Genomic DNA, 111,222 nt, shown 5'->3' on the forward strand with positions numbered 1-111,222 from the left:
TCAGCGGCCGTGGGCCAGCACCGCCAGCTCGAGCAGGAGCTTGTCGCGGGGGTCGGCCAGGGAGCGGCCGGTGAGCTCCTCGATCTGCTTGAGCCGGTAGATGACGGTGTTGCGGTGGCAGTAGAGCTCCTCCGCGGCGTGGGTCGGCGAGCCGTCGTGGCGCAGCAGCGCGGCGAGGGTGTCCAGCAGGGTGCGCGCCTGGGGCTCGGGCTGGGTCAGCAGCCGACCCAGGGTCTCGCGCAGGAGCAGCGGCACCACCTGCGGCGACCCGGCGAGCAGCACCTCGGGCAGCCGCTGCGAGACCGCGACCGCACCCCTCCGCCCGCGCGGCATCGTCTCTGCCGCCCGGGTGGCCAGCTGGTAGGCCGCCGCGAAGCCGGACACGCCCTCCTGGGCCACGCAGACCCCGACGCGCGCCTGCACCTGGGTCCCCACGACCTGGACGAGCTGCTCCTCGTCCAGCTCCGGCGTCACCGACCCGACCTTGCCGGTGACGGCGCCGACCGCGACGAGACCGAAGTAGGTGCCACCGCGCACGTGCCACCGCACCGTCCACCCGACACGCTCGAGCCGGTCCTCGCACTGGCTGAGCCCGCCGTCGACCCCGTCCTCGGGCAGCGCGACCAGGCATGCGACGGCCGCGTCGGGATCGATCCCGAGCACCTCGCGCACCTCCGCGGCGTGCTCGGGGTCCGCCCCGCGGCCCTCGATCAGCCCGTCGAGCACACTCTGCTGGCGTTGGAGGTCGGCCCGGGTCAGCCGGAGGCTCTCGCGCCGGTAGGACCCGATGAGCACCGCGTTCTGCACATCGAGGTTCGACCAGACGATCTGCGCCGCGAGCAGCAGGACCGACTCTGCGACCCGGTCCTCCGTGCCCCGCCGGGAGTGCCCGACCAGCGCCTCCCAGAGCATCCGCGCGCCGACCGTGTAGGCGTTGAGCACCAGCTCCAGGGGGACCCCCTGCCGGGCGCGTCGCCGGCCGGTCTCCCGCCACACCTCGGCCGCGGCCGAGCTCCCGGCCGGGCGCTTGCCGGTGAGCACCTCCAGGCCGCGCCGGATGTGGACCCGGGTGCTCTCGCGCACGTCGCCGCGCAGGTCCGGACCCACCTGGTCGTAGATCTCGGCGTCCCGCTCGAGCAGCGCCAGCGTGATCGAGTCAGCGATCCGGTCGGACTGCTCCACCAGCGGCAGCCAGGCGCGCTGGACGTCGCCCAGGCTGGCCCGGCCGGCACCGGAATCGAGAGGCATGTGCAGCACCGTCGCACTCACTGCACAACGCGCGCCAGGGCAAAGGGGACAAAACAGCAGGAATACCAAGCATTTTTGTGCTGGGCGCCTAATGCGTCGACTGTGCACTGCGACCAAAGTGGTAGGCGTCACATCCCGGCGAACGTCGGGCCCCTGCCCGAGTGAGGAACCCATGACGTCCACCCCGGTCGCCGACGGCGCCCTCTCGACCGCCCTCGAGCTCGCCGACGTGACCGTGCGCTTCGGCGGGATCACCGCGCTCAGCGGGGTCGGGCTGGCGGTGCGCCCCGGGACGGTGCACGGCGTCATCGGCCCGAACGGCGCGGGCAAGACCACGCTCTTCAACGTCGCCTGCGGATTCGTCACTCCCGACACCGGGCGCATCGTCCGCGACGGCCGCGAGCTCGAGCACCTGGCGCCGCACCAGCTGGCCGGGCTCGAGATGGCTCGCACGCTGCAGGGCCTGGGCCTCTTCGACCGCATCAACGTGCTCGACAACGTCATCGTCGGTGCCGACCGGCACGCCCGCTCGGGCTTCCTCGGCTCGCTGCTGGCCCTGCCCCGCACCGGCCGCGAGGAGCGCGCCCTGCGCGAGCGGGCCCGGGCCGTGCTCGCCGACCTCGGCATCGAGCAGTACGCCGACCGCTACCCGCCCAGCCTCCCCTATCCCGTGCGCAAGCGGGTCGCCCTCGCCCGGGCCCTCGCCGCCGAGCCCACCCTGCTGCTCCTCGACGAACCGGCCAGCGGTCTCTCGTCGGCGGAGATGGACGAGCTCGGCGAGCTCATCTCGTCGCTGCGCTCACGGATGGCGGTGATGCTCGTGGAGCACCACATGGACCTCGTGATGGCGGTCTGCGACGAGATCACCGTCCTGGACTTCGGCAAGGTGATCGCCCACGGCACCGCCGACGAGGTCCGCACCGACCCGGCCGTGCTCGCGGCGTACCTGGGCGAGGAGGTGGTGCGCTGATGCTGACCCTGGACCGCCTGAGCGCCGGCTACGGCCCCGTGCGCGCCCTGCAGGACGTCTCCTTCACCGCCGCCAAGGGCCAGATCACCGCGGTGCTCGGCGCGAACGGCGCCGGCAAGACCACGCTGCTGCGCACCGTCTCGGGCTTGCACCGCGCCGAGTCCGGCACCATCGAGCTCGACGGGAAGCCGCTGCGTCGCACCCCCGCCGAGCTGATGCCGGCGTTGGGGATGGTGCACGTGCCCGAGGGGCGCGGCGTGATCACCGAGCTCAGCGTCGAGGAGAACCTGCGCCTGGGCGGGCTGGCCAAGGGCGGCAAGGTCCGACCCGAGGACCTGCACCGCGCCTACGACCTCTTCCCGGTGCTCGCCGACCGGCGCGCCGGGCTCGCCCACACGCTCTCCGGTGGCGAGCGGCAGATGCTCGTGATCGGGAGGGCCCTGATGTCCGAGCCGCGCCTGCTGCTGCTCGACGAGCCGTCCCTCGGCCTGGCGCCCCGCATCGTGGCCCAGATCTTCGACCTGCTGCGCGGCCAGGTCGACGACCACGGCCTGACGGTGCTGCTCGTGGAGCAGAACGCCCGCAGCGCGCTGTCGGTCGCCGACCACGGCATCGTCCTCAACCTGGGCCGGGTGGTGGCCGACGAACCCGCTGCCGTGCTCGCCGCCGACGACCAGCTGCGCCACGCCTACCTCGGCTTCTAGTCGCCTCCTCCCCTGCCACCCCGAACGGAGACCGAAGTGCAACAGCTCGTGAACACCGCTCTCGGTGGGCTCACGCTCGGCACCGTGTACGCCGCGTTCGCGCTGGCGCTGGTGCTGATCTTCCGCTCGACGCGGATCGTGAACTTCGCCCAGGCGCCGATGGCGATGATCACGACCTTCATCGCCCTGAGCATCATCGACGCCGGCTACTCGTACTGGATCGGCTTCGCGGCCGCCCTGCTGGCCGGTCTGGTGCTCGGCGCGGTGATCGAGCGGGTGGTGATCCGCCCCGTCGAGGACAAGCCCGACATCAACGCGGTGATCCTGACCCTGGGGCTCTTCATCACCCTGCACGCCCTGGCCGCGGTGATCTTCGGCAACCGGTTCCGCTCGTTCCCGGCTCCCTTCGGTCTGCGGGGCCTGGAGGTCGGGGGCACCACCATCCGGCTCACCACCTCCGGGATCTTCACGATCGTCGCGGTCGCGGTGGTGCTGCTCCTGCTGGTCGGCCTGTTCCGCTTCACCGACATCGGCCTGCGGATGCGCGCCTCGGCGTACAACCCCGAGGTGGCCCGCCTGCTGGGCGTGCGCGTGGGTCGGATGCTGACCCTGGGCTGGGCGCTGGCCGCCGTGGTCGGGTCGCTGTCCGGCCTGCTGATCGCCAGCGGCGGGCTGGTGCACCCCGGCTACATGGACTCCGTGGTCGTCTACGGCTTCGTCGCCGCCGTCCTCGGCGGACTGGAGAGCCCGGTGGGCGCGGTCGTGGGCGGACTGACCCTGGGTCTCTCGCTCAGCTTCGTCAGCGGCTACCTCGGCTCCGAGCTGGTGGCGCTGGCGGCCCTGCTCATCCTGATGCTGGTGCTCACCCTCAAGCCCGGCGGCCTGTTCGCCGTCGCCGCTGCGAGGAGGGTCTGATGAGTCGACTGCTCGACGTGTGGCGGCACTCGGTCCTGGGCCGACACCTGCTCACCGCGCTCCTGGGCCTGGTCGTGGTCGTCGTGGTCCTCGAGCTGGTCGGTGACTTCCGGGCCCTCCAGCTGGCCGCGATGGCCTACCTGGCCATCGCCGCCGGCGGACTCACCGTGCTGACCGGCATCAACGGCCAGATCTCGTTGGGGCACGGCGCCCTGATGGCGTTCGGCGCCTACACGACCGCCCTGCTGCTCGACGACCCGACGGGCTCCATGCCCATCTCGCTGGTCGTGCTCGCCTCCGTCGCGGTCGCGCTGGTCGTCGGCACCGCCGTCGGGGTCGCTGCCGCGCGGCTGCACGGCCCCTACCTGGCCGGCGCCACGCTCGCCCTGGCGGTGGCGGTGCCGGGCATCGCGCTCTACTTCGGCCAGACCCTGGGTGGCGAGCAGGGCCTGCGGGTCTCCCTGCCCGACGTCCCGACCTGGGCGCTGGACCTGGAGTACCTCCTGACCGGCACCGAGATGTCGCGCAGCCAGTACGTCGCCTACCTCGGCTGGATCACCCTCATCGTCACGTTCGTCCTGCTGGCCAACCTGGCCCGAGGGCGAGTCGGTCGCCGGTGGCGGGCGGTGCGCGACGACGAGGTCTCCGCCGAGCTGGCCGGCATCCAGCTGGGCCGGGCCCGGATCTCCGCCTTCATGGTCAGCGCCGCGGCCGCCGGTGCCGCGGGCTCGGTGCTGGCCATCACCGCACGGCTGGCCGCCCCCAGCGGCTTCACGCTCGTGCTCAGCCTCACGCTGCTCACCGCGGTCGTCCTGGGTGGGTTGGGCTACCTCTCCGGAGCCCTGATCGGCGCCGGGCTGCTGACCTTCCTGCCCCCGTTCGTGACCCGCATCGGCTCGGACGCGGGCCTCTCCGACATCCGGGCCGCGGAGCTGTCCCCCCTGGTCTACGGCCTGGTGATGGTCCTGGTGATCCTCCTGGCCCCGGCCGGCCTGGTCGGCACCGCCCGGATGGCCTGGGCCGGGCGACGCGCCCGCAGCCATGCCGACGACCACGACGCACCGGCCGACGTCCCGCACGACACCCAGCACGAGACCGGCACCACCACCTCGAAGGGAAGTACACGATGAAGGCACGACTCATGGCCCCCCTGGCCGGCCTCCTCACGGCCACGATGGTCCTGGCGGGCTGCGGAGCGGGGGGCGACCGCGAGAGCGATGCCGGCGACGGCGGCGGGGGTGCCTCCGACGTCGGCGTCACCGACGACACCATCACCCTCGGCGCGCACTTCCCGCTGACCGGCGTCGCGGCGCCGGGCTACAGCGAGATCCCGACCGGCGCCAAGGCCTACTTCGACTACGTCAACGCCGCGGGCGGGGTGAACGGACGCCAGATCGAGTACATCGTCAAGGACGACGGCTACAACCCGACCAACACCAGCCAGGTCACCAACGAGCTGGTGCTCAAGGACGAGATCTTCGCGATGGTCGGCGGCCTGGGCACGCCCACGCACAGCGCCGTGGTCGACTTCCTCAACTCCGAGGGCGTGCCGGACTTCTTCGTCTCCTCGGGCTCGCTGCAGTGGGGCGACGACGTCGAGGCCAAGCCCTACACGTTCGGATGGCAGCCGGACTACGAGATCGAGGGCAAGATCATCGGCCAGTACGTCGCCGAGACGATGCCCGACGCGAAGGTCGGGCTCTTCCTCCAGGACGACGACTTCGGCGACGACGGTGAGAAGGGGGTGCGCCAGTACCTCGACGACCAGATCGTGGGTGTGGAGCGCTACACCTCGGGCAACACCGACGTGGGCCCTCAGGTCTCGGGTCTCCAGGCCGCCGGTGCCGACCTGGTCCTGTCGTTCAACACCCCGTCCTACACCGCGCTCACGCAGCTGACCGCGCTGTCGCTGGGCTACAAGCCGACCTGGTTCTACTCCAACGTCGGCTCCGACCCGCAACTGGTCGGCTCCCTGCTCAACCGGTTCTCCGAGGGCGCCGTGGACGGTGACAACAGCTCGCTCAACGGCGTGCTCACCACCGAGTACATCCCCGGCGTCGACGCTCCCGATGACGCGTGGGTCCAGCTGTGGCAGAAGGTGTGGGACCAGGAGGGCGAGGGCGGCAAGCTCACCAACTACCGGGTCTACGGCATGTCCCAGGCCTACGCCTTCGTCCAGGCCCTGATGGCCACCGGCGAGGACCTCACCCGTGACGGCCTGGTCGAGACGCTCGAGGAGCAGGGCGGCGACTTCGACGGTCCGCAGCTGGCGCCCTTCCGCTTCAGCGCCGACAGCCACATGGGCATCTCCGGCCTGCGGGTCGTCGAGCTCCAGGGCGGCAAGAGCGAGGACCTCACCCCGGTGCTCGTCAGCGACATCGGCGACGCCCCGATCGAGGAGGACTCCTCCGACCAGGCGAACGACGCCCCGCCGGAGAGCGGCATCCCCGACGCCGGCTGAGCCCGCCTCATCCAGCACGGCACCACCACGGCGCCCGGTCCCTCGCGGACCGGGCGCCGTGCTTGGATGGGGCGGTGCCCCACGACTGGAACAGGCTCCTGCAGACGACGACCGAGCGCCTGGTCGCCCTGGTCGGTGAGGCCGACCTGGCCGCCTCGGTGCCCGCCTGCCCCGACTGGTGCGCCGCGGACCTGGTGGAGCACGTGGGCGGGGTCTACCAGTGGGCCACCCAGGCGGTGGTCGACAACAACCCCGAGGCGGACGTCGCACCCGCGCCCGCCGACCTCAGTGCCCTGCCCGACTGGTTCCGCGGCCACGCCGTCGAGCTGGTCCGGGTCCTGACCGGCACCGACCCCGACCGTCCGGCCTGGACCTTCGGGCGCGGGCGCGGGACCGTCGGCTGGTGGACGCGGCGCCAGGTCCTCGAGACCGTGCTGCACACCTTCGACCTCCTGGACTCCCAGGGGCGCGCCGCCGAGTGGGAGCCGTCCCCGGCCCTGGCCTGGGACGCCGTGGGCGAGGTGGTCACGCTGTTCTACCCCCGCCAGGTGCGGATGGGACGCATCGAACCGCTGCCGGGCACCCTGCTCCTCACGCCCACCGACGTCGACGCGGACCCGGTCGCGGTCGGGGACGGCCGACCGGTCGTCGAGGTCAGCGCCCCGGCAGCAGAGCTGGTCCGGCTGGCCTACCGCCGACGCACCAGTCAGGACCCCGAGGCCGCGGCGCTGTTCGCGCACGGCCTGACGCCCTGAGCCACGCAGCCCGGCTCAGTCACCGGCACGCCGCGTCTCGAGCACCCGGAAGCCCTTCGCACCACCGATCCGGGTGGTCGGCCAGCCCTGCTCGCCCAACCAGCGCTGCAGCGAGTCGGCGCCCAGGTTCTTGCCCACGACCAGGACCGCACGCCCACCGGGCACCAGGCGGGGCAGCCAGGTGAGCAGCAGCTGGTGGAGCGCCGGCTTGCCGATGCGGATCGGCGGGTTCGACCAGATCTCGTCGTACGTCGCCTCCGCGGGCACCTGGTCGGGCAGCAGCGCGGTGTAGCGCTGAGACACCCCCAGCGACGCGGCGTTCTCGCGGGCCAGCAGCAGGGCCCGCTCGTTGACGTCGACGGCCGTGACCTGCGCGGTCGGTGCGGCGACCGCAGCGCCCAGCCCGATGACGCCGTAGCCGCAGCCGAGGTCGAGGAGCCGTCCCCCGGCGGGCGCCGGGGTCTCGCGGAGCAGCACGGCGGTGCCCCCGTCGAGCCGACCCCGGGCGAAGACGCCCGAGCCGGTCACCAGGTCCAGCTCGTGGCCCCAGACCGACACCGTGACGGGCGCGCGCGTGAACGGCACAGAGGGGTCGGCGGTGAAGTAGTGCTCATTGTCGGGCTCGTCGGTCACGTCGGCTCCTGCGAGGTCGGGGCTCCGGGCAGCGCCGCACGTCGGGCCCGGGTCTGGTCGGCGCGCTCGGCCAGCTCGGCGTCGGCCGGGTAGGCGACCTCCTCGAGGGTCAGCCCGTGCGGGTGCGCCACGGTGACCTGCGGGAGGCGGGCCCGGGCGCTGAGCACCCAGGTGGGCCAGTCGACGGGACGCCGGCCCTGCCCCACGTCCAGCAGGCACCCCACGAGCGCGCGCACCATCGAGTGGCAGAACGCGTCGGCGCGCACGGTCGCCTCGACGAGTCCGTCCGGTCCGCGGCGCCAGTCGAGGTCGAGCAGGGTGCGGATCGTCGTGGCGCCCTCGCGACGCCGGCAGAAGGACGCGAAGTCGTGGTGTCCCACCAGCGGGAGCGAGGCCTCCTGCAGCACCTCGACGTCCAGCGGCCGGGGCCAGACCACGACGTGGTTGCGGGCCAGCGGGTCGCGGCTCGAGGCTGCGTCGGCGATGCGGTAGACGTAGCGGCGCCAGGTCGCGGAGAAGCGGGCGTCGAAGCCGACCGGGGCCTCGACCACGCGGCGCACGACCACGTCGGCGGGCAGGATGCCGTTGACGCGGCGCTCCAGCGTCTCCAACGGGGTCTTCGGTGAGCGACCAGCGGCCGCGGCGACCAGCGCGGGGTCGACGTCGGTGTGCAGCACCTGGCCACGGGCGTGGACCCCTGCGTCGGTGCGACCCGCGCACACCACCGGCACCCGGGCCTGCTCGCCCGCGCGCTGGTCCTCGCGGACCCCGACGCGCAGCGCCACCGCCAGGGCCGTCTCGACCTCGTGCTGGACCGTGCGGAGGCCGGGTTGGGTCGCCCAGCCGCGGAAGTCGGTGCCGTCGTAGGCGAGGTCGATCCGCAGGCGCACGCGCTCATCCTCGCGCACCCGGGCCACGGGCCCGCACCCCGGGTTCGCCAGCGGGGCCTCAGCCCAGCTCGGAGCGGTACGGCGGGTCGGCGCCGGGCCGCGAGACGGTCACCGCTGCGGCCCGCGAGGCATGGTCCAGCAGGCCGTGCACGCTCGCCTCCGACAGCGTCGGCAGCCGGCCCCCGAGCAGGTCGAGGTGCCACAGCCCGTCGACCAGGGCCGCGGCGAAGGTGTCCCCCGCCCCGATGGTGTCGGCCACCTCCACGGCCCGCGGGGAGACGTCGACGGCGCCTGCCTCCGACCACCACGTCGCACCCTCGGCGCCGCGGGTGAGCACGACGGCGCGAGGCCCGAGCGACAGCAGCCGTCGAGCCGCGTCCTCGACCCCGAGCATCGGCAGCAGCACCTCGAGGTCCTCGTCGCTGACCTTGACCAGGTCGGCCAGCGCCACCAGTCGCTCGACCTGCTCGACCACCTCGGGCCCGGCACCGGTCACCGCTGGGCGCATGTTGACGTCGTAGGTGATCGTCGTGCGCGCGCGCAACGCCTCCACCAGGCGCACCACGGCCTCGGCCCCGGGGGCCACCACCGCCCCGAGCGAGCAGACGTGCAGTGCGAGGGGCGTCGGGTCCTGGGGCACCTCCCCGAGGCGCCAGTCCAGGTCGAACACGTAGCTCGCCCCACCGTCGGTGCCGATGGTCGCCTCGGCGGTGGAGGTGCGCCGGACGACGTGCGGGTCGCTCGCGAGCCGGACGCCCGCCCCGGCCAGGTGCCGGGCCAGCAGCGCCCCCCGCTCGTCGTCGGCGTAGGCGGTGGCGAAGCGCACCGGGCGCCCCAGGCGGGCGAGCGCGACCGCGACGTTGGCGGCGCTGCCGCCGGCATGCTCCCCCACCGCGCCGTCGGCCGTGCGCACGACGTCGACCAGGGCTTCGCCGACCACCATCACGTCCGGGTCCATGCCGTGGGTCTACCACGACCGGAGGTCCAGGGGCACCCACCCGTGCCGCGGCCTAGGGTGCGCACATGAGCGTGCTGCCCCTCGATCCGGGTTCCTCCGAGCCACCCTTCGAACAGCTGCGCCGCCAGGTGGCCACCCGGGCCGCCGCCGGCGAGCTGGCCCCGGGCACCCGGCTGCCGACCGTGCGCGGGCTGGCCGAGCAGCTCGGGGTGGCGGTCAACACGGTCGCCCGGGCCTACCGGGAGCTGGAGACCGACGGGGTCGTGGTCACCGAGGGGCGGCGGGGCACGTTCGTGGCCTCGTCGGCCGAGGCAGGCAGCGACGAGGCCGGCCGGGCGGCTGCTGCCTACGCCGCGACCGCTCGGCGGCTGGGGCTGGGCCTGCCAGACGCCCTGCGCCTGGTCGAGCGGGAGTGGCCCCGTTGACACCCCCAGCACGTGCGACAGGGGAGGTTCCTCGGCAACGGGTGCCGGGGAACCTCCCCTGTCGATGAGCCAGGTCAGGCGGTGAGCCGGATCAGGCCTTGGTGTCGCCCTCGTCCTCGGTGACCTCGGCCTCGGCGACGACGCTCTCCTCCGGGGAGGCCTCGTCGATCATCTCGGTCGGGGTCTCCTCGACGGCGGTCTCCTCGGCGGGAGCCTCCTCGGCCGGGGTCTCCTCGGCCGAGGTCGCCGCCGCGGGGCGGGCAGCCTTCGGCGTCGGCGAGTAGGCCTCGGTGACGAGCTCGATCACGGCCATCGGCGCGTTGTCGCCCTTGCGGGGGCCGATCTTGGTGATGCGGGTGTAGCCACCGGGGCGCTCCGAGAAGGTCGGGGCGATCTCGGTGAACAGCACGTGCACGACACCCTTGTCGCGGATGGTCTTGAGGACCTCGCGACGGCTGTGCAGGTCACCCTTCTTGGCCTTGGTGATCAGCTTCTCGGCCCACGGGCGCAGGGCACGGGCGCGCGACTCCGTGGTCGTGATGCGGCCGTGCTCGAAGAGCTGGGTCGACAGGTTCGCCAGGATGAGGCGCTGGTGGGCAGGGCTGCCGCCGAGGCGGGGTCCCTTGGTGGGCTTGGGCATCGTGCTCTCTCTTCTCTCCGGCCGTACCAGGTACCGGGGTAGACGCATCCGGACTTGTCCGCGTGCGGTTTTCTCATGTCCCGGCCCTCACGGACCGGGGGACCGGGGGGCGGAGCCCCCCAGGGTGGGTCAGTACTGCTCGTCCTCGACGAACGCGTCGTCGTCGTCGTCGCCGTAGGCAGCCAGGGCCGCCTGCGGGTCGAAGCCGGGAGCGCTGTCCTTCAGCGAGAGGCCCATCTCGACGAGCTTGGCCTTGACCTCGTCGATCGACTTCGCGCCGAAGTTGCGGATGTCGAGCAGGTCCTGCTCCGAGCGACCGATGAGCTCACCCACGGTGTGGATGCCCTCGCGCTTGAGGCAGTTGTAGGACCGCACCGTCAGCTGCAGGTCCTCGACCGGCAGCGCCAGGTCGGCGGCGAGCTGCTCGTCGACGGGCGAGGGACCGATGTCGATGCCCTCGGCCTCGACGTTGAGCTCGCGGGCCAGGCCGAACAGCTCGACCAGCGTCTTGCCGGCCGACGCGATGGCGTCGCGGGGCCGGATCGAGGGCTTGGTCTCGACGTCGATGACGAGCTTGTCGAAGTCGGTGCGCTGCTCGACACGGGTGGCCTCGACCTTGTACGTCACCTTCAGCACGGGGCTGTAGATGGAGTCGACGGGCATCCGGCCGATCTCGTTGTCGGCGCCCTTGTTGAGCACGGCCGAGACGTAGCCGCGGCCACGCTCGACGACCAGCTCCATCTCCAGCTTGCCCTTGTCGGACAGGGTGGCGATCTTGAGCTCGGGGTTGTGGACCTCGACGCCGGCCGGGGGTGCGATGTCGGCGGCGGTGACGTCGCCGGCACCGGACTTGCGCAGGTACATCGTGACCGGCTCGTCGTGCTCGGAGGAGACGACCAGACCCTTGAGGTTCAAGATGAGCTCGGTGACGTCCTCGCGGACGCCCTCGACCGTCGAGAACTCGTGGAGCACGTTGTCGATCTTGATGCTGGTGACCGACGCGCCGGGGATGGAGCTGAGCAGCGTGCGCCGCAGCGAGTTGCCGAGGGTGTAGCCGAAGCCGGGCTCGAGCGGCTCGATGACGAACCGCGAGCGGAACTCGTCGACGGTCTCTTCCGAAAGGGTGGGGCGCTGTGCGATGAGCACTTGTTCTTTCCTTTCCGGGCCCACCCGCTATTTGACGGGCCCGAACTGCGATGTCGAAGGAAGATGGAGCAGGCCCCCCGTCCCCCCGCGGTGTGCACCACGGGGGGTCTGGGGCGAAGCCCAGCGGGGGTGGTCGGGGGCGGAGCCCCCGACGGTTTACTTCTTCGAGTAGTACTCGACGATGAGCTGCTCCTGGACCGGGATGTCGATCTGCGCACGCACCGGGACCTGGTGCACGAACACGCGCATCCGCTCCGGGTGCACCTCGAGCCAGGCCGGGACGACGCGCTCGCCGTGGGTCTCGCGAGCCACGATGAAGGGCGTCATCTCCAGGGACTTCTCGCGCACGTCGATGATGTCGTGTGCGGAGACCTGGTACGACGGGATGTCGACCTTCTTGCCGTTGACCAGGAAGTGGCCGTGGGCGACGACCTGGCGGGCGTGGCGACGCGTGCGGGCGAAGCCGGCACGGTAGACCACGTTGTCCAGGCGGCACTCGAGCATCTGCAGCAGGTTGTCACCCGTCTTGCCCGAGCGGCGCGAGGCCTCCTTGTAGTAGTTCAGGAACTGCTTCTCCATCACGCCGTAGGTGAAGCGGGCCTTCTGCTTCTCCTGCAGCTGTGTGCGGTACTCGCTCTCCTTGATGCGTGCACGACCGTGCGCACCGGGAGGGTAGGGACGACGCTCGAACGAAGCGTCGCCGCCGACGAGGTCCACGCCGAGACGGCGGGACTTGCGGGTCATGGGGCCGGTGTAACGGGCCATCTCTCAAAGTCTCCTGTTCTCTGACGCGGGTCAGACGCGCCGGCGCTTGGGCGGGCGGCAGCCGTTGTGGGGCGTGGGCGTGACGTCCTGGATGGTGCCGACCTCGAGGCCGATCGCACCCAGGGATCGGATCGCCGTCTCGCGGCCCGAACCCGGACCCTTGACGAAGACGTCGATCTTCTTCATGCCGTGCTCCATCGCCCGGCGACCAGCGGCCTCAGCGGCCATCTGCGCGGCGAACGGGGTGGACTTGCGCGAGCCCTTGAAGCCGACGGTTCCGGCTGAGGCCCACGCGATCACCGCACCGGTGGGGTCGGTGATGGTGACGATGGTGTTGTTGAACGTGCTCTTGATGTGGGCTTCGCCCTGAGCGACGTTCTTCTTCTCCTTGCGGCGCACCTTCTTGGCGCCGGCCGCGCTGCGGCTCTTGGGAGGCATAGGTGTACTCCTGGGTTAGCTGGTCGGTGAGTTCGAGATCGAAGTGCAGTGAGACGCCCGGAGGCGTGCGATCACTTGCTCTTCTTCTTGCCGGCGACCGTGCGCTTGGGACCCTTGCGGGTACGCGCGTTGGTCTTGGTGCGCTGGCCGCGGACCGGGAGGCCCATGCGGTGACGGCGACCCTGGTAGCTGCCGATCTCGATCTTGCGACGGATGTCGGCCTGGACCTCGCGTCGGAGGTCGCCCTCGATCTTGAAGTCGGCGTCGATGGCGTCGCGGAGCTTGACCAGCTCTTCGTCCCCGAGCTCGTGCACACGGGTGTTCGGGTCGACCCCGGTCTTCGCGAGCAGCTGCTGGGAGGAGGTACGGCCGATGCCGTAGATGTAGGTGAGTGCGATCTCGACGCGCTTGTCACGCGGGAGATCAACACCAACGAGGCGTGCCATGGTGGTGGCCTTTCCGTGGTTCGCAGAGGTGTCGGTCGTGACGCGTCCCGGCCCTCGTAGGACGGGCCCCGGCCTGCTGCTCCGGGGGTGATTTCACCGCTGTGCGGCTAAGCGTTCACGTATGGAGTGGTGCGGTGCTGCTGTGGTGCTGCGTGCGGCTCACCGGCCTGGGGCCGGCGCCTGCTCAGCCCTGGCGCTGCTTGTGGCGCGGGTTGGAGCAGATCACCATGACGCGGCCGTGGCGACGGATCACCTGGCACTTGTCGCAGATGCGCTTGACGCTGGGGCTGACCTTCATGTCGAGGTCCTTTCGTGGCTCCCGCCGGGAACCGTCGGCTTCGCTTACTTGTAGCGGTAGACGATCCGACCTCGTGTGAGGTCGTACGGCGAGAGCTCCACCACCACGCGGTCCTCAGGGAGGATCCGGATGTAGTGCTGGCGCATCTTGCCGCTGATGTGGGCGAGAACCTTGTGGCCATTGCTCAGCTCGACGCGGAACATGGCGTTGGGCAGGGCCTCCACGACGGAGCCCTCGATCTCGATCACGCCTTCTTTCTTTGGCATGTCCTCCACAATCTGTCGCATTTGTCCACCGTTTGGTGCACTGCTCCGACGGGTGTCGGTGCAGGTGGCCCGGGAACCTCCGGCGCGCGAGATGACCTCGCACTCCGGTGGACCTCGTGCAGCCGTTCCGCACCCCTCACCCGGACCACCGCGACCGTCTCTCTCGAGGGGTCAGATGCAGTGCTCGGGCAGCCGCGAGGCGCCACAGAACAGACCCACGTTGGGCCGACACGCCAGTTTAGACGCGGCCCGGACGGGATCCCTAATCAGGACGCCAGGAGCCGCAGGGTCTGCTCGCGAGCCGGCGAGCCGGACGGGTCCGTGCCGACGTACGCCGACCCGACCGGGTGCACCATCACCTCGTCGACGTCGTGCTGGGCCGCGAGGTCGGCGATGCGCGCACGGGCGGTCTCGGCGTCGCCGATCACCCAGCGCCGCGACATGGCCTCGACGAGCGGGCGCTGCTCCTCGGCGATGCCCACCTCCTCGGCCTCCTCGACGAGGCGCTGGGGGCCCAACGGCTGCCCGGTACGCAGCGCCAGCATCATCTGCAGGTGCGGGAGCGCCAGGCGCTGCGCCTCCTCGAGGGTCGGCGCGACCGCTGCGTTGACGGTGAGGAAGGTGCGCGGGGCGTCGAGCACCTCCGAGGGCCGGAAGCTCTCGCGGTAGAGCGCGAGGGCCTCGGCGGTCCCCTGGCCCGAGAAGTGGTGGGCGAAGACGTAGGGCAGGCCTCGCTCGGCGGCCAGGCGCGCCGAGTAGTCCGAGGAGCCCAGCAGCCACAGGGTCGGCACGCTCGCAGCGGCCGGCGTGGCGCGCAGCGCCTGGGAGCGACCCTGGACCGAGACCGTGACGCCGTCGGGGGCCATCATCGCCGCGACGTCGTCGACGTACTGCGGGAAGCGGGCGACCGCGTCCTCGCCCACGCCGCCCGCCCCGTGGCGCAGGGCGAAGGAGGTCACCGGGTCGGTGCCCGGAGCACGCCCGATGCCGAGGTCGATGCGTCCGGGGAAGGCGGCCTCCAGCAGGGCGAACTGCTCAGCCACCACCAACGGCGCGTGGTTGGGCAGCATCACCCCGCCCGAACCGAGCCGGATGCGACGCGTCGCCGCAGCGAGCATGGCGATCAGCACGGGCGGGTTGGTGGCGGCCACCGCGGGCATGTTGTGGTGCTCGGCCACCCAGTAGCGGCGGTAGCCCAGCTCGTCGGCGCTGCGGGCCAGCGACAGCGTCGCAGCGAGCGCATCGGCGGAGGTCTGGTCGCTGCGCACGGGCACCAGGTCGAGGACGGAGAGGGTCGGCGGGGTCACGTCCGGTGAGCGCCCGCCGACCGCCTCCTTATTCCACGGACGCGTGCTCGTCCTTCTTGGTCTTCGCCAGGCTCAGGACCGCCGTGAGGCCCAGCGCCACGAGGATGACCGCGAGGCTGAGGAGCGTGGGCACCTCCCAGGCGATGACCTCGCTCTCGTGCAGGGCATGGATGACGAGCTTGGCGCCGATCCAGGCCAGGATGAAGGCCAGGCCCAGCGACAGGTAGACCAGTCGCTCGAGCAGCCCGCCGATGAGGAAGTACAGCTGGCGCAGCCCCATGAGGGCGAACACGTTGGCGGTGAAGACCAGGTACGGCTCCTGGGTGATGCCGAAGATCGCCGGGATCGAGTCGAGGGCGAACAGCACGTCGGTGGTGCCCAGCGCGATGATGACGATCAGCATGGGCGAGGCGTAGCGGACCCCGTTGTCGCGGTAGAAGAGCTTCAGCCCCTCCCAGCGATCGCCCACGTTGAGGTGGTTCTGGGCGAAGACCACCAGGCGCGAGTCCTCGGGGTGCTCCTCCTCGTGCTTGCGGTAGGAGGAGATCAGCTTCACGGCGGTGTAGATGAGGAACGCCCCGAAGATGTAGAAGACCCAGCTAAAGTTCTCGATCAGCGCGTAGCCCACGGCGATGAAGACGCCTCGGAAGACCAGCGCCAGGATGATGCCCACCATCAGGGCTTCCTGCTGGTACTTGCGCGGGACCTTCAGCGCTGCCATCAGGACGATGAAGACGAAGAGGTTGTCGACCGAGAGGCTCTTCTCCACCACGAAGCCGGTGAAGAAGTCGACGCCGTACTCCTGCCCGTGGAAGCCCCAGGTCCAGAAGCCGAACACGACGGCGGCCGACATGTAGAGGACGAAGGCGACGGTGGATTCGCGCATCGTCGGCTCGTGCGGGTTGCGCGAGATGAGGATGACGTCGAAGAGCAGCACGGCACACGTGACGGTGATCGTGATGCCCCATTCGAGGGCAGAGACGTCCACAGGGTTCCTCCTGATAGGGATGACGGAGTGCCGAGGTCTCTCCCGCCGCGAGCGCGACCCACGGTCCCGGTCCGGTCAGAGGACCGGACGTGCTGACGAGACCGTGACGAAGGAATACTCCCCCCTGCGCGACCATCCTCGCACGCCACCGGTCACCCGGCCGCGCTCCGGGTCAGCGGCCGCCGAAGGGGACGCCGAGCTCGCCCAGCGCGGCCTCGCCGCCGTCGAGCGCGGTGAGGACCCACGTGCCGGTGGAGGTCAGGGTGAAGGTGTGCTCGTAGTGCGCCGAGTGGGTGCCGTCCACGGTGACGACGGTCCAGTCGTCCTCGAGGACGTCGGTGTCCTTGCCGCCCAGGGTGATCATCGGCTCCACGGCCAGGGCCAGGCCCTCGACCAGGCGCGGACCGCGGCCGGGCTTGCCGAAGTTCGGGACGTTGGGCGGCAGGTGCATCTGGGTGCCGATGCCGTGACCGACGTAGTCCTCGAGGATGCCGTAGGCACCCTGGGAGCGCACGTGGGTCTCCACGGCGTGCGAGATGTCGGTGACCCGGCCGCCCGGGCGGGCGGCGGCGATCCCCCGCCACAACGCCTCCTCGGTGGTGCGCATCAGCTCCTGCACGTCGTCGGCGACCGTGCCCACGGCGACGGTGAGCGCCGCGTCCCCGTGCCAGCCCTCAACGATGGCCCCGCAGTCGATGGAGATCACGTCGCCGTCGGCCAGGACCCGATCACCGGGGATGCCGTGGACGACCTCGTCGTTGACGGAGGCGCAGATCGAGGCCGGGAACCCGTAGTAGCCCTTGAACGACGGCGTCGCACCTCGTGAGCGGATGCTGTCCTCGGCGATCGCGTCGAGCTCGGCGGTGCTGATGCCGGCCCGGACCGAGGTCCGCAGCAGCTCCAGGGTGTGACCCACCACGAGGCCGGCCCGACGCATCAGCAGGATCTGCTCGGGCGTCTTGATCTCGAGTCCGCGGTCGCGCAGTCCCATCGAGTCGGTCCCGGCTCAGCTCTGGGGCGAGGAGTCGAGGGCGTCCAGGATGCGGCTGGTCACCTCGGCGACCTCGCCCATCCCGTTCACCTCGACGAGCAGCCCGCGCTCGCGGTAGACCTCGACCAGCGGCTCGGTCTGCTCGATGTAGAGCTCCTGGCGGCGACGGATGACGTCCTCGGTGTCGTCGGTGCGCCCCTCGGTCTGTGCACGCTGCAGCAGCCGCTGGACGATCTCGTCCATCTCCACCGTCAGCACCACCACGGCGTCGAGGCGGTGGCCGGTGGCCTCGACCATCGAGTCGAGCTCCTGGACCTGGGCCAGGGTGCGCGGGTAGCCGTCCAGGAGGAAGCCCGGCGCCGCGTCGTCCTCGGCGATGCGGTTGCGCACCATCGAGTTGGTCACCTCGTCGGGGACGTACTCCCCCGCGTCCATGTAGCGCTGGGCCTCGAGACCGAGCTCGCTGCCCTGCGAGACGTTGGCGCGGAAGATGTCGCCGGTGGAGATCGCGGGGACACCGTGGTGCTGGGCCACGAACGTGGCCTGGGTGCCTTTGCCGGCCCCGGGGGGGCCCATCAGGATCAGCCTCAACGCAGGAATCCTTCGTAGTTGCGCTGCTGGAGCTGGCTCTCGATCTGCTTCACCGTGTCGAGCGCGACGCCCACCATGATGAGGATGGAGGTGCCTCCGAACGGGAAGTTCTGGTTGGCATCGATCAGGACCAGGGCGATCAGCGGGATGAGTGCGATCAGACCGAGGTAGAGAGCGCCCGGCAGCGTGATGCGGGACAGGACGTAGGACAGGTAGTCCTCGGTCGGCTTGCCCGCCCGGATCCCGGGGATGAAGCCGCCGTACTTCTTCATGTTGTCGGCCACCTCGTGGGGGTTGAAGGTGATCGACACGTAGAAGTAGGTGAAGAAGATGATCAGCGCGAAGTAGGTGATCATGTAGAGCGGGTGGTCGCCGTTGACGAAGTAGCGGCTGACGAAGGTGATCCAGCCCGACCCGGCGTCCTGGTTGAACTGCACCGCCATCGCGGGCAGGTACAGCAGCGACGAGGCGAAGATGACCGGGATGATGCCGGCCTGGTTCACCTTGAGCGGGATGTAGGTCGAGGAGCCGCCGAACATCTTGCGCCCGACCATCCGGCGTGCGTACTGCACGGGGATCCGGCGCTGCGCCTGCTCGATGAAGATGACCGCGGCCACGATGACGAGTCCGATGGCCATCACGACCCCGAACATCCACCAGCCCTGCGACTTCTGGACCTCCCAGAGCGCGGCCGGGAAGGTCGCCACGACCTGGCAGAAGATCAGGATCGACATGCCGTTGCCGACGCCCCGCTCGGTGATCAGCTCACCGAGCCACATGATGACGGCGGTACCCGCGGTCATGGTGATCACCATGACCAGGAAGGTCGACGTGCTGTCGTCGTGCAGCAGTGGGAGCTCGCACTGCAGGAGGTTGCCCGAGCGGGCCAGCGCGACGATGCCGGTGGCCTGCAGCAGGGACAGCCCCAGGGTCAGGTAGCGGGTGTACTGCGTGATCTTGGTCTGCCCGGCCTGCCCCTCCTTCTTCAGCGCCTCGAGTCGCGGGATGACCACGACGAGCAGCTGCAGGATGATGCTGGCCGTGATGTACGGCATGATCCCGAGCGCGAAGATCGTCAGCTGGAGCAACGCTCCGCCCGAGAACAGGTTGACCAGGCTGTAGAGGCTCGCGTTCTCCCCCTGCGAGGCCAGGTCGATGCACTGCTGCACGTTGGCGACGTTCACGCCCGGTGCCGGGATCTGGGACCCGGCCCGGAAGATCACGATGATCATCAGGACGAACAGCAGCTTGCGCCGCAAGTCCGGCGTCCTGAAAGCGTTGGCGAAAGCGCCTAGCACGAGATCCTCTTTCTCCACACAGAATGACGGCTCCCCGGGATGACCCAGGAAGCCTCGCGAAGCCTAACAGTCGGACGAGGGCTCGACGTCACGGTCCCCGCCGCAGACGTGCCCGGCGTGGCTCCACCGACGACGAAGGGCGCGGGAGGCCGCCTGGTGGCGGCGCACTCCCGCGCCCTCATCGTGATGTCGCCGAGGCTCAGACCGTGGTGGTCGAGCCGCCGGCAGCCTCGATCTTCGACACGGCCGAGGCCGAGAACGCCTGAGCGCTCACGTCGACCTTGACCGAGATCTCGCCCTGGCCCAGCACCTTGACGGGGTGACCGTCGCGGACTGCGCCCTTGGCCACCAGGTCCTCGACGGTGACGGTGCCACCCTCGGGGAACAAGGAGTCCAGGCGGTCCAGGTTGACGACCTGGAACTCGATCTTGAAGGGGTTCCTGAAGCCCTTGAGCTTCGGGAGCCGCATGTGGATGGGCATCTGGCCACCCTCGAACGCGACCGGGACCTGGTACCGGGCCTTGGTGCCCTTGGTACCGCGACCCGAGGTCTTGCCCTTGGAGCCCTCACCGCGACCCACGCGGGTCTTGGCAGTCTTGGCGCCCGGGGCCGGGCGCAGGTGGTGCAGCTTGAGCGTCATGTCACTCGACCTCCTCGACCGTCACCAGGTGACGGACGGTGTTGACCATGCCCCGGATCTCCGGACGGTCCTCCTTGACGACCACGTCGCCGATCCTCTTCAGACCGAGCGAGCGCAGCGTGTCGCGCTGGTTGGCCTTGAGGCCGACCAGGCCCTTGTTCTGCTGGACCTTGAGCTGTGCCATCAGGAGGACACCTCCAGCGACACACCGGCCGGAACCTCGTTGCGCGCCCGGAGCATCGCCGCCGGGGCGACGTCCTCGACCCGCATGCCGCGGCGAGCGGCCACGGCCTCGGGCTGCTCGAGCATCTGCAGGGCCGCCACCGTGGCGTGCACGATGTTGATCTGGTTCGACGACCCCAACGACTTGCTCAGGATGTCGTGGATGCCGGCCGCCTCGAGGACCGCACGCACCGGGCCACCGGCGATCACACCGGTACCAGGAGCGGCGGGACGCAGCATGACCACGCCGGCCGCCTTCTCACCCTGGACGGGGTGAGGGATGGTGCCCTGGATACGAGGAACGGGGAAGAAGTTCTTCTTCGCCTCCTCGACGCCCTTGGCGATCGCCGCGGGCACCTCCTTGGCCTTGCCGTAGCCGACGCCGACCAGACCATCACCGTCGCCGACGACCACGAGGGCGGTGAAGCTGAAGCGACGACCACCCTTCACGACCTTGGCGACACGGTTGATCGCAACGACGCGCTCGATGTAGGCGGTCTTGTCCGCGCCCTGACCGCGACGGTCGTCACGTCCACGGCGCTCGCCACCACGCTGTTGTCCGCGCTGGGCTCCGCTCATGAGACTTTCCTCTTCTCTGTTGTTGCTTGACGTGCGATCAGAAGCTCAGGCCGCCCTCGCGGGCGCCGTCCGCAAGGGCCGCGACGCGACCGTGGTACTTGTTGCCGGCGCGGTCGAAGACGACCCCGTCGACACCGGCAGCCTTGGCGCGCTCGGCGACGAGCTCGCCGACCTTCTTCGCCTTGGCGGTCTTGTCGCCCTCGAAGCCACGCAGGTCGCCCTCCATGGTGGAGGCGCTGGCCAGCGTCTGGCCGACCAGGTCGTCAACGACCTGGACGGAGATGTGCTTCGAGCTGCGGGTCACGACCAGGCGCGGGCGCTCAGAGGTGCCGTGCACCTTCTTGCGACCACGCATCTGACGGCGCAGGCGAGCGCGGGTGCGCGTCGCGGTGTGCTTGTTGTTCGACAGCGAGATACCCATGGGTCACTTACCAGCCTTTCCGACCTTGCGGCGGACCTGCTCGCCGGCGTAACGAACGCCCTTGCCCTTGTAGGGCTCCGGCTTGCGAAGCTTGCGGATGTTGGCCGCAACCTCGCCGACGAGCTGCTTGTCGATGCCCTGGACACCGAGCTTGGTGGGGCCCTCGACGGTGAAGCTGATGCCCTCGGGCGCGTCGAAGATGATCGGGTGCGAGTAGCCGAGCTGGAACTCCAGCTGGGCGGGGCCCTTCGACAGGACGCGGTAACCCACGCCCACGATCTCGAGCTTCTTCTCGTAGCCGTCGGTGACACCGACGACCATGTTGTTGACCAACGTGCGGGTCAGTCCGTGCAACGAGCGCGACTCGCGCTCGTCGTCAGGACGCTTGACGTCGAGGACGCCGTCACCCTGCTCGACGGTGATCGGGGACGCCACGGTGTGCGAAAGGGTTCCCTTGGGGCCCTTCACAGTCACCTGCGGTCCGTCGATCGCCACGTCGACACCGGACGGGACCGCGACGGGGAGCTTGCCAATGCGCGACATGCTTTCGTTCTCCTATCTCGGTCTCGTCGTCACCAGACGTAGGCGAGGACTTCCCCACCTACGCCCTTCTGGTTTGCCTGGCGGTCGGTCAGCAGGCCCTGGCTCGTCGAGATGATCGCGACGCCCAGTCCGCCCAGCACCTTCGGGAGACCCGTGTGCTTGGCGTAGACCCGCAGGCCGGGCTTGCTGATCCGGCGAACGCCCGCGAGGGAGCGCTCCCGGTTCCGGCCGTACTTGAGAGTGATGTGCAGCGTCTTGCCGACCTCGCCCTCAGCGGGCTCGGCCACCTCGAAGGAGGCGATGTAGCCCTCCTGCTTGAGGATCTCAGCAACACCCTGCTTGAGCTTGCTGTACGGCATCGTCACATCATCGTGGAACGCCTGGTTGGCGTTGCGCAGACGGGTAAGCATGTCTGCGATCGGGTCAGTCATCGTCATGGCCGCGAGGCCCTTTCTCCACCGTGGTATCGCCCCTGCATCTCAGGGGCGACCTGCAGCGATCGTGTGTAGATGGAACGTGAGGTCTGGGTCACCAGCTGGACTTGGTCACGCCGGGCAGCTCGCCGCGGTGCGCCATCTCCCGCAGGCAGATACGGCAGAGGCCGAACTTGCGGTACACGGCCTTCGGGCGGCCGCAGCGCTGGCAGCGGGTGTAGCCGCGCACCGCGAACTTCGGCTTGCGAGCGGCCTTGACCCTCAGGGCGGTCTTCGCCATGTCAGTTCTCCTTGAACGGGAAGCCGAGCTGCTTGAGCAGCGCGCGGCCCTGGTCGTCGGTCGTGGCCGTGGTGACCACGGTGATGTCCATGCCGCGCGAGCGGTCGATCTTGTCCTGGTCGATCTCGTGGAACATGACCTGCTCGGTCAGACCGAACGTGTAGTTGCCACGACCGTCGAACTGGCCGGGGTTGAGACCCCGGAAGTCGCGGATGCGCGGGAGCGCGAGGGACAGCAGGCGGTCGAGGAACTCCCACATGCGGTCACCGCGCAGCGTCACGTGGGCGCCGATCGGCATGCCCTCGCGCAGCTTGAACTGCGCGATGGACTTGCGGGCCTTGGTCACGGTCGGCTTCTGGCCGGTGATCGCGACGAGGTCCTTGACGGCACCGTCGATCAGCTTCGAGTCGCGCGCGGCCTCGCCGACGCCCATGTTGACCACGATCTTGGTCAGCCCGGGCACCTGCATGACGTTGGCGATCTCGAACTCGGTGCGCAGCGCGGGGAGGATCTCCTCGCGGTAGCGCGTCTTGAGGCGAGGGGGAACCTTCGCGGAGATCACCGGAGCGTCGGTGGTCTGGGTCTCGGTCATCTCAGATCTCCTTGCCGGTCTTGCGCGAGATGCGGACGCTGCGCTCGGCCTGGTAGGTCGAGCCGTCCGGGCGACGCTTGGTGACCTCGTCACGGCGGAAGCCGATCCGGGTCACCCCGTCGTCCTCGACGAGCATCACGTTGGAGACGTGGATCGAGGCCTCAGCCGTGATGATGCCGCCGGTGCTGCCGGCGCCACCCTGGTTCACGACCTTGGTGTGCCGCTTGATGCGGTTCACACCCTCGACGATCACCCGCTGCTCCTCACGGAGCACCTGGATGACCTTGCCCTCGACGCCCTTGTCCTTGCCGGCGATCACCTTGACGGTGTCGCCCTTCTTGATGTTCACACTCTTCGCCATAGCTCAGAGCACCTCCGGGGCGAGCGAGATGATCTTCATGAACTTCTTCTCACGAAGCTCACGACCGACGGGGCCGAAGATGCGCGTACCGCGCGGCTCGCCATCGGTCTTGAGGATCACTGCCGCGTTCTCGTCGAAGCGGATGTAGGACCCGTCGGCCCGGCGGCGCTCCTTGACGGTGCGCACGATGACGGCCTTGACGACGTCACCCTTCTTCACGTTGCCGCCGGGGATCGCGTCCTTGACAGTGGCGACGATGGTGTCGCCGATACCGGCGTAGCGCCGACCCGAGCCACCGAGAACACGGATGCAAAGGATTTCCTTCGCACCGGTGTTGTCGGCGACCTTGAGTCGCGACTCCTGCTGAATCATCGATTTCTCCTGGTTGTCGTGCCGGTTCTCGTCGTCTCAGGGGCGGCGAGCCTGGCCGAACTTGTGGGGTTGTTCCCTCGCACGGGGCGAGGGGTCACTTGGCGCGCTCGAGGATCTGCACGACGCGCCAGCGCTTGGTCGCCGACAGCGGACGGGTCTCCATGATCCGGACCCGGTCGCCAGTGCCGCACTCGTTGTTCTCGTCGTGGGCCTTGAGCTTGCTGGTCTTGCGGAGGACCTTGCCGTAGAGCGCGTGCTTGCCGCGCTCCTCGACGGACACGACCACGGTCTTGTCCATCTTGTCGCTGACGACGAGACCCTCGCGGACCTTGCGGTCGTTGCGCTGGGTGCCGTTGTCGACTGTCTGCTCGCTCATGCGGCACCGTCCTCGTTCTCGTCGCTGCCCGGAGCGGTCCGGATACCGAGCTCACGCTCACGCACCACGGTGTAGATCCGGGCGATGTCCTTCTTGACCGTGCGCAGACGGCCGTGGCTCTCCAGCTGGCCGGTGGCCGCCTGGAACCGGAGGTTGAAAAGCTCCTCCTTGGCCTCGCGCAGACGCGCCTCGAGGTCGACGTCGTTCATCTCGTCGAGCTCGTGGGCCTTGACACCGTTGGCCATCAGAATTCACCCGCCTCTCGCGAGATGAACCGGCACTTCATGGGGAGCTTGTGCATCGCACGGCGCATGGCCTCGCGAGCAACGTCCTCAGTGACTCCGGAAAGTTCGAACATGACGCGGCCGGGCTTGACGTTCGCCACCCACCACTCGGGGGAGCCCTTACCGGAACCCATGCGGGTCTCGGCAGGCTTCTTGGTCAGCGGGCGGTCGGGGTAGATGTTGATCCACACCTTGCCGCCTCGCTTGATGTGCCGGGTCATCGCGATACGAGCAGACTCGATCTGCCGGTTCGTGACGTAGTGACCCTCGATGGCCTGGATACCGAAGTCGCCGAAGGCGAGCGTGGTGCCGCCCTTGGCCATCCCGGTCCGCTTCGGGTGGTGCTGCTTGCGGTGCTTGACGCGACGGGGCATCAACATGGTCTCAGGCCTCCGATCCGGCCGTGGTGTCAGCGGGGGTGCTCGCGGGAGCGGCGGACTCGGCCGGCGCCTCGGTGCTCGCGGGGGCAGCGCCCTCGCGGTCCGAGCGGACCGGACGGGTGCCGCGGCTGGGCCGCTCGCCACCGCGCGCGGGACGGGCGTTGCCGCCGCGACCGGGGACGCCGGCGCGGGCTGCAGCCTGGGCCTGGCGCTCGGCTCGGGAGCCGGCGACCTCGCCCTTGTAGATCCAGACCTTCACGCCGATGCGACCGAAGGTGGTCTTGGCCTCGTAGAAGCCGTAGTCGATGTCGGCACGCAGGGTGTGCAGGGGCACGCGGCCCTCGCGGTAGAACTCCGTGCGCGACATCTCGGCGCCGTTGAGCCGGCCCGAGCACTGGATCCGGATGCCCTTGGCACCGGAGCGCATGGTCGTCTGCATGGCCTTGCGCATCGCGCGGCGGAACTGCACCCGCCCGGCGAGCTGCTCGGCGACACCCTGGGCGACCAGCTGAGCATCCATCTCGGGGCTCTTGACCTCGAGGATGTTCAGCTGCACCTGCTTGCCGGTGAGCTTCTCGAGCTCGCCACGGATGCGGTCGGCCTCGGCGCCACGGCGACCGATGACGATGCCCGGGCGTGCGGTGTGGATGTCCACCCGCACACGGTCACGGGTGCGCTCGATCTCGACCTTGGAGATGCCGGCCCGCTCCATGCCCTTGCTGAGCAGCTTGCGGATGGCGACATCCTCGCCGACGTAGGACTTGTACAGCTTGTCCGCGTACCAGCGCGACTTGTGGTCGGTGCTGATTCCCAGACGGAAGCCGTTGGGGTTGATCTTCTGTCCCATCAGGCACTCTTTCCGTTCTTAGGGCCGCGCTTGGTGGACTTGGCGGCCACCACGTCGGCGGGCTGGACGACCAGGGTGATGTGGCTCGTGCGCTTGTTGATGCGCGTCGCCCGCCCCTGGGCCCGAGGGCGCCAGCGCTTCATGGTGGGACCCTCGTCGACCCTCGCGACCGAGATCACGAGGTCGGCGACTGCCAGGCCCTCGGTGGTCTCGGCGTTGGCGATGGCGCTCTCCAGGACCTTGTACACGGTCTCGGACGCGGCCTGGGGCGCGAACTGCAGCAGCGCCAGGGCCTCGTCGACGGCCATGCCGCGGACCATGTCCACGACCCGGCGAGCCTTCATCGGGGTGATGCGGGTGTAGCGGGCGGTGGCAAAGGCCCCCGGCTGGTCGCCGAGCAGCGACTCGCGGCGGGCACTCGTGCGCAGGCGCTCGGTGGTGCTCATCGGCGGCGTCCCTTCCGGTCTTCCTTGACGTGCCCGCGGTAGGTGCGGGTGGGGGCGAACTCGCCCAGCTTGTGACCGACCATCGAGTCGGTGACGAAGACCGGGACGTGCTTGCGACCGTCGTGCACGGCGATGGTGTGACCGATCATGTCGGGCACGATCATCGACCGGCGCGACCAGGTCTTGATGACGTTGTGGGAGCCCTTCTCGTTCTCCGCGTCCACCTTCTTCTGCAGGTGGCCGTCGATGAAGGGGCCCTTCTTCAGGCTGCGAGGCATGTCGTTTACTTCCTACCCTTGCCGGACTTGCGGCGACGGATGATCTGGGAGTCGCTGGCCTTGCGCTTGCGCGTACGGCCCTCGGGCTTGCCCCAAGGCGAAACCGGGTGACGTCCACCGGACGTCTTGCCCTCGCCACCACCGTGCGGGTGGTCGACGGGGTTCATGACGACACCTCGGACCGTGGGGCGCTTGCCCTTCCAGCGCATGCGCCCGGCCTTGCCCCAGTTGATGTTCGACTGCTCGGCGTTGCCGACCTCGCCGAGCGTGGCGCGGCAGCGCACGTCGACGAAGCGCATCTCGCCCGAGGGCAGGCGCAGCGTGGCGCGCGAGCCCTCACGGGCGACGAGCTGGGCGGAGATGCCGGCCGAGCGGGCGATCTTGGCCCCGCCCCCGGACGCATCTCCACGCAGTGGATCGTCGAACCGACCGGGATGTTGCGCAGCGGCAGGTTGTTGCCGGTCTTGATGTCAGCCCCGGTGCCCGACTCGATCACGGTGCCCTGCACCAGGCCGCGCGGCGCGATGATGTAGCGCTTCTCGCCGTCGGCGTAGTGCAGCAGCGCGATGCGCGCGGTGCGGTTGGGGTCGTACTCGATGTGGGCGACCTTCGCCGGGACGCCGTCCTTGTCGTAGCGACGGAAGTCGATGATCCGGTAAGCGCGCTTGTGACCGCCACCCTGGTGCCGGGTGGTGATCCGGCCCTGGTTGTTGCGGCCGCCCTTCTTGGGCAGCGGCACCGTCAGCGACTTCTCCGGCGTCGTGCGAGTGATCTCGACGAAGTCGGCGACCGACGAGCCGCGACGGCCCGGTGTGGTCGGCTTGTACTTGCGGATAGCCATGTGTGTTCAGTCCTCGTGTCGTCAGACCCGGTCAGGAGACCGGGCCCCCGAAGATGTCGATGCGGTGACCCTCAGCCAGGCTGACGATGGCGCGCTTGGTGTCCTTGCGCTTGCCCATCCCGTTGCGCGTGCGCCGGGTCTTGCCAGTGCGGTTGAGGGTGTTGACCGAGGTGACCTTCACGTTGAAGATCTTCTCGACCGCGATCTTGATCTCGGTCTTGTTGGCGTCGGGCCGCACGACGAACGTGTACTTGTTCGCGTCGAGCAGGCTGTAGCTCTTCTCGGAGACGACCGGGGCGAGCAGCACGTCGCGGTGGTCCTTGTGCAGGGTGCTCACTTCGCGGCCTCCTTGGTCGATCCGGCGTGGCCGGCGACGAACGCGTCGTACGCGCTCTTGCTGAACACGATGTCGTCGCACGCGAGCACGTCGTAGGTGTTGAGCTGGTCGACAGCCAGGATGTGCACCTCGGGCGCGTTGCGCAGCGAGAGCAGGGTCAGCTGGTCGGTGCGCTCGAGCACCACGAGGAACTTGCGTCGGTCGCTCAGCTCGGCCAGCGCGGTCAGGGCGACCTTGGTGGCGGGCTTGTCGCCCGTGACGAGCGAGTCCACGACGTGGATACGGCCGTTGCGCGCCCGGTCCGAGAGGGCACCGCGCAGGGCGGCGGCCTTCATCTTCTTGGGGGTGCGCTGGTCGTAGCTGCGCGGCTGCGGGCCGTGGACGACGCCGCCGCCGACGAACTGCGGAGCGCGGGTCGAGCCCTGACGGGCGCGGCCGGTGCCCTTCTGCTTGTAGGGCTTGCGTCCACCACCGCGCACCTCGGCGCGCGTCTTGGTGGAGTGCGTGCCCTGGCGGGCAGCAGCCTGCTGCGCGACGACGACCTGGTGGATCAACGGCACGTTGACCGCCACGTCGAAGATGTCGGCGGGCAGGTCGACCTTGACGGTCTTGACAGCCATGCTCAGGCCTCCTGGCTCTTCTTGGCGGCCGACCGCAGGACCACGAGACCGCCCTTGGGGCCGGGAACGGCACCCTTGAGCAGGATCAGGCCCTTGTCGAGGTCGACGGCGTGCACGGTGATGTTCTGGGTGGTGATGGTGTCGTTACCCATGCGACCGGCCATCCGCTTGCCCTTGAAGACACGGCCCGGCGTGGCGCAGGCGCCGATCGAACCGGGCTTGCGGTGGTTGCGGTGGGCACCGTGCGAGGCAGAGACACCGGCGAAGCCGTGACGCTTCATGACGCCGGCGAAGCCCTTGCCCTTGCTGGTGCCCGTCACGTCGATCTCCTCGCCAGCGGCGAAGGTGTCGACCGCGATCTCCTGGCCGACGGTGTAACCGCCGGCGGCAGAGGTGCGGATCTCGACCAGGTGACGGCGCGGGGTCAGACCCGCCTTGTCGAAGTGACCGGCGTCGGGCTTGTTCACCTTGCGCCCGTCGATCTCGCCGAACCCGATCTGCACGGCGTTGTAGCCGTCCACCTCGGGCGTGCGGATCTGGGTCACCACGTTGGTGTTCGCCGCGATCACGGTCACGGGGACGACACGGTTGTTGTCGTCCCAGAGCTGGGTCATGCCGAGCTTGGTGCCCAGCAGCCCCTTCAGGTTGTGTTCGATCGTCATGTCCTGGACCTCAGAGCTTGATCTCGATGTCGACGCCCGCAGGAAGGTCGAGCCGCATCAGCGAGTCGACGGTCTTCGGCGTGGGGTCGATGATGTCGATGAGGCGCTTGTGGGTGCGCATCTCGAAGTGCTCGCGGGAGTCCTTGTACTTGTGGGGCGAGCGGATGACGCAGTACACGTTCTTCTCGGTCGGCAGCGGCACCGGGCCGGCGACCTTCGCACCCGTACGGGTGACGGTGTCCACGATCTTGCGCGCCGAGGTGTCGATCACCTCGTGGTCATAGGCCTTGAGCCTGATGCGGATCTTCTGTCCCGCCATAGGTCTCTCTCGTCCTTCTACTCATCTGCCGCGTGCATGTCCGGGACTTCCTCGGGCTTGAGTCGGTCCCCCCGTTGCTTCTCATCCTGCCGCCGACCCCCGCGGTCGGGCGTGTCGCCCCCTGGACACATGATCCCGGGCGCAACACAAGACCGGGGGTCTTGCCTGCTTGTCATTCTTGGATGATGCCCGACGGTGTGTCGGGCTGACCGGTCTCCCCCCTGCTGTGCAGCAGGAGCGGTGCGACTGCACGCCGGACACCGAGCCACGATCCATCACGGGTGATGGGGAGACGCGATTCAGTAGTCAAGCCGTGCCGCACCCCGGCGACCCGCCGGAGCAACCTGAGCATCTTGGCAGATCCCCCCGACGTGGTCCAAATCGTGAGGAGATCTCAGGTCCGCGTGTACTCCAGGTCGACGATGTCGCGCCCGGCCTCGCGCCCCTTGCGCTCGAACTTCGTCACCGGACGCTCCTCCCACCGTGGCACCCGACCACCCAGCAGACCCGGCGCAGCGTCGACCACACCCATCATCTGCTCGGCGTAGTCGGCCCAGTCCGTGGCCAGGCGCCAACGACCGCCCACCTGGAGCCGCGAGGCCACGACGGCGGCGAAGTCCGCAGAGACCAGGCGCCGCTTGTGGTGCCGGGTCTTGGGCCACGGGTCGGGGAAGAAGGTCCACAGCTCACTGAGGCCCCCCTCGGGCAGCAGGTGCTCCAGGATCCAGGCCGCGTCCACGGAGCAGAAGCGCACGTTGGTCGCGCCGGCCGCGGCGACCTCCGCCAGGGAGGCAGCGATGCCGGGGCGCCACACCTCGAGTGCCAGGACGTTCACGTCCGGCCGCGCCGCGGCCAGCACGCCGGTCGCCTCGCCGACGCCGCACCCGATCTCCACGACCAGCGGCGCCCGGCGCCCGAACCAGGACGCCACGTCGACACCGGGTTCGTCCACGAGCTCGTCGGGGACGAACCAGTCCTCCGCGTGAGCGTCCCAGGCCTCCTGCTGGCTGGGGGTGAACCGGCTGCCCCGGCGCGAGTAGCTGAGCACCTCTCGCATCCGTCGCCCGTCCTCGGTCAACGTCTGGTGGGGACGCGCGGGGCTCGCGCGGATCTGGCTGTGCATGCCTCCATCATCGGCGACCGGCCCGCGCGCACAGGAATCCGCGCGGGCCGCGGCGCGTCAGTGGGCCAGCGTGAGGCCGTCGCCGCCGATCGGGAGCAGCGTGCACGGCCGGTCCGCCACGTCACAGGCGTGCACGACCGTGGACCCGTCGACGGAGGAGACCACCAGGGCCGTGTCGTCGTCGGCCCAGGCCACGTCGACCACCCGCCCCGGGACCGGGAGGGCCTCCGGCTCCTCCCCCTGCCGCCAGATCAGCGCCTCCGCGGAGCCGCGCACGGCGTGCACCGAGACCAGCGCGTCGCCGTACGGCGAGAGGTGGCCGCTGCCCGGCACCTCGTCCACCAGCACCGCTGCCCCGGTGGCGACGTCGTAGACGCGCGTGATCGCGTCGCGGTCGACGACCGCCACGCGGTCGGCCCTGGCCGAGGACTCCCAGCCGTAGCCGTCACCGGCGGTCGGCACGGGGACCTCGCCGTCGACGCCCTTCAGGACCAGGTCGCCGTCCTGGGAGACCAGCGCGGCCCCGGTGCCCTGGGCCAGGTCGGCCAGGTAGCTGTTCACGGGCAGCGGGCGTGGCCCTGCGGTCCGGTCGGCCAACAGGTCGCGCACCACCAGCCTGCCCTCGAGGTCGATCCAGCCCAGCCAGCGCCCGTCGGCGGAGAGCCGGGCGCTCTGGACGGGACCTGCCACCTGTGCCTCCCCGGGCCGGAAGGTCCACCGGCCCTCCGGCCCCTCGTCCCCGGGCCGGGCGTCGAGGCGCTGCACCGTGCTCTCGGTGTCGACGACGTAGACACCCTCGTAGGTGGAACCGATGATCTCCTCCGCCACCACACCGAGGTCGCTGTCCTGTCCGTCGGGGTCGAGGGCGTGCAGCTGCCCGTCGAGCAGGTAGTAGACCGGCATCGCCAGGACCGCCGCCCGGCCCGCGGGCGGGACGGTCGTCTCGACGGTCCGCTCCCCCGCGGCGGGTCCGGTGGCGGCACCACCGGTGAACGGGACCCCGACGACGGCCACCAGGGCGACCGAGGCCGCGACGGCCAGGGTCGCCGTCCCGGCCCACCTCGCCCGCTGGGCGCGTCGCTCCTGCGCGACCTTGCGCTGCAGGGCCAACCGGTCGACCACGGGCACCGGGGTGCTCTCGCCGACGCTGTGCAGGGCTTCGCGGATGTCTGTGCTGCTCATGCCGGGTCCTCCGAGAGCTCGAGTGCGGGCAGCGCCGCGCGCAGCTGGCGCACGGCGTGGTGGGTCTGGCTCTTGACGGTGCCCTCGGAGCAGCCGAGCTCGTGGGCGGTCTGTGCGACGCTGAGGTCCTCGTAGTAGCGCAGCACGACGACGGCACGCATCCGCGCCGGGAGGCGGCGTACCGCGTCCCACAGCGCGACGTGGTCGGCGCGGGAGCCGAGGTGGTCGTGCCCGGCGTCGGGGACGTGCTCGGTCGCGACCTCCCGGCCCCGGCGTCGCCACTGGCGCTGGGCCAGGTGCAGCATCGCGCGGCGCACGTAGGCGTCGGCGGCACCCTTGTCCCGGATGGAGGACCACCGCACGCAGGTGCGCGCCAGCGCCGTCTGCAGCAGGTCCTCCGCCTCGTGGCGCGTGCCCGTCAGCAGGTAGGCCGTGCGGTAGAGCGGCGCCCACCGGGCGGTCACGAACTCCTCGAACCCGGGATCGGTGACCGGGGCTGGGTCTGTCATGCAGCTCCTCCTCTGGGAGTTGATGTCAGTGTGAAGGAGTCCTCTGCGTCCCGCGGGGTTGGCTCTGCGCCCGAAATGTTCTGCGGGTGTCGCCCGGACATGCAGAACGGCCCCGGACCGAGGTCCGGGGCCGTGCTGGTGGAGCTGTGCTGGGTGCCGGTCAGCGACCGGCGGGGATCACTTGGTGATCTTGGTGACCCGGCCGGCGCCGACGGTGCGGCCACCCTCGCGGATCGCGAAGCGCAGGCCGTCCTCCATGGCGATGGGCTGGATCAGCTCCACCGACATCTCGGTGTTGTCGCCCGGCATGACCATCTCGGTGCCCTCGGGAAGGGTCACGACACCGGTCACGTCCGTGGTGCGGAAGTAGAACTGCGGACGGTAGTTGTTGAAGAACGGCGTGTGACGGCCGCCCTCCTCCTTCGAGAGGATGTAGACCGAGGCCTCGAAGTTGGTGTGCGGGGTCGTGGTGCCCGGCTTGATGACGACCATGCCGCGCTCGATGTCCTCGCGCTTGGTGCCACGAAGCAGCAGACCGACGTTCTCACCGGCCTGGCCCTCGTCGAGCAGCTTGCGGAACATCTCGACGCCGGTGACCGTGGACTTCTGGGCAACGTCGCGGATGCCGATGATCTCGACCTCCTCGTTGACCTTCACGATGCCCCGCTCGATACGGCCGGTGATGACCGTGCCGCGACCGGTGATGGTGAAGACGTCCTCGACGGGCATGAGGAACGGCTTCTCCGTGTCGCGCTCGGGCTGCGGGATGTAGGAGTCCACCGCGTCCATGAGCTCGAGGATGGACTTGCTCCACTTCTCGTCGCCCTGCAGCGCCGGGAAGGCCGCCACCTGGACGACCGGCACGTCGTCGCCGGGGAACTCGTACTCCGAGAGGAGCTCGCGCACCTCCATCTCGACGAGCTCGATGAGCTCCTCGTCGTCGACCATGTCGCACTTGTTGAGCGCCACGACCAGGGCCGGCACGCCGACCTGGCGGGCGAGCAGCACGTGCTCACGCGTCTGCGGCATGGGGCCGTCGGTGGCGGCGACCACGAGGATCGCGCCGTCCATCTGCGCCGCGCCGGTGATCATGTTCTTGATGTAGTCGGCGTGACCGGGGCAGTCGACGTGCGCGTAGTGGCGCGACTCGGTCTGGTACTCGATGTGCGCGATCGAGATGGTGATACCGCGCTGACGCTCCTCCGGTGCCTTGTCGATGGAGTCGAATGCCGACGCCTCGTTCAGGTCCGGGTGCTTGTCGTGAAGCACCTTCGAGATGGCCGCGGTCAGCGTCGTCTTGCCGTGGTCGATGTGACCAATGGTGCCGATGTTGACGTGCGGCTTGGTCCGCTCGAACTTCGCCTTAGCCACTGGGGGCTCCTCCTGGTGTGGTTGGTACTTGACTCGTACTTGCTGGAATGGTGCCGATGGTGCCGAGGAACTCGGTGAGACTACTCGCCGCGAACCTTCTTGATGATCTCGTCGGCGATGTTCGTGGGAACCTCGGCGTACGAGTCGAACTCCATCGAGTACGACGCCTGGCCGGAGGTCTTGGACCTCAGGTCGCCGACGTACCCGAACATTTCGGACAGCGGGACGAGCGCATCGATGACCATGTCACCGTGGCGCTCCTCCTGGTTCTGGATCTGACCCCGCCGGCTGTTGATGTCACCGATGACCGTACCCAGGAAGCTCTCCGGGGTGGTCACCTCCACGGCGAACACCGGCTCGAGCAGGACGGGCTTGGCCATCCGCACGGCCTCCTTGAAGGCCTGGAGACCGGCGATCTTGAAGGCCAGCTCCGAGGAGTCGACGTCGTGGTAGGCGCCGTCCTCGAGAGACATCTTCACATCGACCATCGGGAAGCCGGCGAGCACGCCGAACTGCAGCCCCTCCTGGGCACCCTGGTCGACCGAGGGGATGTACTCCTTCGGGATGCGACCACCGGTGACGTTGTTGGAGAACAGGTAGCCGGCGCCCGTGTTGGTCTCGGGGTCGATGTTGGGCTCGACCGAGATGACGACCTTCGCGAACTGCCCCGAACCACCGGTCTGCTTCTTGTGCGTGTAGCTGTGGTTCTTGACAGGCTTGCGGATGGTCTCGCGGTAGGCGACCTGGGGCTTGCCGACGGTGGCCTCGACGCGGAACTCGCGTCGCATCCGGTCGACCAGGATCTCGAGGTGGAGCTCGCCCATGCCGGCGATGATCGTCTGGCCGGTCTCCTCGTCGGTGTTGACCGTGAAGGTCGGGTCCTCGTCGGAGAGGCGCTGGATCGCGGTGCCCAGCTTCTCCTGGTCGGACTTGGTCTTCGGCTCGATGGCGACCTCGATCACCGGGGCCGGGAACGTCATCGACTCCAGGACGACCTGGTGCTGCGGGTCGCACAGCGTGTGACCGGTCTTGGTGTCCTTCAGACCCATGACGGCCACGATCTGGCCGGCGCCGACCGACGCGATCTCCTCACGCTTGTTGGCGTGCATCTGGTAGACCTTGCCGATCCGCTCCTTGCGGCCGTTGACCGAGTTGGTCACGGTGGCGCCAGCGGCGAGCTTGCCCGAGTAGACGCGCACGTAGGTCAGCTTGCCCAGGTGCGGGTCGGCGGCGATCTTGTAGGCCAGGCCGGAGAAGGGCTCGTCGTCGCTGGGCTTGCGCACCACCGGCTCGTCCTCGTTGTTGACCGCGTGGCCCTGGATGCCGTCGACGTCCAGCGGGGAGGGCAGGTACTTCACGACCGCGTCGAGCAGGGGCTGGACGCCCTTGTTCTTGAACGCGGTGCCGCAGAGCACGGGGTTGATCTTGTCGGCCAGGGTGGCGCGACGGATCGCGGCCTCGACCTCCTCGACGGTGAAGTCCTCGCCCTCGAGGTACTTCTCCATGAAGTCGTCGTCGGACTCCGAGAGCGTCTCGAGCAGCTTCACGCGGTACTCCGCGGCCTGCTCGGCGAGGTCGGCCGGGATCTCCTCGATGGTGTAGTCCTCACCCATCGTGGTCTCGCCGCGCCAGGTCAGGGCACGCATGCCGACCAGGTCGACGACACCGAGGAAGTCGCCCTCGGCGCCGATGGGGAGCTGCAGCACCAGCGGGGTGGAGTTGAGCCGGTCCACCATCGTCTGGACGCAGTGGAAGAAGTCCGAACCGGTGCGGTCGAGCTTGTTGACGAAGCACATGCGGGGCACGGCGTACTTGTTCGCCTGGCGCCACACCGTCATCGTCTGGGGCTCGACGCCCGCGACACCGTCGAAGACGGCGACAGCACCGTCGAGCACGCGCAGCGAGCGCTCGACCTCGGCCGTGAAGTCCACGTGGCCGGGTGTGTCGATGATGTTGATCTGGTGGTCCTTCCACCAGCAGGTGGTCGCAGCAGAGGTGATAGTGATGCCACGCTCCTGCTCCTGCTCCATCCAGTCCATCGTGGCGCCGCCGTCGTGGACCTCACCGATCTTGTAGGTGATGCCGGTGTAGAAGAGGATGCGCTCGGTGGTCGTCGTCTTACCGGCATCGATGTGAGCCATGATGCCGATGTTGCGGACGACCTTGAGGTCAGTGGTGATGTCGACAGCCACGTGTAGTCGCGTTCCTTAAATCGAAGGGGCGGTGGGGTGCGGGACGGCCGGGTCACAGCCGTCCCGCAACGATCACCAGCGGTAGTGGGCGAAAGCCTTGTTGGACTCGGCCATCTTGTGCGTGTCCTCGCGCTTCTTCACTGCGGCACCGAGGCCGTTGGAAGCGTCGAGGATCTCGTTCATCAGGCGCTCGGACATCGTCTTCTCACGACGAGCCGCGGCGTACCCGACGAGCCAGCGCAGCGCGAGCGTGGTGCCACGCGTGCCCTTGACCTCGATCGGGACCTGGTAGGTGGCGCCACCGACGCGGCGCGACTTGACCTCGAGGGCCGGCTTCACGTTGTCCATCGCGCGCTTCAGCGTCACGACGGGGTCGGTGCCGGTCTTCTCGCGGCAACCCTCGAGCGCGCCGTACACGATGCGCTGGGCGACCTGCTTCTTGCCGTCCTGGAGGACCTTGGAGACGAGCTGGGTGACCAGCTGCGACCCGTAGACCGGGTCGACGTCGAGAGGCCGCTTCGGTGCGGGACCCTTGCGCGGCATATCAGCTCTTCTCCTTCTTGGCGCCGTACAGGCTGCGAGCCTGCTTGCGGTTCTTCACGCCCTGCGTGTCGAGCGAGCCGCGGATGATCTTGTAGCGCACACCGGGCAGGTCCTTGACCCGGCCGCCGCGCACGAGCACGATCGAGTGCTCCTGGAGGTTGTGACCGACACCCGGGATGTAGGCGGTGACCTCGACGCCACTGGACAGGCGCACGCGGGCGACCTTGCGCAGAGCGGAGTTCGGCTTCTTCGGGGTGGTCGTGTAGACGCGGGTGCAGACACCGCGTCGCTGGGGCGATCCCTTGAGGGCAGGCGTCGCGTTCTTGGACGCCTTGTCCTGGCGGCCCTTGCGGACCAGCTGGTTAATCGTGGGCACCGAGTGGTTCCCCTTCTGTTTCTCTCTCAGTACGCCGCAATCTGCAGCGCACGATTTTCAGGCAGCTTCTCGACGGAGCTGCTCCGTCGTGTCCGGGTGGTGCTTGCCTTCCGGCGCTGCTAGCCCCCGCGGTCGGGCGTGTCGCCCTCTTCCGGGACCACCTGGCTGCGGTGGCTTCTGGCATCTCGGCCCGGCGCAGCGGCGATCATGATCCGCCGACTACTTCCGAGCACGCGCAACGGCCTGGTTGTCCCAGACACGAGGAAAGAGGCTACCCGGCGCCCGTAGGCCGGTCAAAACGCGCCGAGCCCCCACGAACAGCACCACGGTGAGCACCGTGCCGAGCAGGGTCGCGGTGCCGCCGACGAGCAGGGTCCAGCGGGCTCCGAAGGTCTCGCCGACCCATCCGATGAAGGGCGCACCGAGCGGGGTCCCGCCCACGAAGATCATCATGTAGAGCGCCATCACCCGACCTCGCATCTCCGGTGTGGTGCTGAGCTGCAGGTGGGTGGTCGCGCTGGTGATCATGGTCAGCGCCGCCAGCCCGAGCAGCGGGCTGAGCAGCGCGAAGACCAGGTACGTCGGCGCCAGGCCGGCCACGACCTCGAGCGCCCCGAAGGCCAGGGCGGCGAGCACCACGTGGCGGTGGCGCACCCGCACCCGGCGCGCGGCGACCAGGGAACCGGTCAACGAGCCCACGGCCAGGAAGGTGCCGAGCAGGCCGTACTCGGCGGGCCCCTTGCCGAAGACCTCGGTGGCCATCAGGGCGCTGGTGAGCTGGAAGTTCAGGCCGAAGGTGCCGGTGAAGAAGACGATCCCCAGCAGCAGGAGGAGGTCCGGACGCCCCCGGACGTAGGCCACGCCCTCGCGCAGCTGCCCGGGACCGCGCACCGAGGGCGTGGGGGTGCGCAGCAGCGAGACGTCGAGGGCACGCAGGGTCAGGACCGGCGCGGCGTAGCTCGCCGCGTTGAGCAGGATCACCCAGCCGGTGCCGCCCACTCCCCCGCCGAACCCGGCGATGAGCAGGCCCGCCAGCGCGGGCCCGAGCAGCCGGGCCGAGTTGAAGCTGGCTGAGTTGAGGCCGACGGCGTTCGCGAGGTCGTCGGGTCCGACGATCTCGGACACGAAGGACTGGCGGGCCGGGGCGTCGAACGCCGAGGCGACGCCCAGCACCAGCGCGAGCACGTAGACGTGCCAGATCTGGGCGGTGCCCGTGACCGCCAGCAGTCCCAGCACCAGGGCCGGGACCGCCATGGAGACGTTGGTGATCTGCAGGAGGCGGCGCTTGGGGATGCGGTCGGCGACCAGGCCGGCCCACGGCGAGAGGAGCAGGAAGGGCAGGAACTGGAGCCCGGTCGTGATGCCGATCGCGGCGCCCGACCCGGTGAGCAGCAGCACCAACCAGTCCTGGGCCACCCGCTGCATCCAGGTGCCCGTGTTGGACACCAGCGAGCCGGCGGCGTAGCGCCGGTAGTTCGGGTGGGACAGGGAACGGAAGGTGGGGCTCAACCAGGCTCTCTCACGGGCAGGTCACGGATGCTCGACATGCGGTGAACGCTGCGGGCACCCGTGACATTCCGGCGGGCGGGGCGCGCCCGCCGGAGGCCCGTCAGGTGAGCAGGTCGGTGATCGGGTCGATGGCGAAGTAGACGACGAACAGCGCGGAGACCACCCACAGCAGGGGGTGCACCGCGCGGGCCTTGCCGAGCACCAGCTTGATGAGCACGAAGGCCAGGAAGCCTGCACCGATGCCCACCGAGATCGAGTAGGTGAACGGCATCAGCACGATCGTGAGGAAGGCCGGGATGGCGATCTCGACGTCGGACCAGTCGATCTCCGTGACCTGCTGCATCATCAGGAAGCCGACCAGCACCAGCGCCGGCACGGCCGCCTCGGAGGGGATGGCCTTGACCACCGGGGTGAAGAACATGGTGAGCAGGAACAGCGAGCCGGTGACCAGCGAGGCCAGGCCGGTGCGCGCGCCCTCCCCGACACCGGAGGCCGACTCGATGTAGGAGGTGTTCGACGACACCCCGCCCATGCCGCCGGCGATGGCGGCGACCGAGTCCACGACCAGGATGCGCTGCATGTTCGGGGGCGTGCCCTCGGCGTCGTTGAGCCCGGCCTCGGCGCCGATCGCGGTCATCGTGCCCATGGTGTCGAAGAAGTCGGCCAGCATCAGCGAGAAGACCAGCAGCAGCGCCGCGACCACGCCGATGGAGGTGAAGGCGCCGAAGAGCGAGAACTGGCCCAGGGTGCCGAAGTCCGGCATGTCGACGAAGCCGTCGAAGCGGGGCACGGTCAGCGACCAGCCGCCGGGGTTGTCCTTGGCCGCGCCGAGCTCGAGCACGGCCTCGATGACGAGCGCCGCCACGGTCGCCGAGACGATCGCGATCAGGATCGCGCCCCGCACACCGCGCACCCACAGCGCGATCAGCAGCACCAGGCCGCCGGCGAAGACCAGCACCGGCCACCCCGTGAGCGAACCGCCGGCGCCCAGCTGGACCGGCACCGTCGTGCCGTAGGCGTCGGGGATGCGGCTCACGAAGCCGGCGTCGACGAAGCCGATGAGTGCGATGAACAGGCCGATCCCGACCGAGATCGCGACCTTGAGCTGGGTCGGGACCGCGTGGAAGACCGCGGTGCGGAAGCCGGTCAGCACCAGGACCAGGATGGCGATGCCCTCGAGCACCACCAGACCCATGGCGTCGGCCCACGTCGACTGGGTGGCGATCGCCACGGCGACGAAGGCGTTGAGGCCCAGGCCGGTGGCCAGCGCGAGCGGGAAGTTCGCCACCGCGCCCATCAGGATCGTCAGCACACCCGCGACCAGCGCCGTACCGGCGGCGATCGCGGCGAGGTTGGAGCCGTCCCCGGGGCCGCCGGCGAGGTAGTTGCCCTCGGAGTCCGCCACGAACCCGAGGATGAGCGGGTTGAGGACCACGATGTAGGCCATGGTGAGGAACGTGACGAGACCACCGCGCACCTCCCGGCCGACGGTCGAGCCGCGCTCGGTGATCTGGAAGTAGCGGTCGATGCCGGAGCGAGCAGGCGCTGTCTGGGTGGTCACGAGCGCAGAGCATCCCAGATCGCCGGCGCGGCCGCTCCACGAGGTCCGCGATGGGCGGCCGACCGCGGCGTCGACTAGCGTGCAGGGGTGGACCTGCGCGACGAGCAGCCGACCCAGCACGAGATCGGCAACCGCACCTTCCTGGTGGCCGATGTCGAGCCCCTCGACGTCGACGGTGTGCGAACGGTCGAGGTCGGCACCGCGCTGTGGCTGCTGGGCTTCCTGGCGCTGCTGCCGTTCTACGGCGAGCTGTCCGCGCAGGGCCGGACCTGGTGGCTGTGGACGGCGCTGACCGGCTTCGGGCTCGGCCTGCTCGGTCTGGAGTACTGCCGTCGCCGCCGCCAGGTGCGCGACACCCTCACCACCGAGCCCGACGACCCCGCCGACCCGGCCGACCCGGCCGACCCGGCCCAGGTCAGGAACGACGAGCGAGGCGCGTCGTGACCGGGCTCCCCCCGACCCGCTGGGCCCTGGCCGGACCCGACCGGACCGCGGGGTTCGGCCGCAAGTTCGCCGACCTGGTGGCCTCGGGCGAGGACGTCGACGGCGAGGCCCGTCTGGCCGACACCCTGCTCCCCCGCTCGGGGCGGGTGCTCGACGTGGGCTCGGGGATGGGCCGGGTCGCTGCGGCACTCGTGTCCCGTGGCCACCAGGTGGTCGCGGTCGAGCCCGACCCTGCGCTCGTCGCCCAGTCCCGCCGGACGTTCCCCGAGGTCGACGTCATCGAGGCCGACGCCCTGGCGCTCGACGACGACCTGCTCGGCGAGCGCGCCCGCGTCTTCGACCTCGTCGTGTGCGTCGGCAACGTGGTGGTCTTCCTCGCCGAGGGGACCGAGCGGCGGCTGCTGACGCTGCTGCGGGACCGGTTGGCCCCGGGAGGACGGGTCCTCGTCGGCTTCCACCTCACCGGCGGGCCGGCAGACGCGCGCGACTACCCGCCCGGCGAGTTCGTCACCGACGTCGAGGCCGCCGGTCTGCGCGTGGACCAGCGCTTCGGGTCCTACGAGCTGCACCCCGCCGGCGACGAGTACGCCGTGTGGGTGCTCTCGGCGGCCGACGCGCACGCGCCGACGACCGAGTTCGGCCACCCCGTCCGGGACTGAGCCGCCCGCCGGGGGTCAGCCGCGTGCGTGCAACGGGTCCAGGGTGAGGCTGTCGTAGACGTGCTCGGGCATCGGCTGCGGCTCGTGCTTCTTGGCCAGCGCCACCTCGGAGTGGGCGCCGCACCCGTGGCCGAAGGCCACCACGCGACCGTCGTCGTTGGCGTCGCCGTTCGCGCAGACCCCGAAGGTCTGGGCCAGCGGGCCGGCCAGGCGCACCAGGAAGCCGCACGAGTGGCAGGACTGCGGGACCGAGCGGGCCAGCGCGGACTCCGGGCCCTGCTCGCCGTCGTACCAGCGCTGGGCGGCCAGGTCGCGACCCTCGGGTGAGAGGGTGCGCACCCGGCCCAGCCCCAGGTCCTGCGCCACGGCGCGGATCTGGGCCTTGTCGTCGGTGTCGAGCGGGTCGTCGCCGAAGGAGTAGGTCGGCACCAGGCGCGGGTCGTCGTCGTCGACCGGGAGCAGGTCGCCCGGGGACATGTCGCCCGGCTGCATCCGCTCGCGGTAGGGCACCCACGCGGGAGCCACGATCGCCTCGTCCCCCGGGATCAGCACGACCTCGTCGACGGTCACGTGCTTCTGGCGCGGGGCGCGGGCCACGGTCACCGACCAGCGCCACCCCAGGTATCCGGCGCGCTCGCAGGCGAAGAGGTGCGTGACGACGCGCTCGGCCTCGACGACGTGGCCGAGGTGCCCACCGATGTCGGCGGCACCGACGTCGGAGACGAGGACCTCGCGGGCTGTCTCGACAGCGGCGACGGCGACGGCATCGGGCTTGACCCGGGTCATGGTGCTCACGACGCGCCATCATGCCTCCCCGGCGCCCCGGGCGGCCACACGACCCCCGTCCCGCGCCCGGGCCCGTGCGCTGACCCGGTGTGCTGCGGGGCCGGGGGTGCACCACCAGGCAGGATGGGCCCATGACGTCGCAGCGCCCCGGACCCGGTGCCCCCGGACCTCCTGGGCCGGAGACCTCCGGTGAGCGCGCCCGGGCCGTGGGGCGGGGACTGGGCACCGGCGCCAAGGTGGGCGCGCGCGGCGCGGCCGTGGCAGCGCGGGCCACCACCCGGGCCACGGCCCGGGCCGGCCGCTACGTCGGACGCCAGGCGCACCGCGCCGCCAATGCCGAGGGGGCCGACCGCTCGGGGCTGAACCGCCTCTTCTACCTGCACTTCTTCAACACCGCCGGCGACGCGGCCGTCGCGATCTCGTTGGCCGGCAGCCTCTTCTTCACGGTCCCGTCCGGGGAGGCGCGCGGCCAGGTCGCGCTGTTCCTGGGCCTGACGATGCTGCCGTTCGCGATCGTGGCCCCGCTGATCGGGCCGTTCCTCGACCGCTTCAGCCACGGCCGCCGCTGGGCGATCGGCGCGACGATGGCGATGCGTGCCTTCCTCTGCTGGGGACTGGCCGGAGCCGTGACCGGGGAGTCGGCGTGGCTCTTCGCCGCGGCGCTCGGAGTGCTGGTCTCGTCCAAGGCGTACGGCGTCACCCGGGCGGCCGCCGTACCGCGGCTGCTGCCGCCGGGGACCACGCTGGTCAAGGCCAACGGACGGGTCTCGCTGGCCGGCATCCTCGGGGCCACCATCTCGGCCCCGCTCGCCGCCCTCGCCTCTCTCGTCGGTCCGGAGTGGTCGCTGCGCTACGCGTTCGTGCTCTTCGTCGTGGCCACCGTCTTCGCCATCCGGCTGCCCGAACGGGTCGACTCCTCCGTGGGCGAGGAGATGCTGGTGCTGATGGCTCCCGGCGGCACCTCGACCCCGGCACCGCCCATGTCCGGTACGTCGGGTGCCCGACCGCGCACCCGCATCCCCACCACCGTGGCCTTCGCCCTGCGGGCGAACTGCGGGCCGCGCTGGCTGAGCGGGTTCCTGCTCATGTTCATGGCGTTCCTGTTGCGTGACAACCCGCCGGAGACGGGGCTGCGCGCAGAGGTGCTGATCGGCCTCGTGGTGGCGGCCGCGGGCATCGGCAACGCCGGTGGCGTCGCCGTCGCCTCGCTGCTGCACCGGCTCCACCCCGCCCCGACGGTCGTCCTGGTGCTCGTGCTGGACGCCGTGGCCGCGCTGGTGGCCACGCTCTTCTACGGCGTGCTGCCGCTGGTGCTGCTGGGGCTGAGCGCGGGGCTGGCCCAGTCGCTGGCGAAGTTCTGCCTCGACGCCACCATCCAGAGCGACGTGCCGACCCAGGTGCAGGCCAGCGCCTTCGCCCGCAGCGACACCACGCTGCAGCTGGCCTGGGTCGTGGGCGGCTTCGTGGGCATCGCCCTGCCTCTCGACCCGGCCCGGCTCGGGCTGGGGGTGGCCTTCGCCGTGCTCAGCGCCTGGACCGTCTTCGTGCTGGCCGGCCGCGCCAAGCAGTTCCCCGGCGAGGTGCCGGTCACCGGCTGAGGGGCGCCCCGGTGCGGTCGGCTCAGCGCTCGAGCTCGTCGGCCAGGGCCCGGAGCAGCTTGGCGGTGGGCGCCACGGTGCCGGCGTCGGGGTGCCGCCCGTGCCGGTAGTTCTCGCTGAGCCCGTCGAGGAGGCCGATGAGGTCCTCGACGATCGGAGCCATGTCGTCGGGCTTCTTGCGCCGCGCCGCCTGCTTGTTGCGGCTGACCGAGGCGGGCTGGTCGAGCACCTGCACCTGGAGGGCCTGGTCGCCCCGGCGACCCTGCGCGATCCCGAACTCGACGCGGGTGCCGGCCTTGAGGGTGGTGACACCCTCGGGCAGCGCCTCGGCGCGCACGTGCACGTCCGGGCCGTCCTCCTGCGACAGGAAGCCGAAACCCTTGTCGGCGTCGAACCACTTCACCTTGCCCCTGGGCACAGCAGCATCCTCGGTCTCGTTGCTCGCTTGCGTCGCGCGGTCTCTCGCGCGGCCCGACCGGGCGGTCGGGGCAGGCCAGGATAGGCAGGCTGTCGAAGCGGTGGGCCACCGGTTCGGGTTCGGCCCGGTGCCCGGCTCAGCGCGGCAGCAGGTCGGGGGCCAGGGTCGCCACGCCGACCACGAGCCCCGCGAGGTTGGCCACGAGCAGCACCAGCACCCACACGAGTGCCGGGACGCGGGTCAACCGGGCGAGCTGGTCGGGGTCGGAGCCGCGCCGGGCCCGGGCTCCGCGGGCCCCCAGCTCCAGCAACGGACGGGGCGCGGCGAGCAGCAGCAGCCAGGCCACGAGGTAGGCCAGGACGGACTGGAGGGCCGGGTCGGCCCACCAGGTCACCGCGCCGACGCCGGCACCGGCGAGGACCAGCACCACGACGCCGTACACGTTGCGGACCAGGAGCAGCAGCGCCGCGAGCAGGGCGACCACAAGCCACAGCAGCGCCAGGCTGCGCCCGTCGGCGAGCAGCAGCGCGGCACCGAGGCCCACCACGGCCGGCGCCAGGTAGCCCGCGGCCAGCATCACCACCATGCCCGGCCCGCGCGGACGGCCCCGGGAGAGGGTGACGCCCGAGGTGTCCGAGTGCAGGCGGATGCCCTGGAGGCGCCGCCCGACCAGCACGGCCACGACGGCGTGCCCGGCCTCGTGGACGACGGTGACGCCCAGGCGTACCCGCGGCCAGGTGACCGGGAGCCACACCAGGGCGAGGGCGGCCGCGCCGGTGAGCAGCACGAACGACGCCTCGGGCACGGGCTGGCGCGAAGTCGCCTCGTCCCACAGGCGGGCGGCCACCTCCTGCGGCGCGGTCACCGCCAGCGCTCGGGCTCGGTCAGCAGCTCGTTCATCGACCCGGACCGGAACCCGCGCCGCGACACCTCGGCCACGGCGAACCCCGCGCCGCGCACCGCGGCGCACACGTCGTAGACCAGGGCGCCCGGCTCGGCCAGCCGTCCCGCCAGCAGCGCGGCGTCGACCTCGACCGAGGCGACCTCGCGGCCCTCGCGGACCCCGAGGTCGCGCACCCGCAGGTCGCGCACCGGCACGCCGGCCGCGGCGAGCACCTCGCGCACGGCTGCCTCGGCCCGCTCCACCCGGGCCAGCCGGTGCGGGCTGACCTCGATGCCGTAGGCGATGCGCGAGGACAGGCAGGCGGCGGCGGGCTTGTCCCAGGTGGGCAGTCCCCAGCGCCGCGACGCCTCACGCACCTGCGCCTTGGTCAGGCCCGCGTCGGCCAGCGGGGTGAGCGCGCCGCGCTCGGCGGCCGCGCGGATGCCGGGGCGGAAGCCGGCCACGACGTCGTCGGCGTTGGTGCCGGTGGCCACGTGCGCGATCCGGTGCTGCGCGGCGAGCGGGACCAGGGTCTCGAGCAGCTCGGCCTTGCAGAAGAAGCACCGGTCACCGGCGTTGGCGCGGTAGCCCTCGCGCTCCATCTCCTGGGTGCGCGGGGTGAGCACCCGGACCCCGAGCTCGTCCGCCAGCTGCCGGGCCGGGCCCCGCTCGGAGCGGGGCAACGCATCCGAGTAGCCGGTCGCCGCGACGACCCGCCCCGGGCCGAGCGCACGCACCGCCGCCGCGAGCAGGAACGCGCTGTCGGCCCCACCGCTGTAGGCCACCAGCAGCGAGCCGCGTCGTCCCAGGTCCGCCGCCAGCGCGGCGAGTCGCTGGTCGAGGAGGTGCTCCTCGAGCCAGACGGGGAACGCGGAGAGGTCGTCGAGGACCACGTGGGTGCCTGCGGCCAGCAGCTCCTCGCGGGTGCATCCGCCGCTGAGGACGGAGACGCTGGTGGCACCGGCCGCGAGGGCCCCCTCGACGTCGTGGACGTGGTCGCCCACGTAGACCGACGCCCCCTGCCGGAGCAGCACGTCGGCCTTTCCGACGCCCCACACGCCTCCCTCGAGGTGGTCGGGGTCGAGGCCGGCGTGCTCGAGGTGCAGGCGCGCGTTGGGGGCGAACTTGCCCGTGACGACGAGCACCCGGCCGCGGTGGGCACGCACGGCCGCGACCGCCTCGTGCGCACCGTCCAGCACCGTCGCGGCCGCCACGGCGCGCGAGGGGTAGATCTCGCGGAACCGGTCGACGGCGGCCGTCAGCGTGTGCGCCGGGAGGTGCGGGGCCAGCATCTGGTCGAGCGGCGGCCCCAACCGGGCCGTCAGCTCCGCCACCGGCAGTCGGACCCCGAGCTCGGTGGCGAGGACCTCCAGCACCGCACCGATGCCCGGACGGGAGTCGATCAGGGTCATGTCGAGGTCGAAACCCACCACCAGCGGCAGGGCGGGGGTCGCAACGGGCACGGCCACGAGCGTAGACGAGGACACCGGGAGCCGGTCGTCCACAGACTCCGACGTTCGACTGTCGTAGCGGCGTCTCATCCGTCACACTGGTCCTCCCCCACCCCGGGTGACACCCGGGGACTTCGCTGCTCCCCGACACGACGGGACCCGGACACCGTCCGGGCACCGGTCCGAGCAGCAGGCACCACCCCTTCCCCGACCCAGGAGCACGACGTGACCCGCAGCGCCGCCACCCACCGCCGACACGGCGTACGCCGTGCGCTGGCGGCCGGGACGGCGCTCGCGGCCGCGGGAGCGGCTCTCCTGGCAGTGGGCACCCCGACCCAGGCGCTCCCCGGGGCCTCGGTCGCGCGCACCGAGCTCTACCTGGTCACCTTGAGGGGCCCGGGCACCTCGGGCAGCGCCTCCGAGGTCGGCCCGGCGCTGCAGGAGATGCGGATGCGGACCCGGCAGCAGCGGCTGCTGGACTCCGTGGACGCCCCCGACCCCGTCTACCGCTGGACCACGGCGCTCAACGGCGTCGCCGTCGAGCTCACCGCGCAGCAGGCCACCCGTCTCGCGGCGACGCCCGACGTGGCGCTGGTCGAGCCCAGCCGCGTGCGTCCCCTCGCCGCCGCTGACGAGACCACCAGCTCCGGCCTGAGCCCCTCGGCCCGCACCCAGGGCGGGCGGGGCGTGGTCATCGGCTTCGTCGACACCGGCCTCGACCCCGACGGCCCGGTCTTCTCGTCCGTGCCCGGCCTCGGCCCGGCGCCCGCGGACTTCGGCGGGGTCTGCACCGACGCCGACGACTGGGGTCCCGCGACCTGCAACGGCAAGGTCGTGGCCGGCGACTGGTTCGTGGCGGGGTTCGGCGCCGACTCGGTGCGCTCCTCCACCTCCCTCTCCCCTCGTGACGACCGCGGGCACGGCACCGCCATGGCCTCGATCGCCGCCGGCAACTCCGAGGTCAGCGTCCGGGTGGGCGAGCAGAGCCTCGGCCGGTACGCCGGCGTGGCCCCCCAGGCCCGCATCGCCGTCTACAAGGCCTGCTGGAGCGCCCCCGACCCCGCGGACGACGGCTGTGCGACCGCCGACCTGGTGACCGCGATCGACCGCGCCACCAACGACGGCGTCGACGTGCTCAACCTCTCCGTGGGCGGTCCGCCGACCCTCGACACCGTCGAGACCGCGCTGCTCGGCGCCGCCGAGGCCGGCATCGTCGTGGTGGCCGCCGCCGGCAACGGTGGCCCGGACGGCACCGCCGCGCACCCCTCGCCGTGGGTCACGACCGTGGGCGCCAGCAGCGCCACCCAGCGGGAGGGTCGCGTCCGCCTGGGCGCCGACGGCCCGCGCGTCAGCGGCGCGATGCTCGGAGACGCGACCGTCGGCCCGGTCCGCCTCGTGCGGGGGTCCGACGCCGCCTCGACCGGCTCCTCGCGCCAGGACGCGGCCCTGTGCACGCCCGGCAGCCTCGACGCGGCCCTGGTCGCCGACCGCGTCGTGCTGTGCGAGCGCGGCGGGGTGGGTCGCGTCGACAAGTCCGCCGCGGTGCAGCGGGCCGACGGAGCCGGGATGATCCTGGCCAACACCGGGCCGGGCTCGCTCGACGCCGACTTCCACAGCGTCCCGACCGTGCACCTCGCGGCCGCCGACGCCGACGTCGTACGCCGCTGGGCACAGGCGCACCCGGCCGGCAAGGTGCGGCTCCAGCCGCGCGGCGCCCGCTCGGCCCCCCTGGAGGTGCTGCCGTTCTCCGGCAGCGGCGACCCCTCCGCCGCCGTCCTCAAGCCCGACCTGGTGGCCCCGGGTGCAGGCATCGTCGGTGCGGTCCCGGCCGGCGCCTCCGACCGGCGCTGGGACACCCAGAGCGGCACCTCGCCGGCCACGGCCTGGACCAGCGGCACCGCAGCGCGCCTCCTGGCGCGGCGGGACTGGAGCGCTCCGCAGGTCCGCTCGGCCCTGGCCACCACCGCCGACCCCGTGCCCGGTGCCGCTGCGCTGGACGCCGGTGCGGGACGGGTGCGCGGCCAGCGCGCCCTGCGCCCGGGCCTGCTGCACGACGTCGACCTGGGCGACTACCGCGCCTGGCTCAACGGGGACCTGCGCGCCTCCGAGCCGCTCAACACCGCGTCGGTGCTGCTCAGCGGCGGCCGGTCGACGACCACTCGCACGGTGACCAACGCAGGCAGCCGCGCCCGCTACTTCTCGTCCTCGGTCGGCGGGTTCACCGCCCACGACGTGAGCGTGACGCCGGCGGCGCTGCGGCTCGGCCCGGGCGAGTCGGCGACCTACACGGTGCGGGTCCGCGGCGGCACCCGCACCAGTGACGACGGCTTCGTGCTGTGGCGCGGCAGCCACGGCACCCGGACCCGGGTGCCGGTCCAGCTCAGCCGCTGACGCGCGGGTCCTCCTGCGTCGCGAGCGCCTCCGCCTGCGCGACCAGCAGACTCAGCGCCTCAGGCGCCTGGGCGACGACCATCGGGCCGATGTCGTCCGCTCCCGGTCCCTCGATGCTGGTGACGACGGTCAGCCGGGCGCCGTGCTCGGTCGCCTCGACCAGGTGGTCGATGCGGATGAGCAGCTCCCCGAGACGCAGCTCGTCGCAGTAGCGCGCGTCGGGACTGACGGCGACCAGGGTGAAGTCGGCCTCGATGCCGCCGGCCAGCACCATCGTCCCGGTGGTGCCCAGCCGGAACGGACCGTCGAGGACCACCCGGTCGACCGCGGGGTCCCAGGTGGCCCAGGTGGTGATGTCGGACCACAGGGTCCACACGTGCGCCGGAGAAGCACTCGTCGTGGCCGTCTCGGTGTGCTCGAACTCCATGACGGGCGAACCTAGGCCACATCTTGCTTTCTGACCAGAGCCCTCGGAGGGGCTCAGCCCTGGCGCACCACCCGCAGGCTCCGGTCCCCCAGGCGCAGGGTGTCGCCGTCGAGCAGCGTCAGCGGGGTGCCGGCTGCGAGGTCGCGGGGGACCCCCGAGCGGATGACGACCGAGCCGTTGGTCGAGCCACGGTCGAGCACCACCAGCGCCCCGTCGGGGGCGACCTGGAGCTGGGCGTGGGTCTTGGAGACCGACATGTCCTGCGAGCGCAGCGGGACCAGGTGCCGCACCTCCTCGCCGGCCCGGCCCACCGGGCCGCGGCCCAGGAGCACCAGGCCGTCGACGACGAGCTGCTCGCCGGAGTCGAGGTGGACCACCCAGCCACCGGCCGGGGCCTCGACCGGTCGCGCAGGCCTCACCGGCGCAGGACTGACCGGCGGAGTGCTCGGGGGCGGGCTGCTCGGCGGCGGGGTGCTCGGGGGCGGCGTGCGGGGCGGCGAGGTGCCAGGCGGCGGCGCGCTCGGCGGCGGCCCGCTGGGGCGAGGAGGCGTCGGGGGCGGCGGCGAGGTGGGCGCGGGGGTCGCGGAGGGGGCCGCACGCGGCGGGGTCGGCGGCGTCGGGACCAGCCGCATCGCGGTCAGGTTCACGATCGCGCGCGGACGCGCCTCGGCCTCGGGACCGGCCTCGGGGACCGGTCGCACGTCGACGACGACGCTCCCGGCCAGGTGGTCGTGCCAGCCACGGCGCTGGCGGTCCCGGTCGGCTGCGCTGGTCCAGGCCAGGGTCGCCGCCCCGAGGAACAGCGTGGGCAGTCCGGCCACGGCGACCACCAGCCCGCGCAGGAGCGCGTACGGCACCCCGACCGGACGACCGGTGCTCGCCGAGACCGCCCGGAGGCCGAGCAGCGCCTTGCCGGGACTGAGTCCGCGCAGGCCGAGCAGCGCCGCGAGCAGGACCTGGACCACGACGAACCAGCCGACCACGAGGAGCAGGCGGGCGACGGTGACGCCGGGGCCCGGCAGCAGCCACCAGCCGAGCCCCGCGGCAGCGGCGTACGCCGTCCAGGCGACGGCGCGGTCGACGACGTGGGCGTAGAAGCGCCGGTCGAGGTCGGCGGTCGGCAGGTCCACCCGGGCGGCGGCGGGTGCGGCGAGGTCGCTCACGGCGTTCAGGGTCGGACGACCTGGATGGTGACGCCGTCACCGAGGTCGATGACCGCCCCGGGGATGAGCTGGACGGCGATGCCGGGCTGCAGCGACTCGGGCGGCAGGCCCGGCTGCACCAGCACCGTGCCGTTGGTCGACCCCAGGTCGGTCACGACGGCGCTGCCGTGGTCGGCCCCCGAGCCGGGGCGGACCTCGAGGTGCGTCGAGGAGATCTCCTGCTGCGGGCTGGGGACCGTCACCAGGCGGGGCTGCTCGGTGGAGGTGAACCGGCGCGCCTCGGGCGCCCGACCCACCAGCACCACCCGGTCCACCTCCACGTCCTCGCCGTGCGAGACCACCAGCCGCGCGACCGGGGTCGCGGTGACGCTGGGGGCCAGCTGCTGGCCCGGGATACCGGGCTGGTGGCGCCGGAACTCGTCCGCACCCCACTCGCCGCCCTTGGTCATGCCGTCGTGGTCGACCTCGTCCGGGGTCCACCCCGGGCTCTCCGGCGCCGGGGTCGACGCCGTGGCCGGGGGCTCGTCGGGCGCCGCCTGCGGAGCGGTGTCCGGCTCGGGCTCGGGCGCCGGCTCAGGCTCGGGCTCGGGCACCGGCTCAGGCTCGGGCTCGGGCTCGGGCTCGGGCACCGGCACCGGCACCGGCGCCGGCTCGGTCGCGGTCGCCGGCACCCCGTGGACCACCCGCGAGGCGCGGACCAGACCCGCGCCGACGTGCAGCCCGGTCTCGTCAGGCTCCCCTGCGTGCGCTCCGGTCGCGGCGTCGTCGCCGCCCCCCGGGGCGGCCAGGTCGAGCGACCACGACGACGCACCGGCCACGAGCCGCTCGTGCCAGGTCGACGCGCTGGTGCCCATGACCGCCACCGACCCCTCGGTCCCCTCGCCGCTCCAGCCCACCGGCCCACGCACCAGCACCCGGGTGGTGCCGTCGTGCTCGCTGACCAGCGCGAAGCCCGTCAGCGTCTGCAGCCCGTCGGCGAGCAGCGCGTCGAGCACCGCGTCGGGGTCGGCGTCGGCGTCGACGAGCTCCCACAGGGCCGCAGCCCGGACCCGCTGCTCGACCGGCAGGGCGAGCACGGCCCGGGCGCCGAGGACGACGTACCACTCACCCGGCAGGTAGCCGCGGGTCGGGACGGCGGGGTCAGGGCTCACGGCAGGGCTCCCAGCTTCTGCTCCATGCTCATGCGCTGGCGCTCGGAGTCGTAGGGGTGGGGGTGGGCCAACCCAACCACATCGACGACCACCACGGTGGCGTTGTCACGACCTCCTGCGGCCAGGGCCGCGGCGATCATCGTGTCGGCGGCATCGCGGGGGTCGGCGGCGTCGGCGAGGATGGCGGCCATCTCCTGGTCGTCGATCATCCCGGAGACCCCGTCGGAGCACAGCACCAGCCGCTCGACCGCCGGGAGCGGCAGCAGGAAGTAGTCGGCCTCCGAGCTCTCCGAGCTGCCCAGGGCTCGGGTGATCACGTGCCGGTCGGGGTGGTGGGCGGCGTCGTCGAGGGTGATCACCCCGGCGTCGACGAGCTCCTGGACGACCGAGTGGTCGACGCTGACCTGGTCGAGGGCGCCGTCGGTGAAGCGGTAGATGCGGGAGTCGCCGAGGTTGGCCAGCAGCCACTTGGGCTGCCCGTCGTCCTCGACGAGCAGGGCCACGACGGCGGTGGTGCCCGCCGAGAACCCGACCTGCCCCGCGGCGCGCTGCTGGGCGCCGAACTCGTCGATGCGTCGCCGGCACGTCTCGAGCGTGGCGGCCACGGCCTGCGCACCCCGGGCGGGGTCGTAGCCGGCGTCGGCGAGGTGGCCGAACTCCTCCACCACGATCGCGCTGGCGACGTCGCCGCCGTCGTGCCCGCCCATGCCGTCGGCCACGACGAAGACGGGGGCGGCGGCGAGGAAGGCGTCCTCGTTGACCTCGCGCACCAGCCCGACGTCGGTGGCGGCGCCGTGGTGCAGCTCGACGCGCATCAGCTGCACCGCGCGCGGGCTGCGGTCCGCGGGTCCGGTAGCGCTAGCGTGGGCGAGATGTCCGCCGAGGGGTTCCGCACGCTCGCCGACCAGCTGCGCAGCTGGCCGGACGTACGCCTGTCCCGCCTGCTGCTGGCCCGTCCCGATCTCGCCACTCCTGCCCCTCACGACTCCGGCCAGCTGGCGTCACGTGCAGCCACCCGGTCCTCGTTGATGCGCGCGCTCGACCAGCTGACCCGGATCGAGCTCTGCGTCCTTGATGCCCTCGTGGTCGCGGGTCAAACCACACGCGCCGAACTCGCCTCGATCGTGCACGCCGAGCCGGCCCGCACCGAGGCCACGCTCGACCACCTCGTCGACCTCGCGCTGGTGTGGGACTCCCCCACCGGGCCGCGGGCGCTGAGCGGGGTGGCCGAGGGGCTGGCCGGCGGTCCGGGCGCCGGTGTGAGCGGGTTGCGGACCCGGTCGAGCGAGCCCCGCTCCCCCGCTGCCGTCGCCCGGGAGCTCGAGCAGCTCTCGGCCCCGGCCCGGGCCCTGCTCGAGCACGTCCTGGACCACGGCGGCGAGGCCACCACCGGCACGTCGCGGCACACCGTCAGCCCCGAGGAGGCCGCCACCCCGGCCGAGGAGCTGCTCGCGCGGCGCCTGCTGGTGCCGCGCGGCGGCGCGTCGGTGGTGCTGCCGGGCGAGGTCGGGCTGGCCCTGCGCGGTGGCCGCACCACCACCGACCGCGTCGACGTCGCCCCCGAGGTGCCCAGCGTCGCCCGCTCCGGCGCGATGGTCGACAAGGTCGCCGCCGGCGCCGCGTTCGAGGCCGTGCGCCGCGTGGAGCTGCTGCTCGACCACTGGGGCACCCGCCCGCCGGTGGCGCTGCGCAGCGGCGGGCTGGGTGTGCGGGACCTGCGCGCCAGCGCGGTGCTGCTGCACGTCGACGAGGCCACCACCGCACTGCTCGTGGAGACCGCCGCGGCGGCGGGCCTGCTGGCCACCGGCCACGGCCCCGACGGTGAGGGCGCCTGGCTGCCCACCGACGAGCTGGACCGCTGGAGCACCCGGTCCCCGGCGGAGCGCTGGTGGGTGCTGGTGCAGGCCTGGTGGGACAGCCCCCGCCTGCCCGCACTGGTCGGCACCCGCGACGCGGCCGGCAAGACCTGGAACGCGTTGGCCCCCGAGCTGTCCGGGGTGCACCAGGTGGAGAGCCGGCACCTGGCCCTGCGCGAGCTCGGCGAGCTGCCCGAGGGACAGGTGCTCGCGTCCGGCACCGGCCTGCCGGGGCTGGCGGCCCGCACCGGGTGGCTGCGCCCGCGCCGCCCGCGCACCCGCGCCGACCAGGTCGCCTGGGCCGTCACCGAGGCCGAGGCGCTCGGCGTCGCCGGGCTGGGCGGGCTGGCGTCGTACGCCCGTGGGCTGGTGACGGGCGCCGTCGATGCCGGTGCCGCCGCCACCGCGGCGCTCGACGCGCTGATGCCGCCGCCGGTCGACCACGTGCTGCTGCAGGCCGACCTGACCGCGGTCGCCCCCGGCCCGCTGGAGTCGACGCTGGCCAAGCGGCTCCAGCTCCTCGCCGACGTCGAGTCGCGCGGCGGGGCGACGGTCTACCGCTTCACCCCCTCCTCGGTGCGGCGCGCGCTCGACACCGGCTGGTCGGCCGTCGAGGTGCACGACTTCATCTCCTCGGTCTCGCGCACCCCGGTGCCGCAGCCGCTCGCCTACCTGGTCGACGACACCGCGCGCACCTTCGGCTCGATCCGGGTCGGGCACGCGGAGGCGTTCCTGCGCGCCGACGACGAGGCCGCCCTGAGCGAGGTGCTGCACCACCCGAAGGCCGCCTCGCTCGGGCTGCGACGCATCGCGCCGACCGTGCTGATCTCCACCACCCCCCTCGACGTCCTGCTGCCGCGGCTGCGCGACCTCGGCGCGGCCCCGGTCGTCGAGGGGCCCGACGGCACCGTCCGGGTCACCCGCCCCGACCAGCTGCGGGCCCGCACCCCCCGAGAGCGACGCCCGGAGGGGCTGCGCGCGGCCCGCGAGAGCGCCTCGGTCTCGGCGGTCGTGACGGCGGTGCGCGCGGGCGACCGTGCCGCCGCGCACCGGCCCACCGGCGCCACCCAGGCCCTGAGCCCCTCCGGTTCGCTGGCGGCGCTGCGCGAGGCGGTCGAGACCGGCGCCACGGTCCTGATCGGGTACGTCGACAACCACGGCACCCGCTCCGAGCGCGTCGTCGACCCGCGCGCCGTCGAGGGCGGCACCCTGACCGCGCACGACCACCGCGCCGACGACCTGCGTACCTTCGCGGTGCACCGGATCAGCTCGGTCAGCCCGGTCGGTCCCGGCTCCTGAGACGGGCCGCCCTCGCCGACCGGGGGATCCCACGCCCCGCCCGTACCCTTGCCCGGTGACAGACGGCCCGCTCATCGTCCAGTCGGACAAGACCCTCCTCCTCGAGATCGACCACGAACGCGCCGCGGACTGCCGCAAGGCGATCGCCCCGTTCGCCGAGCTCGAGCGCTCGCCCGAGCACGTGCACACCTACCGGCTCACCCCGCTCGGGCTGTGGAACGCGCGCGCCGCCGGCCACGACGCCGAGCAGGTCGTCGACACCCTGCTGGAGTACAGCCGCTACGCGGTGCCGCACTCGCTGCTCGTCGACGTCGCCGAGACCATGGCCCGCTACGGACGCCTGCGCCTCGAGAAGCACCCCACCCACGGGCTCACCCTGTCCAGCAGCGACCGCCCGGTCCTCGAGGAGGTGCTGCGCGCCAAGAAGATCAAGGGCATGGTCGGCGAGCGCCTCGACGACGACACCGTCGTGGTGCACGCCAGCGAGCGCGGCAACCTCAAGCAGGCGCTGCTCAAGATCGGTTGGCCCGCCGAGGACTACGCCGGCTACGTCGACGGCGAGGCGCACCCCATCGAGCTCGACGAGGACGGCTGGACGCTGCGCGACTACCAGCGCGACGCGGCCGACTCCTTCTGGAACGGCGGCTCCGGGGTCATCGTGCTGCCCTGCGGCGCCGGCAAGACGATCGTCGGCGCCACGGCCATGGCCCACGCGAAGGCGACCACCCTGATCCTGGTCACCAACACCGTCTCGGCGCGCCAGTGGAAGGACGAGCTGGTCAAGCGCACCTCGCTGACCGAGGACGAGATCGGCGAGTACAGCGGCGCGGTCAAGGAGGTGCGGCCGGTGACCATCGCGACGTACCAGGTCCTGACGATGAAGCGGAAGGGCGTCTACCCGCACCTCGAGCTGCTCGACGCCCGTGACTGGGGCCTGGTGATCTACGACGAGGTCCACCTGCTGCCCGCGCCGATCTTCCGGATGACGGCGAACCTCCAGGCCCGGCGCCGCATCGGGCTGACTGCGACGCTCGTGCGCGAGGACGGCCGCGAGGGCGACGTGTTCTCCCTCATCGGCCCCAAGCGGTACGACGCCCCCTGGAAGGACATCGAGTCCCAGGGCTGGATCGCCCCGGCCGACTGCGTCGAGGTGCGGGTCACGCTGCCCCACGACGAGCGCCTGGTCTACGCCACGGCCGAGCCGGAGGAGCGCTACCGGATCGCCTCGTGCACCCAGCGCAAGACGCAGGTCGTGCGCGAGCTCGTGGAGCGGCACTCCGAGCAGCCCACCCTGGTGATCGGGCAGTACCTCGACCAGCTCGACGAGCTCGGCGCAGCCCTCGACGCCCCGGTCATCAAGGGCGAGACGACGGTGAAGGAGCGCCAGCGGCTCTTCGACGCGTTCCGTTCCGGCGAGGAGCGCCTGCTGGTGGTCTCCAAGGTCGCCAACTTCTCCATCGACCTGCCCGACGCCGAGGTCGCCATCCAGGTCTCCGGGTCCTTCGGGTCGCGCCAGGAGGAGGCGCAGCGCCTGGGCCGGCTGCTGCGCCCGGGGCACGACGGCAAGGTGGCGAGGTTCTACACCGTGGTCTCGCGCGACACCGTCGACGCGGAGTTCGCCCAGAACCGGCAGCGGTTCCTGGCCGAGCAGGGCTACGCCTACCGCATCGTGGACGCCGAGGACATCGCCGACCTGCCGATCTGAGCCGCGTCGGGTCCACCGCGCGTCCACGGGGCATGTCCACGGGGCGTCCCCCTGTTCAGCGGCCGACCCGGCGCTCTCTACGCTGGGCGGGTGAAGGCACTGCTCCTGGAGAACATCCATCCCCTGGCCGTCGAGATACTCGAGGGCCGCGGCTTCGAGGTCGAGCTGCTGACGCACTCGCTCTCGGAGGACGAGCTCGTCGCCGCCCTGCCGGGGGTGAGCCTGCTGGGGATCCGGTCCAACACCAACGTCACGGCACGCGTCCTCGACGCCGCGCCCGACCTGGTCGCGGTCGGCTGCTTCTGCATCGGCACCAACCAGGTCGACCTCGTGGGCGCCGCCGCCCGTGGTGTCGCGGTCTTCAACGCGCCCTTCTCCAACACCCGCAGCGTCGTGGAGCTCGTGATCGGCGAGATCATCGTGCTGGCCCGGCGCCTGGCGGAGAAGACCGAGAAGATGCACGCCGGGGTCTGGGACAAGTCGGCCCAGGGCAGCCACGAGATCCGCGGGCGCACCCTCGGCATCGTCGGCTACGGCAACATCGGCACCCAGCTGTCCAACCTCGCCGAGGCGCTGGGGCTGCGGGTCATCTTCTTCGACACCGCCGACCGGCTCGCCCACGGCAACGCGCGCCGCATGAAGACCCTCGACGACCTGCTGGAGCAGGCCGACGTCGTGTCCCTGCACGTCGACGGCCGGCCCGGCAACGCGGGCCTCTTCGGCGCTGAGCAGTTCGCCAGGATGAAGCCCCGGTCGCTGTTCATCAACGCCGCCCGCGGCATGGTCGTGGACACCGAGTCGTTGCGCGAGCACCTGCTGTCCGGCCACATCGCCGGCGCCGCCATGGACGTCTTCCCCATCGAGCCCAAGGCCCAGGGCGACCCGTTCGAGTCCCCGCTGCGCGGCCTGGACAACGTCATCCTCACCCCGCACGTGGGCGGCTCCACCCAGGAGGCGCAGGAGGAGATCGGCTACTTCGTGGCCACCAAGCTCGCCGACTTCACCCTCGAGGGACGCACGCAGCTCTCGGTCAACCTGCCCACCTCCAGCGCACCCGCGCTGCAGACCGGGCACCGCATCGGCTACCTGCACGACAACGTCCCCGGCGTGCTCGCCGCGGTCAACCAGCTCATCGCCGACGCCGGCGCGAACGTGGTCGGACAGTTCCTCGCCACCACCGGTGAGCTGGGGTACGTCGTCACCGACTCGACCGAGGCGATCCCGCCCGCTGTCGTGGCCGAGCTCGCCGCCTCCGAGCACTGCCGCTGGGTCCGCACCTGGGACGTGTGACGGCCCGGCTGGTCGGTCCGGGCCGGCTCGGCGGGACATCTGGGCCGGGTCAGGGTGATGTCTGGGCCGGGTCGGGGTGAGGGATCGGTACGTAGGCTCGGGAGCATGACCGGCACCGGCACCACCCCCTCCCCGTTGCGGTCCGTCCGCGGGCCTCTGGGGTCGGTCCGCGTGCCTCTGGGCGGGGTGCGCGAGCGGCTCGGGTCCGCCCTGTTCGCCCGGGTGGCCGGACCGGACGGGCCCCGGCAGCGCGACCGCATCCACGGCCGGCCGGGGCCGCGCTGGTTCGCCGCGGACAGCGCGATCGCGCAGGTGCACGGCGACGCGTCGATGTTCGTCGGCGGCATCCGCGCACTGCTGCTGCAGACCCTGCACCCGGCGGCGATGCGCGGGGTGGCCGAGCACAGCGACTACCGCACCGACATGTGGGGCCGGCTGGCGAGCACCAGCACCTACCTCGCGATGACCACGTTCGGGCACGCCGACGACGCCCAGGCGGCGGTCGACGCGGTGCGCCGCATCCACGAGCGCATCCGCGGCACCATGCCCGACGGCACGGCGTACGCCGCCTCCGACCCGCACCTGCTCGGCTGGGTGCACGCCGCCCAGGTCGACTCCTTCCTGCTGGCCCACCAGACCTACGGCGCCCGCCCGCTCGACCAGGCCGGTCGCGACGAGTACGTCGCCCAGGCCGGCCAGGTCGCCGCCCGGCTCGGGGTGCTCGACCCGCCCACCACCGAGGCGGCGCTGCGGGAGGTGCTGGCGCGCTACCAGCCGGAGCTGCGCGGCAGCCCCGAGGCCCGCGAGGCGGTCGGCTACCTGCTGCTGAAGCCGCCGCTGCCGCTGCTGGCCCGGCCGCCCTACCTGGTCCTGGTCGCGGCCGCGGTGGGGCTGATGCCGCGCTGGACGCGGGGTCCGCTGCGCCTGCCGTGGCTGCCGGTCTCCGAGCGGACCGTCGTGCGGGCGCTCGGGTCGCTCGCCACCGGCACGATCCGGTGGGCGATGAGCGCCCAGGGGCCCGCGTCAACGGCCCCCGCCGACGGCTGAGGCCAGCCCCGCCAGCCACCGCTCGACGTCGCGGGCACCGGTCAGGCGCACCACCGGCAGGTCGGGCCGCTCGCGCCGCACCCACGGCACCAGGTCGCGGCGGTACTTGTGGCGGTGCGTCCACTGGTAGCGCACCACGTGCTCGGGATCGGTCAGGACCGCACGCAGCGGTCCCTCGACGTTGCCGTTCCACAGCACCTCGCGGCGCACTCGCCGGCGCACGGTGCGCCGCACCAGCCGCCCCAGCGCGACGACGTACGGCTGGTCGAGCCACACCAGCAGGTCGGCACGGGCCGCCAGCACGGGGCGGGCCGTGCGGTACTGCCACTCGGTGACCCAGGCCGACGAGTCGGCGAGGGCAGCGACGTCGTCGAGGAACTCCGGGCGCGGCACCCACCCGGGGCCGTGGTGCAGCGCGTCGATCTCGGTGTGGGGGACGTCGAGGACGGTCGCCAGCCTGCGCGCCAGGATGGTCTTGCCCACCCCGCTCAGACCGGCGACCAGGACCCGCCGCGGGCGGGCCGGCGGGGCGTCGGAGGGGTCGCAGGGCTCGAGCACCCCGGGAGGATACGCGGATTCTTGAGGGAAGCCTTGTGAGAACTTGAGCCTTGCTCAAGGTCGCGGTGCCACAGTGGTGGCACCACCCTCCCCCCGACCTGAGGACACACCCATGGGGCCCCTGCACCCGCACCGCCGGCAGCGTCCGCTGCTGGCTGCTCTCGTCGCCGCACTCACCGGCGCGATCCTGCTCGGTGCCCCGGCGCCCGCCGCCCTCGCCGCCGACCCGGCGCCGACCCTGCAGCCGGGTCGGGCCGCCGCGGAGCGCGAGGGACGCGTCGCCGCCCGGCAGGCCCCCACGACCGCGGAGCGCACCACGAAGGTGCGCGGCAGCATCAAGGCCGCCGACAAGGGTGTGAAGTACCGCGTGCGGTGGTTCACCAAGGACTGGACCTACATCGACGAGCGCAAGGTCACCGGCGGCATCTACTCGCTGAGCCTGAGGCCCGGCACCTACTACCTGCAGTTCGTCGACCTGCGTCCGGCCTACAACGTCGCGAAGTACGCCCCGACCGACATCAAGGTGAAGGTCGGGAACAGGTCGGTGCAGAAGAACGTGCGGATGAAGCGCGGCGCTGCGATCACCGGCACCGTGCGCGCGGGCGGCAAGGTCGCCGGCGGCGCCGAGGTGGTCGCCGCCAACGCCGCCGAGCAGTCCTACCGGGTCACGGCCAACAAGCGCGGCCAGTTCGCGCTGGGCGGGCTGCCCGCGGGCAGCTACTCGCTGTTCACCTACGACCGCAAGAAGCAGTACGTCGGGCGCTCGACCTACCTGGCGGGCATGCGGCTGGGCCAGGTCCGCAACACCCCCATCACCCTGGGCACCCGGGCCGGGCGGCTGCTCGTGGACCTGCGCACCACGGACGGCACGGTCAAGGAGAAGGTGTTCGTGACGGCCGTCAGCAAGGCGACCGGGCAGTTCTGGACCGTCAAGGCCCGCGGCGGCGAGGCGATCTTCGCGGGGCTCTTCCCCGGGAAGTACCGCATGGTCGCGCCCGGGGTCGGCAGCTACCTGCCCCAGGACGGTGCCATCAAGGGCGCCCGCGTGAAGTCCGGGAAGGACGACCTGGCCAGCAGCTTCACCTGGACCAAGCGCGGGGCGACCATCACCGGCGCCGTCATCGACGAGGAGCACCCGGATGCCCCGATGGAGGACGTGCAGGTCCTGGCGTACGCCGCCTCGGGCGGTCTGCTCGGGTCCGCCACCACCGACGCCGACGGTCTCTTCACGATCACCGGGGCCATCACCACCCAACCCGACGTGACGGTGAAGATCCAGCCGGGCGGCAACAACCCGCCGTACCTGCAGGGGACGTTCTACTGCAAGTACGGCACCGCCAGCCTGCCGGGCGTCTCGGTGCGCACCGGCGAGGACACCGTGGTCGGCATCCTGGCCCTGCCCCAGCTGCCGACCGCCCAGCAGGACAACCGCTCCAACTGCGGCCCTGACGCGACGGCTCCCCGGGCGGTCCCCCGGTCGCCGCGCTGAGCACGGCGTCCGGGGGCCGGCTCGGTCAGGAGATCGTCATGTCCTCGTCGGACCAGAACGCCCGCATGCTGGTGATCCTGGCGTCGTCGTCGAAGCGCATCACGTCGATCGGTCCGAGCGTGAAGGTGCCGCCGTCGGTGATGGTGCGCAGCTCGAAGTGGAAGGCCGCCTCGCTGCCGGCGATGCGGCACTCGACCAGGCGGGACTCCTGCTGGAGGCCCTCGAGCATGCCGTAGAACTCGAGGAGCTCCTCGCGGGTCGTGCGCACCGCGGAGCCGACCGGGTCCTCGAGGGTCGCTCCCTCGGCGAAGAGGTCCACGATCTCGGCGGCGGTGCCGTCGCCGACCAGGGACACGTAGGACTCCACGACCTCGCGGATCCGCTCGTTGCTCGCTGCCACGTCTGCTCCTCGCTGCTCCCCCGTGGGGGAACACGTTCTAGTTTCCGTCGGGAGCGCCGAGAGTAGCGTGCCCGGGCGGTGGCGCGTTGAATGGACGCACCGGCCCCGCCGGACACCTGTCCCCACGTCTCGAGGAACCTGTTCCGCATGCTGCACGACCCCCGGCCCTGGTGGCCGCTGACCGATGCCGACGACCTGCGCGAGGAGCTGGTGGCGGCCTACGCCTCCCCCCAGCGCGGCTACCACGACGTGCAGCACCTCGTGGAGGTGCTGACCCGCCTCGACGAGCTGGGCGAGCACGGCGCGGTGCAGCGCCACCTGCCGGTCGTGCTGGCCGCGTGGTTCCACGACGCGGTCTACGACGGCGAGCGCGACGCCGAGGAACGCTCGGCGGCCTGGGCCGAGGACGCGCTGACCGGGCGCGTCGAGACGTCGCTGGTCGAGGAGGTCGTGCGCCTGGTGCGGCTCACCGAGAGCCACACCCCCGAGGCCGAGGACACCTCCGGCTGCCTGCTCTCCGACGCCGACCTCGCCATCCTGGCCGCACCGCAGGAGCGCTACGAGGAGTACGTCGCCGCGGTGCGCGAGGAGTTCGCGCACCTCGACGACGCGACCTTCTCGCACGGCCGCGCCCAGGTGCTGCTCGGCCTCGCCGAGAAGACCACGCTCTTCCACACCGCCTACGCGCTCGAGCGGTGGGAGGAGCCGGCCCGGGCCAACCTCGAGGCGGAGCTGGTCCGGCTCGGTGCCGGGTCCGTCCCGAGCCGCGAGGTCTCCTGACCCCCGACCGCTCAGCCGGGCGCCGCACCCTTGCGACGGCGCAGGCCGGCACCCAGCAGCCGCGCCACCAGCTCGCGGCTGGTGACCGGCTCGGCCCCGGCCGCGACCATGTCGGCGTACCACTCCGAGGGGACGTCGTAGTGGTCCCGGTCGAAGCCCTTGGCGGGGATGCCCAGCGTGCGCGCGAAGTCGTGCAGCTCCTCGTACGACGCGTCGCTGGCCAGGTGCGACCAGAGCCGTCCGTGCCCGGCCGCGTTCGGCGGGTCGATCAGGATGCCCACGCGGGCCAGCCTACGGGCGACGCCGCGTCCCCTTGTCCGGGCCGGGACAATGGAGACGTGACCGATGCCGAGCTGTTCGATGCCAGGGCCCGGGTGCTGGCCGACCTCCACGCGCGCGGGCACGCGACCCCGGGAGCGGTCTCCGCGCTCGAGGACGCCGTCTCGAGCCGCACCTGGTGGGCCGAGCAGTGGCCCGAGGGGGTCGTCTACGTCGCCGGGCTGGTCGCCCAGGACGTGCAGGACGCGCTGCTCGAGCAGGCCGGGCGCTGGCCGCTGTGCCTGGGCTGCGAGGACGGGCCCGAGCACGCGCTCTACATCCACCCCGACCTGGGCGGACCGGACCCCACCTGGGTGTGCGAGGAGTCCGGGACGCCGGTCGCTGCGCTGGGCGGGCTGGGTGCGCTCAGCAGCCCTGGCCCAGCTGGACCCACAGCGTGAACCGGTCGGCGCGGTAGACGGTGCGCGAGACCTCGACGACCTTCTCGCCCGACACGGCACGGCGCGAGTGGCGCAGCACGACGCTGGACGGCTCGACCTCCAGCAGGCCGGCCTCCTCGGGGGTGGCCTTGTCTGCGGTGATGGAGTCCTCCGCCCAGGTCGGGCGCAGCCCGCGGGCGGCGAGCGAGTCGTAGAGGCTGGTGGGCATCCCGGACTGCAGGAACCCGGGCAGCAGGACCTCGTTGAGGTAGGCGTCCTCGAGACACATCGGCACACCGTCGGCGCGGCGCAGCCGGCGCCAGTGCACGACCGCGTCGCCCTCGGTCAGGGACAGGGCGCGGGCCACGCCGGGGCCGGCCTGCTCGCGGCGCGCCAACAGGGTCTGGGACTCCGCGAGCATCCCGCGGCGCGCCATCTCCTCGGTGAACCCGGTGATCTTGCTGGGGGCTCGACGGGGACGCGCCACGAAGGTGCCGCGCCCGGGGATCCGCTCGAGCAGCCCCTCGACCACCAGGGCGTCCATGGCCTGGCGCACCGTCATCCGGGCCACGCCGAAGCGCTGCACCAGCTCGCGCTCGGACGGCGCGGGCGAACCCGGCGCACTGCCCGTGACCAGCCCACGCACGTACTCGCGCACCTGTACGTGCTTGAGAGCACGTCCGACCGGGGGGGCCATCACGTCGTCCACGCCAGGCAGACTAGACAGGTCCGGAGGCCCCCGTACGCCGTTTGCGGGAAGTGGGCCGGCGTGGGACACGCCGACATGCGTCGAACGTGCGTTCGAGGGACGGGCGTAGAGTGGCGCCATGGACTTCCAGACCACGCTCTTCGAGGCGCCCCCGAGCGGGGTGCCCGGTCTCGTCGACGCCCTGTCCACCACCGAGCGGCACCACCTCGGCGCCGGGGCCTGGGTCGACGTACGACGCTCGTGGCTGCCGCAGGCCGACGACGTGCTGAGCACCCTGGTCGAGCAGGTCCCGTGGCGGGCCGAGCGGCGCCAGATGTACGACCGGCTCGTGGACGTGCCGCGGCTGCTGCACACGTACATGATCGGCGAGGAGCTGCCGCACCCGGTGCTGACCGAGGCCCGTGAGGCGCTCAGCGAGCACTACCTGCCCGAGCTCGGCGAGCCGTTCCGGACGGCGGGCTGCTGCTACTACCGCGACGGGCGCGACTCGGTGGCCTGGCACGGCGACACCATCGGGCGCGGCAGCACGCAGGACACGATGGTCGCGATCGTCTCGGTCGGCGACCCCCGCAGGCTGCACCTGCGCCCGCGCGGCGGCGGCGACGCCCGGGTCTTCGAGACCGGCCACGGCGACCTGCTGGTGATGGGCGGCAGCTGCCAGCGCACCTGGGAGCACGCCGTGCCGAAGGTGGCCCACGCCGGGCCGCGGCTCTCGGTGCAGTTCCGCCCCTTCAACGTCTTCTGAGTCCCAGGCACCGGCGGACCACCCCTTCGGGTGGCCGGTCTCCCGACGGTGCCGGGTTGGGTGAGGTCATGCAGACCTCACCGCGCGCGACCATCGCTCTCACCGGCCTGGCGGTGATGGGGCGCAACCTGGCCCGCAACATCGCCCGGCAGGGACACACCATCGCGGTGCACAACCGCACCACCGCCCGGAAGGACGCACTGCTCGAGGAGTTCGGCCACGAGGGTGACTTCGTGGGCTGCGACAGCCTCGAGGAGCTCGTCGCCGCGGTGCAGCGCCCGCGCACCATCATCGTGATGGTCAAGGCCGGCGAGGGCACCGACGCGGTGATCGACGAGCTGGTCCCCCTGCTCGACGAGGGTGACATCGTCGTCGACGCCGGCAACGCCCACCCCGACCACACCCGGCGCCGGCAGCAGGCGCTGGAGGAGGACGGCCTGCACTTCGTCGGCATGGGCGTCTCCGGCGGCGAGGAGGGGGCGCTCGAGGGCCCCTCCATCATGGTCGGCGGCTCCGAGCACGCCTACACGAACCTCGGTCCCGTCGTCGAGTCGATCGCCGCCCGCGTCGACGGCACCCCCTGCGCCGCCCACGTGGGCCCCGACGCCGCCGGGCACTTCGTGAAGATGGTGCACAACGGCATCGAGTACGCCGACATGCAGCTGATCGCGGAGTCCTTCGACCTGCTGCGCCACCTCGCGGGCCTCGAGCCGGACGCCGCCGCCGCGGTCTTCGCCGAGTGGAACCAGGGCGACCTCGAGAGCTTCCTCATCGAGATGACCGCCGACGTGCTCGCCCACACCGACGCCCAGACCGGTCGGCCGTTCGTCGACGTCGTGGCCGACGCCGCGGAGCAGAAGGGGACGGGCCGGTGGACGGTCCAGAGCGCCCTGGACCTCGGGGTGCCGGTGACGGGCATCGCCGAGGCGACCTTCGCGCGCAGCCTGTCGGGCCACGAGGTGATCCGCGCCGCCGCCCGGGAGGCCTTCGGGAGCGACCAGGCCGCGGGCGAGGTCGACGGTGACCTCGTCGACGACGTCCGCGCCGCGCTCTACGCCGCGAAGGTGGTGGCCTACGCGCAGGGCTTCGACCAGATCGTCGCCGGCAGCCGCGAGCACGGGTGGGACGTCGACCCGGCCGCGGTGGCCACCATCTGGCGCGGCGGGTGCATCATCCGGGCCCGCTTCCTGGACCGCATCCAGGAGGCGTACGCGGCGGACCCGGACCTCACGACCCTGCTGACGGCCCCCTTCTTCGCCGACGTGGTGCGCGAGAGCCTGGACTCCTGGCGGCGCGTCGTCGTCGCGGCCGCCCGCGCCGGCATCCCGGCCCCGGTCCTCGGGGGGTCGCTGGCCTACTTCGACGGGCTGCGGCGCGAGCGGCTGCCGGCGGCGCTGATCCAGGCGCTGCGCGACAACTTCGGCGCGCACACCTACCAGCGGGTGGACGGGCCCGGCACGTTCCACACCGACTGGGCCGGTGACCGCTCGCAGAGCGAGGCCTGACCGGATCGCTCGGAGGGTCTGGCGCGCACCCGCCGCCGGGGGTTCAATGGAGTGTTCCAGGGCGCCGCTCGGGGCGCCTGCCACTGGGAGGACGCCATGAGCAGCCAGGACCCCCGCCCGGACGACACGCACGGACGCCACCGCGACCGGCCGCCCGCCGGACACATCCGCGGCGACCACCCCGTCGGCGCCACCTCGGACCCGTCGATGGGGTTCGGGACCTCCCCCGAGGACCGGCTGCACCTGCCCGAGACCCCGTTGGACTCCGGACGGCGGGCCGGGTCGGGGATGTGGCTGGTGCTGGCCCTGGTCCTGGCCGCCGTGCTGCTCGTCGTCCTGGTGCTCGCGCTCCTCTAGGCCCCGGCGACGGGGACCGACGCTCAGCAACGGCGGCGGAGCACCCACCAGAGGCCGAGCAGCACCAGGAGCCCGGCGCCGATCTTCGGTCCGTAGCTGCGCAGCAGCACGGGGAGCACCGTCGAGCCGAGGTCGAGCGCCTCGTCCCCGGTCGGGGCGGACGGCGGCGGCGCCGCCAGCCGGGCGGCCGGAGTGGGGGTCGCGACCGGGGGCGCGGCGGACTCCTGGGACGTCGCCTCGGCGGGGGGCGCGGCGGCGGTCTCGGGCTCCTCGCTCGGCGCCGGGGCCTCGAGGCGCTGCTCGAGGCAGCCGACGAACTGCCCGAGCAGCTTGTCGGAGACGTCCTGCATCACCCCGCGGCCGAACTGCGCCGGCTTGCCGGTGATGGCCAGGTCGGTGACGACCAGCACCTCCGTGGTGCCCGGGACGCTCTCGTGCATGGACAGCTCGACCTTCGCGCCGGCGGTGCCGTTGCCGCGCTTGTCCTTGCCCTTGGCGTCCACGACGTAGCGGTGCTGCGCGTCGTCCTTCTCCACGAACGTGCCGGAGCCGTTGTAGACGAGGGCGATCGGGCCGAGCTTGACCTTCACCGAGCCCCGGAAGGTCTCGTCCTCGACGCCGCTGACCGTGGCCCCGGGGAAGCACTCGGCGAGCGCACCGATGTCCTGGAAGTGCTCCCAGGTCTCCTCGACGCCGAGCGGGACGCTGAACTGGTGGCGGAGGTCCACTACGCCCCCGCAGCCGCGAGCACCGCTCGCCGGGTCAGCACCGTGGCCAGGTGGCGCCGGTAGTCGGCGTCACCGTTGAGGTCGGAGGGCGGGTTGCACCCGTCGGCGGCGCGGGCTGCAGCCGCGCGCACGGCGTCCTCGGTGGCGGGCTGCCCGCGCAGGGCGTCCTCCACGGCCCGGGCGCGCAGCGGCGTGGAGCCCATGTTGGTCAGCCCGACCCGCGCCTCGGTGATGGTGCCGCCCTCGGCCTTGACCGCGGCCGCGACCGCGACGATCGGCCACTGGTGGGCCACCCGCACGAACTTCTCGTAGTGGGCGCCCCAGCCGGTGTGCTTGGGCAGCCGGATCTCGGTGAGCAGCTCGTCCTCGCCGATGGCGGTCTCGAAGAGGTCGACGAAGAAGTCGTCGGCGGCCACGGTGCGGGTGCTCCCCCCCTGCCCGGCGATGACGAACTCGGCCCCCAGGGCGAGCGTGGGCGCACCCAGGTCACCCGCGGGGTCGGCGTGCGCCAGCGCGCCGCCGAAGGTGCCGCGGTGCCGGATCTGGGCGTCGGCGAGGTGCTCGACGGCCTTGGCGACCAGGGCGGCGTGCTCGGCGACCAGCGGGTCGGTGGCGACCACGCTGTGCGGGGTCATCGCCCCCACCACGATGGCGTCGCCGTCGTCGCGGATCCCGCGCAGCGACTCGATGCGCCCGAGGTCGATGACCATCTCGGGGGCGTTGAGCCGCATCCGCAGCACCGGCAGCAGGCTCTGGCCGCCGGCCAGCACCTTGGCCTCGTCGCCGTGCTCGGCGAGGGCGCTGAGCGCCTCCTCCAGCGTGGTCGGGGCGAGGTAGTCGAACGGTGCGGGGATCATGCGTGGCCTCCGGTGGTGCGGTCGACGGTGCCGTCCATGCCCGTCGAGGGGTCGAAGTGCGGGGCCGCCGCACCGGTGGTCGGGTCCGCCCCGCCCGCGTCGCGGGCGTGCACGGCTTTCCAGACGCGCTCGGGGGTGCACGGCATCGTGACGTCGTCGACCCCGAGGTGGCGCACTGCGTCGACGACCGCGTTGACGACCGCCGGCGTGGAGGCGATGGTGCCCGCCTCGCCGACCCCCTTGGTGCCGAGGGTGTTGGTGGTCGACGGTGACGACGTGTGGTCGATGTCGAAGGAGATCGTGTCGGCCGCCGTCGGCAGCAGGTAGTCGGTGAACGAGCCCGACACCAGGGTGCCCGCGTCGTCGTGCACCGCCTCCTCCCACAGCGCCTGCGCGATGCCCTGCACGAGCCCGCCGTGGATCTGCCCCGCGACGATGAGCGGGTTGATGATCGTGCCGATGTCGTCGACGCAGACGTACTTGCGCATCGTCACCTGACCGGTCTCGGTGTCGACCTCCATCGCGCACAGGTGGGTGCCGTGCGGGTAGTTGAAGTTCACCGGGTCGTAGGTGGCGTCGGAGTCCAGCTGCGGCTCGATGCCCTCGGGGTAGTCGTGCGCGGTGAAGACCGCGGTCGAGATCTCCCCGATGCTCATCCCCTGGTCGGTGCCCCGCACCGAGAACCGGCCGCCGGAGAAGTCGAGGTCGTCGACGGAGGCCTCGAGCAGGTGGGCCGCGATCGGCCGCGCCTTCTCGATCACCTTGTCCGCGGCGCGCACGAGTGCCTCACCGCCCACCACCAGCGAGCGCGAGCCGTAGGTGTCGAGCCCGCGCTGGGCGACCTGGGTGTCGCCGTGCAGCACCTCCACGTCCTCGAACGCGACGCCGAGCCGGTCGGCGATGATCTGGCTGAACGCCGTCTCGTGGCCCTGGCCGTGCGCCGACGTCCCGGTGGTGACCTCCACCTTGCCGGTGGCCAGCATCCGCACGCTCGCGTGCTCCCAGCCGCCGGCGCCGTAGTTGAGCTGGCCCAGCACCCGCGAGGGGGCGAGCCCGCACATCTCGGTGAAGGTCGAGACGCCGATGCCGAGCTGGACGGGGTCGCCGGCCTCGCGGCGGCGCAGCTGCTCGGCGCGCAGGTCGTCGTAGCCGAACATCTCCTTGGCCCGTGCGGTGGCGGCCTCGTAGTTGCCGGTGTCGTACTCGAGCCCGGCCACGGTGGTGAAGGGGAACTCCTCGTGCCGGATCCAGTTCTTCTCGCGCAGCTCGAGGGGGTCCATGTCGAGCTCGGCGGCCAGCTCGCTCATCAGGCGCTCGATGGCGAACGTCGCCTCGGGCCGTCCGGCGCCGCGGTAGGCATCGGTCCAGGTCTTGTTCGTCAGCACCGTCTGGCAGTTGAACTGGTAGGCCGGGAACTTGTAGATGGCGTTGAACATGAACGCCCCGAGCACCGGTACGCCGCCGCCGACGAGCGAGACGTAGGCGCCCAGGTCGGCGAGCAGCTCGACCTTGAGCCCGGTCACGGTGCCGTCCTTCTCGGCGGCCAGGGTGAGCTTCTGCCACTGGTCGCGACCGTGGTGGGCGACCATCAGCGACTCGCTGCGGGTCTCGGTGTACTTGACCGGCTTGCCCAGGCGGCGCGCGATGGCGAAGACCAGCCACTCCTCGGGCGTGGTGTTGAGCTTGCCGCCGAAGCCGCCCCCCACGTCGGGGGCGATGACGCGGATCTTGGACTCCGACACCCCGGTCGTCGCGGCCAGCGCGAAGCGCACGATGTGCGGGATCTGGGTCGCCGACCACATGGTGATCTGCTCGCTGGTGGGGTCGACCACGACCGAGCGCGGTTCCATGAACGCCGGGATCAGCCGTTGCTGGCGGTACTCCCGCTCGATGACGACCCCGCCGTCGCGGGCCTTCGCGATCGCCTCGTCGACGTTGCCGCCGGTGCCGGCCTCCTCCGAGTCGAACTTCCAGAAGGCCGACTTGTTGGTGCCGAGGTCGGGGTGGGCCAGCACCTCGTCGGCCGCCGCCCGCTTGAGGTCCACCGCGGCCGGCAGCTCGTCGTACTCGACGTCGACGAGCTCGGCGGCGTCGCGGGCCTCGGCGGCGGTGCGGGCCACGATGACCGCGACGATCTCGCCCGCGAAGCTGACCCGGTCCGACGGCATCGGCAGGTGCACCGGCGTGACCTGGTCGGTGGTGATCGCCCACGCGTTGATCAGGCTGCCCTGGCTCTCGCCGAGGTCGGCACCGGTGAGGACGGCCACCACGTTGGGGGCGCCCGCGGCCTCGCTCGTGTCGATCGAGGTGATCGTGGCGTGCGCGAAGGGGCTGCGCACCATGGCGAGGTGCAGCATGCCGGGCAGCACGATGTTGTCGGTCCAGCGGGTGCGCCCGGTGATGAGGCGCTGGTCCTCCTTGCGGCGGCGGTCGCGCCCGATCTCCATCTCGGGCCCGGTGCTGCGCTCCTGGGTCGCGGTCACGACGTCACCTCCTGCCCGGCCGCCTGCTGCACGGCCTTGACGATGTTGTGGTAGCCCGTGCAGCGGCACAGGTTGCCCTCGAGGCCGAGGCGGATCTCCTGCTCGGTGGGCTGCGGGTTCTCGGCCAGCAGGCTCACGCTCTGCATGATCATCCCGGGCGTGCAGAAGCCGCACTGCAGGCCGTGGCACTCCCGGAACGCCTCCTGCACCGGGTGCAGCTCCTCGCCCTGGGCGAGGCCCTCGATCGTGGTCACCTCGGACCCGTCCGCCTGGACGGCCAGCACGTTGCACGACTTCACGCTGGTCCCGTCGAGGTGCACGGTGCAGGCGCCGCAGTTGCTGGTGTCGCACCCGATGACGGTGCCGGTCTTGCCGAGGCGCTCGCGCAGGTACTGCACCAGCAGCATCCGTGGCTCGACGTCGTCGGCGACCAACGAGCCGTCGACAGTGAGGCTGATCCGGGTCAATGGACTCTCCCTAGGGTGAAAAAAAGTCGAGCGGGTGTGACCCGGCTCACGCTAGGGCGGGTCGGTTGGTCGATGGTTGGCGAACCCCGGGAGCGACGAGCAAACGCCCTCCGGGGCGCGCGCACCGTAAGGTGAGTGAGTTCCTCCGACCGGAAAGGCCCGTGTGGAAGCTCTTACCAACTGGTTCACCTACGTCCAGGACAACTTCGAGTACATCCTCGAAGAGACCATCAACCACACCCAGACCGTGGCGATCTCGGTCGGGGTCGCCACCCTGGTCGCCGTGCTGGTGGGCGCCTTCGCCCAGCGCCGGCCGGTCGTGCGCGCGCTCGCGCTGTCGATCACGGGCATCTTCCTGACCATCCCGTCCCTGGCGATGTTCGCGCTGTTCATCCCGGTGTTCGGCATCGGCAACCTGCCGGCGATCGTGGCGCTGATCCTCTACGGGCTGCTGCCGATCCTGCGCAACACGATCACCGGCCTCGACTCGGTGAGCCCCGCGGTCGTGGAGTCCGCGCGCGGCATGGGGATGACGCCGCGCCAGCAGCTGCTGCGGGTGCGGCTGCCCCTGGCCTTCCCCATCGTGATGGCCGGCATCCGCGTCTCCACCCTCCTCATCGTCGGCCTGACCGCGATCGCGGTGCTCGTCGGCGGCGACGGGCTCGGCACCTACATCCAGGACGGGCTCACCCGCATCCGCTTCCCCAACGCCGGCAACTCGGTCGTCGTCGGGGTCGTCTTCACCGTGGGGCTCGGGATCGTGTTCGACACCCTGCTGGCCCTCGTGCAGCGCGTGTTCACGCCGCGCGGCCTGCGCATCTGAAGTCCCCACCACAGATCCATCGAGAGGAACCCATGAGCCCCGAGCCCAAGATCCACCTCGACCGGGTGGGCAAGACCTACCCCGGCACCAAGGTCCCGGCGGTGGAGGACCTGACCCTGGACGTCCACGAGGGCGAGATCCTCGTGCTGGTCGGCCCGTCCGGCTGCGGCAAGAGCACCACCCTGCGCCTGATCAACCGGATGATCGAGCCCAGCAACGGGCGCATCCTGCTCGACGGCGAGGACGTGACCAAGGTCAACCCCGACAAGCTGCGCCGGCGCATCGGCTACGTCATCCAGCAGATCGGCCTCTTCCCGCACCAGACGATCACGCAGAACATCGCGACCGTCCCGCGGATGCTGGGGTGGGACAAGGAACGGATCTCGGAGCGCGTCGAGACGCTGCTGACCACGGTCGGCCTCGACCCCGAGCAGTACCGCGACCGCTTCCCCAAGGAGCTCTCGGGCGGCCAGGCACAGCGCGTCGGGGTGGCCCGGGCGCTCGGCGCCGACCCCGACATCATGCTGATGGACGAGCCCTTCGGGGCCATCGACCCGATCACCCGCGAGCGGCTGCAGAACGAGTTCCTGCGCCTGCAGGGCGAGCTGCGCAAGACCATCGTCTTCGTCACCCACGACATCGACGAGGCCATCAAGATGGGCGACCGGATCGCGATCCTGGGTGAGCGCAGCACGATCCGCCAGATCGACACGCCCGAGCGCATCCTGGCCTACCCCGTGGACGACTTCGTCGACGACTTCATCGGCACCGGCTCGACCATCAAGGGGCTCAACTTCCTCCAGGTCAGCTCGCTGAAGAAGACCACCTACCCCTCGATCACCGACTCCGACCCCTGCGCCACCGGGGTCGCGAAGCTCGACGAGGCGCACATGGACTGGCTGGTGCTCACCGACGCCGAGCGTCGCCCGCTGCGCTGGTTGCACCGCGACGAGCTCGCCACGTCGCCGACGTCGTACGACGGGCTGGGCGAGGACATCGGCGACCAGCTCAGCACCGAGGACAGCCTCTTCCACGCCCTGGAGCTGATGGTCCAGAGCGCCGCCGGCCAGAGCGTCGTCACCGACAACCAGGGCGCCTTCGTCGGCGTCGTGGAGATGTCGCACCTGAACACCGCGATCCGCCGGGCGCAGTACGAGGCGCGGCTGCACTACGAGGAGATGGAGGCGAACGCATGAGCGACGTGGTCCCCGGCGCCATCGCGCTGGCCCGCACCCCGACCCCCACTCCCGAGCCGGACGACGTGTCGCCCGATCCGCGCCGGCGCGGCGCCGCCGAGCTGATCGACCGGCTGGGGCTTTTCGTCGCCCCGGTGCTCATCGCCGCCCTCGCCGGCGCGCTGGCGCTCTACCACCGCGGCCTCGACCTCGAGAACGCCGTGATCCAGCAGCGCTCGGCGCTGAGCTGGTCCGGCAAGCTCTGGCCGCAGACCCAGCAGCACCTGGAGATCGCGACCTACTCGACGCTGCTCGTGATCGTGATCGCGATCCCGCTCGGGATCATGCTGACCCGCCCGCTGTTCCGGCGCATCGCGCCGACGATCCTGACGGTGGCCAACGCGGGCCAGGCGTTCCCGGCGTACGGGCTCCTCGTCGGCGGGCTGTTCGTGTTCGGCAAGGGCCAGATGACCGTCGTCCTCTGCCTGGCGCTCTTCGCGCTGCTGCCGGTGCTGCGCAACACGATGGTCGGTCTCGACGGCGTGGACCGCAGCGTCATCGAGGCCGGGCGGGGCATGGGCATGACCCGCCGCCTGGTGCTGACGCGCATCGAGCTGCCGCTCGCGGTGCCGGTGATCATGGCCGGCATCCGGACCGCGATGGTCCTCAACATCGGCATGGCCACCCTCGCCTTCCTGATCGGCGGCGGCGCGCTGGGCATCACCATCAGCTCGGGGCTGAAGCTCAACCAGGACCCCGTGCTGATCGTCGGGGCCGTCATGGTCGCGATCGTGGCGCTGACGTTCGACTGGCTCGGCGCCGTCGCGGAGCGCTACCTGCGCCCCCGCGGTCTCTGAGCCGCCCCACGCACGACGAAGCCCGCCGGGTCCGAGGACCCGGCGGGCTTCGCTGTCAGGTGGTGCGGTTGCTGGGGAGCTGCCGGGCGGTCAGAGCAGCCCGACGTCCTTGAGGTACTCCTCGGCGACCCGCTCGGCGGGGGTGCCGTCGACGTCGACGGCCGAGTTGAGCTCGGCCATCTTGTCGTTGTCGAGGTCGGAGAAGATCGCGTCGGCGATCTCGTCGTAGGTCTCGGCGTTGGCCTCGTAGATGTCGTTCTTCATGGTGAACGAGCTGTTGTAGACGATCATCACGCCGGGGTCGTCGACGAGCTCGAGGTTCAGAGCCGTGATGCGGCCGTCGGTGGTGAAGACCTCGCCGAAGTCGCAGTTGCCGTCGGAGGTCTCGGAGTAGATGAGGCCGGTGTCGAGGATCTGCGTCTGGCTGGCGGGCAGCTTGTAGCCGGTCGCCTCCTCGAAGAGGACCAGGCCGTCGGGGCGGTCGGGGAACTCGGTCTCCATGCACACCGTGGCGTCGGGCGTGGCCTCGAGGTAGTCGGCCATCGCCTGGAAGTCGAAGCCGCCCTCGGCCTCGGCGAGGTCGCCGTTGGCGGCGAAGCCGTAGGTGTCGTTGAAGGGCGAGAGACCGATCCACTTGATGTCGTTCTGCTTCAGGTCCGCCTCCGACGTGACGTCGTAGAGCTCCTGCGGGTCCTGGCTCGGGTCCTCGTTCTTGAGGTGCACCGTCCAGCCCGTGCCGTTGTACTCGGGGTAGACGTCGATGTTGTCGCTGACCAGGGCGTCGCGGTTGACCGAGGTGCCGCCGAGGTTGACCTTGTTCTCAACATCGGCCCCCGCGTTCTCCAGGGCCTGGGCGAACATCTCGCCGAGCAGGATGTTCTCGGTGAAGTCCTTCGACCCCACGGTGAGGGAGACGCCGGAGAGCGCGTCGCTCGAGTCGCCGCCGCTCCCGCTGTCGTCTCCACAGGCCGCGACGCTGAGGCTCAGGGCCACAGTGGCGGATACAGCCATCATCTTCTTGCCTAGACGCATCGGTTCAACTTTCAGTCGCGTGGATTCGGAGCCCAGCCCCCAGCCACACAACGATCGTCAAGAAACCTGCCGGTGGTACGCAGCTGCCCGAGCACGCTGCAGGGGACCGTAGGCCTTTCGACCATAGACCGGTCCGGCCGCGGATGCCCCGTCGATCGGGCGGCAAAGGGGTAACGACTGGGTCTCGTTCTGCGGGCGGGCTCAGCGCCGCGCCGCTGCGAGGCGTCCCTTGAGCAGCGGTGCGACCGGGTGCGCGAGGGTCCCTGGGCTGGCCAGGCAGGCCTCCACGACCTCGGTGTCGTACGGCGCGAGCTCGCTGTAGCGCGCGACCGCGTCGGGGTCGGGGCGGGCCAGCAGCGACTCGCGGACCGAGACCGCGACGTACTCCCCCATCTCCTGCAGGGCCGGTGAGTCGGTGCCGGGGAGCAGGTCGCCGCCGTAGGCGTCGACGGCCGCCCCGACGAAGCCGCGGCGCAGCAGCGAGAGCACGTGGTCGACGTCGGTGTGCACCGGCATCTGCAGGCGGTAGGGCCGCGAGGAGAGCTGGCCGCCCAGGGCGTGGCGCAGGTGCGAGACCTCGGCCTTGAGCGTCGAGAACGTCACCGTCTGCTCGCCGTAGACCATGGCGTGCAGCTGGTCGAGGGAGAGGCCCTGCGGGTGCAGCGCCAGCAGCGCGAGGATCTCGGTCTGGCGTCGGCTCAGCAGCAGCCGCTGGCCGTCGAAGCGGGTCTCGGCCTGACCCAGCAGGGTCATCACCAGGCCGGGGTCGCCGGTCTCGTCGGCCGTCGCGCCGAGCGGGTGGGCGGTCGCCGGCAGGGCCTGCTCGATCAGCCGCGCCAGCACCCGCGCGGTGGCCAGCCCGATCGGGTGGGTGCGGTCCCAGGTCGTGGAGAGGTCGAGCACGCCGAGCTGCACCCCCGTGGCGGGGTCGCGCACCGGTGCCGCCCAGCAGACCCAGTCGTGCACGATCGAGGCGTAGTGCTCGGCGCTGAAGACCGTCGCGGGGGCGCCGTGGCGGTTGGCCAGGTCGAGCGCGTTGGTGCCGACCGACTCGTCGTCCCAGCGCCCACCGGGCACGAAGTTGACCGCCTCGGCCTCGCGGCGCATCACCCGGCCGCCGTACGTCCACAGGACGCGGGTCTGCGGGTCCGTCACCGCCACCACCAGGTCGCCGTCCTCGGCGGTGCGGCGCAGGTCGCTCTCGACGCGCTCGACCGCGGTCTGCAGCGGCGAGTCGGACCAGAACGCGGCCGTCTCGGACTCGTCGGCCAGCGGCGCCTCCCGCACGTCGGGCGACACCGTCGCCCCCGACCGGGTCCAGCTGGTCAGGATCTCGGGGCGCACCCGGGCACGTGCGTCGTCGCCCTCCTCCACGAAGGACGTCCAGGCGCGGACCGCGTCGACCCGCCGGGAGTGCAGGTCGGAGCTGGCGGTGCCCATGCGAGGCAACCTAGCACCGCGGTGGTGACCTGGGTCACGCTGCCGAGGGGCCGCCGCCTCACTCCAGGTCGTGGGGGTGGCTGGCGTGGATGCGGCCGTCGGTGCCGGCGAGCCGCTCGCCGGTGCCGCCCCAGTGCAGGGCGATGATCTCGGCAGCGATGGAGATCGCGGTCTCCTCCGGGGTGCGGGCGCCGAGGTCGAGGCCGATCGGGCTGGAGAACCGGGCCAGCTCGGCGTCGGTGACGCCCGCCGCACGCAGCCGCTCGAGCCGGTCGTCGTGGGTGCGGCGTGAGCCCATCGCACCGACGTAGGCGACCTCGGGCAGGCGCAGCGCGACCTCGAGCAGCGGCACGTCGAACTTCGGGTCGTGGGTGAGCACCGCGAGCACCGTGCGCTGGTCGATGCGTCCCGCCTCCTGCTCCCCGGCCAGGTAGCGGTGCGGCCAGTCGACGACGACCTCGTCGGCGTCGGGGAAGCGGCTGGTGGTGGCGAAGACGGGCCGGGCGTCGCAGACCGTGACGTGGTAGCCCAGGAAGCTGCCGACGCGCGCGACCGCGGCGGCGAAGTCGATGGCGCCGAAGACCAGCATCCGGGGCTTGGGGGCGAAGGCCCACACGAAGACCCGCATGCCCTCCCCGCGCCGCTCGCCGTCGGGGCCGTAGCCCAGGGTCGCGCTGGTGCCGCTGGCCAGCAGCCCCAGCGCGTCGTCGTGCACGGCGTCGTCGGCACGCGGGGAGCCGATCGAGCCGGCGACGGGCTCCTCGTCGGGGCGCACGACGATCCGGCGCCCGCGCCAGGCCGGGTCCGGGTGGTCGATGACCGTCGCCAGCGCCACGGGCCGGCCCGCCTCGATGTCGGCGGCGAGCTCGCCGAGCTCGGGGAAGCTCTCGCGCGAGACCCGCTCGACCCACACGTCGAGGATGCCGCCGCAGGTCAGGCCGACCGCGAAGGCGTCGTCGTCGGAGACGCCGTAGCGGTCCAGGACGGGGACGCCGCTGGCGACCACCTCCTGGGCCTGCTCGTAGACCGCGCCCTCGACGCAGCCGCCGGAGACGGAGCCGACCGCGGTGGCGTCGGGTCCCACCAGCATGGACGCCCCGGGCGGGCGGGGTGCGGAGCGGAAGGTCGCGACCACCGTGGCCACGCCGACCGTCTCACCGGCCTCCCACCACCTCATCAGCTCGGGCAGCACGTCACGCACGGGCGATCACCTCGCAGAGCTCGGCATAGGTCGCCAGGGAGTGCCCGGCGAGGAAGTCGTCGACGTGCGGCAGCACTGCCAGCACGCCCTGCTGCACCGGCTCGTAGCCGGCCTTGCCACGGTGCGGGTTGACCCACACCACGCGGTGCGCCACCCGGTGCAGCCGCGCGACCTGCTCGGCCAGCAGCGAGGGATCCCCGCGCTCCCAGCCGTCGCTGACGATCACCACGACCGCGCCGCGGGCGGTCCCGCGGCGACCGAAGCGGTCGAGGAAGACGCCCAGCGACTCCCCCAACCGGGTGCCTCCTGACCAGTCCGGCACCGACTCGCCGGCCGCCACCAGGGCCCGGTCGGCGTCGCGCAGCGACAGCGACCGGGTCAGGTGCGTCAGCCGGGTGCCGATCGTGAACGTCTCGACCCGCGACCTCGGCAGCGCGTGGGTCATCCGGTGGGCCAGGCGCAGCAGCGCGTCGGCGTACCCGCTCATCGAGCCCGACACGTCGAGCAGCAACACCACGCGTCGCGGGCGCACCGAGCGGCGGCGCCGGACGATCTCGGCGGGCTCCCCCATCCGGCGCATGCTGGCGCGCACCGTGCGGGAGGCGTCGACGTCGCCGCGGCGCCACCGCTCGTGCCGGGAGGTGCGCCGCACCGGTGCCCGCACGCGCAGCGAGGCGAACATGCCCGCCAGTCGGGCCTTCTCGGCCGGGCTCAGGGCGGCGACGTCGCGGTGGCGCAGCACCTCGACCTCGGAGGCCATCGCCCGCACGACCTCGTCGTCGTCCTGCTCGCCGGCACCGGGGCCGGGGTCGTTCTCGGGCAGCAGCGCCGGGGCGGGGGCGCCCTCGGGCGCGGGCCGCGAGCGGGGCAGCTCGCCGCGGGGGTCGAACCACGCCGCGAAGACCTGGTCGAAGCGCTCGAGGTCGTCCGGCCCGGTGCAGAGCGTGGCCCGGCCCGCGGCCCGGACCGCGGCCACGTCGCCCAGACCGACGAGCGCGGTCGCGGTCAGGAAGGAGGCGCCCCGGTCGTGGGTGACCCCGACCCCGGCGGCGCGCAGGGCGTGGGTGAAGCCCAGCAGCACCTCGTCGGGGCCACGGGTCGCCGTGGCGGCAGCGCCGGCTGTCACGGCGTCAGCATCCGGTCCAGGGCCTGCCGCACGCGGTCCGCGTCCTCGCGGTACTTCACCAGCGCCCCGACGGTGCGGGCCGCGGACCCCAGGTCGATCTCGGTGGCCCCCAGGTGGTGCAGGGCGCGGGCCCAGTCGAGGGTCTCGGCGACGCCGGGCAGCTTCTGCAGGGGCCCGGCGACGGAGCCGGTGCGCAGCTGCTGGACCACGGTGACGACCTGGCGGGCCAGGGTCTCGGAGACCTCGGGCGCCCGGGTGCGCACCACCTCGACCTCGCGCTCGAGGCCCGGGTGGTCGATCCAGTGGTAGAGGCAGCGGCGCTTGAGGGCGTCGTGCAGCTCGCGGGTGCGGTTGGAGGTCAGCACCACGATCGGCGGGGTCGCGGCGCGCACGGTGCCGAGCTCGGGGATCGACACCTGGTAGGTCGAGAGCACCTCGAGGAGGAACGCCTCGAACTCGTCGTCGGCGCGGTCGACCTCGTCGACCAGCAGCACCACGGGGGCCTGCTGGAGCGCGGCCAGCACGGGGCGGGCGAGCAGGAACCGCTCGTCGTACAGGCTCTTCTCGGCGCCCTCGACGTCGATGTCGGCGCCGGCGGCCTCGAGGGCGCGCAGGTGCAGGACCTGGCGCGGGAAGTCCCAGTCGTAGAGGGCCTGGGTGGCGTCGATCCCCTCGTAGCACTGCAGGCGCACCAGCGGCAGGTCGAGCGAGGCCGCCAGCGCCTCGGCCAGCGCGGTCTTGCCGGTGCCGGGCTCGCCCTCGAGGAGCAGGGGGCGCTGCATGCGCAGCGCGAGGAAGACCACGGTGGCCAGGTCGTCGTCGCACAGGTAGCCGGTCTCGCGCAGGCGCGCTGCGACCGCTCGGGCGTCGGGCACGTCGGGGAGCTCCATGGAGCCAGGCTAGCCAGGAGGTCGTGGGCTCCTGGCCGGGGGCGGCACGGGCGGGCGGATACTGGGACGGTGGACGTCGACGAGACCGGCCGGGCGCTGGAGCAGAGCATCCTCGACCTGCTGGCCGCCCGCGCCCCCACCAGCACCATCTGCCCCTCCGAGGCCGCGCGGTCGGTGGGCAGCGAGGACGGCTGGCGGAACCTGATGGAGCCGGCCCGGCGCGCGGCCCGGCGGCTGGTGGCGGCCGGTGAGGTGGAGGTCCTGCAGGGCGGTCGGGTGGTGGACCCGGCCACCGCGACGGGCCCGATCCGGATCCGCCGGACCTGACCCGGGCACTCAGCGCGGGGTGTCGACGTCGTGGCCGGTGGCCAGGTCGCCGCACTCGACCAGCCGCACCTCGCGGGTGGCGAGGTAGTCCCGGGCGCCCTGGTCGCCCACGGCGGAGGCGACCACGCCCGCCCAGTGCTCCCGGCCCAGCAGCACGGGGTGCCCCGGCACGCCGGCGTACGCCGCTCGCGCGAGGCTCGCCGGCCCGTCGCCGGCCGCGACCAGGCGGCGCACGACCTCGGGCACCAGGTCGGGCAGGTCGACCAGCGTCACGAGCACCGCGGGTGCTGCGGTGTCCCCCAGTGCGGTCAGCCCGGCGCCCAGCGAGGCGCCCATGCCCTCGGACCACCGCTCGGCGAGCACGACCTGGACCTCGACCTCGACCTCGAGCTCGTCGTCGAGGAGACGGCCGGCCTCCGCGGCCGCGGCGCCCAGCACCACGGTCACGGGGTCGCAGCCGCCGTCGACCAGCAGCCGCACGGCGCGGGTCAGCCACGGGCCGCGGGGGTCGGTGACCAGCGCCTTGGGGGTGCCCATGCGGCGACCGGCACCGGCGGCGAGGAGGAGCCCGGCGGTCTGCACGGGACCACTGTGCCGCACGCGGCCGCGCGGCTCAGCAGGGACGCACCTCAGCGGTGGAAGGCCTCGGCGTAGAGCTCGGCGAGCTCCGGCTCCGCGGGGCCGCTCAGGCCACAGCCGACGACCCGGCCGTCGGCGGCCGCGACCAGGTAGCGCGACCCCTCCTCCAGCTCGACGCTGCCCAGCAGCGCCCGGTCGCTCTCGGTGGGTGCCACGACCTCGACCCGGTCGGTGGCCCGCCCGGCGAAGAACTCCTCGGGGTCGAGCACGGCCACGCCGTCCTCGACGCCCACGACGGTGCCCTCGAGGGCGAGCGGCTGCTCGGCCAGCGCCTCGGCGGTGGGCAGCATGCAGCGCCCGGTCTCCTCGGCCGTCTCGAGTCGCGTCACCGAGGGCTGGTCGTCAGCGTCCTCGTCGCCCTCCTGCGAGGCGACCCCGGTCTCGTCGGCCAGCGGCACCTCGGCGTCGTCGCCGCCGAGCAGCGCGATCGCGCTGACCACGAGGATGACCACGACGGCCAGCGCAGCCACCAGCCACGTGAGCGGGCCGCGACCCGACGTGCGCACGGGGCCGTCGGGGCCGTCGGGGTGGCTGGGCTGGTTGACCTGGGTCTCGTCCACGCGCCCAGCCTGCCGCACTCACCCCCGCACGAAACCTCCGGACCACCCTGGGACGTCGTACGGACAGGACGTCCGTCGGTGCCGGACGCATGACGTCCCGGGTGGGCGACGCAGCAGGGCCCCCGCCTGACGGCGAGGGCCCTGCTGGTGGAGCTGGTGGAGCTGGTGGTGCTGGTGGTGCTGGGTGCTACGGGTGCGGACCGATCAGAAGTCCATGCCGCCCATGCCGCCCATGCCGCCGTCGCCGCCCGGCATCGCGGACGCCTTCTCCGGCTTGTCGGCCACGACGACCTCGGTGGTGAGGAAGAGCGCCGCGATGGAGGCGGCGTTCTGCAGCGCGCTGCGGGTCACCTTGGCGGGGTCGATGATGCCAGCGGCGATCATGTCGACGTACTCGCCGGTGGCGGCGTTCAGGCCGTGGCCGGGGGTCAGGTTGCGCACCTTCTCCGCGACGACACCGCCCTCCATGCCCGCGTTGATCGCGATCTGCTTCAGCGGGGCCTCGGTGGCCACGCGCACGATGTTCGCGCCCGTCGCCTCGTCACCCTCGAGCTCGAGCTTGTCGAAGGCGGTGGCGGCGGCCTGCACGAGCGCCACGCCACCTCCGGCGACGATGCCCTCCTCGACGGCCGCCTTCGCGTTGCGAACGGCGTCCTCGATGCGGTGCTTGCGCTCCTTGAGCTCGACCTCGGTGGCCGCGCCGACCTTGATGACGGCCACGCCGCCGGCCAGCTTCGCGAGACGCTCCTGGAGCTTCTCGCGGTCGTAGTCGGAGTCCGACTTCTCGATCTCGGCCCGGATCTGGTTGACCCGGCCCTCGATCTGGGCGGCGTCGCCGGCGCCCTCGACGATCGTGGTCTCGTCCTTGGTGATGACGACCTTGCGGGCCTGGCCGAGCAGCTCGAGGCCGGTCGTCTCGAGCTTGAGGCCGACCTCCTCGGAGATGACCTGACCGCCGGTGAGGATCGCGATGTCCTGCAGCATGGCCTTGCGGCGGTCGCCGAAGCCGGGGGCCTTGACGGCCACGGACTTGAAGGTGCCGCGGATCTTGTTGACGACCAGGGTCGACAGCGCCTCGCCGTCGGTGTCCTCGGCGATGATCAGCAGGGGCTTGCCCGACTGCATGACCTTCTCGAGGATCGGCAGCAGGTCCTTGACGTTCGAGACCTTTTGGTTGGCGATCAGGATGTAGACGTCCTCGAGGACGGCCTCCATGCGCTCCATGTCGGTCGCGAAGTACGCCGAGATGTAGCCCTTGTCGAAGCGCATGCCCTCGGTCAGCTCGAGGTCGAGCCCGAAGGTGTTCGACTCCTCGACCGTGATGACGCCTTCCTTGCCGACCTTGTCCATCGCCTCGGCGATGATCTCGCCGACGGTGGGGTCAGCAGCGGAGATCGAGGCCGTGGCCGCGATCTGCTCCTTGGTCTCGATGTCGATGGCCATGGAGGACAGCGACTCGGACACGGAGGCCACAGCGGCCTCGATGCCGCGCTTGAGGCTCATCGGGTTCGCACCGGCGGCCACGTTGCGCAGGCCCTCGCGGACCATCGCCTGGGCCAGCACGGTGGCGGTGGTGGTGCCGTCGCCAGCGACGTCGTCCGTCTTCTTGGCGACCTCCTTGACGAGCTCGGCACCGATCTTCTCGTAGGGGTCCTCGAGCTCGATCTCCTTGGCGATGCTCACACCGTCGTTGGTGATCGTGGGGGCACCCCACTTCTTCTCGAGGACGACGTTGCGGCCCTTGGGACCGAGGGTGACCTTCACGGCGTCAGCGAGCGTGTTCATGCCACGCTCGAGACCGCGCCGGGCCTCCTCATCGAATGCAATCAGCTTCGGCATAACTCTCGCGATCCTTCGCAATCAAGAGTTGTGGACCGGTTCGTTGCCCGCGACGGACGGCCAGGCCGAACCGGCGGACCCTTCCCGCCGACGCTGCTGACCTCAACTCCCCGGACCGGGGATGGCTGGCACTCTCATGACGAGACTGCCAATGGCCATTCTTAGCACTCGACCATGGCGAGTGCAAACGCGTGAGCGCCCCGGCTCAGCCGCCCGCGACCGCCGGGATCACCGAGACCTGGACCCCGTCCGGGGTCGGGGTGGCCAGGTCCTCGAGGAAGCGAACGTCCTCGTTGCCGACGTAGACGTTGACGAAGCGACGCAGTGCACCGTTGTCATCGAGGATGCGGGCCCGGATGCCGGCGTGGTGCGCCTCGAGGTCGTCGAGGACCTCCGCCAGCGTCGTTCCGGAGGCCGGCACCTCGCTCGCGCCGCCGGTGTAGGTGCGCAGGATGGTGGGGATGCGGACGGACACGCTCATGGCTGCGACTCCTCGTCTCAGGCGATGCCGGTGGCGGCGAACGCAGCGTACGACGGCGCGATGGTCGCGGCCGGACGCACCGATCCCGCGACCGCGTCGAGGGTCTTGAGGCCGTGACCGGTGTTGATCACGACCGTCTCGAGCGAGGTGTCGAGCTGGCCGGTCTCGACGAGCTTGCGCAGCACCGCGACCGTGGTGCCGCCGGCGGTCTCGGTGAAGATGCCCTCGGTGCGCGCCAGGGACACGATGCCTGCACGGACCTCGGCGTCGGTGACGTCCTCGACGGCTCCCCCGGTCTCCCGGCAGATGTCGAGGACGTAGATCCCGTCGGCGGGGTTGCCGATGGCCAGGCTCTTGGCGATGGTGTCGGGCTTGACCGGACGGATCGCGTCGACCCCGCCCTTGTACGCCGTCGACACCGGCGAGCAGCCGGCGGCCTGGGCTCCGTAGATCTTGACCGGCTTGTCCTCGACGAGGCCCAGGTCGACGAGCTCGCGGAAGGCCTTGTGCACCTTGGTCAGCTGCGACCCGGAGGCGACCGGGATGACGACCTGGTCGGGCAGGCGCCACCCGAGCTGCTCGGCGATCTCGTAGCCCAGGGTCTTGGAGCCCTCGGCGTAGAAGGGGCGCACGTTGACGTTGACGAACGCCCACCCCTCCTCCTCCCCGGCGATCTCCGAGGCCAGCTTGTTGACGTCGTCGTAGTTGCCCTCGACCGCGACCAGCGAGTCGGTGAAGACCGCCGAGTTCACCTGCTTGGGCGTCTCGAGGTTGCTCGGGATGAAGACCACGGTCTTGAGCCCGGCGCGGGCGCCGGCTGCGGCCACCGCGTTGGCGAGGTTGCCGGTGCTCGGACATGCGAAGACCTTGGCCTTCAGCTCGACCGCCGCGCTCAGGGCGCAGGCCACGACCCGGTCCTTGAAGGAGTTGGTCGGGTTGGTGGAGTCGTCCTTGACCCACAGCTTGTCCAGGCCCAGCTCGGCGGCGAGGTTGCGCGCCTCGAGCAGGCGGGTGAAGCCCGGCTCCATGTTGGGGCTGGACTCGATGTCGGACGGCACCGGCAGCAGGGCCTTGTAGCGCCAGATGTTGCTCGGGCCGGCCTCGATCTGCGCGCGGGTGACCGCGGGGAAGTCGTAGGCGACCTCGAGGGGGCCGAAGCACTCGATGCAGGCGTAGTGCGGGCCGAGCTCGACCCGGTGGCCGCACTCGCGGCACACCAGCCCGGTCGCGTGGCCGAACGCACCCTCGCGCAGGGTGGGCTTCTCGATGGTGACAGCGCTCATGACAGTCCTCCTCCTCATCTTCCCCGGGCGTCCTTCGCACCGGGCCGGATGTAGCACCGTTTCCACGAACCGCTGTCGCAGGCGGGCCGCAGGTGCGGACCGCCCGGTGGGCGGAGGATCGTGGCGGTTGCCGGGACGTCGACGGGCCGTTCCCTCAGTCCCTCTTGATGAGCTGCGGACCACTGTACGGGTCACGTGTCTCGACACGCGAAACGAACGTCCGCGATGTGGACACCCGAGGGGCAGGGGTCAGGCGCGCCGCGCTGCGGCGTCGGCCGTCAGCTCCCGGAGGAGGTCGAGCACCTCGTCGGGTCCCGCGACGACGACGTCGGCGCGCTCGACCAGGGCCTGCTGCTCGGAGGAGGACACCGCCACCAGCAGCGTCGCGAGTCCGGTCTGCCCGTGCGTGGCGACCGCCTCGAAGGCCTCGACGTCGCCGAGGTCGTCACCGGCGTAGAGGAAGCCACCGGCGCCGAGCTCGGAGACGAGGGCGTCCACGGCCTGCCCCTTGTGCATGCCCGGCGAGCGCACCTCCAGCACGCTGCGCCCCGGCTCGACGACGAGGTGGTGGGCGCGGGCCAGGTCGCCGACCGGGCCCTCGAGCCGCTGGAAGGCGGCCTCGGGGTCCGCGAGCCGCCGGGTGTGCACGGCCACCGCGAGTCCCTTGGCCTCGACCCACGCGTCGGCCGCGTCCGCGGCGCGCAGCACCTGGGGCAGCTCGCGCTCGAAGGAGGCCAGCCCGGCGGGCGGTCGCGGGGAGACGATGCGACGCTGCGCCGAGGACCAGCGCTCGTTGCCGTACTGACCGAAGACGTAGAGGTCCTTGCCGGCCGCGTGCACCGCGTCGGCGAGCTCCTCGAGCCCGCCGAGGTCGAGCGCCTGGCGGGCCGGCCGACCGGTCACCACGGCGACCGCGCGCACCTGCCCGGCCAGCGCGACGAGCACGTCGGCGGCGTCGGGGTGGATGTGCGCGCGCTCGGGGTCGTCGACGATCGGGGCCAGCGTGCCGTCGAAGTCGAGACCGATCACGCTGTCGGCGGCCGCGCGCACGAGGGCGGCGTACCGACCCTCGGCCGCGGCGGAGGCGAACTGCATCGCAGGCGTCAGTCGAGCTCGCCGGTGAGGATCAGGGTCAGCCGGTCGAGCTTCATGGCCCCGGTGGCCTCGAGGGTGCGGTCGATGCCGAGGTCGAGCGCCAGCAGCTCGGCGGCCCGCTCCAGCTTCGGCGGGTAGTAGACGGTGGTGGCGGGCACGGTGCCGTACCAGTTGTCCTCGCCCACGACCTGCCAGCCCGCGCCGGTCACGCGCTGCGCGGCCCGTCCGGCGAGCCCGGTGATGGAGGAGTTGTTGTAGACCTCGACGTAGACCTGGCCGCGCTTGATCGCGGGCGCCGGCTTCTTGGTCGGCTTCGGCTTCGGGGGCTTGGTCTCCGCGGCCGGCGAGGTGGTGTCCTCGACCGACTCACGGGCCGCGGGGGTGATCTCGCGCTCGGTCGGCTCGCTGCCCTGGGTGGCCACGAAGGCGAAGGCGGCCATCGCGACCGCGACGATCGAGAGGATCACGACGGGGGACGGCAGGACGGTCCCGCGCTCGGTGCGTGCGCGCACGGGGCTCAGAGCTCGAAACCGAGCCGGCGCGCGGAGCGCTGGCGCTGGCGGGCGGCCCGGAGGCGGCGCAGGCGACGGACGAGCAGCGGGTCGGCCTCGAGGGCCTCCGGCTTGTCGATGAGGGCGTTGAGGACCTGGTAGTACCGCGTGGAGCTCATGTCGAACTTCTCGCGCACGGCCGCCTCCTTGGCGCCGGCGTACTTCCACCACTGGCGCTCGAACTCCAGGATCTGGCTGTCCCGCTCGCTCAGGACGGGCGTCTCGATGACGGGCTGGGCGTGGGCGGCGTCCCGCTGGGGCTCCATGCGGCATCTCCCGACTGGGCTGGTACGTGGTGGGTGGGCTGCAGGCCATCGTAGACGCAGGGAACTACACCCGTGTCATTAGTGGCGGCGTGTCTGCTCCCCCTCCCGGGCGACCCACCGCCCTAGGGTGGCCCGCATGCGAACGGTGCGCTGGGGCTTCCTCGCCACGGGCAAGGTCGCACGCACCGTGGCGGCCGACCTCGCCCTCGTGCCCGGGTCGGAGCTGGTGGCCGTGGGCGCACGTCGCCTCGAGTCGGCCCGGGCGTTCGTCGACGCCCACGCGCCCTCCGCCCGCGCCCACGCGTCGTACGCCGCCCTGGTCGCGGACCCCGAGGTCGACGTCGTCTACATCGCCTCCCCGCACGCGCTGCACCTCGAGCACGCCCGGATGGCGTTCGAGGCCGGCAAGCACGTGCTGTGCGAGAAGCCCGTGACCCTCGACCTGGCCGACGCCCAGGAGATGGTGCGTCTGGCCGGCCGGCACGACCGGTTCCTGATGGAGGCGATGTGGACCGCGTGCCACCCGGTGGTGGTCGAGCTCGCCGACCGGGTCCGCTCGGGGGAGCTGGGCACCCCGCGCACCCTGCGCGCCGAGCTGGGCTTCCGCGTCGACGCCGCCCCCGACGACCGGTTGCTCGACCCGGCGCTCGGCGCCTCCGCGCTGCTCGACATGGGGATCTACCCGCTCACCTTCGCCCACCTCCTGCTCGGCGCCCCCGACCGGCTCAGCGCCGAGGCCGTCCTCTCGGAGCGCGGCACCGACCTCGACGTCACCGTGCTGGGCCGCTACCCCGGAGGGGTGCTCGCCACCCTCTCGGCGTCGATGACCTCCTGGTCGGACCGCTCCGCCGCGCTGGCCACCGATCTCGGCCACGTCCACCTCGAGGGCGACTTCCACCACCCCGAGGCCGCCGTCTTCGTGCCGCACGGCCCCAGCGGGCCGGGCGAACCGGTGCGGATCACGGGACGGGAGCCGGTCCTGGGTGCGGGCTACGGGAACGAGGTCGCCGAGGTGGCCCGGTGCGTGCGCGAGGGGCTGCGGGAGAGCCCGATGGTCCCCCACGCCCGCACGCTGGCGGTGCTGGCCCAGCTCGACGACGTACGCCGCCTGATCGGGGTCACCTTCCCCGCCCGGCCCCCGACCCCGGGTCCCCTCCTCCCGGGCGACCCGAGGTGAGGCGGCGCGGCCTAGGGTGAGTCCCGTGTCCTACGACCTCGTGATCGTCGCCAACCGGCTCCCGGTGGACCGGGTGGTGCTGCCCGACGGGTCCAAGGGCTGGCGCACCTCCCCCGGTGGCCTGGTGACCGCCATCGAGCCGGTGATGCGGGCCAACCACGGCGTGTGGATCGGCTGGCCGGGCGGCACCGACCAGGACCTCCAGCCGTTCGAGCACGACGGCCTCGAGCTGTTCCCGATGACGATGAGCGCCGATGAGATCGAGGGCTTCTACGAGGGGTTCTCCAACGGCACCCTGTGGCCGCTCTACCACGACCTGATCGCCAAGCCGGAGTTCCACCGCGAGTGGTGGGACTCCTACGTCGCGGTCAACCAGCGCTTCGCCGAGACGGCCGCCTCGCTGGCCGCCGAGGGCGCGACCGTGTGGGTGCACGACTACCAGCTCCAGCTGGTGCCGCAGATGCTGCGTGACCTGCGTCCCGACCTGCGCATCGGCTTCTACCTGCACATCCCCTTCCCGCCCGGCGAGCTGTTCCAGCAGCTGCCCTGGCGCCGCCAGGTCCTCGAGGGTCTCCTGGGCGCCGACCTGGTCGGCTTCCAGATGCCGGGCGGTGCGCAGAACTTCGTGCGCCTGGTGCGCCAGCGGGTCGGGCACAAGACGCACCGCGACCTGGTCTACCTGCCCGACGGGCGGACCGTGCGCGCGCGGGCGTTCCCGATCTCGATCGACGCGGGCGGCTTCGAGGAGCTGGCCCGCTCGGAGCCGGTGGCGCAGCGCTCCGCGGAGATCCGGGAGGCCCTCGGCAACCCGCGCAAGATCTTCCTGGGCATCGACCGACTCGACTACACCAAGGGCATCTACGCGCGGCTGCGCGCCTTCAGCGAGCTGATCAAGGACGGCCACTTCGACGTCGAGGACGCCGTCTTCGTGCAGGTGGCGGTGCCCAGCCGCGAGCAGGTCGAGCAGTACCGCATCCTGCGCGACGAGATCGACCGCCTCGTGGGCCGCATCAACGGCGACCTCGGTCGGATCGGTCGCCCTGCGATCTCGTACCTGCACTCCTCCTACCCGCGCGAGGAGATGGCCGCGCTATACCGCACCGCCGACGTCATGGTCGTCACGCCCTACCGCGACGGCATGAACCTGGTCGCCAAGGAGTACGTCGCCTGCCGCTTCAACGACGACGGCGCGCTGGTGCTCTCGGAGTTCGCGGGGGCCGCCGACGAGCTGCGCCAGGCGTGGTTGGTCAACCCCTACGACATCAACGGCATGAAGTCGGCGCTGCTCGAGGCCTACCAGGCCGAGGACAAGGAGACGCGGCGACGGATGAAGGCGATGCGCCGCACCGTCACCCAGCACGACGTCGCCGCCTGGGCGGACTCCTTCATGACCGAGCTGTCCGACGTCGGCACCCACGGCAAGGCGGTCCGTCCCGCCCACCGGTCCTGAGCACCCGTCCCAGCACGCGGTCAGGGCGGCGCCGCCACCGTAACCCCGGGCACCCGCGGTAGTTTGCGGGGCAGGAGGTGGATCGTGGACCTGATCCCCAAGCCCGACCAGCTGGTATCGGCTGCCAGCAACGTGGCGCACAAGGTGCTCTACGGCGGCATCGCCGACCTGCGACCCATGCCGCGCACCCTCATCGACGAGGGGGAGCTGCGCGAGGTCTACCACTACCGGCCCGTCGCCACGACCCGTCAGGTGGGCGACCCGGTGCTGCTCGTCACCCCGTTGGCCGCACCGTCGACCTGCTACGACCTGCGCCGCGGTTGCTCGCTGGTCCAGCACTTCGTCACCGAGGGCCGACCCACCTACCTGGTGGAGTACGGCGAGGTGTCCTTCCGCAACCGCAACCTCGGCATGGAGCACTGGATCGACGACGTCGTGCCGACCGCGATCCGCGAGGTCTCCGCGCACGCCGGCGGCCGCCCGGTGCACGTGGTCGGCTGGAGCCTCGGCGGCATCTTCGCGATGCTCACCTCCGCGGACTCCCCCGACCTGCCGATCGCCTCGCTCACCGTCGTCGGCTCGCCGATCGACGTGTCCCTGGTGCCGATCGTGGCGCCGCTGCGGCCCCTGCTGCAGCTCAACCCCCTGGCCGGGCGGGGCGCGGTCACCCGCGCCTACCAGGCGATGGGCGGGGCCCCGAAGCCGCTGGTGAAGTGGGCCTTCCAGCTCTCGTCGTTCCAGAAGCTGATCACCAAGCCGCTCGCCATCACCACCCACCTCGACGACTCCGAGTTCCTCGCCCAGATCGAGGCCGTCGACCGATTCACCGCGGGCATGATCGCCTACCCGGGCCGCACGTTCGGGCAGCTCTACCACCGCTTCGTCAAGGGCAACGTCCTCAAGGGCGGGCGGTTCGAACTCGACGACCGCACCATCGACCTCAAGCGGATCACGGTGCCCGTGCTGGTCTTCGGCGGCGCCTCCGACGGGATCGCCCCGGTCCCGGCGGTCAAGGCCCTCGTGCCGCTGCTCGAGGGCTCGCAGGAGGTGCGCTTCGAGATCGTCCCCGGGGGCCACCTCGGGATGCTGACCGGTCGCGCCGCACGCGGGACGACGTGGAAGGTGCTGGACGAGTGGATCGCGCAGTGGTCCACCCCGGTCGAGGGGCCGGCTCCGCGCAAGCGGGCGGCCGCGAGGAAGTCGGCCCCGGCGAAGAAGTCTGCGGCGAAGAAGTCTGCGACCAAGAAGGCCCCGACCAAGAAGGCCCCGACCAAGAAGTCAGCGGCCCGCACGGCGCCGACCCCGGACCAGACGGCGATCGGTTCCAACCCCCAGCGCCGCTACGGATCCGAGGGGTCGCGCCAGCTGTCGCGCTGAAGTCCTGACGGGCCGGGCGGGGGCCGCTAGCCTGCCCGGCATGTCGACGACCACCCGCTCCGAGCGGCTGCCCACGCGGGTCCGGATCGGGTACGGCGCCGGGTCGGTCGCGACCGGCGCCTTCGGCACGGTGCCCGGGCTGATGCTGCTGCCCTACCTGACCGACGAGCTCGGGGTCGCCGCCCTGGTCGCCGGCGTGGTGGTCTTCGCCCCGAAGGCGTGGGACGTCTTCCTGAACCCGGTGGCCGGACGCATCAGCGACCGCACCCGCGACCCCCGCGGCCCGCGCCGTCCGTGGCTGCTGCGGGCCGGCCTCGCACTGGCGGTGACCTTCGCACTGGTCTTCGCCGGCCCCGACGTCGACTCGCGGACCCTGGAGACCGCGTGGGTGCTGGTGTGCTTCCTGGCCGCGGCGACGGCGTACGCGTTCTTCCAGGTGCCCTACGTCGCGATGCCCGCGGAGCTGACGTCGTCGTACGACGAGCGCACCCGGCTGATGACCTGGCGGGTGGCGATCCTGGCCCTGACGATCATGGTCGCCGGCGCGAGCGCCCCGCTGATCCGCGACGCGGTCGGCGGGCGCGACGGCTACCGGGTGATGGGCGTGGTGATGGCCGTGATCATCGCGACCGGTGCGCTGGCGGCCTACCGCGGCACCCGGGGCGCGCCGGTGACGGTGCTGGAGCCCAGCCCCGGCAGCCTGCGCGACCAGCTGGCCGTGGTCGCCGCCGCCCGTGACTTCCGGCTGCTGCTGACCACGTTCGTGCTGCAGGCCCTGGCCACCGGCTGCATGCTCGCCGGTGTGGACTACCTCGCCGGCGAGGTGCTGGGCCGCGACGGGGCCGCCACGATCCTCTTCGTCTGCTTCGTGGGTCCGGCGCTGGTGCTGACCCCGGCCTGGTCGTGGCTCGGCGCCCGGATCGGCAAGAAGCGCGGCTACCTCTGCTCCTCGCTGGTGCTCGCGGCCGGCGCGCTGCTGGCGGCCACCGCCCGCACCGCCCCGCCGTCGATGGTCTTCGCCGCGGTCGCACTGGTCGGCGTCGGGTACGCCGGCTGCCAGGTCTTCCCGTTGGCGATGCTGCCCGACGCCGCAGCGGTCGACGCGAAGCGCACGGGCAGCAACCGCGCCGGCGTGTACACGGGCGTGTGGACCGCCGGCGAGACGCTCGGGATGGCCCTGGGCCCGGCGCTCTTCGCGGTGATGCTGACCTTCGGCGGCTACGTCTCCAGCGAGGGCGGCGGCGTCGTCCAGCCCGACTCGGCGCTGAGCGCCATCACCTGGGGCTTCTCGGTGCTGCCGGCCGCCCTGACCCTGATCAGCCTGGCCTGGCTGGTCCGCTACTCCATCGAGGCGAAGGACGTGGACGCATGACCGCCCCCCGCACCCCCGGCAGCGCGAGCACTCCCGACGAGGTCCGGGAACGCCTGGCGACCCTGCAGGCCGGGGACCTGCCGGTGCACACCGGCCGCACGTTGGCCTACGTGTACGACTCCGGGCTCGAGGAGGTCGACCGGGTCGCACGCGAGGCGGTGGCGGCGTTCGCCGGCTCCAACGGTCTCGACCCCACGGCGTTCCCCAGCCTGCTGCAGATGGAGAACGACCTGGTCGCGGCGGGGTTGCGGCTGCTCGACGCCCCGACGGGCGCGGTCGGCACCGTGACGTCCGGCGGCACCGAGTCCTGCCTCCTGGCGGTGCAGACCGCGCGCGACTCCCGCCCCGACGTCGTCGGGCCGCGGATGGTGCTGGCCAGCACCGCCCACCCGGCCTTCCACAAGGCCGCCCACTACTTCGGCGTCGAGATCGTCTCCGTGCCGGTCGGGCCCGACCACCGCGCCGACCCCGAGGCGATGGCCGCGGCCATCGACGACCGCACGGTCCTCGTCGTGGCCAGCGCCCCGTCCTACGCGCACGGTGTCGTCGACCCGGTGCCGGCGATCGCCGCGGCCGCCGCGGCGCGCGGGGTGCGCTGCCACGTGGACGCGTGCATCGGCGGCTGGGTGCTCGGGTACGCCGCCCGGCTGGGACGCGAGGTCGCGCCGTGGTCGTTCGCGGTGGAGGGAGTCACCTCGGTCTCGGTGGACCTGCACAAGTACGGCTACGCCCCCAAGGGCACCTCGTTGCTGCTGCACCGCACCAGCGCCCACCGTCGCCCGCAGCTGTTCTCCTCAGCGCGGTGGCCCGGTTACACGATGCTCAACTCCACGATGCAGTCCACCAAGTCCGGCGGTCCGCTGGCCGGGGCGTGGAGCGTCCTGCAGCTGCTCGGCGACGCGGGCTACGAGCAGCTCACCGCCCAGACCTTCGAGGCCACCGACCGGGTCGTGGCGGCGGTCGAGGGCCTGTCCGGCCTGTCGGTCGTGGCTCCGCCCGACGCGACGCTGCTGGTGCTGGGCACCGACGACGACCTCGACCCGTTCACGGTCTGCGACGAGATGGCCGCCCGCGGCTGGCACGTGCAGCCGCAGCTGTCCTACGAGGGCGAGCCCGCCACCATCCACCTGTCGTTCTCGGCCGCCACGCTCGGGCACGTCGACGAGCTCGTCGCCGCGCTGGTCGCCTCGGTCGCGGCCGCGCGTGTCTTCGGGCCGGTGCGGGTGGACCCGGAGGTGGCAGCCGTGATCGCCGCGCTCGACCCGGCCGACCTGGGTGACGACGACTTCGACGGCCTGCTGGCCGCGGCGGGGCTGGCGGGCGTGGACGAGGACACCGGCGCCCTGGCGCTGCCGGAGCGGATGGCCGAGGTCAACGCGATGCTCGACCTGGCCACCCCGGCGATGCGCGAGGCGCTGATGATCGCCTTTCTCGACCGGCTCAGCCGGCCGTCGTGGTGAGGGTCCGGGCCGTGTCGAGGAAGGCCAGCACCGAGCCGAGGTCGTAGGAGCCGGCGTCGGTGCCCAGGCCGCCGGCGACCTGCGCCGCGGTGGCGCACCCCAGGGCCGCGGCCCCGGCGAGGTCGCGGCCCAGCGAGAGCCCGCGCAGGAAGCCGGCCGAGAACGCGTCCCCGCAGCCGGTCGTGTCCACCACGTCGACCTCGTACGCCGGCACCTCGAGGACGTCGTCCGCGGTGACGACGAGCGCGCCCCGGGCGCCGCGGGTCAGCACCACGCAGCCGGCGCCGGCCTCGACCAGTCGGCGCGCCCCCACAGCCGGGTCGTCCTCGCCGGTGAGGCCGAGGACCTGCTCGTCGTTGGGCAGCACGTGGTCGGCGTGCGGCAGGGCGTCGGCGATCCAGGCCAGCAGGTCGGGGTCGCCGGGGGCGAGCACGTCGATCGACGTGGTCAGCCCGAGGCCCCGGGCGTGGGCGAGCAGCTCCCCGGCGGCCGGGCCGCCGAGGAACTCCGGACCCCCGAGGTGCAGGTGGGTCAGGCCCTCGAGCCGGGCCCGGTCGAGGTCGTCGAGGGTGAAGGCGCCGTTGGCGCCGATGCAGTGCCAGGCGGGCCGGTCGCCGTTGGGACGCACCGGGATCACCGACGCGGAGGTCTGGTGGTCGTCCTTACGGACCAGGGCACTGGTGTCGACGCCCTCGCGGGCCAGCAGTGCCAGCAGCGTGTCGGCGGCGGCGTCGTCGCCGACCGCGCCGAAGGAGGACACCTCGGCGCCCAGGCGAGACAGCACCAGGCCGGTGCCGCCGGCGGTCCCGGCCGCGGACATCCGGATCGTGTCGACCAACGCACCGTCGGAGCCCTCGGGCACCGACTCGACGCCGATCACGTGGGTGTCGAGCACGTGCACGCCGACGACGGCGACCTTCATCTGCTGGTCCAGTGCCTGCTGCTTCACTCTGCGCCTCCGGTGCTGGTGGACGGATCGGTCCGGCCGTAGCCGCGGGTGAGAGCGGCGACGACCACGTCGTGCTGCTGGGTCGCGGTGAGCAGCCGCGGGGCACCCAGCACGGCGACGCGGTGGTGCAGCGCGGCCAGCCACTCCAGCAGGAGCGCCCGCTCGACCGCCTCGTCGAGGGTGGCGCCCACCGCGACGGAGCCGTGGTTGGCCATCAGGGCGGCGCTCCGCCCGGCCAGGGCCGCACGCACGTGCGCGGCCAGCTCGGGGGTGCCGAACGTGGCGTAGGGCGCGACCCGCACGGCGCCTCCGAGGAGCATCTGCTGGTAGTGCAGGACCGGCAGCTCGTCGAGCACGCAGGCCACCGCGGTCGAGTACGGCGCGTGCGTGTGCACCACCGCGGTCGCACCGGTGTCGGCCTGCACGCCCAGGTGCAGGTCGACCTCCGAGGTGGGCCGACCCCGGCCCGAGCCGAGCAGCACCACGTCGTCCGCGCCGCAGGTCGACAGGTCCACCCCGGAGGCGGTGACCAGGACCGCGGCGCCGACGCGCAGGCTCACGTTGCCCGCGCTGCCCACCACGAGGCCCTCGTCGGCCAGGCGCCGCGCCGCCGCCGCGACGGCGGCGTACGACTCGGGGGCGGGGGTCACCGGCGTACTCCCTCGAGACCGGCGGGGGTGGCGTAGCGCTCGAGGTAGGCGGTCATCATCGTGATGCCCTCCTCGACCAGTGCGGGGTCGCCGTCCGCGTCGTGCTCGTGGGCCAGCTGGAAGACGCGGTCGCCGACCTCCACGGCGAGCTCGACGACGGCCGGGCTGAGGTCGGGGCGGCAGAGCCCGTGCTCCAGCGCGAAGTCACGCAGCGCCTCGGCCACCCGCGCGTTGTGCACCCTGCCGAAACGGGCGACCGCGGCGTTGCCGCGCCCGCGCAGGTAGATCTCGACGAACGCCGGTCGGCGGCGGTAGACCACCACGAAGGCCTCCATCGCGGTGCGCACCACGTTGGCGACGCTGACCAGCTCCAGCGCCACCAGGTCGTTGGCCACCTGCTCGTCCATCTCGGCCATGTCGCGTCCGGCCAGGGCCAGCAGCACGGCCTCCTTGTCGCCGAAGTACTGGTAGAGCGAGGCCACGGGCACGCCCGCCAGCTGGGCGATCGCGCGGGTGGTCAGCGACTCGACGCCCTGCTCGAGGACCAGGCGCTCGGCGGCGTCCATGATCGCCTCGACGCGCTGCTTGCTGCGCTGCTGGGTGGGCACCCGGCGCACCGCGCCCACCTCGGGGTCGGTGCCGGCCGGCGCGCCCGGACCGGGCGACGTGCCTTCGTGGATCCGTTCCGCTCCCATGGCAGGAAGTGTAGGCTACGTTCCTGAAAGTGACACATGTTCACGTTATTGCATCGCGTACACCCGCCCAGCGTCTGGAGACCCATGTCGCCGCTGCTCCCCGCCGACTCCCCCCTCTCCCGCCGGCTGCTGCTGGGCGGAGGCGGCGCGGCCACCCTGGCGGCCGTCGGCACCGGGCTGCTGCCCACCGCGGCCGACGCCCGACAGCCGGACGGGCGCCAGGGCCGACTGCCCCGCAAGGTCGACGTCGTCGTGGTCGGCGCCGGGCTCTCCGGGCTCGTGGCCGCCGACCAGCTGGCCCGTCGCGGCGTGGACGTGCTGTGCGTGGAGGCGCGCGGGCGCGTGGGCGGCCGGGTGCTGAACCACCACCTCGACGCCGGCGGCACGATCGAGGCCGGCGGCGCCTTCATCGGCCCCACCCAGGACCACATCGCCGCGCTCGCGAAGCGGCTGGGGGTGCGCACCTTCCTCCAGTACAACGAGGGCAGGAGCGTCTACATCTCCTCGATGACCGGTCGCCAGGAGTACTCCGGCACGGTGCCCCCGGACCCCACGATCCTGCCCGACGCGGCGGTGCTGCTGACCCGCATCGACTCGATGGCCGCCGAGATCGACGTCAGCGCCCCCTGGTCGCACCCGGACGCCCGGGCGTGGGACGCGATGTCCCTGGGCGAGTTCATCCGCCGCAACGCCGTCAACGCGCAGGGCATCGGCAACCTCATCAAGTCCTGGACGCAGCCCGGCTTCGGCGCCGACCCCGACGAGCTCTCGCTGCTCTTCGTGCTCTGGTACGTCGCCTCCGGCGGCAACGAGACCACCGCCGGCACCTTCGCCCGCAGCTCCGACACCAGCGGTGGCGCCCAGGAGAGCCGCTTCGTCGGGGGCTCGCAGCTGGTCCCGATCCGCCTCGCCCGACGACTGGGCGACGTGGTGGCGTTGAAGGCGGCGGTGCGCCGCATCGAGCAGCGCGACGGTCGGGTGCTGGTGCACACCCGGCGCGGCACGGTCCGGGCCCGACGCGTGATCGTGGCTGCTCCCCCGCCGCTGGTCCTCGACATGGACTGGGACCCCCAGCTGCCCACCGACCGGCGCCAGCTGCTGCGGCACATGGACATGGGCCAGCTGATGAAGTGCGACGCGATCTACGACAAGCCCTTCTGGCGCGAGGACGGGCTCAACGGCTTCGGCATCAACGACGCCGGTGCCGCCCGCGCCGTGTTCGACAACTCCCCACCCACCGGCGACCCCGGCGTGCTGCTGGCCTTCGTCGGCGGCGGCACCTGGCGCGAGTACGGCCCGATGCGGCGCCGGGACCGGCGCGAGGCGGTGCTGCGCGGCTTCGCCGACATGTTCGGCGACCGGGCCCTGAAGCCGGTCGAGTACACCGAGCAGGACTGGACCCAGGAGCGCTGGACCCGCGGCGGGCCGACCGCGGTGCACGCGCCCGGCACGCTGGTCGACTTCGGCCCCGCCATCCGACGCCCCTTCGGCCGGGTGCACTGGGCCGGCACCGAGACCTCGACGTACTGGTCGGGGTACATGGACGGCGCCGTCCGGGCCGGCGAGCGCGCCGCCCTCGAGGTCAGGGACGTGCTGTGAGGCGGCTGCTGGCACTCCTGCTGGCCCTGGCCCTGGCCGGCTCGCTGGCCCCGGCCGCGAGCGCTGCGCCGGCGCGGGAGAAGTGGGACACCGAGGTCTTCTCCCTCGTGCCCTCCCCGGGCTACCCCGCCTACGTGCACGTCCACACCGACCGCCGGGTGTACGCCGGCACCTACCTGGCGCGCGACCCCCGCCGCTCCTCGATCGCCTCGAAGGTCTTCGAGTGGTCCGCCGACGGTGCCCTGCTGCGGTCGTGGCGGGTCCCGGGCCAGGACCTCGAGGCCGACCACGGCGTCCAGGTCGCCCACCAGACGAGCGACGGCACGCTGGTGCTGCTGGAGATCTCGCGGCCCCGGGTGCTGACCCTCGACCCCCGGACCGGGCGCTTCCGCACCGTGGCCCGCCTGCCCGAGGGCGCGGTCCCGAACTTCGCGACCTGGGGACCGGGCGGCCTCTACGTCAGCGACTACGGCGACGGCGTGATCTGGCGGGTGCGCCCCTCGGGCCGGGTGCAGGAGTGGTTCCGCGCACCCGAGCTGGACGGCGTCGCCGGCTTCGGCACCACCGGGATCCGATACCTGCCGGGTCGCCGAGAGCTGCTGATCGCCCAGCAGACGCTGGTCAGTCGACAGACGGGGGCAACCGGCGCGACGCTGCCCACCAACGGGGCGCTGCTGCGGCTCCCCGTCGACCGGCGCGGTCGCGCCGGTGAGCTCTCGACGGTGTGGACCTCACAGCCCACGGACCTGCCCGACGGCTTCGGGATCGGTCGCTCCGGCCACATCTACCTGGCCCTGGCCGGACTCACGGCCCAGGTCGTCGAGATCACGCCCGACGGCGAGGAGGTGGCTCGCTTCCCGAGCCTGCCGGTGTCCGGGGACAACGGCTCCGCCGTCCCGTTCGACACCGCGAGCTCGGCCACCTTCCTGGGCACCTCGGTGCTGGTCGCCAACCAGTCCGCGATCGCCGGCGACGCCTCGCACCAGGCGATCCTCGACGTCGAGGTCGGCGAGCGCGGCCGGGCGCCGTACCTGCCGCGGCGGGCGCGCTTCCGCTAGCCGCGGTCGCGCACGTACTCGTTCACCACGACCCCGGAACCGAAGGCCTGCGTCCGGTCGAGGCGGAAGTCGCGGGCGGCGTACGGCGCCGTCACCAGCGCCGGTCCGTCGCCGAGCAGCACGGGGTTGACCTTGACCACGAGGCGGTCGATCTCGTCGACCACGGAGCCGGCCAGCGTGCCACCCCCGCACAGCCAGACGCCCACCCCGGGAGCGGCCTTCAGCCGCTGGACCTCGGCCACCGGGTCGGTCGTGAGCCGCACCCCGGCCGGCACGGCGTGGTCGAGGTGGCTCCGCGTGACGACCACCTGGTCGAGGTGCGGGTAGGGGTCGTCGACACCGTGCGGGAACCCGGCCGCATAGGTGTTCCACCCCATCACCACGGCGTCGAACCGCGAGCGCGGCGGGGTCACCCCGAGCGCGGCCTGGGCCGGTCCGGGCAGGGTGTCGGTCCAGTCACGGACGATCATGTCGATGTGGTCGCCGACCATCGGGAAGGCCGAGAAGTCGCCGTCGGGGGCAGCGATCCGCCCGTCCAGCGAGGTGGCGACGTAGTAGGTGAGCTCGCGCATGGGGTCTGTCTACGGGGGCCACCCCGGTGGCCGCCACCCGTTTTCCCCGCGTAGGTTCGCCGGCATGGCAGCACTGGCGGCGCTCGTGGAGCAGGGCCTGATGGCCCCCGACTGGGCCGAGGCGCTGGCGCCGGTCGAGGAGCAGGTCGCGGGGATGGGCGCGTTCCTGCGCGAGGAGGTCGCGGCCGGCCGCGCCTACCTGCCCCGGGGGGACGACGTCTTCCGCGCCTTCCGCCGCCCGCTGGCCGAGGTGAGGGTCCTGGTCGTGGGCCAGGACCCCTACCCCACCGCCGGCCACCCGATCGGGCTGAGCTTCGCCGTCGACCCGCACGTGCGCCCGCTGCCGCGCAGCCTGGTGAACATCTACCGCGAGCTCGGCGACGACCTCGGGATCGAGGTCCCGGCGCACGGCGACCTGAGCGCCTGGACCGGCGCGGGCGTGATGCTCCTCAACAGGGTCCTGACCGTGCGGCCCGGCGCCGCGGCGTCCCACCGGGGACGGGGCTGGGAGCCGATCACCGAGTGCGCCATCCACGCCCTGGTGGAGCGGGGCGGCCCGCTCGCCGCGATCCTGTGGGGCCGGGACGCTCAGTCGCTGAGACCGCTCCTCGGCCCGGTCCCCGCCGTCGAGTCGGCCCACCCGTCCCCCCTGTCGGCGCGGCGGGGCTTCTTCGGCTCCCGGCCCTTCTCCCGGGTCAACGACCTCCTGGTCGACCAGGGCGGCGCCCCCGTGGACTGGAGCCTCCCCAGCGACTGAAGTTCAATCCTCAACTACCATGGTGGGCATGACCTCCGCCCCCGCCATGCCGGCCCTGTACCTCGGCCACGGCGCCCCGCCTCTGCTCGACGACCGACTGTGGTCCGCGCAGCTGGCCTCCTGGGCCCAGGACCTGCCGCGGCCGACGGCGATCCTCATCGTCTCCGCGCACTGGGAGTCGGCGCCGGTCTCGCTCAGCGCCTCGAGCGCGCCCCTGGTCTACGACTTCGGCGGCTTCGACCCGAAGTACTACCGGATGACCTACGAGACGCCCGACGCCACGGCGCTCGCCACCCGGATCACGGCCATGATGCCGGCCGGTGAGCCGGTCCACCAACACCGTTCGCGGGGGCTCGACCACGGCGCCTGGGTGCCGCTGAAGCTGATGTACCCCGGGGCCGACATCCCCGTGCTGCAGATGTCGATGCCCAACCACGACCCCGCGACACTCCTGCGCCTGGGCGAGAGGCTGCGCCCACTGCGAGACGAGGGCGTGCTCATCATCGGCTCGGGCTTCCTCACCCACGGCCTGCCCTACCTGCGCGAGCTCCGCATCGATGCCGACCCCCCGGGCTGGTCGCGCGAGTTCGACGCCTGGGCCGGCGAAGCGCTGGCCCGCGGCGACCTCGACGAGCTCGCCGCCTACCGCGACCGGGCCCCGGGCATGCCTTACGCCCACCCCACCGTCGAGCACTACTCACCGCTGTTCGTCACCCTCGGCGCCGCCGCCGACGCCGCGACCCCCGCCAGACAGGTCATCGACGGGTTCTGGATGGGACTGTCGAAGCGCTCCCTCCAGGTCAGCTGACAGGCACCAGGCAACAGCGCGAGTCCTGGGTCAGCGGATGCCGGTGCGGCGCATCATCTTCAGCCCGGTGAGCATCTGCTTCACGTAGGCGTTGTAGTCCTGGCCCGGCCGGGCGCCGAGGACCTGCTTCTTGAGCACCGCGAGGTTCTGCACGTCGGTGTACTTCAACAGGCCCTGGTCGCCGTGGCGGGCGCCGACGCCGGACTGCTTCACCCCGCCGGACGGGGTGCCTTTCGATGCGTAGGCCGTGGCGAGCGCGTCGTTGACGTTGACGTTGCCGGCCTCGATCCGCGCAGCCACCGCCTGCGCCCGGTCCAGGTCGGCACCCCAGACCGAGGCGTTGAGGCCGTAGTCCGTGTCGTTGGCCAGCGCGACCGCCTCGTCGACGGTGCGGTAGGGGTGCAGCGCGACGACGGGGCCGAAGGTCTCGGTGACCCCGCAGTCCATATCGGTGGTGACGCCCTCGAGCACGGTCGGCTCGAAGAAGGCCGGCCCCAGGTCGGGGCGCGGCCTGCCGCCGGTGAGCACCGTGGCGCCCTTCGCGACCGCGTCCTCCACGTGCGAGAGCACCCGGTGCATCTGGTCCACCGAGACCAGGGAGCCGACCTCGGGCTCGAAGTCGTAGGCGGCGCCGATCCGCAGCGCCTCCGTCGCCCGCACGAACGCCGACCTGAGCTCGTCGTACCGGCTCTCGGGCAGGTAGATCCGCTCGATGTGCATGCAGATCTGTCCGGTGTTGCCGAAGACGCCGAACAGCGTGCTGGCCACCCACTCGTCGACGTCGACGTCGTCGAGCACGATCTGCGGGTTCTTGCCACCGAGCTCGAGACAGGCGCCGATGAGGTTGCGCCCGGCGCGCTCGCCGATGGTGCGACCGGTCGCGGTGCTGCCGGTGAACATGATGTACGACGCGTTGTCGATGAGGGTGGGCCCGACGTCGGGTCCCTCGCCGCAGACGACCTGGAAGAGCCCCTTCGGCAGCCCGGCCTGCTCCAGCAGCGAGACGCCGAAGAGCGGCGACAGCGCGGTCTTGTTGTCGGGCTTGAGCACCACGCCGTTGCCGGCCATCAGCGCGGGGACCGCGTCGGAGATGCCGGTCGCGAACGGGAAGTTCCACGGCGCGATGATCCCGACGACGCCCTTGGGCTGCCGGATCTCGGTGGAGTGCGAGACCAGGGGCACCGGGCCGCCGCGACGCTTCGGGGCCAGGACCTTCGGCGCCCGCTTGAGGTAGTGGCTCATCACCATCGGCGGGTCGCAGGTCTCTTCGATCGCCATCCGCCTGTTCTTGCCGCTCTCGGCCTGGAGCAGGTCGGCGGTGGTCAGGGCGTTGTCGATGAAGAGGTCGTGGGCCCGCTTGAAGACGGCGAGGCGCTGGCGCAGCGGCGTCGCCGCCCAGGCGCGCTGGGCCACCCGCGCGGTCTCGAAGGCACGCTCGATGTCCTCGGGCGTGGACTGGGGCAGGTCGACGAGGTGCTCACCGGTGTAGACCTCGGTGAGCTTCCAGGTGCCACCCGAGGTCGACGGGACCCGTGCCACGAGGCTCTCGAGGAACGCGTCGGACAGGGTGGCAGGGCGGGTCAGGGTGCTCATCGAAGTACCTCCGGGGTCGGCATCAGCCGTTGAGGATCAGGTCGGCGGCCTTCTCGCCGATCATGATCGAGGGGGCGTTGGTGTTGCCGCTGATCACCGTCGGCATGATCGAGGCGTCAGCGACACGCAACCCCTCGATGCCACGGACCTTGAGCTGGGGGTCGACCACGGCTCGCTCGTCGACGCCCATCCGGACCGAGCCGACGGGGTGGTAGACCGTGGTCGCGCGGTTGCGCACCTCCGTGCGCAGCGCCTCCTTGGAGTACGCCGGGCCCGGCTCGATCTCGCCACGCACGCTGCCTGCGATCGTCGGGTGGGCCATCGCCTCGCGGATCATCTCCATGCCCTCGACGAGGACGTCGAGGTCGCGGGAGTCGGAGAGGAAGCCCGGGTCGAGGATCGGGGCGACCGTCGGGTCGGCGCTCGCCAGGCGCACCGTGCCGCGCGAGCGCGGCTGCACCAGGGTCGAGAAGACGGTGAGCGAGGGGCGCGGGTCGGGCTTGAGCCGGACCGGGGCGTCCTGGTTGGGCGCGGGGTAGGCCCACGGCAGCGCGAGCAGCTGCATGTCCGGCGCCGCGCTGTCGGACTGGGAGGTGTGCAGGAACGCGCCCGCCTCGAAGACCGAGTGCGCCATGAAGGTGGACGTCGGACGCACGAGCTCGCGCGCCAGGTTGCGGGCGAAGTAGCTGGGCGCGGCCTTGTGCTTGACGTTGTCCATGGTGAACGTCATCGGCACGAACATGTGGTCGTGGAAGTTGTCGCCGACCGGGAGGTCCGCCACGACGTCGATGCCGTGCTGGCGCAGGTGCTCGGCCGGTCCGACCCCCGACAGCATCAGCAGCTGCGGGGAGCTGTAGGCGCCGGCACACACGATGACCTCACGGGTCGCCCGGATGGTGCGCCTCCCGGACTTCTCGACGACCTCCACGCCGGTGGCCCGACCGTGGTCGATCACCACGCGAGCGACCGTGGCGCCGGTCAGGATGCTGAGGTTCTGCGGCGCCTTGCGCAGGTAGGCCTCGGCCGTGGAGTAGCGCACGCCCTTGGAGGTGTTCTCCTGGATGGTGTGCATGCCCTCCTGCGACGCGCCGTTGTAGTCGGGGTTGACCTCGAGGCCGAGTGCGCTCGCGCCAGCGGTCACGAACTGGCGCGACGCCTCCTGGACGTCGTGGTTCTCGATGACCTGGACCGGGCCCCCCGCGCCGCGGTAGTCGTCGGAGCCGCCCTCCCAGTTCTCCATCTTCTGGTAGACGGGAAGCACGTCCTCGTAGCCCCAGCCCTTGTTCCCCTCGGCCTCCCAGGCGTCGTAGTTCGCCCGGTTGCCCCGCACGAAGATCATCCCGTTGACCGAGCTCGACCCGCCGAGCAGGCGGCCCCGGGTGGCGGGGATCTTGCGGTCGTTCAGGTGCGGCTGCGGTGCGTGGTAGTAGCCCCAGTCGAACTTCGCCTTCAGCTTCGGCTCCGCGTGGACGACCGTGATCATGCCCGGCTTGCGGAACATGATGCTCTTGGCACTGCCACCCGCCTCGACCAGCGCGACGCTGTGGCCGGCCTCCGCGAGACGACCGGCCAGCGCACCCCCGGCGCTTCCGGCTCCGACGACGACGTACTCGGCCTCGTTGACCGGGACGGGCTTGGCCATGGGTCCACCTCTGGTGATAGCAGCAGTCGGGTGGCGTGCCGCACACCCGGCGAAACTGTAACCCGTTCTAGTTCTGGCGGGAAGGTGTTCGCCAGGCTTGGGGCGGACCGACCCCGCCTGCCACCATGGGGAGGTGAAGGTGCTCTCCATCCAGTCCTCGGTCGCCTACGGTCACGTCGGCAACTCCGCCGCCGTCTTCCCGCTGCAGCGCCTGGGCCACGAGGTCTGGCCGGTCCTGACCGTCCACTTCTCCAACCACACCGGGTACGGCGCGTGGCGCGGACCGCTGCTCGACCCGGCGGACATCGCCGAGGTGATCGCCGGCATCGACGACCGCGGCGTGCTCGGTGAGGCCGACGCCGTGCTGTCCGGCTACCAGGGGGACGCGGCCGTGGGCGCGGTCGTCCTCGACACCGTGGCACGCGTCAAGGCGCTCAACCCCGACGCGATCTACTGCTGCGACCCCGTGATGGGCGATGTCGGGCGCGGCATGTTCGTGCGTCCGGGCATCCCCGAGTTCATGCGCGACACGGTGGTCCCGGCCGCCGACGTGATCACCCCGAACCACTTCGAGCTCGACTTCCTGGCCGGCACCACCACCCGGACGCTCGACGAAGTGCTCGCGGCGGTCGACGTGGTGCGTGCGCGCGGCCCCCGTGACGTCCTGGTCACCAGCGTGCTGCACGACGACGTCCCGCCCGACCACCTCGACGTCGTCGCCGTCTCCGACGAGGGCGCCTGGGCGGTGACCACTCCCCTGCTGCCGATCCACCCCAACGGCTGCGGCGACGTCACCGCGGCGCTCTACCTGGCCCACCTGCGCAGCACGGGTTCTCCCGAGGAGGCGCTGGTCCGCACCACCGCGTCGGTCTTCGCCGTGATCGAGGCGACGGTGGCCGCCGGCACCCGCGAGATCCAGCTCGTCGCCGCCCAGGAGGCCATCGCGCATCCCCCTCCGGGCTTCACCGCACGCCGCCTGCGCTGAGCAGGCGACGGGGGCCGTCGTAGAGTTCGCCGGCGTGAGCACCGACGCGCCCGCACCGGGACCCGAGACGGTGTCGCTCTCCCGCACCGCCGACGGCAGCGTCGTGCCGACGGCGCAGGAGCGGGCGCAGGGACGGGACCAGGGGCGGCTGGCCCTCGAGGATCCGTTCGTCGGCTGGAGCGCCGCCGTGGGGCTGGGCCTGGTCGCGCTCTTCATGAGGCTGTGGAAGCTCGGGTCCCCGGCCGAGTTCCAGTTCGACGAGACCTACTACGCGAAGGACGCGTGGTCGCTGGTCAACCACGGGTACGTGCGCGGCTACGTCGACGGTGCCGACGAGCAGATCCTCGACGGCACGGTGCGCGGCCTGTGGCAGGACGACCCGTCGATGATCGTGCACCCCGAGGTCGGCAAGTGGCTGATCGGCCTGGGCGAGAAGCTCGTCGGGATGGACCCGACCGGCTGGCGGGTCTCCTCGGCCGTGGTCGGCGCCCTCATGGTCGTGGTGATGGCGCGCCTGGGCCGGCGCCTGACGGGCTCGACCGGGCTGGGGCTGGTCGCGGGCCTGCTGCTGATGCTCGACGGACTGCACTTCGTCCTGTCCCGCTTGGCGCTGCTCGACATCTTCCTGGCCTTCTTCATCCTCTGCGCCGTGGCCTGCCTGGTCGCCGACCGCGACTGGTACCGGGCCCGGATGGCGCGCCTGCAGAGCACCGCGGTGACCCACCCCCGCTCGTGGGGGCCCGTGCGCGCCTTGCTGTTCCGCCCGTGGCTGATGGCCAGCGGCGTCTGCTGGGGTCTGGCGGTGGGCACCAAGTGGACCGCGCTCTACCCGCTGGCCGCCTTCGGCATCCTGGTCTGGGTGTGGAGCGCCGGCGCGCGCCGCTCGTTCGGCGTACGCCGCCCGGTGCTGCGCTCGGTGCTGGCCGACGGCCTCCCGGCGTTCGCCCACCTGGTGCTGGTCGCGTTCGTGGTCTATGTCGCCACCTGGACCGGGTGGATGGTCAACGCCGCCGAGTACGAGCGGTCCCTGTCCTCGACGCAGTACACCCAGTTCACCGGCGCCGGGAAGTGCGAGGACGACTCGTTCGTCAGCGAGGACCCCGACACCGGCGCGCGCTGGCCCACCGCGGACCAGGCCGACGCCGCCGGCCCCGGCGAGCTCGTCCAGTCGCTGCGCTCCCTGTGGGCCTACCACCAGGACGTCTACGTCTTCCACACCCACTTCCTGAGCTGCTCGAGCCACACCTACCAGTCCGACCCGCTCGGCTGGCCGCTGCTCGGTCGCCCGGTCGGCGTCGCCGCCGACACCGGCATCGAGCCCGGCACCCGGGGGTGCGAGGCGCCCGAGGGCAGCGACTGCCTGCGCCAGGTGCTGCTGCTGGGCACGCCGGTGCTGTGGTGGGGTGGCTGCCTGGCCCTCCTCGCCGCCGCGGCGCTGTGGGTCGGCGCCCGCGACTGGCGCTACGGCGTCCCCGTGGTCGGCGCCCTGTCGACGTGGCTGCCGTGGTTGTTCTACGACGACCGCCCGATCTTCCTCTTCTACGCCTCCGCCATGCTGCCGTTCCTGGTGCTCGCCCTGACGTTGCTGATCGGACGACTGGTCGGCCCGTCCCGCGAGCCCAGCACGCGGCGCACCCTGGGCGTCGTGGCCGCCGGGTCGTTCGTCGTGCTCGTGCTGCTGAACTTCGCGTGGTTCTGGCCGGTCTACACCCACGAGCTCCTCACGCACTCGCAGTGGCTGGACCGGATCTGGTTCAGCCGCTGGATCTAGCGCCCTTCGCCTGCGCCGCGGCGCACTCGTTGGCGAACTTCACGACGTCGTAGGCGCTGTAGTGCGACGGGTCGTCGTGGGGACCCTGCACGGTGCGCACGGAGACGTCGGCGCCGAACTCCTGCAGCGCGGCCGAGAGCCGGCCGGTGTTGGGGGCGTAGGGCACGTACGGGTCGTAGGGGCTGGCCACGAAGCGGAACGTGGTGCCGGTGCGGGCGAGCTTGTAGGCGGTGTCGACCGGGTTGCGCTCGCGCGGGTAGGGACCGCCTCCGTAGGCCTTGCGGATGAAGCCGTCGGCGCCGGGCACGTTGCCCATCGTGGACATGTCGACCGCGGCCTTGACGCCGTACCAGCACGGGGGCGCCTGGTCCCCGTGGAGCAGGGCGTTCAGCGAGGTGGTGCCGCCCATGGAGGTGCCGAGGTACATCGTCACCTCGGCGCCGCCCTGGCGCTCGGCCCACTCCCAGACCCGGTTGGCGTCCTGCGTGGAGGCGGGGTTGCCCCAGGCCTCGCGGTGGAACATGGAGGAGGCGACCACCCAGCCGTCGCGTCGCAGCGCATCGAGCCAGGGTCCCTCCATCTTGTCGTTGACGTTGCCGCCCTGACCGTGGAAGAAGACGACGACACCCTTGGGGTCGTTGGTCGGCGGCAGGTTGACGCGCACCTTCTGGCCCTCGAGGTTGTCCTCGACCTTCTCGGCCGGGCGCTCCCCGCTCGCGCCGGTGGTGCCCAGCACCAGCAGCACCGCCAGCACCATCGCCAGCACCACCTGTGTCAGCCTCTTGGCCACGTCTCTCCCCCCTCGAACGACCCTCCCGGGCCCTTGGCCCGCCCACCTGACAACGAGCATCCGCACCGCGGGTGACGTCCCGGCCGATCGTGTCGCAATCGTGACCGCTGCTCGACCGGCACGCCACCCCCGCACCGGTAGACAGGGTCTCGTGCCACCCCACCCCCGCCGAGCGCGCCTCGCGAAGCCCCTGGGACTCCTCATCGCGGCAGCGCTGGGCGCCGTGGTGCTGGTGGGGTGCGAGGACGACGCGTCACCACCCCGCGAGCGGGCGACGGCTCCCTTCACGCTACCGGTGGGCGCGCCGGCCTTCGACCCGCGGGCCCCGGCCTGGTCCGTCGGAGGAACCCTGCACGTGGGCGAGCGCACCCTCGAGCTCGACCCGGCGCCGGCGGCGTTCGTGGTCACCCGCTGGGGCGTGCACTACCTCGCCGACGGCTCGCTGTGGTTCAGCGACGGCGGTCCGGCCACGCTGGTGGCACGGGTCAACACCACCCGGTTGCACCTCTCGCCGGACGGACGCCACCTGGGGCTGATGGACCGGGCGCACGGTCCGGAGGACGCCTTCGGCACCCATCTGGCGACCCCGGTCGTCCTCGACGTGGCCACCGGCGACCAGGTGCTGCGCAGCCCGGCGACCGACGACCTCGACGACCTGGACCTCGAGGATCTGTACGAGGACGCCGAGCCGGTCTTCCTGGGTCTCGACGCCGAGGCCGCCTACGTGGTCGACCCGGTCGCGGGCGGGACGTTCCGCCTGCCCCTGGACGGCGCGGACCCCGAGACCGTGCGCCCGGCCCGCGTGCCCGGTCTCGTCGGGGAGCGAGGCACCCCGGTGTCGTTGCACGCCGAGGAGGGCGGCGGGATGCGCCTCGCCGGACGTGGCGAGCAGTCCTACCTCGACGGCTGGCTCTCCCCGGGCGGCGACGCCCTCGTGGCCGCGGAGCGGACACGCGGCACCTGGTACGACGCCGCGGACGGCACGGCGCACCGGGTCGACACCGGAGACCGCTTCTTCTACCTGGGCGGCTGGGTCGACCACCGCACCTTCTACGGTGCCGCCAGCGCCCGCGGCAGCGCGTCCGGCCCCACCGGCCGCACCGTCGTGGTCACCTGCACGCTGGGGGAACGCCGGTGCGAGGTGGTCGGCACCGAGTTCGGCCTGCCCGAGCGACCCACGCTGCTCTTCGGCACCGGCAGCCCCGCCCTGCTCTGAGGCGGTCAGAGCTGCTCGAGGGCCACCTGGGCCACGGGAGCCCGGGGCGCCTGGGGTCGCGGCGGCTGCGGGGCCTGGTGACCGAGCTCGCCCCCGACCCGACCACCGTGCGGACGGCCGTGGTCGGCGTGCTCCTCCCGCGTGAAGACGAGGTGGTGCCCGCCGAGGTCGAGGCGGCTGCCGGTGCGCATCAGGACCGGCTCCACGACCGGCGCCCCGTGCACCCGGCTGAGCCCGGCGACCGGGTGCACGACGTACTCGTCGCGCTCGTCGTGCGTCATCACGGCGTGCACCGGCTCGAGGCCCGGCAGCACGATGTCGCAGGAGGCGTCGGAACCGATGCTCTGCCGCTCCGCCAGCCAGAAGACCGGCTGCCGCTCGCCGCCCCAGACCTGCTCGCGCACGAGCACCAGCCGCGGGTTGCCGCCGCCGGCGGGGTCGTGGGTGGTGGTGACGCGGCGCCGTCCCTGCGGGTGCATCGTCGGGAAGGGCGGCCACAACGTGGCCGGGGGGCTGAGGTCGAGACCGGGCAGGACCGGACCACGACCGGCCGCCCGGGAGCGCGCCGACGTCCAGGCACCTCGCAGGCTGCCGAGCCGGATGCGCCTCGAGCGCGTCAACCGGCGCTGCCACCAGGGAGCGCGGACCGCACCGAGGGTGACCAGGTGCGTCTCGCCGCGCACGACGCGCAGCACGATGTCGCGCGCGGCCAGCTCCGCTGCCACCTGGCGGATCACCGGTGCGTCACCCGCACCCGCGAAGGCGCCGGGGTCGTCGACGTCGAGGGTCAGCCGGTTGCCGACGCCGCTCAGGTGCCCGTGCAGGTCGCTCCGGCCCTCCCGCTCCAGGCTGAAGCGCAGGTCGGCGGAGACCTGGGTGCTCATCGTCGACTCACTTCTCGGCGCCCGGGGGCACCAGGTCGCCGTTGTCGGTCGTGGTGATGGTCAGCCGACCATCGATCTTCCACGTCGCACGCGGGGCCCGGGGACCGGTGTCGCGGGGCACCTCGACGCTCACGTCCTCGAACGCGTAGTGGATCGCCGCCTCGCGCCCGGTCAGGAACGACCACATCCGGCGGCCGAGGTCGGTCCAGTCGACCACCTCGTCGGTGCGGGATCCGTCCACGGCCTGGGTGCTGATGTCGCCTGTCGTCGCCATGACTCCTCCTTCATAGTTGAACATCTTGTTGAAGTTCTCTTACAAGAGTTGAACACACCACCACGGATGTGGCAAGGGGTGTCGCCGATCGACTGCTCCGGCTGCGGCATCTCCCCCGTAACGGGGCGGCGCCGGCCGGGATCGGCGGGCATCATCGAGAGATGAGCAACGTCGCCGCCGATGCTGCCCCCCGCACCGGGACGCCCCTCGCCCGAGCGCTGCCTGCCGTGCGCGAGGTCGGCCTCCTCGCAGTGCTGTACCTGGGCTACACCGCCTCTCGCCTGCTGGCCAGCGACGACGCGCACAGCGCGCGTGAGGTGGCGGGCTGGATCCTCGAGGTCCAGCAGGGCCTGGGGATCGCGGTGGAGGCCGAGCTGAACGGTTGGACCGCGGCGCACGTGGGCGTCGGCGTGGCGGCGTCGTACTGGTACTCCGTGACGCACTACGCCGTCACCGGCCTGGTGCTGCTCGGGATCTGGCTGCGCCGCCCCGACACGTACCGCACGACGCGCACGGTGCTGGTCGCCGCCACCCTCACCGCGCTCGCGTGCTACCTGGCGGTGCCGGTCGCTCCCCCGCGCCTGATGCCGGGCTACGTCGACGTGCTCGCCCAGACCGCGCCGTGGGGCTGGTGGGGCGGCAGCGCGTCGGCGCCGCGCGGGCTCGGGTCGATGACCAACCAGCTCGCCGCGATGCCGTCGATGCACGTCGGGTGGGCGGTCTGGGTGGCCCTGGCGCTCTCACGGGTGGTGCCGCCGTCCTGGCGGAGGGCGGTGTGGGCCTATCCCGTCCTGACCACGGTGGTCGTGGTGCTCACCGGCAACCACTGGGTGCTCGACGCCGTCGCCGGCGCCGCGGTCGTGCTGCTCGTCGACCGGGCCGTGCGCGCCTGGGCGGTGCGGCGCGGGGTCAGCGGTCCTGCTCGGCCTCCAGCGCCTCGGTGAGCAGCGCCACCAGGGCCTCGAGCTGCACGTCGGCCGACGAGCCGACCCCTTCGTCCGAGCCGTCCAGCGCCACCGCGGCCAGCCCGGCCTTGGAGTCGATGAGCTCCGCGATCTTGGTGTCGAGGGTCTGGGCCGCGATCACCCGCCACGCGGTGACCGGCAGCTCCTGGCCGATGCGGTGGATGCGGTCGATGGCCTGGGTCTGCTCGGCGTCGGTCCACGACAGCTCGGCCAGCACCAGGTTCGAGGCGACCTGCAGGTTCAACCCGACCCCGGCTGCCGAGAGCGAGCAGACGACGACAGCGACCTCCGGGTCCTCCTGGAAGGCCTTGATCGCCGCCTCGCGCACCTTCGGCGTCTGGTCGCCGCGGATGGAGACGTAGCGCAGGTCGCGCTTGGCGAAGGTCGCCTCGGCCACGTCCATGACGTCGATGTGCTTGGCGAAGAACACGACCTTGCCGACGCTGCGCGCCAGCTGGGCCGCGTAGTCGGCGGCCAGGCCCGCCTTGGCCTGGCCGATGCGGCGCATCATCGAGAAGACGTTCTCACCGTTCTTCGCGCTCGCGGTGTCCTCGCGCTCCCACGTCGCCACCCGACGCACCAGCTCGTGGTCGATGCCGTCGACGACCGAGCCGGAGGTGCGGGTCTCGAGCGCGGAGTGGTAGCGGGCGACCAGGCGACGGGCCAGCTCGCGCTCGGCGTCGCGGATGGAGCGGCCCAGGGCGTCGTCCAGCTCGACCGGCAGGTCGGCGACCCGGCGCGCGGGGATGTCGGCGGCCACGTCGACCTTGCGGCGGCGCACGATGCCCATGTCGATGACCTTGGCCCGTGCGGCGCCGTAGAAGGCCGGCTCGGCCGGGGTCAGCCCGGTCTCCTCCAGGGCGTCCATCAGCCGACCCAGCGGCTTGCGGTCGTCGATCCAGCCCAGGAACTGCCAGATGGCGCGGAAGTCCTCGAGGTCGTTGATGAGCGGGGTGCCGGTCAACGCCATCAGCAGCGGGTTCGCGGTGCGCGAGCGGATCCGCTCGGAGAGCTGCAGGACGTGCTGGCTGCGCTGGGAGGACTTGTTCTTGATGAAGTGCGCCTCGTCGACGACCATGCCCTTGAAGCCGAGGTCGCCGAGCCAGCCCACGTGGCGGTCCAGCACCTCGTAGTTGACGACCACGATGTCGGCGAAGCCGTCGATGTCGCTGCCGTCGCCGTGGATGACGGTGACCGGACGGTGCGGGGTCCAGAGCCCGGCCTCCCGGGCCCAGTTGGTCTTGACCACGTTGGGCACCACGCACAGCAGCGGGTAGGCGTCGGCGGCCTGAGCGGCGAGCAGCGCCTGCGCCGTCTTGCCGAGACCGGGCTCGTCGGCGAGCAGGAAGCTGCGGTGCCCCGCCGCGACCGCGGCGACCAGCTGCGCCTGGTGGGCCATCAGGGTCATGCCCTCCGGGGCGCGCACGGCCGAGGGGTCGGGCAGCGGCATGCAGGCGGGCGCCCCGCCGCCGGCGTACTCGAAGGAGCGGAAGAGGGGGCCCAGCAGCTCCCAGCCGGCGAGCCGGCCGGTGCGCGGGCGCCGTACGTCGGCCACCTCGAAGTCGGGCACGAGGAAGGGGTTGGCCAGCTGGCGCGACACCACCGAGGGCGGCACCACCCGGCGCTCGAGGGAGACGTCGCTGGTGACGTCGCTGGTCGGGGTGGGCTCCTCGACCGTGACCTCGAAGCCGGCGGCGCGCTGCATCTCGGCCTTGAGCTCGCGTGCGGAGTGCGAGAAGTCCGCGTCCTCGACGAGCAGCCCGAGCAGGCTGGTGTCGCGCGTCGAGGTCTTGGCCAGGATCGTCGCGACCCCGTCGAGCCGCTTGAGCTGGGCGGCCTTCTGCCCCTCCGAGGTCTCCGTGTCGGCCTTGATCCGGGCCCGCTCCTCGCGCACGAGGTGGGCCACGACCTGGAAC

121 protein-coding genes, 2 pseudogenes and 1 riboswitch (1 of these 124 cut by a window edge) are annotated in these 111,222 nt (G+C 72.0%); of the genes and pseudogenes, 38 read left to right on the forward strand and 85 right to left on the reverse strand.

All coding sequences use genetic code 11. From position 1 onward, the window contains the following. Positions 1 to 1,248 carry a PucR family transcriptional regulator gene (locus tag I601_RS02120; RefSeq protein WP_068114185.1) on the reverse strand — a complete coding sequence of 416 codons (1,248 nt, stop codon included), beginning with the start codon at positions 1,246 to 1,248 and terminating at the stop codon, positions 1 to 3. Between the two features lie 172 nt (positions 1,249 to 1,420). Between I601_RS02120 and I601_RS02125 the strand changes: the two genes are divergently transcribed. From I601_RS02125 to I601_RS02150, 6 genes are all read left to right on the forward strand, one after another. Next, complete coding sequence (locus tag I601_RS02125) at positions 1,421 to 2,218, forward strand: ABC transporter ATP-binding protein (protein ID WP_068105831.1); 798 nt, start codon at positions 1,421 to 1,423, stop codon at positions 2,216 to 2,218. Then, positions 2,218 to 2,922 (forward strand): ABC transporter ATP-binding protein, encoded by a 705-nt coding sequence (locus I601_RS02130; RefSeq protein ID WP_068105834.1) that lies wholly within the window; start codon positions 2,218 to 2,220, stop codon positions 2,920 to 2,922. Before I601_RS02125 ends, I601_RS02130 begins: the two co-directional genes overlap by 1 nt. A gap of 36 nt (positions 2,923 to 2,958) precedes the next feature. Then, positions 2,959 to 3,837, forward strand: coding sequence for a branched-chain amino acid ABC transporter permease (locus tag I601_RS02135; RefSeq protein WP_068105837.1), 879 nt, complete (start codon positions 2,959 to 2,961; stop codon positions 3,835 to 3,837). Beyond that, the gene (locus I601_RS02140) at positions 3,837 to 4,967 is read left to right on the forward strand and encodes a branched-chain amino acid ABC transporter permease (RefSeq protein ID WP_068105840.1); all 1,131 of its coding nucleotides are present in this window, start codon (positions 3,837 to 3,839) and stop codon (positions 4,965 to 4,967) included. Before I601_RS02135 ends, I601_RS02140 begins: the two co-directional genes overlap by 1 nt. Then, a complete protein-coding gene (locus tag I601_RS02145; RefSeq protein ID WP_068105843.1) occupies positions 4,964 to 6,298 on the forward strand; it encodes an ABC transporter substrate-binding protein in 1,335 nt (444 codons plus the stop codon). The genes I601_RS02140 and I601_RS02145 overlap by 4 nt, the downstream gene beginning before the upstream one ends. Positions 6,299 to 6,372: 74 nt before the next feature. Then, on the forward strand, positions 6,373 to 7,053 hold the full coding sequence (locus I601_RS02150; protein ID WP_068105846.1) for a maleylpyruvate isomerase family mycothiol-dependent enzyme: 681 nt from the start codon (positions 6,373 to 6,375) through the stop codon (positions 7,051 to 7,053). A 15-nt stretch (positions 7,054 to 7,068) separates the two neighbouring features. Here I601_RS02150 and I601_RS02155 read toward each other — a convergent pair whose 3' ends face one another. From I601_RS02155 to I601_RS02165, 3 genes are read right to left on the reverse strand one after another with little or no spacing between them, the layout of a single operon-like run. Next, positions 7,069 to 7,686 carry a class I SAM-dependent methyltransferase gene (locus tag I601_RS02155; RefSeq protein ID WP_068105849.1) on the reverse strand — a complete coding sequence of 206 codons (618 nt, stop codon included), beginning with the start codon at positions 7,684 to 7,686 and terminating at the stop codon, positions 7,069 to 7,071. Continuing rightward, complete coding sequence (gene truA / locus I601_RS02160) at positions 7,683 to 8,576, reverse strand: tRNA pseudouridine(38-40) synthase TruA (RefSeq protein ID WP_068105850.1); 894 nt, start codon at positions 8,574 to 8,576, stop codon at positions 7,683 to 7,685. Before truA ends, I601_RS02155 begins: the two co-directional genes overlap by 4 nt. Before the next feature lie 58 nt (positions 8,577 to 8,634). Further along, positions 8,635 to 9,534, reverse strand: a complete 900-nt coding sequence (locus I601_RS02165) for a carbohydrate kinase family protein (RefSeq protein WP_068105853.1) — start codon at positions 9,532 to 9,534, stop codon at positions 8,635 to 8,637. A 65-nt stretch (positions 9,535 to 9,599) separates the two neighbouring features. Here I601_RS02165 and I601_RS02170 point away from each other — a divergent pair, with 65 nt between their 5' ends. Next, positions 9,600 to 9,959, forward strand: coding sequence for a GntR family transcriptional regulator (locus I601_RS02170; protein WP_068105856.1), 360 nt, complete (start codon positions 9,600 to 9,602; stop codon positions 9,957 to 9,959). Positions 9,960 to 10,050: 91 nt separating this feature from the next. Here the strand turns inward: I601_RS02170 and rplQ are convergent, their stop codons facing one another. The 42 genes and pseudogenes from rplQ to I601_RS02380 form a co-directional block, all read right to left on the reverse strand. After that, complete coding sequence (rplQ, locus tag I601_RS02175; protein WP_068105859.1) at positions 10,051 to 10,599, reverse strand: 50S ribosomal protein L17; 549 nt, start codon at positions 10,597 to 10,599, stop codon at positions 10,051 to 10,053. 129 nt (positions 10,600 to 10,728) lie between these two features. Beyond that, complete coding sequence (locus tag I601_RS02180; RefSeq protein ID WP_068105862.1) at positions 10,729 to 11,745, reverse strand: DNA-directed RNA polymerase subunit alpha; 1,017 nt, start codon at positions 11,743 to 11,745, stop codon at positions 10,729 to 10,731. A gap of 156 nt (positions 11,746 to 11,901) precedes the next feature. Continuing rightward, positions 11,902 to 12,510, reverse strand: coding sequence for a 30S ribosomal protein S4 (rpsD, locus tag I601_RS02185; RefSeq protein ID WP_068105865.1), 609 nt, complete (start codon positions 12,508 to 12,510; stop codon positions 11,902 to 11,904). A gap of 30 nt (positions 12,511 to 12,540) precedes the next feature. Continuing rightward, positions 12,541 to 12,948 (reverse strand): 30S ribosomal protein S11, encoded by a 408-nt coding sequence (rpsK, locus tag I601_RS02190; protein WP_068105866.1) that lies wholly within the window; start codon positions 12,946 to 12,948, stop codon positions 12,541 to 12,543. 71 nt (positions 12,949 to 13,019) lie between these two features. Next, positions 13,020 to 13,394 carry a 30S ribosomal protein S13 gene (gene rpsM, locus I601_RS02195; protein ID WP_068105869.1) on the reverse strand — a complete coding sequence of 125 codons (375 nt, stop codon included), beginning with the start codon at positions 13,392 to 13,394 and terminating at the stop codon, positions 13,020 to 13,022. Between the two features lie 184 nt (positions 13,395 to 13,578). After that, positions 13,579 to 13,692, reverse strand: coding sequence for a 50S ribosomal protein L36 (gene rpmJ / locus I601_RS02200; protein ID WP_068105870.1), 114 nt, complete (start codon positions 13,690 to 13,692; stop codon positions 13,579 to 13,581). A gap of 44 nt (positions 13,693 to 13,736) precedes the next feature. Next, complete coding sequence (gene infA, locus I601_RS02205; RefSeq protein WP_068114187.1) at positions 13,737 to 13,958, reverse strand: translation initiation factor IF-1; 222 nt, start codon at positions 13,956 to 13,958, stop codon at positions 13,737 to 13,739. Positions 13,959 to 14,224: 266 nt separating this feature from the next. After that, a complete protein-coding gene (locus I601_RS02210; RefSeq protein ID WP_068105871.1) occupies positions 14,225 to 15,265 on the reverse strand; it encodes an LLM class flavin-dependent oxidoreductase in 1,041 nt (346 codons plus the stop codon). Positions 15,266 to 15,293: 28 nt separating this feature from the next. Continuing rightward, entirely contained in the window at positions 15,294 to 16,253 is a 960-nt protein-coding gene (locus I601_RS02215) for a TerC family protein (protein WP_068105872.1), read from the reverse strand. 172 nt (positions 16,254 to 16,425) lie between these two features. Further along, the gene (gene map, locus I601_RS02220; RefSeq protein ID WP_068105875.1) at positions 16,426 to 17,244 is read right to left on the reverse strand and encodes a type I methionyl aminopeptidase; all 819 of its coding nucleotides are present in this window, start codon (positions 17,242 to 17,244) and stop codon (positions 16,426 to 16,428) included. Between the two features lie 15 nt (positions 17,245 to 17,259). Then, a complete protein-coding gene (locus tag I601_RS02225) occupies positions 17,260 to 17,835 on the reverse strand; it encodes an adenylate kinase (RefSeq protein WP_068105878.1) in 576 nt (191 codons plus the stop codon). Further along, on the reverse strand, positions 17,832 to 19,133 hold the full coding sequence (gene secY / locus I601_RS02230) for a preprotein translocase subunit SecY (protein WP_068105880.1): 1,302 nt from the start codon (positions 19,131 to 19,133) through the stop codon (positions 17,832 to 17,834). The genes I601_RS02225 and secY overlap by 4 nt, the downstream gene beginning before the upstream one ends. A gap of 199 nt (positions 19,134 to 19,332) precedes the next feature. Continuing rightward, positions 19,333 to 19,773: a 50S ribosomal protein L15 gene (rplO, locus tag I601_RS02235; RefSeq protein WP_068105883.1), complete on the reverse strand. Its 441-nt coding sequence runs from the start codon at positions 19,771 to 19,773 to the stop codon at positions 19,333 to 19,335. Position 19,774: 1 nt separating this feature from the next. After that, complete coding sequence (gene rpmD / locus I601_RS02240) at positions 19,775 to 19,957, reverse strand: 50S ribosomal protein L30 (RefSeq protein WP_068105889.1); 183 nt, start codon at positions 19,955 to 19,957, stop codon at positions 19,775 to 19,777. After that, positions 19,957 to 20,574, reverse strand: coding sequence for a 30S ribosomal protein S5 (gene rpsE / locus I601_RS02245; protein ID WP_068105892.1), 618 nt, complete (start codon positions 20,572 to 20,574; stop codon positions 19,957 to 19,959). The genes rpmD and rpsE overlap by 1 nt, the downstream gene beginning before the upstream one ends. 37 nt (positions 20,575 to 20,611) lie before the next feature. Then, a complete protein-coding gene (gene rplR / locus I601_RS02250) occupies positions 20,612 to 20,995 on the reverse strand; it encodes a 50S ribosomal protein L18 (RefSeq protein ID WP_068105895.1) in 384 nt (127 codons plus the stop codon). Between the two features lie 3 nt (positions 20,996 to 20,998). After that, entirely contained in the window at positions 20,999 to 21,538 is a 540-nt protein-coding gene (rplF, locus tag I601_RS02255) for a 50S ribosomal protein L6 (protein WP_068105898.1), read from the reverse strand. Between the two features lie 29 nt (positions 21,539 to 21,567). After that, on the reverse strand, positions 21,568 to 21,975 hold the full coding sequence (gene rpsH, locus I601_RS02260; RefSeq protein WP_068105901.1) for a 30S ribosomal protein S8: 408 nt from the start codon (positions 21,973 to 21,975) through the stop codon (positions 21,568 to 21,570). 91 nt (positions 21,976 to 22,066) lie between these two features. Then, on the reverse strand, positions 22,067 to 22,252 hold the full coding sequence (locus I601_RS02265) for a type Z 30S ribosomal protein S14 (RefSeq protein WP_028636399.1): 186 nt from the start codon (positions 22,250 to 22,252) through the stop codon (positions 22,067 to 22,069). Position 22,253: 1 nt separating this feature from the next. Then, positions 22,254 to 22,844, reverse strand: a complete 591-nt coding sequence (gene rplE, locus I601_RS02270) for a 50S ribosomal protein L5 (protein ID WP_068105904.1) — start codon at positions 22,842 to 22,844, stop codon at positions 22,254 to 22,256. Position 22,845: 1 nt separating this feature from the next. Beyond that, a complete protein-coding gene (gene rplX, locus I601_RS02275) occupies positions 22,846 to 23,205 on the reverse strand; it encodes a 50S ribosomal protein L24 (protein ID WP_068105907.1) in 360 nt (119 codons plus the stop codon). Between the two features lie 3 nt (positions 23,206 to 23,208). After that, positions 23,209 to 23,577, reverse strand: coding sequence for a 50S ribosomal protein L14 (gene rplN / locus I601_RS02280; RefSeq protein WP_068105909.1), 369 nt, complete (start codon positions 23,575 to 23,577; stop codon positions 23,209 to 23,211). A 94-nt stretch (positions 23,578 to 23,671) separates the two neighbouring features. Next, positions 23,672 to 23,953: a 30S ribosomal protein S17 gene (gene rpsQ, locus I601_RS02285; protein WP_068105912.1), complete on the reverse strand. Its 282-nt coding sequence runs from the start codon at positions 23,951 to 23,953 to the stop codon at positions 23,672 to 23,674. Continuing rightward, a complete protein-coding gene (gene rpmC, locus I601_RS02290; protein ID WP_068105914.1) occupies positions 23,950 to 24,198 on the reverse strand; it encodes a 50S ribosomal protein L29 in 249 nt (82 codons plus the stop codon). Before rpmC ends, rpsQ begins: the two co-directional genes overlap by 4 nt. After that, positions 24,198 to 24,617 carry a 50S ribosomal protein L16 gene (gene rplP, locus I601_RS02295; protein ID WP_068105916.1) on the reverse strand — a complete coding sequence of 140 codons (420 nt, stop codon included), beginning with the start codon at positions 24,615 to 24,617 and terminating at the stop codon, positions 24,198 to 24,200. Before rplP ends, rpmC begins: the two co-directional genes overlap by 1 nt. Positions 24,618 to 24,621: 4 nt before the next feature. Continuing rightward, the gene (gene rpsC / locus I601_RS02300; protein ID WP_068105919.1) at positions 24,622 to 25,464 is read right to left on the reverse strand and encodes a 30S ribosomal protein S3; all 843 of its coding nucleotides are present in this window, start codon (positions 25,462 to 25,464) and stop codon (positions 24,622 to 24,624) included. Beyond that, on the reverse strand, positions 25,464 to 25,910 hold the full coding sequence (gene rplV / locus I601_RS02305; protein WP_068105923.1) for a 50S ribosomal protein L22: 447 nt from the start codon (positions 25,908 to 25,910) through the stop codon (positions 25,464 to 25,466). The genes rpsC and rplV overlap by 1 nt, the downstream gene beginning before the upstream one ends. After that, a complete protein-coding gene (rpsS, locus tag I601_RS02310) occupies positions 25,907 to 26,188 on the reverse strand; it encodes a 30S ribosomal protein S19 (protein WP_068105926.1) in 282 nt (93 codons plus the stop codon). Before rpsS ends, rplV begins: the two co-directional genes overlap by 4 nt. A gap of 5 nt (positions 26,189 to 26,193) precedes the next feature. Further along, positions 26,194 to 27,029: pseudogene (rplB, locus tag I601_RS02315) on the reverse strand (50S ribosomal protein L2). A 31-nt stretch (positions 27,030 to 27,060) separates the two neighbouring features. Beyond that, the gene (gene rplW, locus I601_RS02320) at positions 27,061 to 27,366 is read right to left on the reverse strand and encodes a 50S ribosomal protein L23 (RefSeq protein ID WP_068105928.1); all 306 of its coding nucleotides are present in this window, start codon (positions 27,364 to 27,366) and stop codon (positions 27,061 to 27,063) included. A 2-nt stretch (positions 27,367 to 27,368) separates the two neighbouring features. Further along, positions 27,369 to 27,986, reverse strand: a pseudogene (rplD, locus tag I601_RS02325) (50S ribosomal protein L4); the annotation flags it as partial. A gap of 2 nt (positions 27,987 to 27,988) precedes the next feature. Beyond that, entirely contained in the window at positions 27,989 to 28,648 is a 660-nt protein-coding gene (gene rplC, locus I601_RS02330) for a 50S ribosomal protein L3 (protein WP_068105935.1), read from the reverse strand. 10 nt (positions 28,649 to 28,658) lie between these two features. After that, positions 28,659 to 28,967 (reverse strand): 30S ribosomal protein S10, encoded by a 309-nt coding sequence (gene rpsJ / locus I601_RS02335; RefSeq protein ID WP_008360994.1) that lies wholly within the window; start codon positions 28,965 to 28,967, stop codon positions 28,659 to 28,661. Positions 28,968 to 29,361: 394 nt separating this feature from the next. Beyond that, positions 29,362 to 30,090: a tRNA (guanosine(46)-N7)-methyltransferase TrmB gene (gene trmB / locus I601_RS02340; RefSeq protein ID WP_068105938.1), complete on the reverse strand. Its 729-nt coding sequence runs from the start codon at positions 30,088 to 30,090 to the stop codon at positions 29,362 to 29,364. A gap of 57 nt (positions 30,091 to 30,147) precedes the next feature. Continuing rightward, the gene (locus tag I601_RS02345; RefSeq protein WP_068105942.1) at positions 30,148 to 31,272 is read right to left on the reverse strand and encodes a hypothetical protein; all 1,125 of its coding nucleotides are present in this window, start codon (positions 31,270 to 31,272) and stop codon (positions 30,148 to 30,150) included. Next, complete coding sequence (locus I601_RS02350) at positions 31,269 to 31,781, reverse strand: SigE family RNA polymerase sigma factor (RefSeq protein ID WP_068105947.1); 513 nt, start codon at positions 31,779 to 31,781, stop codon at positions 31,269 to 31,271. The genes I601_RS02345 and I601_RS02350 overlap by 4 nt, the downstream gene beginning before the upstream one ends. A gap of 177 nt (positions 31,782 to 31,958) precedes the next feature. After that, on the reverse strand, positions 31,959 to 33,152 hold the full coding sequence (tuf, locus tag I601_RS02355) for an elongation factor Tu (protein WP_068105950.1): 1,194 nt from the start codon (positions 33,150 to 33,152) through the stop codon (positions 31,959 to 31,961). 80 nt (positions 33,153 to 33,232) lie between these two features. Continuing rightward, positions 33,233 to 35,344 (reverse strand): elongation factor G, encoded by a 2,112-nt coding sequence (fusA, locus tag I601_RS02360; RefSeq protein ID WP_068105954.1) that lies wholly within the window; start codon positions 35,342 to 35,344, stop codon positions 33,233 to 33,235. Between the two features lie 72 nt (positions 35,345 to 35,416). Beyond that, positions 35,417 to 35,887, reverse strand: coding sequence for a 30S ribosomal protein S7 (rpsG, locus tag I601_RS02365; protein ID WP_068105956.1), 471 nt, complete (start codon positions 35,885 to 35,887; stop codon positions 35,417 to 35,419). Between the two features lies 1 nt (position 35,888). Continuing rightward, the gene (gene rpsL, locus I601_RS02370) at positions 35,889 to 36,263 is read right to left on the reverse strand and encodes a 30S ribosomal protein S12 (protein WP_068105958.1); all 375 of its coding nucleotides are present in this window, start codon (positions 36,261 to 36,263) and stop codon (positions 35,889 to 35,891) included. 219 nt (positions 36,264 to 36,482) lie between these two features. After that, on the reverse strand, positions 36,483 to 37,772 hold the full coding sequence (locus tag I601_RS02375) for an MFS transporter (protein ID WP_068105963.1): 1,290 nt from the start codon (positions 37,770 to 37,772) through the stop codon (positions 36,483 to 36,485). A gap of 100 nt (positions 37,773 to 37,872) precedes the next feature. Beyond that, complete coding sequence (locus I601_RS02380; RefSeq protein ID WP_068114190.1) at positions 37,873 to 39,333, reverse strand: NCS2 family permease; 1,461 nt, start codon at positions 39,331 to 39,333, stop codon at positions 37,873 to 37,875. An 87-nt stretch (positions 39,334 to 39,420) separates the two neighbouring features. Between I601_RS02380 and I601_RS02385 the strand changes: the two genes are divergently transcribed. After that, positions 39,421 to 39,777: a DUF2530 domain-containing protein gene (locus I601_RS02385; protein WP_237089529.1), complete on the forward strand. Its 357-nt coding sequence runs from the start codon at positions 39,421 to 39,423 to the stop codon at positions 39,775 to 39,777. Beyond that, positions 39,774 to 40,436: a class I SAM-dependent methyltransferase gene (locus I601_RS02390; RefSeq protein WP_068105966.1), complete on the forward strand. Its 663-nt coding sequence runs from the start codon at positions 39,774 to 39,776 to the stop codon at positions 40,434 to 40,436. Before I601_RS02385 ends, I601_RS02390 begins: the two co-directional genes overlap by 4 nt. 15 nt (positions 40,437 to 40,451) lie before the next feature. Here the strand turns inward: I601_RS02390 and I601_RS02395 are convergent, their stop codons facing one another. Beyond that, positions 40,452 to 41,222: a DUF3027 domain-containing protein gene (locus tag I601_RS02395; RefSeq protein ID WP_068114193.1), complete on the reverse strand. Its 771-nt coding sequence runs from the start codon at positions 41,220 to 41,222 to the stop codon at positions 40,452 to 40,454. 131 nt (positions 41,223 to 41,353) lie between these two features. Here I601_RS02395 and I601_RS02400 point away from each other — a divergent pair, with 131 nt between their 5' ends. Then, on the forward strand, positions 41,354 to 42,820 hold the full coding sequence (locus I601_RS02400; RefSeq protein WP_084527041.1) for an MFS transporter: 1,467 nt from the start codon (positions 41,354 to 41,356) through the stop codon (positions 42,818 to 42,820). A gap of 22 nt (positions 42,821 to 42,842) precedes the next feature. Here the strand turns inward: I601_RS02400 and I601_RS02405 are convergent, their stop codons facing one another. The 3 genes from I601_RS02405 to larE form a co-directional block, all read right to left on the reverse strand. Continuing rightward, positions 42,843 to 43,238, reverse strand: a complete 396-nt coding sequence (locus I601_RS02405; RefSeq protein WP_068105969.1) for a cold-shock protein — start codon at positions 43,236 to 43,238, stop codon at positions 42,843 to 42,845. A gap of 136 nt (positions 43,239 to 43,374) precedes the next feature. Next, a complete protein-coding gene (locus I601_RS02410; protein ID WP_237089530.1) occupies positions 43,375 to 44,103 on the reverse strand; it encodes a M50 family metallopeptidase in 729 nt (242 codons plus the stop codon). Next, the gene (larE, locus tag I601_RS02415; RefSeq protein ID WP_237089531.1) at positions 44,100 to 45,584 is read right to left on the reverse strand and encodes an ATP-dependent sacrificial sulfur transferase LarE; all 1,485 of its coding nucleotides are present in this window, start codon (positions 45,582 to 45,584) and stop codon (positions 44,100 to 44,102) included. Before larE ends, I601_RS02410 begins: the two co-directional genes overlap by 4 nt. A gap of 213 nt (positions 45,585 to 45,797) precedes the next feature. Here larE and I601_RS02420 point away from each other — a divergent pair, with 213 nt between their 5' ends. Then, positions 45,798 to 47,963, forward strand: a complete 2,166-nt coding sequence (locus tag I601_RS02420) for a S8 family serine peptidase (RefSeq protein WP_068105972.1) — start codon at positions 45,798 to 45,800, stop codon at positions 47,961 to 47,963. Here I601_RS02420 and I601_RS02425 read toward each other — a convergent pair. Genes I601_RS02425 through I601_RS02440 form a run of 4 tightly spaced genes read right to left on the reverse strand, consistent with a single transcriptional unit; the run spans position 47,953 to position 51,519 of the window. Continuing rightward, positions 47,953 to 48,390: an SRPBCC family protein gene (locus tag I601_RS02425; RefSeq protein ID WP_068105975.1), complete on the reverse strand. Its 438-nt coding sequence runs from the start codon at positions 48,388 to 48,390 to the stop codon at positions 47,953 to 47,955. The genes I601_RS02420 and I601_RS02425 overlap by 11 nt on opposite strands. Before the next feature lie 53 nt (positions 48,391 to 48,443). Continuing rightward, on the reverse strand, positions 48,444 to 49,553 hold the full coding sequence (locus tag I601_RS02430) for an RDD family protein (protein ID WP_068105978.1): 1,110 nt from the start codon (positions 49,551 to 49,553) through the stop codon (positions 48,444 to 48,446). Positions 49,554 to 49,558: 5 nt separating this feature from the next. Continuing rightward, the gene (locus I601_RS02435) at positions 49,559 to 50,704 is read right to left on the reverse strand and encodes an FHA domain-containing protein (protein WP_068105982.1); all 1,146 of its coding nucleotides are present in this window, start codon (positions 50,702 to 50,704) and stop codon (positions 49,559 to 49,561) included. Continuing rightward, positions 50,701 to 51,519 (reverse strand): PP2C family protein-serine/threonine phosphatase, encoded by an 819-nt coding sequence (locus I601_RS02440; protein WP_068114200.1) that lies wholly within the window; start codon positions 51,517 to 51,519, stop codon positions 50,701 to 50,703. Before I601_RS02440 ends, I601_RS02435 begins: the two co-directional genes overlap by 4 nt. A 57-nt stretch (positions 51,520 to 51,576) precedes the next feature. On the opposite strand from I601_RS02440, the gene I601_RS02445 reads away from it, so the two are divergent. From I601_RS02445 to I601_RS02460, 4 genes are all read left to right on the forward strand, one after another. After that, positions 51,577 to 53,859, forward strand: coding sequence for a helicase-associated domain-containing protein (locus tag I601_RS02445; RefSeq protein ID WP_068105986.1), 2,283 nt, complete (start codon positions 51,577 to 51,579; stop codon positions 53,857 to 53,859). 55 nt (positions 53,860 to 53,914) lie between these two features. Continuing rightward, positions 53,915 to 55,564 (forward strand): DNA repair helicase XPB, encoded by a 1,650-nt coding sequence (locus tag I601_RS02450; protein WP_068105989.1) that lies wholly within the window; start codon positions 53,915 to 53,917, stop codon positions 55,562 to 55,564. A gap of 90 nt (positions 55,565 to 55,654) precedes the next feature. Beyond that, positions 55,655 to 56,854, forward strand: a complete 1,200-nt coding sequence (serA, locus tag I601_RS02455) for a phosphoglycerate dehydrogenase (RefSeq protein ID WP_068105992.1) — start codon at positions 55,655 to 55,657, stop codon at positions 56,852 to 56,854. A gap of 105 nt (positions 56,855 to 56,959) precedes the next feature. After that, entirely contained in the window at positions 56,960 to 57,901 is a 942-nt protein-coding gene (locus I601_RS02460; RefSeq protein WP_084527043.1) for an oxygenase MpaB family protein, read from the forward strand. On the opposite strand, the gene I601_RS02465 is transcribed toward I601_RS02460, so the two are convergent. Continuing rightward, the gene (locus tag I601_RS02465; protein WP_068105994.1) at positions 57,878 to 58,459 is read right to left on the reverse strand and encodes a P-loop NTPase family protein; all 582 of its coding nucleotides are present in this window, start codon (positions 58,457 to 58,459) and stop codon (positions 57,878 to 57,880) included. The two genes, I601_RS02460 and I601_RS02465, sit on opposite strands and share 24 nt — an antisense overlap. 112 nt (positions 58,460 to 58,571) lie before the next feature. Here I601_RS02465 and I601_RS02470 point away from each other — a divergent pair, with 112 nt between their 5' ends. Further along, complete coding sequence (locus tag I601_RS02470) at positions 58,572 to 59,948, forward strand: carboxypeptidase-like regulatory domain-containing protein (RefSeq protein WP_068105998.1); 1,377 nt, start codon at positions 58,572 to 58,574, stop codon at positions 59,946 to 59,948. Between the two features lie 25 nt (positions 59,949 to 59,973). On the opposite strand, the gene I601_RS02475 is transcribed toward I601_RS02470, so the two are convergent. Then, the gene (locus I601_RS02475; protein ID WP_068106001.1) at positions 59,974 to 60,348 is read right to left on the reverse strand and encodes a nuclear transport factor 2 family protein; all 375 of its coding nucleotides are present in this window, start codon (positions 60,346 to 60,348) and stop codon (positions 59,974 to 59,976) included. A gap of 147 nt (positions 60,349 to 60,495) precedes the next feature. On the opposite strand from I601_RS02475, the gene I601_RS02480 reads away from it, so the two are divergent. Continuing rightward, positions 60,496 to 61,128: an HD domain-containing protein gene (locus I601_RS02480; RefSeq protein ID WP_084527045.1), complete on the forward strand. Its 633-nt coding sequence runs from the start codon at positions 60,496 to 60,498 to the stop codon at positions 61,126 to 61,128. An 11-nt stretch (positions 61,129 to 61,139) separates the two neighbouring features. Here the strand turns inward: I601_RS02480 and I601_RS02485 are convergent, their stop codons facing one another. Beyond that, on the reverse strand, positions 61,140 to 61,409 hold the full coding sequence (locus tag I601_RS02485) for a DUF4031 domain-containing protein (RefSeq protein ID WP_068106004.1): 270 nt from the start codon (positions 61,407 to 61,409) through the stop codon (positions 61,140 to 61,142). 57 nt (positions 61,410 to 61,466) lie between these two features. Between I601_RS02485 and I601_RS02490 the strand changes: the two genes are divergently transcribed. Further along, entirely contained in the window at positions 61,467 to 61,847 is a 381-nt protein-coding gene (locus tag I601_RS02490) for a hypothetical protein (protein ID WP_068106007.1), read from the forward strand. On the opposite strand, the gene I601_RS02495 is transcribed toward I601_RS02490, so the two are convergent. Beyond that, on the reverse strand, positions 61,813 to 62,535 hold the full coding sequence (locus I601_RS02495; protein ID WP_237089532.1) for a GntR family transcriptional regulator: 723 nt from the start codon (positions 62,533 to 62,535) through the stop codon (positions 61,813 to 61,815). The genes I601_RS02490 and I601_RS02495 overlap by 35 nt on opposite strands. Positions 62,536 to 62,653: 118 nt before the next feature. Here I601_RS02495 and I601_RS02500 point away from each other — a divergent pair, with 118 nt between their 5' ends. The 3 genes from I601_RS02500 (at position 62,654) to I601_RS02510 (ending at position 65,142) form a co-directional block, all read left to right on the forward strand. Further along, positions 62,654 to 63,280, forward strand: coding sequence for an alpha-ketoglutarate-dependent dioxygenase AlkB (locus I601_RS02500; protein WP_084527047.1), 627 nt, complete (start codon positions 62,654 to 62,656; stop codon positions 63,278 to 63,280). A 68-nt stretch (positions 63,281 to 63,348) separates the two neighbouring features. Continuing rightward, complete coding sequence (gene gndA / locus I601_RS02505; RefSeq protein ID WP_068106010.1) at positions 63,349 to 64,785, forward strand: NADP-dependent phosphogluconate dehydrogenase; 1,437 nt, start codon at positions 63,349 to 63,351, stop codon at positions 64,783 to 64,785. 96 nt (positions 64,786 to 64,881) lie between these two features. Further along, positions 64,882 to 65,142, forward strand: coding sequence for a hypothetical protein (locus I601_RS02510; protein ID WP_068106013.1), 261 nt, complete (start codon positions 64,882 to 64,884; stop codon positions 65,140 to 65,142). Between the two features lie 23 nt (positions 65,143 to 65,165). Here the strand turns inward: I601_RS02510 and I601_RS02515 are convergent, their stop codons facing one another. From I601_RS02515 to I601_RS02530, 4 genes are read right to left on the reverse strand one after another with little or no spacing between them, the layout of a single operon-like run. After that, positions 65,166 to 65,870, reverse strand: a complete 705-nt coding sequence (locus tag I601_RS02515) for an SRPBCC family protein (protein ID WP_068106017.1) — start codon at positions 65,868 to 65,870, stop codon at positions 65,166 to 65,168. Then, positions 65,870 to 66,727 (reverse strand): FAD binding domain-containing protein, encoded by an 858-nt coding sequence (locus tag I601_RS02520; RefSeq protein WP_068106019.1) that lies wholly within the window; start codon positions 66,725 to 66,727, stop codon positions 65,870 to 65,872. Before I601_RS02520 ends, I601_RS02515 begins: the two co-directional genes overlap by 1 nt. After that, positions 66,724 to 69,210 carry a xanthine dehydrogenase family protein molybdopterin-binding subunit gene (locus I601_RS02525; RefSeq protein ID WP_068106022.1) on the reverse strand — a complete coding sequence of 829 codons (2,487 nt, stop codon included), beginning with the start codon at positions 69,208 to 69,210 and terminating at the stop codon, positions 66,724 to 66,726. The genes I601_RS02520 and I601_RS02525 overlap by 4 nt, the downstream gene beginning before the upstream one ends. Next, positions 69,207 to 69,677, reverse strand: coding sequence for a (2Fe-2S)-binding protein (locus tag I601_RS02530; RefSeq protein ID WP_068106025.1), 471 nt, complete (start codon positions 69,675 to 69,677; stop codon positions 69,207 to 69,209). Before I601_RS02530 ends, I601_RS02525 begins: the two co-directional genes overlap by 4 nt. Before the next feature lie 163 nt (positions 69,678 to 69,840). Between I601_RS02530 and I601_RS02535 the strand changes: the two genes are divergently transcribed. Genes I601_RS02535 through I601_RS02545 form a run of 3 tightly spaced genes read left to right on the forward strand, consistent with a single transcriptional unit; the run spans position 69,841 to position 72,532 of the window. Beyond that, positions 69,841 to 70,500: an ABC transporter permease gene (locus I601_RS02535; RefSeq protein WP_068106028.1), complete on the forward strand. Its 660-nt coding sequence runs from the start codon at positions 69,841 to 69,843 to the stop codon at positions 70,498 to 70,500. A gap of 32 nt (positions 70,501 to 70,532) precedes the next feature. After that, on the forward strand, positions 70,533 to 71,696 hold the full coding sequence (locus tag I601_RS02540) for an ABC transporter ATP-binding protein (RefSeq protein WP_068106031.1): 1,164 nt from the start codon (positions 70,533 to 70,535) through the stop codon (positions 71,694 to 71,696). Beyond that, positions 71,693 to 72,532: an ABC transporter permease gene (locus tag I601_RS02545; RefSeq protein WP_084527049.1), complete on the forward strand. Its 840-nt coding sequence runs from the start codon at positions 71,693 to 71,695 to the stop codon at positions 72,530 to 72,532. The genes I601_RS02540 and I601_RS02545 overlap by 4 nt, the downstream gene beginning before the upstream one ends. A gap of 90 nt (positions 72,533 to 72,622) precedes the next feature. Here I601_RS02545 and I601_RS02550 read toward each other — a convergent pair whose 3' ends face one another. The 5 genes from I601_RS02550 to I601_RS02570 form a co-directional block, all read right to left on the reverse strand. Beyond that, a complete protein-coding gene (locus tag I601_RS02550; protein WP_084527051.1) occupies positions 72,623 to 73,564 on the reverse strand; it encodes a glycine betaine ABC transporter substrate-binding protein in 942 nt (313 codons plus the stop codon). A gap of 201 nt (positions 73,565 to 73,765) precedes the next feature. Next, positions 73,766 to 75,004, reverse strand: coding sequence for a helix-turn-helix domain-containing protein (locus I601_RS02555; RefSeq protein WP_068106034.1), 1,239 nt, complete (start codon positions 75,002 to 75,004; stop codon positions 73,766 to 73,768). 58 nt (positions 75,005 to 75,062) lie between these two features. Next, positions 75,063 to 76,205 (reverse strand): XdhC family protein, encoded by a 1,143-nt coding sequence (locus I601_RS02560; protein ID WP_068106037.1) that lies wholly within the window; start codon positions 76,203 to 76,205, stop codon positions 75,063 to 75,065. Beyond that, complete coding sequence (locus I601_RS02565) at positions 76,198 to 77,331, reverse strand: vWA domain-containing protein (RefSeq protein WP_068106040.1); 1,134 nt, start codon at positions 77,329 to 77,331, stop codon at positions 76,198 to 76,200. Before I601_RS02565 ends, I601_RS02560 begins: the two co-directional genes overlap by 8 nt. Next, on the reverse strand, positions 77,328 to 78,221 hold the full coding sequence (locus I601_RS02570; RefSeq protein ID WP_068106043.1) for an AAA family ATPase: 894 nt from the start codon (positions 78,219 to 78,221) through the stop codon (positions 77,328 to 77,330). The genes I601_RS02565 and I601_RS02570 overlap by 4 nt, the downstream gene beginning before the upstream one ends. Before the next feature lie 69 nt (positions 78,222 to 78,290). Here I601_RS02570 and I601_RS21045 point away from each other — a divergent pair, with 69 nt between their 5' ends. Then, on the forward strand, positions 78,291 to 78,548 hold the full coding sequence (locus I601_RS21045) for a DUF3253 domain-containing protein (protein WP_068106045.1): 258 nt from the start codon (positions 78,291 to 78,293) through the stop codon (positions 78,546 to 78,548). A gap of 9 nt (positions 78,549 to 78,557) precedes the next feature. On the opposite strand, the gene I601_RS02580 is transcribed toward I601_RS21045, so the two are convergent. From I601_RS02580 to I601_RS02615, 8 genes are all read right to left on the reverse strand, one after another. Further along, positions 78,558 to 79,130 carry a nucleotidyltransferase family protein gene (locus tag I601_RS02580; RefSeq protein ID WP_084527053.1) on the reverse strand — a complete coding sequence of 191 codons (573 nt, stop codon included), beginning with the start codon at positions 79,128 to 79,130 and terminating at the stop codon, positions 78,558 to 78,560. A 47-nt stretch (positions 79,131 to 79,177) separates the two neighbouring features. After that, positions 79,178 to 79,747 (reverse strand): hypothetical protein, encoded by a 570-nt coding sequence (locus I601_RS02585; protein WP_068106047.1) that lies wholly within the window; start codon positions 79,745 to 79,747, stop codon positions 79,178 to 79,180. A 204-nt stretch (positions 79,748 to 79,951) separates the two neighbouring features. After that, positions 79,952 to 81,586: a chaperonin GroEL gene (gene groL / locus I601_RS02590; protein WP_068106051.1), complete on the reverse strand. Its 1,635-nt coding sequence runs from the start codon at positions 81,584 to 81,586 to the stop codon at positions 79,952 to 79,954. 205 nt (positions 81,587 to 81,791) lie between these two features. After that, positions 81,792 to 82,067 (reverse strand): MoaD/ThiS family protein, encoded by a 276-nt coding sequence (locus tag I601_RS02595; protein WP_068106056.1) that lies wholly within the window; start codon positions 82,065 to 82,067, stop codon positions 81,792 to 81,794. Positions 82,068 to 82,084: 17 nt separating this feature from the next. Next, positions 82,085 to 83,350, reverse strand: a complete 1,266-nt coding sequence (gene thrC / locus I601_RS02600) for a threonine synthase (protein WP_068106059.1) — start codon at positions 83,348 to 83,350, stop codon at positions 82,085 to 82,087. Between the two features lie 11 nt (positions 83,351 to 83,361). Beyond that, a riboswitch (SAM riboswitch) is annotated at positions 83,362 to 83,524 on the reverse strand. Positions 83,525 to 83,599: 75 nt separating this feature from the next. Next, positions 83,600 to 84,445 carry a trehalose-phosphatase gene (gene otsB, locus I601_RS02605; protein ID WP_068106062.1) on the reverse strand — a complete coding sequence of 282 codons (846 nt, stop codon included), beginning with the start codon at positions 84,443 to 84,445 and terminating at the stop codon, positions 83,600 to 83,602. Positions 84,446 to 84,453: 8 nt separating this feature from the next. After that, a complete protein-coding gene (locus tag I601_RS02610) occupies positions 84,454 to 84,957 on the reverse strand; it encodes a LytR C-terminal domain-containing protein (RefSeq protein WP_068106065.1) in 504 nt (167 codons plus the stop codon). A 5-nt stretch (positions 84,958 to 84,962) separates the two neighbouring features. Next, positions 84,963 to 85,262 (reverse strand): DUF3263 domain-containing protein, encoded by a 300-nt coding sequence (locus I601_RS02615; protein WP_068106068.1) that lies wholly within the window; start codon positions 85,260 to 85,262, stop codon positions 84,963 to 84,965. Positions 85,263 to 85,398: 136 nt separating this feature from the next. Here I601_RS02615 and I601_RS02620 point away from each other — a divergent pair, with 136 nt between their 5' ends. From I601_RS02620 to I601_RS02640, 5 genes are all read left to right on the forward strand, one after another. Continuing rightward, positions 85,399 to 86,439: a Gfo/Idh/MocA family protein gene (locus I601_RS02620; protein ID WP_068106072.1), complete on the forward strand. Its 1,041-nt coding sequence runs from the start codon at positions 85,399 to 85,401 to the stop codon at positions 86,437 to 86,439. 16 nt (positions 86,440 to 86,455) lie between these two features. Continuing rightward, positions 86,456 to 87,889 (forward strand): alpha,alpha-trehalose-phosphate synthase (UDP-forming), encoded by a 1,434-nt coding sequence (locus I601_RS02625; RefSeq protein WP_068106076.1) that lies wholly within the window; start codon positions 86,456 to 86,458, stop codon positions 87,887 to 87,889. Positions 87,890 to 87,973: 84 nt separating this feature from the next. Further along, positions 87,974 to 89,266, forward strand: a complete 1,293-nt coding sequence (locus I601_RS02630; protein ID WP_237089533.1) for an alpha/beta fold hydrolase — start codon at positions 87,974 to 87,976, stop codon at positions 89,264 to 89,266. A gap of 40 nt (positions 89,267 to 89,306) precedes the next feature. Beyond that, entirely contained in the window at positions 89,307 to 90,638 is a 1,332-nt protein-coding gene (locus I601_RS02635; protein WP_068106082.1) for an MFS transporter, read from the forward strand. After that, complete coding sequence (locus I601_RS02640) at positions 90,635 to 92,098, forward strand: pyridoxal phosphate-dependent decarboxylase family protein (RefSeq protein ID WP_068106085.1); 1,464 nt, start codon at positions 90,635 to 90,637, stop codon at positions 92,096 to 92,098. Before I601_RS02635 ends, I601_RS02640 begins: the two co-directional genes overlap by 4 nt. Here the strand turns inward: I601_RS02640 and I601_RS02645 are convergent. From I601_RS02645 to I601_RS02655, 3 genes are read right to left on the reverse strand one after another with little or no spacing between them, the layout of a single operon-like run. Next, positions 92,079 to 93,047 carry a carbohydrate kinase family protein gene (locus I601_RS02645; protein WP_237089534.1) on the reverse strand — a complete coding sequence of 323 codons (969 nt, stop codon included), beginning with the start codon at positions 93,045 to 93,047 and terminating at the stop codon, positions 92,079 to 92,081. The genes I601_RS02640 and I601_RS02645 overlap by 20 nt on opposite strands. Beyond that, positions 93,044 to 93,697: a class II aldolase/adducin family protein gene (locus I601_RS02650; protein WP_068106088.1), complete on the reverse strand. Its 654-nt coding sequence runs from the start codon at positions 93,695 to 93,697 to the stop codon at positions 93,044 to 93,046. Before I601_RS02650 ends, I601_RS02645 begins: the two co-directional genes overlap by 4 nt. Next, positions 93,694 to 94,392: a TetR/AcrR family transcriptional regulator gene (locus I601_RS02655; RefSeq protein ID WP_068106091.1), complete on the reverse strand. Its 699-nt coding sequence runs from the start codon at positions 94,390 to 94,392 to the stop codon at positions 93,694 to 93,696. Before I601_RS02655 ends, I601_RS02650 begins: the two co-directional genes overlap by 4 nt. An 84-nt stretch (positions 94,393 to 94,476) precedes the next feature. On the opposite strand from I601_RS02655, the gene I601_RS02660 reads away from it, so the two are divergent. Continuing rightward, positions 94,477 to 95,991 (forward strand): flavin monoamine oxidase family protein, encoded by a 1,515-nt coding sequence (locus I601_RS02660; RefSeq protein WP_084527055.1) that lies wholly within the window; start codon positions 94,477 to 94,479, stop codon positions 95,989 to 95,991. Beyond that, a complete protein-coding gene (locus I601_RS02665) occupies positions 95,988 to 97,049 on the forward strand; it encodes an SMP-30/gluconolactonase/LRE family protein (protein WP_068106094.1) in 1,062 nt (353 codons plus the stop codon). The genes I601_RS02660 and I601_RS02665 overlap by 4 nt, the downstream gene beginning before the upstream one ends. Here the strand turns inward: I601_RS02665 and I601_RS02670 are convergent. Beyond that, positions 97,046 to 97,621 (reverse strand): dihydrofolate reductase family protein, encoded by a 576-nt coding sequence (locus I601_RS02670; RefSeq protein ID WP_068106099.1) that lies wholly within the window; start codon positions 97,619 to 97,621, stop codon positions 97,046 to 97,048. The genes I601_RS02665 and I601_RS02670 overlap by 4 nt on opposite strands. Positions 97,622 to 97,685: 64 nt before the next feature. Here I601_RS02670 and I601_RS02675 point away from each other — a divergent pair, with 64 nt between their 5' ends. Beyond that, positions 97,686 to 98,378 carry a uracil-DNA glycosylase gene (locus tag I601_RS02675; protein ID WP_068106102.1) on the forward strand — a complete coding sequence of 231 codons (693 nt, stop codon included), beginning with the start codon at positions 97,686 to 97,688 and terminating at the stop codon, positions 98,376 to 98,378. Between the two features lie 28 nt (positions 98,379 to 98,406). Beyond that, entirely contained in the window at positions 98,407 to 99,186 is a 780-nt protein-coding gene (locus tag I601_RS02680; protein ID WP_068106104.1) for a dioxygenase family protein, read from the forward strand. Positions 99,187 to 99,216: 30 nt separating this feature from the next. Here I601_RS02680 and I601_RS02685 read toward each other — a convergent pair whose 3' ends face one another. Together I601_RS02685 and I601_RS02690 are read right to left on the reverse strand one after the other, a co-directional pair. Further along, positions 99,217 to 100,779, reverse strand: a complete 1,563-nt coding sequence (locus tag I601_RS02685; RefSeq protein ID WP_068106107.1) for a succinic semialdehyde dehydrogenase — start codon at positions 100,777 to 100,779, stop codon at positions 99,217 to 99,219. 22 nt (positions 100,780 to 100,801) lie between these two features. Next, on the reverse strand, positions 100,802 to 102,421 hold the full coding sequence (locus I601_RS02690) for a GMC family oxidoreductase (protein WP_068106110.1): 1,620 nt from the start codon (positions 102,419 to 102,421) through the stop codon (positions 100,802 to 100,804). A gap of 133 nt (positions 102,422 to 102,554) precedes the next feature. On the opposite strand from I601_RS02690, the gene pdxY reads away from it, so the two are divergent. After that, a complete protein-coding gene (gene pdxY, locus I601_RS02695; RefSeq protein ID WP_068106112.1) occupies positions 102,555 to 103,406 on the forward strand; it encodes a pyridoxal kinase PdxY in 852 nt (283 codons plus the stop codon). Between the two features lie 34 nt (positions 103,407 to 103,440). Next, positions 103,441 to 105,177: a dolichyl-phosphate-mannose--protein mannosyltransferase gene (locus I601_RS02700; protein WP_169834651.1), complete on the forward strand. Its 1,737-nt coding sequence runs from the start codon at positions 103,441 to 103,443 to the stop codon at positions 105,175 to 105,177. Here I601_RS02700 and I601_RS02705 read toward each other — a convergent pair. After that, positions 105,161 to 105,967: an alpha/beta hydrolase family protein gene (locus I601_RS02705; protein WP_157519844.1), complete on the reverse strand. Its 807-nt coding sequence runs from the start codon at positions 105,965 to 105,967 to the stop codon at positions 105,161 to 105,163. The two genes, I601_RS02700 and I601_RS02705, sit on opposite strands and share 17 nt — an antisense overlap. Before the next feature lie 151 nt (positions 105,968 to 106,118). Between I601_RS02705 and I601_RS02710 the strand changes: the two genes are divergently transcribed. Then, positions 106,119 to 107,183, forward strand: a complete 1,065-nt coding sequence (locus I601_RS02710) for a hypothetical protein (RefSeq protein WP_157519846.1) — start codon at positions 106,119 to 106,121, stop codon at positions 107,181 to 107,183. A 5-nt stretch (positions 107,184 to 107,188) separates the two neighbouring features. Here I601_RS02710 and I601_RS20655 read toward each other — a convergent pair whose 3' ends face one another. Beyond that, complete coding sequence (locus I601_RS20655; protein WP_084527057.1) at positions 107,189 to 108,067, reverse strand: FHA domain-containing protein; 879 nt, start codon at positions 108,065 to 108,067, stop codon at positions 107,189 to 107,191. Positions 108,068 to 108,074: 7 nt separating this feature from the next. Continuing rightward, entirely contained in the window at positions 108,075 to 108,341 is a 267-nt protein-coding gene (locus I601_RS02720; protein WP_068106120.1) for a hypothetical protein, read from the reverse strand. Positions 108,342 to 108,502: 161 nt separating this feature from the next. Between I601_RS02720 and I601_RS02725 the strand changes: the two genes are divergently transcribed. Then, entirely contained in the window at positions 108,503 to 109,285 is a 783-nt protein-coding gene (locus I601_RS02725; RefSeq protein WP_068106123.1) for a phosphatase PAP2 family protein, read from the forward strand. Here I601_RS02725 and I601_RS02730 read toward each other — a convergent pair. Then, on the reverse strand, positions 109,251 to 111,222 hold the 3' portion of the coding sequence (locus I601_RS02730; RefSeq protein WP_068106125.1) for a DEAD/DEAH box helicase. It continues 170 nt past the right edge of the window; the window shows 1,972 of its 2,142 coding nt (coding positions 171-2,142); the start codon falls outside the window, past its right edge; its stop codon occupies positions 109,251 to 109,253. The two genes, I601_RS02725 and I601_RS02730, sit on opposite strands and share 35 nt — an antisense overlap.

The organism is Nocardioides dokdonensis FR1436, assembly GCF_001653335.1.
Taxonomy (GTDB): domain Bacteria; phylum Actinomycetota; class Actinomycetes; order Propionibacteriales; family Nocardioidaceae; genus Nocardioides; species Nocardioides dokdonensis.

Bases quoted from the DNA above. Each gene is read 5' to 3' on its own strand.
- I601_RS02125 (WP_068105831.1), top strand. From the start codon at position 1,421: ATGACGTCCACCCCGGTCGCCGACGGCGCCCTCTCGACCGCCCTCGAG.
- I601_RS02685 (WP_068106107.1), bottom strand. From the start codon at position 100,779: ATGAGCACCCTGACCCGCCCTGCCACCCTGTCCGACGCGTTCCTCGAG.
- otsB (WP_068106062.1), bottom strand. From the start codon at position 84,445: ATGCAGTTCGCCTCCGCCGCGGCCGAGGGTCGGTACGCCGCCCTCGTG.
- trmB (WP_068105938.1), bottom strand. From the start codon at position 30,090: ATGCACAGCCAGATCCGCGCGAGCCCCGCGCGTCCCCACCAGACGTTG.
- I601_RS02400 (WP_084527041.1), top strand. From the start codon at position 41,354: ATGACGTCGCAGCGCCCCGGACCCGGTGCCCCCGGACCTCCTGGGCCG.
- I601_RS02725 (WP_068106123.1), top strand. From the start codon at position 108,503: ATGAGCAACGTCGCCGCCGATGCTGCCCCCCGCACCGGGACGCCCCTC.
- I601_RS02570 (WP_068106043.1), bottom strand. From the start codon at position 78,221: ATGGAGCTCCCCGACGTGCCCGACGCCCGAGCGGTCGCAGCGCGCCTG.
- rpmD (WP_068105889.1), bottom strand. From the start codon at position 19,957: ATGGCACAGCTCAAGGTCCAGCAGAACAAGGGCCTGGTCGGCCTCAAG.
- rpsM (WP_068105869.1), bottom strand. From the start codon at position 13,394: ATGGCACGCCTCGTTGGTGTTGATCTCCCGCGTGACAAGCGCGTCGAG.
- I601_RS02425 (WP_068105975.1), bottom strand. From the start codon at position 48,390: ATGGAGTTCGAGCACACCGAGACGGCCACGACGAGTGCTTCTCCGGCG.
- I601_RS02510 (WP_068106013.1), top strand. From the start codon at position 64,882: ATGAGCAGCCAGGACCCCCGCCCGGACGACACGCACGGACGCCACCGC.
- I601_RS02555 (WP_068106034.1), bottom strand. From the start codon at position 75,004: ATGGGCACCGCCAGCTCCGACCTGCACTCCCGGCGGGTCGACGCGGTC.
- I601_RS02460 (WP_084527043.1), top strand. From the start codon at position 56,960: ATGACCGGCACCGGCACCACCCCCTCCCCGTTGCGGTCCGTCCGCGGG.
- I601_RS02660 (WP_084527055.1), top strand. From the start codon at position 94,477: ATGTCGCCGCTGCTCCCCGCCGACTCCCCCCTCTCCCGCCGGCTGCTG.
- I601_RS02635 (WP_068106082.1), top strand. From the start codon at position 89,307: ATGTCGACGACCACCCGCTCCGAGCGGCTGCCCACGCGGGTCCGGATC.
- I601_RS02480 (WP_084527045.1), top strand. From the start codon at position 60,496: ATGCTGCACGACCCCCGGCCCTGGTGGCCGCTGACCGATGCCGACGAC.
- I601_RS02265 (WP_028636399.1), bottom strand. From the start codon at position 22,252: ATGGCGAAGACCGCCCTGAGGGTCAAGGCCGCTCGCAAGCCGAAGTTC.
- I601_RS02550 (WP_084527051.1), bottom strand. From the start codon at position 73,564: ATGCGTCTAGGCAAGAAGATGATGGCTGTATCCGCCACTGTGGCCCTG.
- I601_RS02595 (WP_068106056.1), bottom strand. From the start codon at position 82,067: ATGAGCGTGTCCGTCCGCATCCCCACCATCCTGCGCACCTACACCGGC.
- rpsE (WP_068105892.1), bottom strand. From the start codon at position 20,574: ATGAGCGGAGCCCAGCGCGGACAACAGCGTGGTGGCGAGCGCCGTGGA.
- I601_RS02350 (WP_068105947.1), bottom strand. From the start codon at position 31,781: ATGACAGACCCAGCCCCGGTCACCGATCCCGGGTTCGAGGAGTTCGTG.
- infA (WP_068114187.1), bottom strand. From the start codon at position 13,958: ATGCCAAAGAAAGAAGGCGTGATCGAGATCGAGGGCTCCGTCGTGGAG.
- rplV (WP_068105923.1), bottom strand. From the start codon at position 25,910: ATGAGCACCACCGAGCGCCTGCGCACGAGTGCCCGCCGCGAGTCGCTG.
- rplE (WP_068105904.1), bottom strand. From the start codon at position 22,844: ATGACCGAGACCCAGACCACCGACGCTCCGGTGATCTCCGCGAAGGTT.
- map (WP_068105875.1), bottom strand. From the start codon at position 17,244: ATGGGACTGCGCGACCGCGGACTCGAGATCAAGACGCCCGAGCAGATC.
- rplR (WP_068105895.1), bottom strand. From the start codon at position 20,995: ATGGGTATCTCGCTGTCGAACAACAAGCACACCGCGACGCGCACCCGC.
- rpsD (WP_068105865.1), bottom strand. From the start codon at position 12,510: ATGGCCCGTTACACCGGCCCCATGACCCGCAAGTCCCGCCGTCTCGGC.
- I601_RS02140 (WP_068105840.1), top strand. From the start codon at position 3,837: ATGAGTCGACTGCTCGACGTGTGGCGGCACTCGGTCCTGGGCCGACAC.
- I601_RS02720 (WP_068106120.1), bottom strand. From the start codon at position 108,341: ATGGCGACGACAGGCGACATCAGCACCCAGGCCGTGGACGGATCCCGC.
- I601_RS02540 (WP_068106031.1), top strand. From the start codon at position 70,533: ATGAGCCCCGAGCCCAAGATCCACCTCGACCGGGTGGGCAAGACCTAC.
- I601_RS02670 (WP_068106099.1), bottom strand. From the start codon at position 97,621: ATGCGCGAGCTCACCTACTACGTCGCCACCTCGCTGGACGGGCGGATC.
- rpsH (WP_068105901.1), bottom strand. From the start codon at position 21,975: ATGACGATGACTGACCCGATCGCAGACATGCTTACCCGTCTGCGCAAC.
- gndA (WP_068106010.1), top strand. From the start codon at position 63,349: ATGCAGACCTCACCGCGCGCGACCATCGCTCTCACCGGCCTGGCGGTG.
- rplN (WP_068105909.1), bottom strand. From the start codon at position 23,577: ATGATTCAGCAGGAGTCGCGACTCAAGGTCGCCGACAACACCGGTGCG.
- rpsG (WP_068105956.1), bottom strand. From the start codon at position 35,887: ATGCCGCGCAAGGGTCCCGCACCGAAGCGGCCTCTCGACGTCGACCCG.
- I601_RS20655 (WP_084527057.1), bottom strand. From the start codon at position 108,067: ATGAGCACCCAGGTCTCCGCCGACCTGCGCTTCAGCCTGGAGCGGGAG.
- I601_RS02680 (WP_068106104.1), top strand. From the start codon at position 98,407: ATGACCTCCGCCCCCGCCATGCCGGCCCTGTACCTCGGCCACGGCGCC.
- I601_RS02690 (WP_068106110.1), bottom strand. From the start codon at position 102,421: ATGGCCAAGCCCGTCCCGGTCAACGAGGCCGAGTACGTCGTCGTCGGA.
- rplO (WP_068105883.1), bottom strand. From the start codon at position 19,773: ATGACGCTCAAGCTGCACCACCTGCGCCCGGCCCCGGGCGCCAAGACT.
- I601_RS02675 (WP_068106102.1), top strand. From the start codon at position 97,686: ATGGCAGCACTGGCGGCGCTCGTGGAGCAGGGCCTGATGGCCCCCGAC.
- rplX (WP_068105907.1), bottom strand. From the start codon at position 23,205: ATGGCGAAGAGTGTGAACATCAAGAAGGGCGACACCGTCAAGGTGATC.
- groL (WP_068106051.1), bottom strand. From the start codon at position 81,586: ATGCCGAAGCTGATTGCATTCGATGAGGAGGCCCGGCGCGGTCTCGAG.
- I601_RS02615 (WP_068106068.1), bottom strand. From the start codon at position 85,262: ATGGAGCCCCAGCGGGACGCCGCCCACGCCCAGCCCGTCATCGAGACG.
- thrC (WP_068106059.1), bottom strand. From the start codon at position 83,350: ATGAGCGCTGTCACCATCGAGAAGCCCACCCTGCGCGAGGGTGCGTTC.
- I601_RS02120 (WP_068114185.1), bottom strand. From the start codon at position 1,248: ATGCCTCTCGATTCCGGTGCCGGCCGGGCCAGCCTGGGCGACGTCCAG.
- rpsS (WP_068105926.1), bottom strand. From the start codon at position 26,188: ATGCCTCGCAGCCTGAAGAAGGGCCCCTTCATCGACGGCCACCTGCAG.
- rplC (WP_068105935.1), bottom strand. From the start codon at position 28,648: ATGACGATCGAACACAACCTGAAGGGGCTGCTGGGCACCAAGCTCGGC.
- rplF (WP_068105898.1), bottom strand. From the start codon at position 21,538: ATGTCGCGCATTGGCAAGCTCCCCGTCGCGGTCCCGTCCGGTGTCGAC.
- I601_RS02440 (WP_068114200.1), bottom strand. From the start codon at position 51,519: ATGCGCGTCGAGCTGCACCACGGCGCCGCCACCGACGTCGGGCTGGTG.
- rpsQ (WP_068105912.1), bottom strand. From the start codon at position 23,953: ATGAGCGAGCAGACAGTCGACAACGGCACCCAGCGCAACGACCGCAAG.
- I601_RS02145 (WP_068105843.1), top strand. From the start codon at position 4,964: ATGAAGGCACGACTCATGGCCCCCCTGGCCGGCCTCCTCACGGCCACG.
- rpsC (WP_068105919.1), bottom strand. From the start codon at position 25,464: ATGGGACAGAAGATCAACCCCAACGGCTTCCGTCTGGGAATCAGCACC.
- I601_RS02520 (WP_068106019.1), bottom strand. From the start codon at position 66,727: ATGATCCCCGCACCGTTCGACTACCTCGCCCCGACCACGCTGGAGGAG.
- I601_RS02640 (WP_068106085.1), top strand. From the start codon at position 90,635: ATGACCGCCCCCCGCACCCCCGGCAGCGCGAGCACTCCCGACGAGGTC.
- rpmC (WP_068105914.1), bottom strand. From the start codon at position 24,198: ATGGCCAACGGTGTCAAGGCCCACGAGCTCGACGAGATGAACGACGTC.
- I601_RS02345 (WP_068105942.1), bottom strand. From the start codon at position 31,272: ATGAGCAGCACAGACATCCGCGAAGCCCTGCACAGCGTCGGCGAGAGC.
- I601_RS02470 (WP_068105998.1), top strand. From the start codon at position 58,572: ATGGGGCCCCTGCACCCGCACCGCCGGCAGCGTCCGCTGCTGGCTGCT.
- rpsJ (WP_008360994.1), bottom strand. From the start codon at position 28,967: ATGGCGGGACAGAAGATCCGCATCAGGCTCAAGGCCTATGACCACGAG.
- rplQ (WP_068105859.1), bottom strand. From the start codon at position 10,599: ATGCCCAAGCCCACCAAGGGACCCCGCCTCGGCGGCAGCCCTGCCCAC.
- I601_RS02545 (WP_084527049.1), top strand. From the start codon at position 71,693: ATGAGCGACGTGGTCCCCGGCGCCATCGCGCTGGCCCGCACCCCGACC.
- I601_RS02445 (WP_068105986.1), top strand. From the start codon at position 51,577: ATGTCCGCCGAGGGGTTCCGCACGCTCGCCGACCAGCTGCGCAGCTGG.
- I601_RS02165 (WP_068105853.1), bottom strand. From the start codon at position 9,534: ATGGACCCGGACGTGATGGTGGTCGGCGAAGCCCTGGTCGACGTCGTG.
- I601_RS02655 (WP_068106091.1), bottom strand. From the start codon at position 94,392: ATGGGAGCGGAACGGATCCACGAAGGCACGTCGCCCGGTCCGGGCGCG.
- I601_RS02395 (WP_068114193.1), bottom strand. From the start codon at position 41,222: ATGACCCGGGTCAAGCCCGATGCCGTCGCCGTCGCCGCTGTCGAGACA.
- rpmJ (WP_068105870.1), bottom strand. From the start codon at position 13,692: ATGAAGGTCAGCCCCAGCGTCAAGCGCATCTGCGACAAGTGCCAGGTG.
- rpsK (WP_068105866.1), bottom strand. From the start codon at position 12,948: ATGCCTCCCAAGAGCCGCAGCGCGGCCGGCGCCAAGAAGGTGCGCCGC.
- I601_RS02620 (WP_068106072.1), top strand. From the start codon at position 85,399: ATGCGAACGGTGCGCTGGGGCTTCCTCGCCACGGGCAAGGTCGCACGC.
- rplP (WP_068105916.1), bottom strand. From the start codon at position 24,617: ATGTTGATGCCCCGTCGCGTCAAGCACCGCAAGCAGCACCACCCGAAG.
- I601_RS02500 (WP_084527047.1), top strand. From the start codon at position 62,654: ATGGACTTCCAGACCACGCTCTTCGAGGCGCCCCCGAGCGGGGTGCCC.
- I601_RS02170 (WP_068105856.1), top strand. From the start codon at position 9,600: ATGAGCGTGCTGCCCCTCGATCCGGGTTCCTCCGAGCCACCCTTCGAA.
- I601_RS02130 (WP_068105834.1), top strand. From the start codon at position 2,218: ATGCTGACCCTGGACCGCCTGAGCGCCGGCTACGGCCCCGTGCGCGCC.